The following is a 109,318-nucleotide window of genomic DNA, read 5'->3' as shown; positions in this document are numbered from 1 at the left end:
CCAACAACCGCATCACCAACGCGATCTACCCGAAGATCGATTCCAACGAGGTGCTGCCCACGCTGTCGGTGCTCTACCGCATGAGCGAGCGCTGGTCGCTGTTCGCCAATGCCGGCGTGTCGTTCGGGCCGCAGCAGTACGCCCAGCTCGCGCAGTCGACCACCAGCCTGCACCCGGAGAAGGCCAAGACCTACGAGATCGGCACCAAGTACAAGGGCGAATCGTGGAGCGGCGAGCTGACGCTGTTCAACATCAACTTCGACAAGGAGCTGCAGCTGGCGCGCTCCATCACCGGCGACGTCGGCCAGTGGACCGACCTGGGAGCCACGCGCCACCGCGGGCTGGAGTCGGCGCTGCGCTACGACCTGGGCAGCCTGAGCGACGCGCTCAAGGGGCTGTCGGTGTCGGGCACCTACACGTACACGCAGGCCACCTCGAAGGCCGGCGCGTTCGCGGGGCGCGACCTGCCCTTCTACTCGCGCCATGTCGCGACGCTCGGCGCGCGCTACGAGCGCGGGCCGTGGACGCTCAACGCCGACCTCTACGCGCAATCCAAGCAGCGTTCGCCGGGCTCGCCGGACGACGGCGTCAGGTACATCACCGTGGAAGACCCGAGCGGGCGGCTGGGCGACATCCCGGGCTACGGCACGGTGAACCTGCGCGCCGCCTACGACTTCGGCCCGTCGCTGAGCCACTTGAAGCTGGCCGTGGGCGTGAAGAACCTGTTCGACCGCCGCTACTACAACCGTTCGGTCGACAACAACGGCGGCAAGTACGTGGGCCAGCCGCGCACGGTGTACCTGCAGGCGTCGCTGGCGTTCTGAGGCCGAAGGGGCGCGCGCATACACTCGCGCACCCATGGCTCTCAAATCCACCATCTTCAAGGCCACCCTCGCGGTGGCCGACATCGACCACGGCTACTACGCCGACCATGCGCTGACCCTGGCACGCCACCCCAGCGAGACCGACGAGCGGATGATGATCCGGCTGGTCGCGCTCGCGCTCAACGCGCACCAGCTGCAGGACATCTGCAACGGCGACGGCACGCTGGCCTTCGGCGCGGGCCTGTCGAACGTCGAGGAGCCCGACGTGTGGCTGCGCGACTTCACGGGCCAGACCAAGATCTGGATCGAGGTCGGCCAGCCGGAAGACAAGCCCATCATCAAGGCCTGCGGCAAGGCGGACGAGGTGATCGTCTACTGCTTCAACCACGCGGCCGAGATCTGGTGGCGCGGCATCGAGAGCAAGCTCACGCGGCCGCAGAACCTGAAGGTCTACCGCGTGCCGACCGAGGCCTCGCAGGCGCTCGCCAGGCTGGCGCAGCGCAGCATGCAGCTGCAGGCGACGATCCAGGAAAGCACGCTGACGCTGGGCGACGGCACCCACAGCATCGACGTCGAGCTGCTGCGCTGGAAGTAATGCGCCCGGGCGGCTAGGCCGCCGGCATCATCTCGCCGCACTGCCAGCACTGCTCGAAACCGCCTTCGACCTGCTCGCCGCACACGCACAGCCAGCTGCGTTGCGGGCGGTTCTGCAGTTCGTGCAACAGGCGCTTCGCGAGCTCGTACTGCGATTCGTCGTCGATCCAGATCTCGGGCAGGCACTGGTCGGGCGGCAGTTGGCCCATGACCGCGCCGAGGAATTCGCGCTGCACGGTGGCGGCCACGCCCTCCTCGCACAAGGCGTGCGCCCACACGGTCGCGATCGCGAGGTTGGGGGCTTGCGCGAGGCGGCGCATGGTCAGGGGGCCCAGTTTTTCTCGTCGTCCGGGTCGAACTCGGGCTCTGCAACGGCCGGCTCGGCTTCGCGCGCGCGCTCGGCATAGCGGTTGAAGCGCCAGGCCGAGTCTTCCATGGTGATGCGGCGCCAGGTGACGCGCTTCTCGACCGGCGTCATGGCCGGCCAGTACTGCACCTCGTCGAAGGTGCGCCCGCAGCCCTTGCACTCGTCGTCGCCCTGGCTGGTCGAGCAGATCGCGATGCAGGGCGTGTCGGGTGTGCTGTGGTACCAGTCGAGCCAGGCGGCCCAGGCCTTGGCGGGAAAGCCGACCTCGTCGACCTCGTCTTCGTGGTGGAAGACCATGAGCGCGTAGACCTCGGCCAGCGCGCGCAACTCGGGCGCCAGCGTGATGCCGTCGGGCGAGGGAGACTTCTCGCGCCAGTGGTTGATGGCGGCCTCGATGTCGGTGATGTGGATGGCGGCCATGGAGAGTGAAAAAACAGCGAGCGGCGATCATAGTCCCGCAATGTCCCGCTCCTTCCTAGGGCCATAGGCGCTCCCAAAAATGGAGCATCAAGTGCCCGCTGCATGCGCCCCTCCGGACATTTGCCCTCGAATGTAAAGAAAACTTTTGGTTGCCTCGGCGCGGTCTTCAATGCTCTAATCCCGCCCACGAAGGGGAGTAGCTCCCGATCGCTGTCCCCGGGCAGCGTGAATCGTCAGGTCGTCAATACGAAGCACAACACTTCCGGCCTGTCGGGCGACACACGCGCGGACCCAGGTCGGCGCGCTTGCTGTTGTCGAGCGAGACCTTCGATTTGAACCTGCGCAGGTTTGGTCGAAGCGTTCGCAAGTCCCCGGTGTCACCCGGCCTTCGCTCCCCCGCTTTCGACCGCACCCGCGCAGGGTGAATCGAAACGCATCGGCATGCCGCTGCCCGTCGTGGTCCCCATCAGGGAGCTGCGGGCGTGGCGCCAAGACAAAGAGGAATCTATGGAACAGTTCATGGCCCCGGAATTCTGGGTCGCGGTCGGTCAGATCATCATGATCGACATTCTTTTGGGCGGCGACAACGCCGTCGTCATCGCGCTGGCCTGCCGCAAGCTGCCGCCCGCGCAACGCACCCAGGGCATCCTGTGGGGTACCGCCGGCGCCATCGTGCTGCGCGTGATCCTGATCTTCTTCGCGCTCACGCTGCTCGCGATTCCGTTCCTGAAGCTGGTGGGCGCGATCCTGCTGCTGTGGATCGGCGTGAAACTGCTGGCCCCCGACCATGACGACGCGCACGGCAACATCGCCGGCAGCGACCGCCTCTGGGGCGCCGTGAAGACCGTGATCGTGGCCGACCTGGTCATGAGCGTGGACAACGTGATCGCCATCGCCGGTGCCGCACAAGGCGCGGGCGACGGCCACCAGATGCCGCTGGTGATCTTCGGCCTGCTCGTGAGCATCCCGATCATCGTCTGGGGCAGCCAGCTGGTCATCAAGCTGATGGACCGCTTCCCGATGATCATCACGCTGGGCGGCATGCTGCTGGGCTGGATCGCCGGCACGATGGCCGTGTCCGACCCGGCCCTGGCGAACCCCGCCAACTGGACCTGGGTGCCGAAGGTGCCGCAGACCGACACCATCAAGTACGCCGCCGGCATCATCGGTGCGCTGCTGGTGCTGGCGATCGGCAAGTGGGTGGCTTCGCGCAAGCCGGCCCCCGCCACCCCGGCCCACTGAGCGTTCGTTGAACGATAAACGCCCCGCACTGAAACTTCTTGCATCAATCCGGTCTCTGTCACTCTAACTATCAAAGGAGAGCACTCATGGAAAAGATCATTCTTTACGTCGACGACGCCGTCTATGCCAGCGAGCAGTTCGCCGAACTGGCGCCGGATGCCGACCACGTCGTGGCGCGCCATTGGGTGCTCGTGGCCTGCGCGCCGCGCATGACACACCGGATCAGCAAGTGGGTGAGCCACAGCGCGCGCGAGAACTGGCGCGCCAAGTGGTTCAGCAAGGTGCAGGCGCAGATGCTGCCGCTGCTCGAACGCAACGGCGGCCAGGTGACGGCGGTGCTGGCCAAGGGCCCGCTGACCGACCTGACGCAGCAACTCAAGCGCGAGCACGCGGCCACCCACGTGGTCGATGCGCGCCGCCCGAAGATCGGCGTCGACCTGGAACCGGTCACGCCCGACCAGACCCCGGCCAAGCAATCGGGCTGGGCCTTTCCCGGCGCCGTGATGGGCATGGGCGCGTTGCTGGTACTGGCCAACGAGCTGGCCGAGTAAGTCTGATCAGGGCCGCACGCCCTCCCGAACCGACACAAGCCCCGCTGCGGCAACGCAGCGGGGCTTGTTCTTTTGTGCGGGCCCGTGGGGTATCCTGCGGCGCATGCGCATCCTCCTCAAATGGCTGCTCAGCGCCATCGCGCTGCTCGCGGTCGCCTACCTTTACAGCGGTGTCCAGGTCCAGAGTTTCGGTTCCGCGCTGCTCGCGGCGGCCGTGATCGGCCTGCTCAACATGGTCGTGCGGCCCGTGCTGGTGATCCTGACGCTGCCGGTCACCATCGTCACGCTCGGGCTGTTCCTGTTCGTGATCAACGCCCTGCTGTTCTGGGCCGCCTCGGGCCTGCTCGGCGGCTTCCATGTGAACGGCTTCCTCGCCGCGCTGCTGGGCTCGCTGATCTACTCGCTGCTCGGGCTGCTCATCGAGAGCGCGCTGGGCGGGCTGCTGTCCTCCCGGCGCTGAGCGCCGCCCCTCGACGCCTCACTACTTCAGCGGCGGCTCCTCGGCCTGCTGCTTGACCAGCACGTCGACGGCACGTGCGCGCGTGTCGATGATCGATGCCTCGTAGTGGTCGATGGGCGCGCCCGACTTGCGGACCAGCTCCTGCGCCGCCTTGAAGCGATCACGCGCCGCCGGGTAGTCGAGGATCGCCACGTTGGCCTCGGCATCGGCGCGGATCGCGCGCAGCGTGTCGTTCTGCGCGCCGTACAGATTGGCCAGCGTGCGCCAGGCCGTGGCGTCCCGCGGATGAACGGCCACCCAGTCGCGCAGCACGGGCACCATCGGCGCGGGCTGGCGCTGGGCGATCGCGGCTTCGGCCGCGAGGATCATCTCGGGCCGCTCCTTCGATTTGGCGTCGAGCAATGCCGCCGCACGAGAAGCGCCACCGGCCGCGAGTTCGATCTCGGCCTGCAGCCAGCGCGCCTGCTTGCTTGCGGCCGCATCGTCGGCCGTGCGGGCCACGAGCCGCTCGGCCAATGCGCGCGCCGCCTTGAAATCGCGCAGCTCCTTGGCCGCCATCGCCGCCGCGTAGAGCGTGCCCGCCTGCTGGGCCGGAGAACTGCCCGCGAACTCGCCGCTCGACGCGGCATTGACCCACAGCCGCAGCACGTCGACGCCCGGGCGCGTCAGCACGCGAGCGCGCGAGGCGACCATGGCGTGGTCCATGACCAGCGGCACCGTCGGCGGTGCCGCTTCGGCACGGAACTGGAACCGGCCCTGCATGTCCGAGATGCGCTCGGTCGTCAGCGGGTGGCTGCGCAAGTACGGGTACGAGCCGTTGTCGTTCAGGCGCGAGGCGTACTGCAGCTTCTCGAACATCGCCGCGGCGCCCTGCGGCGCAAAGCCCGCCTGCGTCATCACGCCGAAACCGATGCGGTCGGCCTCGCGCTCCATGTCGCGCGAGAAGCTCAGCTGGTTCTGCATGAACAACGCCTGGCTGCCCATGATCACGGCCTGGCCGGCGTCGGAATTGCGGCTCTTGCTGGCGGCGATCATCCCGAGGATCAGGCCAGCGATCATCAGGGGCATCTGCTTGCCCTGCTTGTTCATGATGCGCGAGATGTGGCGCTGCGTGACGTGCGACAGCTCGTGCCCGAGCACCGTCGCCAACTCGTCGCGGCTGCCGACCGCGGCCAGCAGCCCCAGGTTCAACCCGAGGTAGCCGCCCGGCAGCGCGAAGGCGTTGATGTTGCGATCGCGTCCCAGCAGGATGGTCCAGGCGAAGCGCTCGTCGAGTTCGGGCGTGAGCTCGCCGCGCGAGCGCGCGGCGGCCAGCAGGCGCTGCCAGATGTCCTGCACATAGGCGGCGATCACCGGGTCGTCGATGTAGTCGGTGTCGCGGTACAGCTCGCGCACGATCTGGTCGCCCAGCCGGCGCTCGGCGCTGGCTGTCATCTCGCCGCCGTCACCGAGGCCCGGCAGGATCTGCTGCACCTGCGCCAGCGCGGGAACCGGCAGCAGCACCTGGGAAGCTATCAAAAAAGTAGCGCACACCGCATGCCGAATGGGCGTCGGGCGTGTTTTCTTGTGGGAAGAGGGAGTCAAGCGCGGCATTCCTCGTCTGTGGCTCGGGCTCGTATGATGCATCTTCAAAACGAACGTTCACCGATGAGCACCCTCACCCATTTTGACGCCCAGGGCCAGGCCCACATGGTCGACGTGGCGGCCAAGCCCGCCACCCACCGCGTGGCCGTGGCCACCGGCCGCATCGAGATGCAGCCTGCGACACTGGCGCTGATCGAATCGGGCACCGCCAAGAAGGGCGACGTGCTGGGCATCGCACGCATCGCCGGCATCCAGGCGGCCAAGAAGACCAGCGACCTGATCCCGCTGTGCCACCCGCTGGCGCTGACCCGCGTGGCCGTGGCCTTCGCGCTCGCCGAGGGCGGCCAGGCGCCGCAGGTGGCCTGCACCGCGACCGTCGAGACCGTCGGCCCGACCGGCGTGGAAATGGAAGCCCTGACCGCCGTGCAGGTCGCGCTGCTCACCATCTACGACATGTGCAAGGCCGTCGACCGCGGGATGCGGATCACCGACGTGCATGTGCTGGAGAAGCACGGCGGGAAGTCGGGGAGCTACGTCGCGACGGCGGGCTGAAATCCAGCGGCTACAGCTCGGGCGCGTCGTCCGGGCGGTTGTCTAGCCAGCGGGCGAACGCGGCCGGGAACGCCACCCGGAAGCGCTCGGCCCATGCATGTGCCTCGGCATCGCGGCCCAGCAACTCGGCGCTTTCGATCAGCTTCACGATGACGCGCGGCTCGGGCGAGAAGTGCAGCACGCGCCCGGCCAGTTCGTGCATGTGCGCGGCATTCGCCGGCGTGACGGCTGTCAGCGTCACCTCGGCAAAATCCACCTGGCGTGAAAACAACCATGAGCCCTGGAGCTTGGCGAGCGTGTCGTCGCGGTAGGCCGACATGCGGGCGTCGCGCGGCAGGTAGATCTGGCTGACGCGGGTGTAGTCCCAGGCGGCGTAGCCGATGATGACAACCCAGGTCGCGGCGGCTGCGAATGCGGCCAATTTTTTTTTGCCGCTCGCTTCCGGCCGCTTGGGTGATGCCGGCCACAGGATGCCGAGGCACAGGCCGAACACCAGCTGGAACGGGCCGTACCAGAGCGGGTACTCGAGCAGGCTGTGCACGAGGATGACGCCGAGCAGGCCCCACGCCATCAGCCGCAAGGGGTCGCGCTCGCACCAGGGCTTTGCCGCCCCCACCATCCACAGAAAACCACCGCAGATGAGCAGCGCCGCCGGAATGCCCAACTCGACCGCGAGGTGCAGCGGCAGGTTGTGGGCGTTGTCGAGGATCACGGGGAAACGCGGGCCGCTGTACAGCGTGGCGAAGTGCGCGAAGCTGAGTTCGCCCCAGCCCCAGCCGGCGAGGGGGCGCTCGCTGATGAGCGAAAGCACGTCGCGCCACAGCGTCACGCGGCTGTCTCCGCCGAGGGCAGCGGGTTCCAGGCGCTGGACCAGGGCGCCAGCTGAAGCAAGGACGTTCGCGCTCCCGCTGGCTGCCAACCGGGGCAGCAACCAGTTCACGGCGAAGTAGAGCGGGAGCATGGACAACAGCGCGAGAGGATGCGGCAAGCTGAACGTTCCAGACTGGCGCTCCGTACGGCGCTGCCGCCACGCCACAAGGCTCGCCCCGCCAGCAATCAGCAAGATTTGCAGCAGACCGGTACGCGAGCCCGAAGCAGCCGTCGCAACCAGAAGGAGCACGCCGACGCCGCCGACCAGCACTGGTTCGCGCCGCGATTTGCGGGTCGCATGGAGCCACAGCGCGGCCACAAGCCCGAGGCTGATCAGCGTGGCAAATTGGTTGCGCTGACGCAAGGTCCCCCAGGCTCGGCCCGCCGTCGGGGAGGTGACCCAAGGCAGGAGCGTCTCGGCAAGGCCGAAGTACTGGAGCAAGCCGAGAACGGCGTTGATGACCGCGGCAGCCAGCACGCCCCAGGCCAGCGCCTCCCGGGCGGGGGGTATTCGAACCAGAGCAGCGCCCGTCAAGGCTGACACCCCGATGGCCGCCAGTACGGCGCAAGCCAGCAGTCTGGCATCCACGGCGCCTTGGCCCGACAACGCGACGGCGGCGACGCACAAGCCCAGCCAAGCCATCAACCCCCGGGACATCGAGCCGCAAGCCGCAGACAAGAACAAGAACAGCGCAGCACACAGGCCGGAGGCGAACAGTTGCCAAGCGCCGGCAGAGGGACCTGCGACGAACGGGCACAAGAACGGGAACGCCACGAGACACGCACCAAGGACCCGGCTCGCGTGGTCGCGTGAAGGAGATGGGACAGAGGTCGCGACGAAGGTCATTGGAAGCGCCCGTCCTTGACCGCCAAACGCACCTCGGCTCGCCGCATAGCTGACCGCTGGACCCGACAGGCGGCAGGCCGTCGAAGACGGGCGGAATTCTCAATCGCCAACAAATAAAGACAATTCCTCACCAATTGTTTCCAAATCTATTCGCTCGTGCATCCGAGCAAGGCGCCGGAACGGGGCCCTCTTTCCGAAAGGTACGACTTTGCAATCGACATCCTCCCACCCGCGTCGCGCCTCTGGCTTCACCCTCATCGAAGTGATGATCACTGTGGCGATCATCGGGATCCTGGCTGCCATCGCGATTCCCAGCTATAGAGATTACGTGCTTCGCGGGCAGCTCGTGGACGCCCAGAACGCGCTCTCGGCGCTGCGCGCGAACATGGAGCGGTACTTCCAGGACAACCGGGACTACCGCTCCATCGGCACCACATTCATCTCGCCGTGCGCCGCATCGTCCACGGCAGGCAGTTTCACCATCTCGTGTACGACGCTGACGGCTACGGCGTTCACGGCGCAGGCCGCAGGCAGCGGTGCCACCAATGGTTTCACGTTCACCGTGGACCAGCAGAACACCCGTGCCACGACTGCAGCGGGTTCGGGCTGGACGCGCTGCACCACGGGCTGGACGACGAAGAAGTCAGGTTGCTGATGAAGACGCCAACCCATCGGCTGCATGGCGCGCGCGGCTTCACCCTGATCGAGATGATGGTGACGGTGGTGCTGCTGAGCATTCTGATGGCGCTGGCGTTTCCGGCAATGAATGGATGGATCCGCAACAGCCGCATACGCACCGTCGCCGACGCGCTGCAGAACGGCCTTCGCCTTGCGCAGACCGAGGCCCTGCGGCGCAGCCGCCAGACCGTCTTCTCGCTGACGGCCGACACGAACCCCGCGGACGGCCTCACCGCCGTGGCCGATGGCGCCAACTGGTCAGTCAACTTCGTGCCGCTCCTCACGGGCGAGGAAACCGACGCCACGTTCATCGAAGGCGGCGGCCTGACCGGACTGGCCCCGGACGTCCAGATCACCGGCCCCGCGACGCTGTGCTTCAACTCCCTGGGACGCGTCGTCGACAACGCCACGCCGGGCACCGGCGTGGAATGCACCGCTGCGGCTGCGGCCTACGACATCAGGATCCCCAATGCCGATCGCCCCCTGCGCGTGCTGGTCGCCATCGGCGGGCAGGTGCGCCTGTGCGACCCGGCCAAGACGCTGTCCAACACCCATCCCGACGGATGCCCCGCGTGACGAAACACCATCACCCCAGGCCCTCCTTGGCACGCGCTTCGCAGACCGGCGTCGCACTGATCGAAGTCCTGGTTTCGATCCTGCTGTTCTCGCTGGGCATCCTGGGCCTGATCGGCCTGCAGACGCGCGCGATCAGCCTGTCGATCGATGCGGAAGACCGCAACCGCGCCGCCCTGATCGCCAACGACATCGCGACCACCATGTGGACGACGCGCACGGTTCTGATCGACCCCGCAGCTGGAACCCCTTCGTGGAACGACCGCGCCAGCAACCCGCAAGCCGGTGGCCTGCCTGAGGGCCGTGTCACGATCACCGCGACCGGCGCGACCAATACCGTCGACATCGTCGTCACCTGGCGCCCCCCCCAACGCGCAGCCAGCGAACAGGGCAGCCGCCTTACCACGCGCGTCGCGCTGCCGCTCACACCATGAACGCCCGCTCCAAGTCCTTTGCCCCCGCCGCGCAGCATGGCCTGACCCTGATCGAACTGCTGGTGGCCCTGGTCATCGGCCTGGTCGTGGTGCTCGCCGTGACCAGCGTCGTCACGGTCGGCGAAACGCACAAGCGCAGCACCACCTCGACCAACGACATGAACCAGAGCGGCTCCTACGCCACTTACATGATCGACCGCTTGCTGCGAAGCGCCGGCTCCGGCTTCGCGCAGACCGGGACGCGCGGCCTGTTCGGTTGCCGGCTGAGCGCCACGCGCCGCATCGGCGGCACCGCCACCACCATCCTGCCGCGAACCGCATCCGCGTTTCCGGCGCCGTTCGACACGCTGCTCGGCGGTTCAGGCGCCGCCGCGGCAGGCAATCTGCGGTTGGCGCCGTTCCTGATTGCCAAGGGCGCGACCGACGGCGCCTCGGACACCCTCGTGATCATGGGCGGCAACGCAGCAGCGGGCGACGTGCCGCGCCGCATTCGCTCCGGCTTCCCGGGCAACGACAACCTGCGGCTGGACAACACCATCGGCCTCGCGAATGGCGACATCGGACTGGTGAGCCAGGAAGGCACGGCCGACTGCCTGATCGAGCAGGTGAGCGTGACGGACGCGACGGCATTCGCCGCGGCGGGCAACGAAGTCCTCCCCATGGGTGGGCGCTACTTCACCTCGACCGGCGCTACCACGTCGCTTGCCACGCTCGCAGCCAACGGCACGGCACTCTTCACTCCGCTCGGCAATATGGACGCAAACAACCTGCAGTTCCAGTTGCTCGGCGTGAACGCCAATCGCACGCTCGTCGCCTACGACCTGCTGCGAGCGGCCGGCACCGGCAGCGACGAGGGCACCGACACCTCGGCCATGCAGGCGCTGGCCGATGGCGTCGTGGCCCTCTATGCGGTGTACGGCGTCGACACGGACAGCAACGGCACCGTCGATGCATGGATCGATCCTGCTGCCACGGGCTACGCCATCGGCACCCTCATGCTCGCTCCCGACACCATGCGCCACATTGTGGCGGCGCGCGTCGCGCTGGTCATGCGAGGCAGCCTGTTCGAGAAGGAACCCGTCACCGGGGCCAGCCTGACCGTCTTCAGCGATCTCGCTGCAGCGAGCAGGCGCACCCTGACCATCCCCGAGGCCGACCGGAACTTCCGCTATCGGGTCATCGACACCACCATCCCGCTGCGCAACATGCTGCTGCTGCCCCTGCCATGAAGACATTGTCCAAAATGCACGGCCCGACGCGCGAGCGCGGCGTGGTACTGCTGTTCTGCCTGATCATCCTGGTGGTGCTGCTCGCCGGTGGCGTGGCCGTCATGCGGTCGACGGGCAACTCGCTCTTCGGCGCCGGCAACATCGCCTTCAAGCGCGATCTGGTCAACCAGGGCGAACTCGCCATCGCGAAGGCGATGAAGGAGTTCCAGACCGGCGGCGCGCTCGTCGAGACGACCGTTACCGCCGCCAACCTGCCGGCGGCGAACTACAGCGCGATCCAGCTGCGGACCAATGAACAGGGCATCCCGGAAGTGCTGCTGAAGAAAGCCACGCTGACCGGATCCGATGTGGCGGGCAACACCTTCACGCCGTCCGGCGGCGCCATCACGGGCAACGGCGGCGTCACCGTACGCTACGTGATCGACCGCATGTGCAACACCACCGGCGCCTTCTCGACCATCGGCAAGAGCGGCTGCGTCTATACCCCGTCGAGCACCGAAACGCAGGGCGGTGACCAGAGCCAGCTGAGCACGCCCGGCCCCTCCGTTCCCAGCCCGCCCATCTACCGGATCTCTGTTCGCGCCGACGGTCCGCGCGACACGCAGGTGTTCCTGCAAGCCTCCTTCACCAAGCCCGAATAGGGCACAGGCGAATCATGAAAACAAGAATTCGTTCGTCCGTTCGCGCCGTGCGCCGCGCGGGCATCGCCACCAGCCTCGGCCTGATGCTCGGCAGCGCTTTGGTCGCTTCGGCGGCCAACCTGGGCAACCAGCCCGTGTTCTCGACCTCGGAGGTCCCGGGCAACCTGGCACTGGCGCTGTCGGTGGAATGGCCCACCGCATCCCGCACGGCCCACGTCGGCGACTACTCCAGCAACACCAACTACCTGGGCTACTTCGATCCGGGCAAGTGCTACCTGTACCAGGTCGACACCACCGCCAATGGCGTCAGTACCGCCGACAAGGGCGACTCCAGCTACTTTTACCCGGCCGGCGCCGCCACCAACCGCACCTGCACGGGCGCCAACGACGACAAGTGGAGCGGCAACTTCCTGAATTGGGCCTCCACCGCCACGATCGATCCCTTCCGCTGGGCCATGACGGGTGGGCGGCGCGTGGTCGACACGGCCACCACCACCATCCTCGAGAAAGCCTGGCACGGCAACCGCGGCCTGTTCCCCGACCGCACGCTCCCGGCCGGCGCCATTGCGGGCGCCACGCCGTTCAATAGCGCCACCGCGCTGACAACGAGCATCACCAACCGTGGCTTCAAGATGCGCGTGAGCGCCACGGGCGGCGGCGGCAACCGCACGATGACGGCGCAGTACTTCAACAACGTCAATCTCAACAACCCGGTGATCGCTGCCGTCGCCGCGGACACCGCTGACCACGATTGGGGCAGCGCCGCTCCGGTGGCCGGCGTCAATGCCGACAACTTCTCGGCGCGATTCACGGGCACCTACACGGCACCCGAGACCGGCGACTACGTCTTCCGCACCATCAGCGACGACGGCGTGCGGCTCTGGGTCAACACCAATGGAGGCACCAACTACAACAACAACAATCGCCGAATCAACAACTGGAACGACCACGGCCCCACCACCGACGACTCCGCCGTCATCTCGCTCACCGCAGGCCAGCAGTTCAGCGTGCAGATCGAGTACTACGAAAAGTCCGGCGGCGCGGTCATGCAGTTCCATTGGCGCACTCCCTCGTCGAGCACCTTCAAGCCATTCTCCGAGGCCGGACCGGCCGATGGCGACTTCACGATGCGCGTGAAAGTGTGCGACCCCTCGGCCGCAGCAGGCGGACTCGAAGCCAACTGCAAGGCCTACGGCGCCAACTACAAGCCCGAAGGGCTGATCCAGAAGTACGCCGACAAGATGCGCTTCAGCGCCTTCGGCTACCTGAACGACAGCAGCGACCAGCGCGACGGCGGCGTGCTGCGCGCCAGGCAGAAATTCGTCGGGCCGACCGCACCGACGCCCGGTCAGGCACCCGCAGCCAATACCGGCAAGGAATGGAGCGAGACGGACGGCACCTTCATCCGCAATCCCGACGACACCGATGCGACCGCGACCACGACGGCGACCGGCGTGACCATCGCGGACAGCGGAGTGATGAACTACCTGAACAAGTTCGGTCAGATCCTTCCGGGCGACTATAAGGGCTACGACCCCGTCAGCGAGCTGTATTACGCGGTCATGCGGTACTACCGGAACCTTGGGAACGTCGCGGCCTGGAGCTCGATGGGCACAGCCGACGCCCCCACGAAGACCAGCTGGGTCGACGGTTTCCCGGTGATCACCAACTGGGGCGACCCGATCCAGTACTCGTGCCAGCGCAACTTCGTGCTCGGCATCGGCGACATCTACACCCACGTCGACAAGAACGTGGCCGGCAACACCACCTACCGCACCCGCGAGCCCGCCATGCCCGACGAGGTGGCGAACGATCGCACCGTCAACGCGGTCACGGCCACCAACCGGGTCGGCGCGCTACAGGGCCTGGGCGACCTCGGCAACTCCAACAGCTACAGCGGTCGCAACAACTCCGCCTACATCGCGGGCCTGGCCTTCGACGCCAACACCAAGGACATCCGCCCCGACGTGGCGGGGCAGGCCAACACCATCGGCAAGCAAACCGTCAGCACCTACTGGGTGGACGTGCTGGAGCAACCCTTCCAATACAACAACCAGTTCTACCTCGCTGCCAAGTTCGGCGGACTGGATCCGAAAAAACTGCCGGCCGACTTCGACCCCTACACCTTCGCTGGCACCATCCCGCTGGACTGGTGGTCGACCAGCGGCGAGACGCTGACCGACACACGTGCCGCGAACCTGACGCAGCCGCGTCCCGACAACTACTTTGCCGCTGGCCAACCCGACACGCTGGTCAGAGGCCTGACGCAAGCCTTCGAGCGCATCGTGAACGCCATCCAGGCGTACACCACCTCGTTCTCGCTCTCGGCGCTGCAGGTCGCGGCCACAGGCTCGGCTTCGTATGCCTCGCAATACGACGCCCAGGACTGGACTGGCGTCGTGAGCGCGAGCAGCATCAGCTTTGCCACTGACGGCACGCCCTCACTCACGGCGGCATGGAACAGCACGAGCACGCTCGCGACGCAGTTCGCCGGCACGGGCTGGAACACCAACCGGCGCATCGCCACCTGGAACGGCACAACAGGCGTGCCCTTCCGCATCGGAAGTCTCACCACCGGAACGGGCAGCCAGGCGGCCGCGCTCGACACGCTCTACGTCACCGGTGACGACAGCGCCAACTACCTGAACTACCTGCGCGGCGATCGCAGCCAGGAAAAGACCGCAACCGACGGGACCAAGCCGTACCGGCTTCGCAGCAAGCTGCTGGGCGACATCGTCAACTCGAAGGTGAAACCGGTCGGCCCGCCCGCATCGAGCTACTCGGACGCGGTGAACCGGGGCTACGCCGCCTTCAAGACGGCCAAGGCCGCGCGTCCCACGATGGTCTACGCCGCCGCGAACGATGGCATGCTGCATGCGTTCCGCGGCGAGCTCACCGGCGCCAACGCCGGCCTCGAACAGTTCGCCTACGTGCCGAGCGCGCTCTTCAATGGGCCCAGCAGCCCCGCAACGCCGGCCGCGGACGGCCTGGCCCAGTTGGGCAACCCGAACTACCTGCACAAGTACTACGTCGATGCAACGCCCGAGGTGGTCGATGTCGACTTCGACCGTGCTGGCGGCACCTTCGCGACCACCGGCTCGGACTGGCGCTCGCTGCTGGTCGGCGGCCTCGGCAAGGGCGGCAAGAGCTTTTACGCCATCGACGTGACCGATCCGGCCGCGATGACCGACGAAACCATCGTGGCGGGCAAGGTGCTGTGGGAGTTCACGGATGCGGACATGGGCTTCAGCTACGGCGCCCCCCTGATCCTGAAGACCAGGCGCTACGGCTGGGTGGTGGTGCTGACCTCGGGCTATCACAACGACAACAGCAACCACAACGGCTACCTCTATTTCGTGCATCCGGAAACCGGCGCGCTGCTGCAAAAGGTAAGCACCGGCGCGGCGGCCAACGGAATGACCCACGCCACGGCCTTCATCTCCGACCTGACCGACGGCACGGCCGACGCAATCTACGTCGGTGATCTCAACGGTCAGCTCTGGCGCTTCGACGTGACCGCGGCTGCGGGCACAACCGCGGCATACCCGGCACCGACCAAGATCGCCCTCTTCACCGATGGCGCCACGACTCCGAAAGCCCAGCCCATCACCTCGCGCCCCTTGGTGCAGATCCAGCCCTCGACCCGCAAGCGCTACGTGATGGTCGGCACCGGCCAGTTGCTCGATTCGAGCGACATCAATTCCAGCGCGGTGCAGAGCTTCTACGCCGTCATCGACGGCACTGCCACGGCCTTCAAGCCGGCCGACGACACCATGCCCGTGACGCGCAGCGGCCTCACCGCCGTCACCAATCTTGTGAGCGGCACCGTCGTTCCCACCGATTCGCGCGGCTGGTACCTCGACCTGGGCACGGAAGGAGGCATTGGCCTGCGCATGGTGGCGAGCCCAGTCGCCTTCAACGGCATCGTTGCGTTCTCGTCGCTGCTCACCAGCGGCGATGCCTGCAGCCCCTCGGGTCAGAGTCAGACCTACGCCATCGACTTCAATACCGGCCGCACGGCGCTGACCAACGGCGCCGCATTCGTGCAATCCACCACTGCGATCACCGACCTCAAGTTTGTGGGCGTCGACGGCAGCGTGCGCCTGATCTCCGGCGATGTACGCGGCAATCTGGACAAGATCCCCTTCACGCCGCCGGCCGGCACCACGTTGCGGCTGCTGAACTGGCGGGAAGTGCCGACGGCGGATTGAGCGCCAAAGCCGAGTTGCTTTGGCAGAAGCCTGACCGATCGGCTACGCCGGCTTGAGCGAGGACGGGCGATAGGGGCTGCCATCGGGCACTTTGAAACATGCCGATGGAGGGCAGCCGGTCGAAGGCTAAAACTGGCGGCGCGCTGCATACGCTGCTCTGCTCCGCTGGCCGCAACCTCCGATGAACAGCGCCCTGGGGGCTTTGTCGTAATCGCACACTCGGTCACGCAGTGTGTCGCGTTCGCCCCGGGTCCATCCACGCGGCTGGGCGAGCAATTCGTCCAGCGCGAACGCCCATTGCCTACGTGCGGCCATCCGCTCACCCTCCAACGGCAGCAGCACCGGCGCATGGGCCTGGCAGTAGGTACCGATGCTGTCGTGCCACGCCGCCAGTGTCTGGCGGTCCTTCTCGATCTGGCGGATCAGTGTGTTGAAACACGTCTGCTGCGACGTCAGTGCAGGGCCGACGTCGCCGGGAAAGATTTGCAGGGTTTGTGGGGAATACGGGGCGGTTTCGCAATCAACGGGAGATCGCATTGCCGAGGGACGCCTGCGCCAACGTCCCGAAACGCGCCCTTTCCGCGCGATGGTCATGGGATCGCCCTCCCGGACGACAGCAGCCCGGCGCGGGCAATAGATGTCTTGCGGCGCACCTTAGATGCGCAAGGCATGGATCGCGACGTTGGTGGCGTTGACGTCGAATCATGCGGAATCGAAGGGGCCACCGTGCCAGCACCACATGCCGGCGTGTTCTTCATGCAACGGGGTCGCGCATGGCCTCAACGAGCCCTATATCGCCGCCGCTTCCTTCCACGTCCTCGGGCGAGCAATCGTTCTGCCCGGTAAGGCACAACCGCCAAGTGTTGACCTCGCTGGGCGCCATGCGCTCTTCGACTTTGACGGTGTGCCGCCAGCGGTCGCCGGTCGTAGGTGTAGCCGAACGCGTTCACCGCGTCGCCAAGCGACCTTGCTCGCATGCCAGCGGGTCGTCCAGCACCGGTTTGTCTCCAGGGCCACTCGTCTCCGCCGAGGTGGCCGAAGCGCTGCCCCGCGATGTCGAAATCGTGCAAGTGGCTGTTGGTCCAGCCCATCGCCCCCTGAATGACGCGGTCGAGTTGGGCCAGGGTCAGCGTGTCGGCCCCTCGATCCGGCGCCAGACCATGGGCCGGGCGTGGTCCAGCGCGATGTGCAGTTGGTAAATCTCCTGCGGTTGCGCACTATGGCGCGTAGAGGCCGGTTTAGCGGTGCTCATGCCTGAAGGCTAGCTGTGAAGCTCCAATCGGTTGTATATCCGGTGTTCGTCCGGATTGCGTTTGAGAGGCTGGAAGTCGCCGAACACCGAATCGCCCCAGGACACCCAATCGGATGAACGCCCATAAGCATGCCGGCTTACCTTTGCCCGCCGAATCGAGGTGCTCAAGCAGATGACGGTGCAAGGCTGGGATGCCGTGAGGGCAGCGCTCGCGCATGGCGTCACTGCACCGACTGCCAGAAAGTGGCTTGGTCGCTGCCTGGGATAAATTGGAACCCGCCTCCATTTCTATCCATTTTCCTCGCAAACAATTCAATCAAAAACCTAGCGGCTGCCTCCGCATTCTTAGGGCGACCATTGAACAATCCAACAGCACAGCTTCCATCAGGAAATGCAACAGCGAGGGAAAAGACTCCAGGCAAGTTTCCAAAATGGCTAAGAAAATAGCCTCGAGGCTGCGGCCAAACACGCCAACCCAATCCATAGTAATACTCTTTGAATGAGACTGGAGGTGCGCTGTAGATCGAAGCCTCTTTCGCATCAGTGGCGCAAAATGAGGCGATCGTCGTAGCACTTGCAAACCAACCGCCAGCCGCCCCCAAGGCTTTCCATGAATTTTGAGAATACCCCCAGGCTTCAATTTCAATCTGGGTTGATGGCCCCAAGGTTAGATCATTTAAATCTCTCAAACTTGACAATAAATCTCTTGCCGCCTTTTCGTAGCTTTCCCCTGATATTTTCTCCAAAACCCGTCCCAACAAACAATACCCCACATTGGAGTATTCGATGCTCTTGCCAGCAGGCGCGACAGGTATTTTTTGAAGAAGAAAATCAACGACTTTATTGCAACCCACCACTCCACCTTCAGCATCGAATAGCGGGTCTCCAGTTCCAGAGGTTGCAAGGCCACTTGTGTGTTGCAGCAAATGACGTACTGTTATCTCACTCTGCTTTGCATTTTCCAGCGAAGGATCGAGCAAAATGGCGGCGACCCGCTCATCAAGCCTCAACTTACCCAAGGCCACCATTCTTCGAATTGAAGCGGCAGTGATGATTTTCGAAAGGCTGGCAAGCGGAAAACGAGAATTGACATCAACAAGCGCGCCTCCATCAGTTTGATGGCCAAAAGCAGCAACTTTTTCGATGCGACCTCTTTTGTAGACACCGACAACTGCGCCTTTTATATTTTCTTTAAGTAGAAATTGGCGAATTTCCGCAAGAAAGCAAAAAGCATCCCCCGAGAGAGGAAAAACAAATAGCAGACAAACAATAAATCCGCGCAAAATTTGATTAATTCATTGCTGCAGGTGTCGCCCTGAAGGCACGACAAACCCTCCCGAGCACTCCATTTCTTGAAATCCAATCAGAATAGGCTTGATACGCGGGATCTTTCATGAGGTGTCGCTCTTCAGTTGCTGCTCGAATGCAGTAAATTCCGTTGATTGCCAAGAGTGCCATACAATTTCCAATTGCAGCAGCCACGCCCAAGCTAGAGACAAAGGGAACAGAAATAAGCCACCATGCAACATTCTTTCCAATATACGACGGGTGTTTGAAATACTGATATGGGCCCGATGTTATGACACCTCTATTTGTCAAATTGGAAAATCGAAGACCAAATGCCACAGTGGCTGAAACATACAGTCCAACAGACAGCAAAATCGCGATGCCCCAGAGGAAAGAAATCAAAGGCCACCCTGCCAACCATTTGTCCCACTCGAGTCCGTCGCGGTAAGGCAGCCATTTCTGCAAGACCAGTAAATTCAGTGGTGGATAGCACACTAGCGCAGAGCACCAGCCTAAAAATGTGGCCTCTGTCGAACGGATATGTGCCCCAATCCTCTTGCTTGTAGAGCAATATCCAATTGTGGCGAACGCTGTATCAATGGCAAACATCAGCATATAGAGGCCACCAAATATGCTCATCCATCCAACCTGATGATTCAATGCATTTCTAGCACTTACGAGAAACAAGTAGGTGCTGCTTATCATCAAGGGCAAGAAAAAAGACTTAACAGCCCACCCCAGAATTATCTGGGAATCCGAGCGCCCAAATTTCGACGACCGCATCAAAAATCGAATTATTGATTTCCCCAAAAACTCAACCGAGTCCAACTCCCGTTCAGCGGGAAATCGCAACCCCATCCAGCACATCCATCCCGTTGCGCAACACAGAATCAAAGGCAGCAGGGCTTCAAAACCGGCAAATGCTGCGGGACTCAAAACTCGGAATATTGAAGCATTCAGGCAAAACATTGCCATCAAAGAAATCAGGCCTACCAGCCGTAGTTTTCGTCGCCAGGCGGGCAACCCCAACTTCCCCGAACGAGAACCGTTACCGGGAAAACGACGCAGCTCCAGCGTCCACATCGGCAGTGCACATCCAGAGAGAAACAGCAAAACCTCCAATGGCGCTGGCAGTTCAAGGAGCCAAATGAGCAACGAGACAAAAATCGCACCGCATACACCGGCTAGGGCTACACGGGCCGGAACGGCAGTTATGGGTTTGAATGACCTGTTCATTGCTGGAAAATAAAAAAAAGGGGGCATTGCCCCCTCTTTGAATCACTATCGAAGGTGATTAAATTCCCTTAACCCCCAGCTGCAGCAGCAGCGGCAGCTGCAGCTGCTGCGCCTCCGGCTGCAGCGGCGCAGGTCTTCGGACGCAGCTTCTCGACAACGTTGGTGGTGCAAGCCCACGTACCCGCTGCACCAGCAGTCGTATCTGCACCACGAGTCCAAACAATAGTTTGGCCATTGATGGACGCGGTTCCAGCGATCGTGCACGTGATCGTCGAAGCGCCCGTAGTAGCGACATTCAAGGCAATCCCGCTGCAGCGGCTGGTCACGTTGCTCGACAGACCAGCTGCTTGAGCATTGGCTGCCGCATTGCCGGTCAGGTCCGCTGCTTGCGTAGTAGTAATGCCTTGGCTTGCCTTCTCTTCAATGTTGGTCTTAGCCGGGGTAATTTCGGCAAGCGCCGCCGTAACTTGCGAGCGAGCCGTGTAATCTTGATATGCAGGCAGCGCAATCGCCGCAAGAATACCAATGATCGCCACAACGATCATCAATTCGATCAGGGTGAAACCCTTTTGCACATTGCGTGCGATAGAACGACGGTTCATTCATTAACTCCAGGTTGGTTTGTAAAGCCCGGGAACCGGCCCGGAGCGGGGTAACTTCCGCAGCATCCGTGCCACCCGGTTTCCCACCCTGCAGCCCTCGATCAGGCCGCCTTTGGTCACAAGTTGGTTACATGATGTGACACAACTCGCACTCAGATGCCAATTGTGTCGACAAATTTGTCATGCCTGACCGGGCCCGGTCAGAAGGTCAGCACCCCATCCGCCTTGAGCCAGCGGATGTCCCGCTGCGCCAACCCTGCCACTTCCCGCCCCGCCAGCATCTCGATCTGGCTCATGATTTCCTCGGTCTCTGCCGGCTTGGTGTGGGTGATGTAGATCGGGTATTGCTTGCCCGGATCGATGTGCGCCAGCTCGTGCGCCAGCGCCACCGGCGACAGATGCAGGCTGCGTTCGGCCAATGCCTCTTCGCGGGAGCTGAAGGCGGTCTCGATGACCAGCATCGCCACGTCGATCGCGTTGATGCGCTCCCAGAACGGCGGGTTGCGTTCGGTGTCGCCGCTGAAGACCCAGTGGGCGCCGCCTTCCGCCCGGCGGATGGCGAAGCCGCAGGCCGGCACGGTGTGGACGGCCGGCAGCACCTCGATCAGCTTGGGGGCGTCGCTGCCCAACTCGAGGCGCTGCCCGACCGTGATCTCGTGAAAGCTCACGAACGGCGATTCGGGGCTGGGAATGCGTTCGAAATTCGGCCAGATGACGTTGTTGAACACATGCGCCCGCAGCGCGTCGATGGTGGCCGCCAGAGCATGCACGCGCAGGGGCCGGGTGCGGCGGCTGCCGACGGCGTCGAGCATCAGGGGCAGGGCGGCGATGTGGTCGAGGTGCGAGTGGGTGAGCACCACGTCGTCGATGGCGGCCATCTCGTCGAGGGTGAGGTCGCCGACGCCCGTGCCGGCGTCCACGAGCAGGTCCGCATCGACCAGGAACGAGGTGGTGCGGCAGTCCTTGGCGATGGCGCCCGAGCAACCCAGCACGCGAACCTGCATTGTGGAAGACCCCTTGTATGCGTCTGTCGTCATTTGGTGTCGAACCGGGTGGCGCCGTCCCAGTCCGGGTCTTGCGGGCGAAGCGCCATCGAGGCTAAACGCTGGGCGTAGAGCTGGTAAAGGACTTTTTTCGCATCCGCGGCGAGCAGGGGAGCCAGCAAGTTCCGGCCCAGCGCCCAATCCTGGCGGCGGTAGGCGGCGAGCACCTGGCTCCAGCGGTCGAGTTGCTGCCGTGTGTCCTGCGACTCGGCCGCAGCTTCCGGCACGAGCGGGGTGTAGATGGCAACGGCCTGGGCCTTGCCCTTGACGCGCACGCTGTCGAGTTCCTGCCAGACGAAGCCGGGCGCCGCCTCGCGGGTGGCGCCGCTGGCCACGATCTCGACCCCGTAGTGTCCGCTCAGGCCTTCCAGCCGCGACGCGAGATTGACCGCGTCGCCGACCACGGTATAGCTGCGGCGCGCGGTCGAGCCCATGTCGCCGACGCTCATGAGGCCGCTGTTCAGGCCGATGCCGGCGCTGATTTCGGGGCGGCCGTTGGCGCGGTGCTGGCGGTTGATGTCGTGCACGGCGGCCGCCATGTCGATCGCCGCCTGCACGGCAAGCGCGGCATGGCCGGGCGTGTCGATGGGCGCGCCCCAGAAGGCCATGACGCAGTCGCCCATGTATTTGTCGACGGTGCCGCGGTGCGCGCTGATCACCTCGGTCAGCCGGCTGAAGACGGTGTTCAGAAAGGCCTGCAGCTCGGCCGGCGCCATCTGCTCGGACAGCCGGGTGAAGTCGCGCATGTCGCAGAACATCACGGTCATTTCCTTGCTCTCGGCGCGCATGCTGTAGCGGCCGGGGCGCACGAGCATTTCGTCGACCAGCTGCGGCGGCACGTAGGTGCCGAAGAGCCGCACCAGCCCGCGCCGCGCGCGCGATTCGACGAAGTAGCCCCAGCTCATGTTGAGCGCGAAGGCCAGCGCCACCATGACGAGCGCCGACGCCAGCGGGAGCACGAGGCTGTGGCCGACGTAGAGCCAGGTGTTGAGGCCGACCAGCGCGGCGACCACGCCCGCGCCGAGCAGCACGGCGCGCGATGCGGACAGCAGCGACAGCCCGAACGCGAGCAGCAACCCCGCCGCCAGCACGGTCAGCACTTCATAACCCGGCGCGTAGTCGGGCACGGCCAGCAGGCGCCGGTCGAGCAGGCCCGAGACGATGTTGGCGTGCACTTCGACGCCCGGGAACGCGGCGCCGACCGGGGTGGCGCGCAGGTCCTGCAGGCCGGGCGCGGTGGCGCCGAGCAGCACGATCTTGTCCTTCAACTCGCCCGGCGCCAGTCGGCCCTCGAGGACGTCGGCAGCGGCCACGTAGCGGAACGATCCTGCGCGCGGCCCGCCGGGGCCGCGAAACGGCACCTGCAAGCTGGCACTCTGGTCGACCGGGATGCGCAGCGACCCCAGCACCAGCGCCTGCAGGCGCGGAAAGTTGCCGTCGCCGGCCACGAGCGCCGGCCGCACGGGCGGCGAACCGTTCGCCAGCCGGTACACCGCCAGCGCCAGCGACTCGTAGTGCCCGGGCGACGCATGCTCGCCTTCGTAGCGGGCGATGAGCGGCACGCTACGGATCACGCCGTCGTCGCTGCCGTCACCGACCAGGGTGTTCAGGAACCCCGCGACCGGCGCCGCGCGCCCCAGCACCGGCAGGCTGGCGCCGAAGCCGTTCCAGAGCGTGACGAAGGAAGCATGGGGCGGAAAGGCGTCGGGCGGCAGCACGGGCGTCGCCGGCAGCAGCCCCTTGGCGCTGGGCTGTTCGGTGCGGGTGAAGTAGTAGCCCAGCGCCACGGGCTGGCCGCGCAGGGCCTGGGCCAGTGTGGCGTCGTGGTCGAGGGTCGGCGCGAGCTGGTCGATCTCGGCGGCGAGGCCCGGCACGCCGCTCAATGGCCCGGCTGCGATCTCCTTCAGGCGCCCGAGGCCGGAGCTGCGGTCGGGCTCGAGAAACATCACGTCGAAGCCGAGCACGGCCACGTGCTGGCGGGCCAGCAGTTCCGTCGTGAGGCTGGCGATCTTGTCGCGCGGCCAGGGCCACTGGCCTTCGCGCGCCAGGCTGGCGTCGTCGACATCGACGATCACGACCCGCGTGTCGGGCGTGCCCGGCATGGTGGCGCGCAGGCGGGCGTCGTAGATCAGGTGATCCAGGTGCTCGATCACGCCCAGCCGCCAGGCGCCGGTGGCATGGAGCAGCGCCAGCAGCACCGGCAGCAGCGTGATGGCGATGCGCGGCCAGTGCCGCCGCAATGCGCTCATGGCTGGTCAGCCTTGGACAACAAATGCCTGTCGGCGAAAAAACGGGGGGCGGAGCGGGGCGCCGGAAGCGGCTCAGATCCGGACGAACTGCATGCGCGAGGCGCCGCCGAGTTCGAGCACGTCGCCTTCCTGCAGCGCGACGGCCTCGGCGCCCAGTGGGGCGCCGTTGAGTGTGACGCTGCCGACGACGGTGGCCGCCACGTAGCCCTGGCGGCGGCGGGTGACGACGGCCACGGCGACGCCGGGCTTGCCGATGGTGGTGACCACCTTCTGCAGCGGGACGTCCTGGCCTTCGTTGGCGCCCGAGAGCACGCGCAGCACGGGCACGCCCAGCTCGACCAGTGCGCCCGATTCGGTGGGCGCCGACGAGAGCGGCATCGGCGCCGAATACTCGGAGAGCGAGGCCCGCACGGAGCCGGGGCCGGCCATGAGGTTGCTGTGCGAACGGAAATGGATGCGGCAGCCGCCGACCTCGATGACGTCGTTGTCCTGGAGCGCCTGCTTCTGGACGGCCAGCGCATTGACGTAGGTGCCGTTGGTGCTGTTGAGATCTTCAATTTCGACTTCGCCGCCGCTCATGTGCAGCACGGCATGCTCGCCGCTGACGGCGAGATTGTCGATCACGATGTCGTTGTAGGCGCGCCGGCCCAACGTCGTGCGGTTCTTGGCGAGCGCCACTTGGCCGATGACGACGCCATCGACCGAAATGATCATCTTCGGCATGGCCGATTACTCCCCGTTTGCAAAGATCCAGCACCGTCAGGCGGCGCAAACGGTCCGCCGCCTGGGTTGGCTGCTACATGGCCCCGCGGGTCGCTTCGCTGACGCCCGCCTTGGCCAGAACAACTGAAATGTTATCCCGTCCGCCATTGTCGTTTGAAATTGCAACCAAAAGTGAAGCCATCTCCTTCAGCCCCAGATCACGGCTCAAAAGCGTGAAAAGCTGCGCATCCGGCACCATCTCGCTGAGCCCGTCGGAGCACAGCATGTACAGGTCGCCCGGCCTGGCGCTGTGCTCGTGCATCTCCAGCAACACCTGGGCTTCCACGCCCACGGCCCGCGTCACGAGGTTGCGGGTGGGGGAGTTCAGGGCTTCTTCGGGCGTGATGGCGCCCGCGTCGAGCTGCTGCTGGCGCAGCGAATGGTCGCGCGTGAGCTGCTCCAGCTTGTTGTTGCGCAGGCGGTAGCAGCGCGAATCGCCGATGTGGCCGACCACCACGCGCTGCGGACGGAACGCCGCCAGCACCAGGGTCGTGCCCATGCCCCGCAGTTCTTCGTGGGTGATGCCCGCCTGGAGGATGGCGCCGTTGGCCTCGTCGGTGGCCGCCTGCAGCGCACGCCGGACCACGCGGGCCGGCGCCTGCATGCCGGCCTGGGCGAACCAGCGTCCGAAGCTCGCGTGCATCAGCGAAATGGCCATGGCACTGGCCACCTCGCCGCCCTTGTAGCCGCCCATGCCGTCGGCCAGCAGCGCCAGGCCGAGGGCCGGGTCGACGTGCACCGCGTCTTCGTTGTGGGCGCGCAGGCGTCCGACATCGGTCAGCGCCGCAAACTCCCAGCTCAGCGCCGGTCGACTGGAGAAAAGGGAAACGCCAACACCTGCCATCGTTTGTCAGCGCTCGCTTTTTGAAGGGATCAGTGCGCAGCAGCGCGTGCGCGCCGTTGCAGGAAGCGGCCCAGGGCCACGACGAGCACCGCGCCGGCGATCGCGCCCACGTAGTGCATCCAGGGGTTGGCCGCCAGCGCCTCGTGCAGCGACACGTCGCTCACGATGGTCTCGCCGCCGACCCAGCCGATCAGCGCGGCACCCAGCATGACGATGATCGGGAAGCGTTCCATGAGCTTGATCATGAGCGTGCTGCCGAAAATCACCAAGGGGATGCTGATGGCCAGACCCAACACCAGCAGCACCATGCTGCCTTGCGCGGCGGCCGCCACGGCGATCACGTTGTCCAGGCTCATCACCAGGTCGGCCAGCAGGATGGTCCGCACGGCCGCGAACATGCTGCCGTATTCCTTGGACTCGCCGTCGCCTTCGTCTTCCTCGCTGAGCAGCTGCAGGCCGATCCACAGCAGCAGGGCGCCGCCGATGATCTGCAGGTAGGGCAGCGCCAACAGCTTGGCCGCCACCACCGTCAGCACGATGCGCAGCACGACGGCCGCGCCCGAGCCGAACAGCACGGCTTTTTTCTGTTGCGCGGGCGGCAGCGATCGCGCCGCCATGGCGATCACGACGGCGTTGTCGCCCGAGAGGATGATGTTGATCCAGACGATCTTGATCAGACCGATCCAGAAGTCCGTGCTTTGAAGAAGTTCCATGTCTCTGATTCCACTGTGTTGTAGTTAAAAAAGCGCCCGCAACTCAATGCGGGCGCTTTTTCATTTCTGCGTGGTAATGCGAGCGGCGGGAATGCCGCCAGCGGTGGGTGTGCTTTTTACAGCTTGCCCTTGAGCAGCTTGGCCAGCTCCGAGAAGTTGCGCGTCACGGTGAAGCCGCACTCTTCCATGATGGCGAGCTTGGCTTCGGCCGTGTCGGCACCGCCCGAGATCAGCGCGCCGGCGTGGCCCATGCGCTTGCCGGGAGGGGCGGTGACACCGGCGATGAAGCCGACGACCGGCTTCTTCATGTTGTCCTTGCACCAGCGGGCTGCGTCAGCCTCGTCGGGGCCGCCGATTTCGCCGATCATGATGACGGCGTCGGTGTCCGGATCGTCATTGAAGGCCTTCATCACGTCGATGTGCTTCAGGCCGTTGATCGGGTCGCCGCCGATGCCGACTGCCGACGATTGGCCCAGGCCGATTTCCGTCAGTTGAGCCACGGCTTCGTACGTCAGCGTGCCCGAGCGCGAGACCACGCCGATGCGGCCCTTGCGGTGGATGTGGCCGGGCATGATGCCGATCTTGATTTCGTCGGGCGTGATCAGGCCGGGGCAGTTCGGGCCCAGCAGCAGGGTCTTCTTGCCGCCGGCCGCTTCCTTGGCCTTCATCTTGTTGCGCACTTCGAGCATGTCGCGAACCGGGATGCCTTCGGTGATGCAGATCGCCATGTCCAGGTCGGCTTCGACAGCTTCCCAGATGGCGGCCGCGGCACCTGCCGGCGGCACGTAGATCACCGACACGGTGGCGCCGGTCTGCGTGGCGGCTTCCTTCACCGAACCGAAGATCGGGATGTTGAAGATCGACTCGCCGGCCTTCTTCGGGTTCACGCCGGCCACGAAGGCGTTCTTGCCGTTCGCGTATTCCTGGCACTTCTCGGTGTGGAACTGGCCGGTCTTGCCGGTGATGCCTTGCGTGATGACTTTGGTGTCTTTGTTGATGTAGATCGACATGACTTGTTCCTTAGGCCTTCTTGACTGCTGCCACGACCTTCTGGGCCGCGTCCGCCATGGTGTCGGCGCTGATGATCGGCAGGCCCGACTCGGCCAGCAGCTTCTTGCCTTCGACTTCGTTGGTGCCCTTCATGCGCACGACCAGCGGCACTTGCAGGTTCACGGCCTTGCAGGCTGCGATCACGCCGGTGGCGATGGTGTCGCACTTCATGATGCCGCCGAAGATGTTCACGAGGATGGCTTCCACGTTCTTGTTCTTCAGCATGATCTTGAAGGCTTCGGTGACCTTCTCGGGGGTGGCACCGCCGCCCACGTCCAGGAAGTTGGCCGGCTCGCCGCCGAACAGCTTGATGGTGTCCATGGTGGCCATGGCCAGGCCGGCACCGTTCACCAGGCAGCCGATGTTGCCGTCCAGCGAGATGTAGGCGAGGTCGAACTTCGAGGCTTCGACTTCGGCCGCGTCTTCTTCGTCCAGGTCGCGCAGGGCCACGATTTCGGGGTGGCGGAACAGCGCGTTGCTGTCGAAGTTGAACTTGGCGTCCAGCGCCATGACGTTGCCCTTGCTGTCACGGTTGAGCGGGTTGATCTCGACCAGCGAGGCGTCCGTCTCCATGTAGCAGGTGTAGAGCTTCTTCAGGATGTCGACCGTTTGCGCGGTCGAATCGGCCGGCATGCCGATGCCGTCGGCGATTTCCTTGGCTTGCGCGTCGGTCAGGCCGTCCTTCGGGTCGGCGTAGACCGTGATGATCTTCTCGGGGGTGGAATGGGCCACTTCCTCGATGTCCATGCCGCCTTCGCTCGAAGCGATGAACGCGATCTTCTGCGTCGCGCGGTCGGTCACGGCCGAAATGTAGTATTCCTTGTTGATGTCGGCGCCGTCTTCGATGTAGAGGCGACGCACCTTCTGGCCTTCAGGGCCGGTCTGGTGGGTCTTGAGCTGCATGCCGAGGATCTCGCCAGCCAGCTTCTTGACGTCTTCGATCGACTTGGCGACCTTGACGCCGCCGCCCTTGCCGCGGCCACCCGCGTGAATCTGGGCCTTGACGACCCAGACCGGGCCTCCAAGCTTCTGGGCGGCCTCGACCGCCTCCTGAACCGTATAGGCCGGGATGCCGCGCGGCACCGGCACGCCGAACTTGGCAAGGATTTCCTTGCCTTGGTACTCGTGAATCTTCATGAGGGATGTCTCTCGGAAGGAGGAGGTTGAGAACGGGAGATCGGGAGTGAGACTGTTGTTTCTGCTCTGTTGTTCGCGGGCGACGGCAGCCTGACGGCTGGGGGCGGCGAACAACCGCGGACTGTATCATGGTGCGCCGCACCAATACTTGATGCGCGGTTGCGGTCAATACGTACTTTCTTCTAGCCACTCTACGCATACTCCGATATGGCCAAGGTTTTCATCGACGGCGAAGCCGGCACCACCGGCCTGCAAATTCGCGAGCGGCTGCAAACGATGCCGCAAATCGAGCTCGTGAGCATCGCGCCCGAGCTGCGCAAGGACGTGGCCGCCAAGCGCGAGCTGATGGCCGGCGTCGACCTCGTGGTGCTGTGCCTGCACGACGACGCGGCGCGCGAGTCGGTCGCGCTGATCGACCAGCTCCCGGGCAAGAAGCCCAAGATCATCGACGCCTCGACCGCCCACCGCATCGCGCCGGGCTGGGTCTTCGGCTTCCCCGAGCTCGTCGAAGGCCACTGGCAGGCCGTGGCCCAGGCCGACCGCGTCGGCAACCCCGGCTGCTACGCCACCGGCGCCATCGCCATGGTGCGCCCGCTGGTCGACGCGGGCCTGCTGCCGGCCGATTTCCCGGTGTCGCTGCCTTCGGTGAGCGGCTACTCCGGCGGCGGCCGCACGATGATCGAGGACTACGAGGGCGGCAAGGCGCCGCTGTTCGAGACCTACGCGCTGGGCCTGAAGCACAAGCACATCCCCGAAATCATGACCTACACCGGCCTCACGCGCCGCCCGGTCTTCATTCCGTCGGTGGGCAATTTCAAGCAGGGCATGCTGGTGCAGTTGCCGCTGCACCTGGACCTGCTGCCCGGCAAGCCCAAGGCCGGCGACCTGCAGGACGCCCTGGCCGCGCACTACGCCCGGAGCAACACGCCCGAGCAGTTCGTGAAGGTGCTGCCGCCGACCGACGACGGCAAGCTCGACGCGCTCGCGCTCAACGACACCAACCAGCTGGAGATCCGCGTGTTCCCGAACGAGGACCACCGCCACGCCGTGGTGATCGCGCGCCTGGACAACCTGGGCAAGGGCGCCAGCGGCGCCGCGGTGCAGAACCTCAAGCTGATGCTGGCGCTCTGAGCCACTTCAAGCGCTGACAGACAAAAAAGGCCGGCCCGCAAGGACCGGCCTTTTTTGCTTTCAGTCGGCCCGCATCGTGCCCGTGTCGCGGTAGCGCACGTGCCACGAAAACGCCTCTTCGAGCCGGTGCGGCGTGTGGCCGCCGCAGGTCGCCACAGCACGCGTGTAGTAATCCTGCAGCATCGCGCGGTACGGCTCGGCCGCGCAGTTGGCGATGATCGCCGCCGCCCGCTCGCGCGGCGCCAGCCCGCGCAGGTCGGCCAGGCCCACCTCAGTGACCAGGATGTCGACGTCCTGCGGCGCATGGTCCACGTGCGACACCATCGGCACGATGCTCGACACCGCGCCCTGCTTGGCGACCGACTTGGTCGCGAAGATCGACAGGTAGGCGTTGCGCGCGAAGTCGCCCGAGCCGCCGATGCCGTTCATCATGTGCGTGCCCAGCACGTGGGTCGAATTGACGTTGCCGTAGATGTCGGCCTCCAGCGCCGTGTTCAGCGCAATGATGCCCAGGCGCCGGATGATCTCCGGATGGTTGCTCACCTCCTGCGGCCGCAGCACCAGCCGGTCCTTGTAGCGGTCGAGGTCGCCGAACACCTGCCGCGCCTTCGCGGGCGACAGCGTGATCGACGAGCCCGAGGCGAAGTCCAGCTTGCCGGCGTCGAAGAGGTCGAAGGTCGAGTCCTGCAGCACCTCCGAGTACATCGTGAGGTGCTCGAACGGCCCCGCGCCCAGCCCCGACATCACTGCGTTGGCGACCGTGCCGATGCCCGCCTGCAGCGGCAGCAGCCGCTCGGTAAGCCGGCCCTGCGCCACTTCGCGCTCGAAGAAGGCCACCAGGTGCGCCGCGATGGCCGCGGTTTCGGCGTCCGCCGGCAATACCGTGGAGGTGCTGTCGGCCTTGTCGGTGATGACGATGCCCAGGATCTTCTCGGGCGGGATCTCGATGGCGCTGGTGCCGATGCGGTCGTGCGGCGCCACCAGCGGCATCGGCTCGCGCTGCGGGCGGTGCTTGGGAATGAAGATGTCGTGCAGGCCTTCGAGCGCGGTCGACTGCGAGGTGTTGATCTCGACGATCACCTTGTCGGCCAGGATCGCGAAGCTCGCGCTGTTGCCGATCGAGGTGCTCGGCACCAGCGCGCCGGTCTCGGTGATGGCCACGGCCTCGATGATCGCGATGTCGATCGGCGGGATCTGCCGCGTGCGCAGCATCTCGACCGTTTCCGACAGGTGGTGGTCGATGAACATCACCTCGCCGCGGTTGATCGCCTGGCGCAGCACGGTGTCGACCTGGAACGGCATGCGCCGACTGATGGCGCCGGCCTCGGTCAGCTGGCGGTCCACGTCGCCGCCGAGCGAAGCGCCGGTCATGAGCGTGATCTTCATCGGCTCGCGGCGTGCGCGGGCTGCGAGTGCCAGCGGCACGGCCTTGGCGTCGCCGGCGCGCGTGAACCCGCTCATGCCGACCACCATGCCGTCGCGAATCCATTCGGCGGCGGCCTCGGCGGTGGTGATCCTGCTGCGCAGGGCGGGCAGGCGGATGCGGTCTTCGTGCGGCATGGGGGACAAAACGTCTTTCTTTCGTCAGGCAGGGAAAAGAAAAGCCGGCACCGCGCGCGCGGCGGGTGTCAGCGCAGGAAGTAGTCGACCGGCACCAGCGGCGCCGGCGCCGGAGCGCCCACCGACTGGCACAGGTCGATCTCGAGCGTGCGGCACAGGGCCTCGAGCGGCAGGTCGTTCGACTCGGTGCCGAAGGGCTCCTCGATCTCGTCGCCGAGCGCGTCCAGGCCGAAGAAGGTGTAGGCCACGATCAGCACCACCACCGGCGTCATGAACCCGACCGAGTCCACCAGCCCGAAGGGCAGAAGGTAGCAGTACAGGTACGCCGTGCGGTGCAGCAGCAGCGTGTACGAAAAGGGAATGGGCGTGCTGAGGATGCGCTCGCACGATGCAGCCGCCGCGCTCAGCGCCGACAGCGTGCCGTCGACGCCCGCCGCCAGCGCCGGGTCGATGCGTCGCGCGCGCAGCGCTTCGCGCAGGTCAGCGCCCATGTGCATCAGCAGCGCATGCGGCCGGTTGGCGACCTGCGTGAGGCCCTGCCATTCCGCTTCGCACAGGAAGGGCCGGGTGTCGGCGGCGGCGTCGGTGCCGCGCAGCTGGTGGCGCAGCGCATGGGCGAAGGCCGCGGCGCGCAAGGTCATGCGCACGCGCAGGTCGTCCAGGCGGCGGACGGTGTCGGCGCCGGCGTTCACCGGCGCATCGCCGTCGATGAGGCTCTGGCACTGACGCGCCAGGTTGCGCGAACGCAGGATCACCTCGCCCCAGAGCTTGCGCGCCTCCCAGAAGCGGTCGTAGGCCGCGGTGTTGCGAAAGCCCAGGAAGATCGCCAGCGGCAGGCCGAGCAGCGCGAAGGGCACGGTGCCGAGCGGGATCTTGATCGAGCCGAAGCGCCCGTGCAGCACCGTGACGACGATGGCCACGATCACGTTGAGCGTCAGCGCCGCAGCGATGCGCGGCAGGACGGAGCCCCGCCAGGACAGAAACAGCTTGAGCCCGGACGGGCGTTTCCGGACGATCATGAAAGCGGGGGGCAGGGGAGACAGGCAGGCATGGAGGCCGCGCACACCGCAAGGCCCGCGCGGGCGCTGATTGTCGCCGAGGCGTCAGCGCGAGGGCGGCGGGCCACCCCAAGACCGACGAAGACGGTCGGGCTCAGCGCACGAGCCACAGCCCCACGCCCAGCAGGACGGCCTGCGCGGCCAGCGCGATGTAGAAGAGCTTGCGCGAGGGCGTCGCCATCTCCTGCAGCACCTCGTGGATGCGGCGCGTGAGCAGGGCGCGCAGGGCCGGGTCTTCGCCCGTCGCCGGTGTCGTCGCACCGTGCGCGGCACGTTCCTGCTGCCACTCGGCCAGCATGTCGCTCAGGGGCAGGCGGCCCAGCACGAAGCCGACCACCGCGCGCACGGCCCGGCCTTCGCCGAGCACCGGTGCGAGCTGCTGGCACAGGGCGTCGGGCGACAGCCAGTCGGCCACGCGCTGCAAGCCGCCGTGGGTGCGCGGCATGGCTTCGATGCGGCCCGCGATGGCGTCGCCCAGCCGCTGCGACACGGCCTCGCCGCGCGCCGCGACCAGGTGCTGCATCGCGCGGGCGCGGCCCCGCTGCACGCCGAGCAGGAAGTACACGCCGACGAACAGCGACAGCAGCACGGCCACCAGCAGCGGCGGCGACATGAGCAGCGCCAGGATGGCGCCCGCGCCACCGGCCCGCGCCGCCGGGATGCCCGGACCCTGCAGCTGGCTCAGGTAGTAGAAGAACACGCCGCCGCCGAGGAACAGGCCGATCAGCGCGCCCTTGATGGCCGAGCCGGCGAAGGCGAAGCCGGCCTTGGCGCCGGTGCGAACGAGGGACTGCGGGTGGGCGGGTGGCGACGACATGAAGGGTTCCTCCGGTTTTTCTGGAAAGCCGCCTCCTGGGAGGCCGGTCGCTGGCGATCATGCCACCGCCTTCCCGCACCATAATCGCGCGACACAACAACGAGGAGGATCGTCATGGGAACCGTCAAGTTTCAGAAACCGACCGGCGCATTCGTCGCCGCATCCTGGGCCGCGCTGATCATCGGCGCCATCGTGTACCTGCTCGGGCTGTGGAATGCCGCGATGCAGCTCAACGAGAAGGGCTACTACTTCACCATCCTCATGTACGGCCTGTTCTCGGCCGTGTCGCTGCAAAAGACGGTGCGCGACCGGCTCGAGGGCATCTCGGTCACCGGCATCTACTTCGGCCTGTGCTGGGTCTCGCTGCTGCTGTCGGTGGGCCTGCTGGCCGTGGGCCTGTTCAACGCCTCGCTGGCCGCGAGCGAGAAGGGCTTCTACGCCATGGCCTTCCTGCTGAGCCTGTTCGGCGCGGTGGCGGTGCAGAAGAACGTGCGCGACATCGCCGCGTACAAGGCCGAGAACCCGCTGGCCGACGACGTCACGGCCACCGAGTAAGCCAGGCCGGGCTCAGCCCGCCTCGAGCAGGCGGCGCAGGGCCTGCAGGTCGCGCGCGATCCATCCGGCGTCGCGCGCAAAGGCCGCATCGTCCATGTGCGGCTGGCGCAGCAGCGTGAACTGCAGCTCGCACACGCCGGGCGCCACGCCGATCACGCGAAACGGCAGGTAGACCTCGGGCACGCCTTCGGGCGCCACCCAGTGGTCGAGCACGCCCAGGTCGTTGGGCGCCGCAAAGCGCATGCGGGCCTCGCCGCTTTCGGGCGTGCGCACGATCCAGTGGTCGCCGTGCGGCACCAGCGCGCTTTTCGCGAGACCGCTGGCCCAGTCGGGCAGCCGCTTCGGGTCGGACGCGAGCGCATAGGCGTCGCGCCATTCGCACTGCACGCGCTGCGTGATGACGCGGGACAGGGCCGCGTCGCCTTCATTCGCCGTTGGGGTCGTCGCTTGGGTCATCGAAGTCGCTCCTGAGCACCTTGGACACGACGGCGCCCGAGAAACCGCGCGCCATCAGGAATCGCATCTGTTTCGCGCGCTCCTTCGCATCGGCGGGTGGCGCGTCGAAGCGGCGGCGCCACAGGGCCGTGGCGCGCTCGACTTCGGTCCCCTGCAAGCCGGCCACCGCCTGCGCGATGGCTTCGGGCGCGATGCCCTTGGCCTGCAGCTCCTGCTTCACGCGCAGCGCGCCCGAGCGGGCGGCGCGCTGGTGCAGCACCGAGGCCACGACGCGCGGCTCGCTGATGAAATCCTTGGCGACCAGCTCGTCGAGCGCCTTCGCCAGCGTGCCGGGCTCTTCCTCGTGCCTGGCCAGCTTGCGCTCCAGCTCCGCGCGCGAATGCTCGCGCTGGCTCAGGAGGCGCAGGGCGCGGCCTTTGAGGGAGGGGGCGCTGAAGGCCATTCGGGGGTGGTGGGTCGCTCAGGCGGCCCACGCAACACGCGAAGGCCGCTTCGTCTCACTTACTCCGCCGCCTTGTCGGCCTTCGATGCCTTGGCGGGCTTCTCGGCCTTCTCGGGTTCGCTGCCGGCGTCGGCCGCGAGCAGCGGAATGCCCAGCGATTCGCGCACCTTGTTCTCGATCTCGCGCGACAGGTCGGGGTTCTCGCGCAGGAATTCGCGGGCGTTGTCACGGCCCTGGCCGATCTTCTCGCCGTTGTAGGCGTACCAGGCGCCCGACTTGTCGATGATCTTGGCGTTCACGCCCATGTCGATGATCTCGCCCTCGCGGCTGATGCCTTCGCCGAACAGGATGTCGAACTCGGCCGTCTTGAACGGCGGGCTGACCTTGTTCTTCACCACCTTCACCTTGGTTTCGTTGCCGATGGCCTCGTCGCCCTTCTTGATGGTGCCGATGCGGCGGATGTCCAGGCGCACCGAGGCGTAGAACTTCAGCGCATTGCCGCCGGTGGTGGTTTCGGGCGAGCCGAACATCACGCCGATCTTCATGCGGATCTGGTTGATGAAGATGACCATGCAGTTGGTCTTCTTGATCGTGGCCGTGAGCTTGCGCAGCGCCTGGCTCATCAGGCGGGCCTGCAGGCCGGGCAGCGAGTCGCCCATTTCGCCTTCGATTTCGGCCTTGGGCGTGAGCGCGGCGACCGAGTCGACCACGATCAGGTCGACGGCGCCCGAGCGCACCAGCGAATCGACGATCTCGAGCGCCTGCTCGCCGGTGTCCGGCTGGCTGATCAGCAGGTCGGACAGGTTCACGCCGAGCTTCTGGGCGTACTGCACGTCGAGCGCGTGCTCGGCGTCGACGAAGGCGCAGGTGCCGGCCTGCTTCTGCATGGAGGCGATCACCTGCAGCGTGAGCGTGGTCTTGCCCGAGGATTCCGGGCCGTAGATTTCAACGACGCGGCCACGCGGCAGGCCGCCGACGCCCAGGGCGATGTCCAGGCCCAGCGAGCCGGTGGAGACCACCTGGATGTCTTCGAGCGCCTCGCCTTCGCCCAGGCGCATGATCGTGCCCTTGCCGAACTGCTTTTCGATCTGGGCCAGCGCGGCTTGCAGGGCCTTGGCCTTTTCACTGTTGGCGACCGAGATGCTTGCGCCCTTGACGACTGCGTCCATGTGGAAATCTCCTTGAATATCAACGGTTTGTGTCGGGATTCATCCATCTGCTTTTAACCACAGGCTGGATGCTTGAACAGTAGTGTAGGGGCTCATGGCGTTTCGCAAACCCACTTTAAAGTCAGTTTGCCTTACCATCTGAGGCCATGGCCGACCCCGCCTTTCCCACCGATCCCGACGCCTGGCGCCAGACCCATCTGGGCCGCCTGCTGGGCCATGCGATGCGCCGTTTCGACGAGCGCGTGCTGGCGCTCATGGCGCACGACATCGACGTGCCGCTGGCGCTGTCCAACCTCGCGGCGCGCGCGCAGGTGAGCGCGGCGCACATCCACATCACGCGGCACCTGGCGCGCGAGGGCTCGCGCCTGACCGAGCTGGCCGAGCGCGCCGGCATGACCAAGCAGGCCATGGGCACGCTGGTCGACCAGTGCGAGGCCTGGGGGCTGGTCACACGCGGGCCCGACCCGCTCGATGCGCGCGCGCGGCGCGTGCTGTTCACGGCCGACGGGCTGGCCTGGCTGGACGCCTTCCGCCGCGCCGTGACGCAGACCGAGCGCGAGTTCCGCGCCAGCGTGGGCGACGAGATCGCCACCGTGGTAACCATCGGACTCGAAGCCTATACAGCGGGCTAGACTCGCGTTGAGACAAATGTGAACTGCGCCGGCATGGCGCCTGAATCCGCCGGAGGTGGCTCATGCGAATACTGATTGCCGAAGACGACCAGGTGCTGGCCGATGCCCTGCTGCGCAGCCTGCGCACCTCGGGCGCGGCGGTCGATCATGTGGCCAACGGCTCGCAGGCCGACACCGCGCTCATGACCCACAGCGAGTTCGACCTGCTGATCCTCGACCTCGGGCTGCCCAGCCTGCACGGCATCGAGATCCTCAAGCGCCTGCGCGCGCGCGGCTCGCAGCTGCCGGTGCTGGTGCTCACGGCGGCCGACAGCGTGGAAGAGCGCGTGAAGGGCCTGGACCACGGCGCCGACGACTACATGGCCAAGCCCTTCAGCCTGCAGGAGCTCGAGGCGCGCGTGCGCGCCCTCACGCGGCGCGGCATGGGCGCCACCAGCAACGCGATCCGCCACGGCCCGCTGGTCTACGACCAGGCCGGCCGCGTGGCGACCATCGACGGCAAGATGATCGAGCTGTCGGCGCGCGAACTGGGCCTGCTCGAGGTGCTGCTGCAGCGCGCCGGCCGGCTGGTCAGCAAGGACCAGCTGGTGGACCGGCTGTGCGAATGGGGCGAAGAGGTGAGCATCAACGCCATCGAGGTCTACATCCACCGCCTGCGCAAGAAGATCGAGAAGGGACCGGTGCGCATCGCGACGGTGCGCGGGCTGGGCTACTGCCTCGAGAAGATTCCCGGTTGAGCGTGCCCCGCCCGCGCGAAATGCCGTCAGGGCTGCTTGCGCAGATTGACGAGCAGCGTGGCGCCGGTGTTCGAACGGATCAGGAACATGAGGCTGCGGAAGTAGCCATTGCTGTCGTACACGCCCGCCGGTACCAGCCCGATGATGGCTGGCCCGGCATAGCTGCCGGTGGCGGCGGGGGTGAGCTTGCAGTCGTTGGTGCTGGCCGTGGCGGCATTCACGGCCTTCAGCGTGAGGCTGTACATGTTCTTGGCCGAGCCGGGCTGCGCCAGGGCGACAGTGCCCGAGAGCGTGCACTGGCCGATCTGCACGCCGCTCGTGCTGCCAGTGAACACGCCCTGGCCATCGACCTGCACCGTCACGCCCAGGCTCGGGCTGCTGTCGGTGTTGGACCACGTGCCGGTCATGCTCGCCTGCGACACCGCCAGCGCGTTCTCGATCGTGTAGGCCAGCGGGCCGACATCGGACGGCCTGCGGTTGTCGTAGGCGTAGGTGCCATCCACCGACTTCTTCGGCGTGAAGGTGCCCGAGCCCGTCACCGGATATGCGTTGGGCGGAACATACAACTCGGTGTCCGGGTTGAACGACCAGTCGAGCCCCGTGACCTTCAGCGAACCCCACATCGTGCCCCCGAGGAAGCTGCCTGCCAACGAACCGTTGGTGCCGACGAAGGCAATGCCTCGCACGCCCGCGTAGATGCCTTCGCTGTCATTGCCCACCGCGGCGGTGGAGCCGGGCTGCGGCGCACTCAGCGAGGGCGACGGCTCGGAGCCCGGCACAGCGGCACGGTTCTCGGCCGGTGCGGGCGCGGGCGCCGGGGCTGGGGAGGGCGCAGGGGCGGGCGCCGGAACCGGTGCGATCGGCAGCATCGGCATGCCACCGCCGCCTCCACCACCTCCACCGCCGCATGCGGTGACGCCCACGCTGGCGGCCAACACGGTCGCGGCCATCCAGAGCGGCTTGGGGCAGCCGCCCACGGTCTTTTGCTTCATGATTTCTCCCTGATGTTTTTGAATTGCAGAAACTGCACGTCAAGACTACAACCAGTCACACCTTGTCAATGAAACGTCACACCTGCGAATCGCAGTACTAGTTCACGCTCGCCCGCGTTCTTTCGTCTTGCCAGGAACTCCCTTGAAGCTCTTCCAGCGCGCCCAGCGCTCCCTGTTCGGCGAGATCCTCGACTGGATGCTCACGCCGCTGCTGCTGCTCGTGCCGGTGAGCATCGGCGTGACCTGGCTGGTGGCGCAGGGCATCGCCAACGCGCCCTTCGACCGCGCGCTGGAGCACAACGTGAAGGTGCTGGCCGAGCTGGTCACGGTGAAGCAGGGGCAGACGCACTTCGTGCTGTCGCAATCGGCGCGCGAGATCCTGCGTGCCGACGACGCCGGCCACATCTACTACCAGCTGCTCGACGGCCACGGCACGCTGCTGCACGGCGAGCGCGACCTGCCGCAGCCCAACGTGGACGACCCGCCCGGCACCAACGTGGTCCTGCTGCACAACAGCACGGTGCACGGCCAGCCGGTGCGCGTGGCCTCGCTGTGGATTCCCAGCGGCAGCGAAGAAGTACCGCCCTCGCTGCTGCAGCTGGCCGAGACGCGCGAGAAGCAGGCGGTGCTCGCCACCGAGATCATCAAGGGCGTGCTGCTGCCGCAGTTCGCGATCCTGCCGCTGGCGGTGCTGCTGATCTGGCTGGCGCTGGTGCGCGGCATCAAGCCGCTGTCGGTGGTCGAGGCGCGCATCCGCGAGCGCCGCCCGGGCGACCTGAGCCCGCTCGACGAGTCCTCGGTGCCGCTCGAGGTGGTGCCGCTGGTGTCGTCGGTGAACGAGCTGCTCGACAAGCTCAACGACTCCATCTTCACGCAGAAGCGCTTCCTGGCCGACGCCGCCCACCAGCTGAAGACGCCGCTCGCAGGCCTGCGCATGCAGGCCGACCTGGCGCAGCGCGAGGGCGCCAACGCCGACGAGCTCAAGCAGTCGCTCAAGCAGATCGGCCGCGCCAGCGTGCGCGCCACCCACACCGTGAACCAGTTGCTGTCGCTGGCACGCGCCGAGGGCACCAGCGCCATGACGCACTGCCAGCCCTGCGACCTCGCGCGACTGACCATCGAGGTGGTGCGCGAGGCCGTGCCGCGCGCCATCGAGAAGCGCATCGACCTGGGCTACGACGGCGTCCAGGCCGGCGCGCCCGGCGTGATGGTCGACGGCAACCCGACGCTGCTGAAAGAGCTGGTGCGCAACCTGGTCGACAACGCGCTCAACTACACGCCCTCGACGCCCGAGCGCCCCGGCGTGGTCACGGCGCGCGTGCTGGCCGACCCCTTCGGCCATGTGCAGCTGGTGCAGGTGGAAGACAACGGCCCCGGCATCGCCGAGGCCGACCGCGAGCTGGTGTTCGAGCCCTTCTACCGCGTGCTCGGCAACGAGGCCGACGGCTCCGGGCTGGGCCTGCCGATCGTGCGCGAGATCGCCAACCAGCACCGCGCGCGGGTCAAGCTCGAGGACGCACATCCCGGCAAGCACCCGCCGGGCGCGCTCTTCACCGTGCGCTTCGAGGAGGCTCCGTCGGAATGAATCCGCTCGACACGCTGCGCCAACGCTTCCTGGAGATCCGCCTCGACACCGACGTGTCGGACATGTTCGACTTCGGCGCCGATCTGCTGGAACAGGATTCAGCCGAGGCGCTCGCCTTCCACTACACGCTGCTGCACGACACCGGCATGGACAGCGAGCTCTACGACTGGCTCTGCCGCAAGTTCGGCGAGCGCGGCGACGAAGCCGAAGACCACCTGCTCGCGCAGTTCGACCGCGAGCCCGACCCGGCCATGCAGGCCACGGTGCTGCAGCTGCTCGGCGGCTTCAAGTACCGAAAGGGCCGCCGGCTGAAAGAGACCGCGGCCCTCGCGCGCGCCGCGCTCGCGTCGCCGCACGACGAGCTGCGCTGCAAGGGGCTGTGGGTGATCGGCTGGCTCGGCGGCACGACCGACATCGCCAAGGTCGTGCCGCTGCTCGCGCACGACGCCGTCGCCGCAAACCGCCGATGGGCCGCGAGCGCGCTGATGCAGATCGTGTTCAACCGCCGCAGCGCTGCGCCCAAGGCGCTCGAGCCCTTGCGCCAGGCGCTCGACACCGAGACCGATCCGGCCGTGCTGGGCGGCATCCTGGTCGCGGTGCAGGAAATCGCGGGCAAGAAGTTCGGCCTGAACTCGAGCTCGCACGAGCCGCCGTCCGAAGAAAAACTGCAGGCCGCGCTGGCCAAGGCGCGGCGCATGTTCGCGCGCGCTGCTGCGGCCTGATTCGGGTCAGGGCGCGGGCGTTCCCGAAGGCTTGGCTTCCTTGCGGATCTGCACCCACTCGGGGTGGATCTGCCGCGCCATGCGCTGCGGCTCGCGCTCGTCGAGCGCCGCCGGAGCGAGCCCGAAGCCGGCCAGGTCGCCGCGCGTCCACAGCCAGTAGCCCGCGTTGGCGGCGAGCAGGGCGATGAGGACCAGACGCAACTTCATGCCCTCGCTCAGAAAGACATGCCGCGCGGGCGCACGCTCACTTCGTCGCTCGAGATCAGTTGCAGGCCGGCGTCGGTGCGCACCTGCAGCTCGCCGCCCCAGGCCACGCCTTCGCACAGGCCGGCGGTGCCGTCGCTGAGCGTCACCTCGCGCCCGCGCAGCACGTCGCGCGCCGCAAAGCGCTCGGCAAAAGGCGCGAAGCCGTTCGCCTCGAAGGCGAGCACGCTGCGCACCAGCGGCTCGGCCAGCGACAGCAGCACCTCGGGCGCGGACGCGTCGGGCTGCCACTGGCGCAGCCAGGCCGGCGGCGTGCGCATGCCGTCGCCCTCGCGCGGGCCGATGTTGATGCCGATGCCCACCACGAGGTAGCGCGCGGCGTCGGGCCGGGCCGTCTGCGGCATCGCGGTTTCGATGAGGATGCCGACCAGCTTGCGGTCGTTCACCCAGATGTCGTTGGGCCACTTGAGGCCGACCTGATGCGCGCCCGTCGGATCGAGGCTTTCGGCCACGCTCACGCCCACGGCGAGCGACAGGCCCGACCAGTCGGCCGGCGCCAGCGGCATGCCGAGCGAAAAGGTGAGGGAGGCGGGCGCCTCGGGCTGCTGCGCGCTCTGCCAGGGGCGGCCGAGACGACCGCGCCCGGCCGTCTGGCGCTCGGCCACGAGCAGCACGGGGTCGGTGCGGCCGGCGCGCGCGCGGCGCATCAGCTCGGTGTTGGTGGAATCGATTTCGGCCACGGCCTCGACCGCGAAGCCGGGCAGCAGCGGCGCGACCGTCGCGGCGATCCGGTCTTCGAACCAGGCGCTGGCCGGCGTCGTGCCCATCGTCAGTCTCCGGCGGCGGCCGGGGCGTCGCCCTTGGACTTCTTCTTGCCGTCGGCCTTTTTCTTGTCGGCCTTCTTGTCCGATTTCTTCTTCTCGGCTTTCTTTTCAGCCTTCTTCGCTTCCTTGGCCTCGGCCTTCTTTTTCTCGGCTTTTTTCTTGGCCTTCTTCTTTTTCTTCTTGTCTTTTTCTTCGTCCTCGTCCTTGGGCGTCAGCAGCGTGCCGCGGCACATCTCGGAGCCGCACCAGCACGGGAACTCGGACAGCAGCTTCTCGGTGTACGGCTCGTCGATGATCAGGCCGTAGTCGTAATTGAGTTCCTCGCCGGCGGCGATGTTTCTCAGGGCCTTGATATAAACGCGCCCATCGACTTCGTCGGCCTCGCAGTTCGGCTCGCACGAGTGATTGATCCAGCGCGCGTCGTTGCCCTTCACATTGCCATCGATCACGCGACCGTCGTCGATGTGGAAGTAGAAGGTGTGGTTCGGCTGGGTCGGGTCGTGCGGGTGGCGGCGCAGCGCCTCTTTCCAGCTGATGACCTCGCCCTTGTATTCGATCAGCGTTTCACCTTCGGCCAGGTCCTGCAGGGCGAACACGCCGTTGCCATGGACGTCCGAGCGGCGCATCTGGATGCGCCGGCCGCCGGAGCGCGTGGCGGCGGACCGTGCCTCCGGCTCGGTCACGGGGGCGGCTTCCTTGTCGCGGCCGGCGGAAAGTGGGGATTTGGAAGGCATCGCCGAAGTCTGTTAGGTTGAATATGCACACATGCGTGTGCGCGCGTGCGCACGCGGAAGCCGCAGAGTATAGAGAGCCCTCAGATGACAAAGACTTTGGTAATCGCAGAAAAGCCGTCGGTGGCCCAGGACATCGTCCGGGCCCTCACGCCGGTGGCCGGCAAGTTCGACAAACATGACGAGCATTTCGAGAACGACACCTACGTCGTGACCAGCGCCGTGGGCCACCTGGTCGAGATCCAGGCCCCGGAGGAATTCGACGTCAAGCGCGGCAAGTGGAGCTTCGCCAACCTGCCGGTGATCCCGCCGCACTTCGACCTCAAGCCGGTCGACAAGACCAAGACGCGCCTGAACGCCGTGGTCAAGCAGGCCAAGCGCAAGGACGTGACGCAGCTCATCAACGCCTGCGACGCGGGCCGCGAGGGCGAGCTGATCTTCCGCCTCATCGAGCAGTACGCCGGCGGCAAGAGCCCGCTGGGCAAGCCGGTGAAGCGGCTGTGGCTGCAGTCGATGACGCCGCAGGCGATCCGCGACGGCTTCGACGCGCTGCGCACCGAAAAGCAGATGCAGGGCCTGGCCGACGCCGCGCGTTCGCGCTCCGAGGCCGACTGGCTGGTGGGCATCAACGGCACGCGCGCCATGACCGCATTCAATTCGCGCGACGGCGGCTTCTTCCTCACGACCGTGGGCCGCGTGCAGACGCCCACGCTGTCGGTGGTGGTGGAGCGCGAGGAGCAGATCCGCAAGTTCGTTTCGCGCGAGTACTGGGAAATCCACGGCAGCTTCGCGGCCGAGGCCGGCCAGTACCCGGGCAAGTGGTTCAACCCCGACTGGAAGAAAGCCAACGCGCCGCTGCTGGCCAACGGCGAACCCGATGCCGAGCAGCGCGCCGACCGCGTGTGGAGCGAGCAGGAAGCCCGCGCCATCGCCGACGCCTCGCGCGGCAAGCCCGCCACCGTCACCGAAGAGAGCAAGCCCACCACGCAGGCCTCGCCCGCGCTGTTCGACCTGACCTCGCTGCAGCGCGAGGCCAACGGCCGCTTCGGCTTCAGTGCCAAGACCACGCTCGCGCTGGCTCAGAGCCTGTACGAACGCCACAAGGCGCTGACCTACCCGCGTACCGATTCGCGCGCGCTGCCGGAAGACTATCTGCCGGTGGTCAAGCAGACCATGGAGATGCTCGCCGGCAGCGGCATGAAGCACCTGGCGCCGTTCGCGCAGCAGGCGGTCGACGGCAACTACGTCAAGCCCAACAAGCGCATCTTCGACAACGCCAAGGTGTCGGATCACTTCGCCATCATCCCGACGCTGCAGGCCCCGAGCGGGCTGAGCGAGGCCGAGCAGAAGCTCTATGACTTCGTGGTGCGCCGCTTCCTGTCGGTGTTCTTCCCGAGCGCCGAGCACCAGGTGACCACGCGCATCAGCACGGTCGAGCAGGGCGGCAAGAAGTACCCGTTCCGCACCGACGGCAAGGTGCTGGTCAAGCCGGGCTGGCTCGCCATCTACGGCAAGGAAGCCCAGGACGACGAGAAGGAAGACGACAAGGACGGCAAGCGCCTCGTGCCGGTGAAGCCGGGCGAGATCGTGCAGAACGAGTCGGCCGACCTCAAGGGCCTGAAGACGCGCCCGCCCGCACGCTATTCGGAAGCCACGCTGCTGGGCGCCATGGAAGGCGCCGGCAAGACCATCGACGACGACGAGCTGCGCGAGGCCATGCAGGAGAAGGGCCTGGGCACGCCAGCCACGCGCGCGGCCACCATCGAAGGGCTGATCGCCGAGAAGTACATGCTGCGCGAAGGCCGCGAGCTCATCCCGACCGCCAAGGCCTTCCAGCTCATGACACTGCTGCGCGGCCTGGGCGTGGAAGAACTCTCCAAGGCCGAGCTCACGGGCGAGTGGGAATACAAGCTCGCGCAGATGGAAAAGGGCGCCCTGAGCCGCGACGCCTTCATGCGCGAGATCGCCGAGATGACGGAGCACATCGTCAAGAAGGCCAAGGAGTACGACCGCGACACCGTGCCGGGCGACTACGCCACGCTCGCCACGCCCTGCCCGAACTGCGGCGGTGTGGTGAAGGAAAACTACCGCCGCTACGGCTGCACCGGCAAGAGCGGCACGGGCGAGGACGCCTGCGGCTTCTCGTTCGGCAAGTCGCCGGCCGGGCGCACCTTCGAGGTGGCCGAGGCCGAGCAGCTGCTGGCCAACAAGCACATCGGCCCGCTCGAGGGCTTCCGCTCCAAGGCGGGCTGGCCCTTCACCGCCGAGATCATCCTCAAGTACGACGGGGAAGAAGCCAAGAACTGGAAGCTCGAGTTCGACTTCGGCGACGACAAGAACGAAGACAGCGGCGAGATCGTCGACTTCAGCCAGCAGGACACCGTGGGCCCGTGCCCGGTCTGCGGCGCGCCGGTGTTCGATCACGGCAGCAACTACGTCTGCGAGAAGTCGGTGCCGACGAACGAGCAGCCGACCCCCAGCTGCACCTTCAAGACCGGCAAGATCATCCTGCAGCAGCCGGTCGAGCGCGACCAGATGGAGAAGCTGCTCGCCACCGGCAAGACCGACCTGCTCGACAAGTTCGTGTCGATGCGCACGCGCCGCGCCTTCAAGGCCTTCCTCACGTGGAACGCCGAAGAAGGCAAGGTGACCTTCGAATTCGCACCGCGCGAAGGCGGCAGCAAGTTCCCGCCGCGCAAGACCTTCGGCAAGCCGGCCGCGAAGACCGCGGCAGCCAAGAAGGTCGCGGCGAAGAAGACGCCCGCCGCCAAGAAGGCACCGGCCGAGAAGAAGGCGGCCAAGCCGCGCAAGCCGGGCGCGGGCCTCAAGCCCAGCGACTCGCTGGCCGCGGTGATCGGCGCCGAACCGGTGGCGCGCACCGAGGTCATCAAGAAGCTGTGGGACTACATCAAGGCCAACGGCCTGCAGGACGCGACCAACAAGCGCGCGATCAACGCCGACGCCAAGCTCAAGCCGGTGTTCGGCAAGGACCAGGTGACGATGTTCGAACTCGCGGGCATCGTGGGCAAGCACCTCTCGGCGCCCGACGCGGCCTGACGACGCATGCAGCGCAGACACCTCGCCACCGCGCTGGCTGCAGCGATGCTGCTGGGCGGTGCGGGCCTGGCCCAGGCCGCCGCGTGGCCTGACAAGCCCGTCAAGCTGGTCGTGCCTTTCCCACCGGGACAGGCCACCGACATCTTTGCCCGCGCGCTCGCCGAACAGCTCGGCAAGCGGCTGGGCCAGCCCGTGATCGTCGACAACAAGGCGGGCGCGGGCAGCAACATCGGCACCGAGTTCGTGGTGCGCGCACCGCCCGACGGCTACACGCTGGTGGTGGCGGGCAGCGCGATGGCGGTGAACCAGACGCTCTACGCCAAGCCGGGCTTCGACCCGCGCAAGGACCTGGTTGGCATCTCGCTCATCGCGAAGGTGCCGCTGGTGTTCCTGGCCACGCCCGAGAGCGGCATCCGCACGCTGGCCGAGCTCACGACGCGCGCCAAGGCCGAGCCCGGCAAGCTGAGCTACGCGAGCGCCGGCATCGGCGGCACGCAGCACCTGTCGGGCGAAATGTACAAATCGGCGGCGCATGTGTTCATCACGCACATTCCGTACCGGGGCAGCGGGCCGGCGCAGGCGGACTTCCTGGGCAACCAGGTGCCGCTGATGGTCGACTCGGTGACGGCCGCGCTGCCGCACATCAAGGCAGGCAAGGCGGTTGCGCTGGCGGTGACGTCGGCCACGCGCTCGTCGCAACTGCCCGAGGTGCCCACCGTGCGCGAGAGCGGCGTGGCCGGCACGAAGAACTTCGAAGCCGTCGGCTGGCTCGGCCTGATGGCGCCGCGCGGCACGCCGCCAGAGATCGTGGCGCGGCTGAACCACGAAGTGACCGACATCCTCAAGAGCGAGCAGATGGCGCGCTTCATCCGCGACCGGGGCTCCGAGCCGGCGCCGACGACCGGCGCCGAGTTCGACCGCTTCGTGGCGAGCGAGATCGGGCTCTGGGGTGCGGCGGTGAAGGCTTCGGGCGCCAAGCCCGAGTAGCCCCTGCTCAATTCTGCGCGACCGGCGGCAGCACGGTCGCTTCCCCGCTGCGGTCGACCTCGGCCAGCAGCCAGTGGCGGAAATGGTCCAGCGTGGCCAGCTGGCCGCGCCCCTCGGGGTAGCAGAACCAGTAGCCCTCGCTGCCCCGGTAGCCGCCGTTGGGCAGCGGCTCTTCCACCAGCCCCGACGTGATCTCGTCCTGCACCAGGCAGCGCGGCACCAGCGCCACGCCCATGCCGGCCATGACGGCGCGGATCATGGTCTGGAACTGGTCGAACTGCAGCCCGGCCAGCGGGTCGAGCCCGCGCACGCCGTGCGCCTCGCTCCAGTGCAGCCACGACTGCGGCACGCTCACGTGGCGCAGCAGGGTGCAACGCGCCACGTCCTGCGGCGTGCGGATGGGGGCCTCGGCCTGCGCGGCGCGCGGGGCGATGAGCGCCACGTCCTGCCCCGCGAGGTAGTGCGAGCGCGCGCCGGGCCAGTGGCCGTCGCCGAACAGGATGGCGCAGTCGAGCTCGGGCCGCTCGAAGTCGTAGCCGTGCACGAAGGGCACGAAATGCAGCGTGATCTGCGGGTGGCGCTGCTGGAAGTCGGGCAGGCGCGGAATCAGCCACTTGGCGCCGAAGGTGGGCAGGGTCGACAAATGCAGTGCGCCGCCGCCGTCGCCGCTGGTGATGAGCTCCAGCGTGGCCGCCTCCAGCTGCGCCAGCAGGGCGCGCACCGCCTTTTCGTAGCGCTCGCCGGCGGGCGTGAGCGCCAGGCGCTTGCGGCTGCGCTCGAACAGCGGCGCGCCGATCCAGCGCTCGAGCTCCTGCACCTGCTTGCTCACCGCGCCCTGCGTGAGGTGCAGCGCCTCGGCCGCGCGCGAGACGCCGCCGAAGCGCACCACGGTGGAGAAGGCGCGCAGCAGGTTCAGGGGCGGGTTGAGGCGTCGCAGCGGCATGGGGGAGCCCATCAAGTCATTCCAGATTGGAATGATATCGGGTATATCCTTTGCTTCAGGTGAGCTGCAGCTTTGCACATTCACTCATCGTTCCATTGGAAGAACCCTCATGCAACGTCGTCATTTCCTCTCCACCCTGGCTGCCGCTTCTTTCGCCCCAGGAATATCCTTTGCCCAAGGCAAGCCGATCCGCCTGGTCGTGCCCTTCCCGCCCGGCGGCGCCACCGACATCACGGCCCGCGTGCTCTCCGAGCCCCTGGCCAAGATCCTCCAGCAGCCCGTGGTGATCGACAACCGCGCCGGCGCGGGCGGCTCGATCGGCATGGCCGAGCTGGCGCGCGCCACGCCCGACGGCCTGAGCTTCGGCGTGGCCACGCTGTCCACGCACGGCGTGAACCCGGCCGTGTACCAGAAGCTGCCCTACGACCCGATCAAGGGCTTCGCCGCCGTGACCGAGCTGGTGAAGGCGCCGGGCGTGATCGTCATCAACCCGGCCGTGCTGCCGGTCGGCAGCTTCGCCGAGCTGGTGAAGTACCTGAAGGCCAACCCGGGCAAGGTGTCGTACGCCTCGCCGGGCAACGGCACCATCGGTCACATGTGGGGCGAGCTGTTCAAGAGCAGCACCGGAACCTCGATGGTGCACATCCCCTACCGCGGTGCGGGCCCGGCCATCAACGACGTGCTCGCGGGCCAGGTGCCGGTGTACTTCGACCAGGTGGCCTCGTCGCTGCCGCACGTGAAGGCCGGCAAGCTGAAGGCGCTGGCCGTGTCCTGGAGCGGCCGCCTCGACGTGCTGCCCGAGGTGCCGACCTACGGCGAACTGGGCTACGCGGCCAGCAACGACCCCTCGTGGTTCGGCATGATCGCGCCCGCCGGCACGCCGCCCGAGCTGGTGCTGCGCATGCAGCAGGCCGTGGCCACGGCACTGAAGGACCCCGCGGTGCGCGAGCGCCTGGCGCTGCAGGGGCTGTATGCCTCGGGCACCACGCCGGCCGAGTTCACGAAGCAGATCGCGAGCGAGATCGAGAAGATGAAGAAGGTGGCCGCCTTCGCGCGCATCCGATTGGACTGACCGACACCGCCTATGCATCCAGTCCTGAAACTGATTCAAACCCGCGCCCAGGTGACGAGCGTCGCCGGGCACACCCCGCTGGTGCTGGACTCTCCGCACAGCGGCACCGTCTACCCCGAGGACTTCCGGCCCGTGTGCGAGCTCGCCACGCTGCGCCGGGCCGAGGACACCCACGTCGAGAAGCTCTACGCCTTCGCGAGCGACATGGGCGCCGCCTGGATCGAGGCGCACTTTCCGCGCAGTTACCTCGACGCCAACCGCGACATGACCGAGGTCGACACCACCATGCTCGACGGCCCGTGGACCGAGCCGGTGTCGACCGACCCGCGCGTGCTGTCCAAGGTGCGCCTGGGCAAGGGCCTGATCTGGAAGCTCACCGACGAGGGCCTGCCGATCTACGACCGGCCGCTCACGGTGGCCGAGGTGCGCCAGCGCATCGACCAGTGCTGGCGCCCGTACCACGCGGCGGTGGCGCAGGCCATCGACGAAGCGCATGCGCGGCACGGCTACAGCATCCACATCAACTGCCACTCGATGCCCGCCATTGCGGGCAGCCACGCCACCGACTTCCCGGGCCTGGCGCACGCGGACTTCGTGATCGGCGACCGCGACGGCAGCACGGCCGACCCGGCGCTGTCGCACAAGTTGTGCGAGCACCTGCGCGCATGCGGCTACAGCGTGGACTACAACCACCCGTACAAGGGCGTGGAGCTGGTGCGCCGCCACGGTGACCCGGCGGCGAACCGGCACAGCATCCAGGTCGAGATCAACCGCAAGCTCTACATGGACGAGGCCACGCTGGCGCTCGACGAAGCCGGCGCCACGCGGCTGCAGGCCGACCTGCGTTCGATGGTCGAGATGCTGCTGGCGACCGACCCGCGCGTGGCAGGCTGAACAACGCAGCCCCTGCAGGGGCTGGTGTCTTTGTTACAGGGCGGCCAGAGCCCCCGGCCTATAGTGGGACGTCCTTAGTTTTCTGGAGTCCTGCCGTGAAGTCGATCCTTGCTGCCCTCGCCGTCCTTGCGACCGGTCTGCTGGTCTCGGGCTGCGCCGGCACCGCGCCGTCGCCGTCTTCTTCCTCCTCCACGTCTTCACCGGGCAGCGGCGTGACGGTGTTCGGCACCATCGACGCCGGCGTCAGCGGCACGACGAACAAGTCGTCGCGCTGAGCCAGAGCCTCAGGCCACCGTCGCCAGGTAGCCCCGCAGCGCATCGCGCAACTGGCGTGACAGCGTCTGCAGGTCGGGCCGCCCGCCCGTGCCGATGTGGGTGTGCGCGACCAGGCCGTAGATGATGGTCTGGCACACGCGCGCCGCTTCCTTCTTCTGCGGGCCGTCGGCCCGCACATCGCCCGCCGCGTCCAGCACGCCGACCCATTCGGCCACGAAGCGGTCGTACATCTTGCGGTAGGCCTCGGGGCTGGAGAGATGGCGCTCCAGCAGGTAGTGCGCGCCCCAGGCCACGGGCTGCGCGCGGTGCGCGTCGAGCTGCGCATCGATCACCGCGTCGACGATCTCGCGCCACGGTCGGCCTTCGTTCGCGACCACGACCGCGCGCATGTCCAGCAGCAGCGCCTTGGAGCGCAGGTGCAGGCACACGCGCGCCAGGTCTTCCTTGTTCTCGAAGTATTCGTAGAAGCTGCCCAGGCCCGTGCCCGCCACGGCCACGATCTCGCGGATCGTGATGGCGGCGTAGCCCTTCTCGACCAAAAGCCGAACAAAGGCTTCCTGCAGCGCCTGCGAGGTGTGGCGCGCGCGGGACTGGCGCGGCTTCCTCCTCGGGGCGGCGGCGGGTGCGCGGGCGCCGGTCATGGCCGCCGAACCCGAACACCTCGCGGGCGGGTTGTTCCTAGAATTTTTGATCCCATCGAAAGGCATTCTGCAATGACCTCGCCCGACCGCGCCCCCGAGACAACGCCCCCCGCCGTCTACACCGGCGAGGGCGATGCGTGGCTGCCCGACGCGCTCTCGCGCGGCCCGTGGGACCCGCGCGCGCAGCACGGCGGCGCGCCCGCCGCGCTGCTCGCGCACATCGCCGAACGCGCGGCGCCCGGCCCCGGCTGGCAGCTGGCGCGGCTCACGCTCGAACTGGTGAAGCCGGTGCCGGTGGCGCCGCTGGCCACGCGCACGCAGTCGCAGGCCTCGCGCGCCACGGTGCGCGTGGGCATCGACCTGCTCGCGGGCGACACCGTGGTGGCCCGCGCGCACGCGCTGCTGCTGAAGACCTCGCCGCTGACCTTGCCGGCGAACCTGCCCACGGGCGACGCACCGCGCGAACTGCTGCCGCGGCCCGAGGACTGCACCGAGCGCCTGCGCATTCCCGGCCTGCCCGACGGCCTCTCGTTCCACCAGACCGCCGTCGAATCGCGCCTGGCGCAGGGCGACATCGCGCGGCCCGGCGCGGGCGCCGCGTGGTTCCGGCTCGCGGTGCCGCTGGTGCATGGCGTGGCCACCTCGCCCGCGATGCGCGCGGCGGCGGCGGCCGACTTCGGCAACGGCCTGAGCTGGGTGCTGTCGCCGGCCGACTTCCTGTTCTCGAACGCCGACCTCAGCCTGAACCTGTTTCGCGTGCCCGAAGGCGAGTGGATCGGCCTGCGCGCCAGCACCGAGATGCACGCCGGCGGCGCGGGCCTCACGGTGTCCCACCTGTACGACACGCGCGGCCTCATCGGCCTCGCGACCCAGACGCTGGTGGTGCGCGAACGCGCCGCCGCCACCTGAACGCGCCCCTCTCTCACCGATTCACGGAGACAACGCCATGACCACCACCGGCATCCACCCCGACAACCAGGTCCCGGAGCTCAAGGACTACAACGTCTACACCAGCGACCCCGCCCTGCGCGGCGCGGTGGGGCGCGGCGGCGCGGCCTGGCGCGACGACGAGCTGGTGCGCCAGGGCGCCGAGTACGGCGCCGAGGCCACGCTGCGCGCCGCCGAGGACGCCAACCGCCACGAACCCGAGCTGCACACCCACTCGCGCACCGGCACGCGCATCGACAGCGTGCAGTTCCATCCCGCGTGGCACACCATGATGTCGATCGCGCGGCGCAACGGCATCGCCAACCTGCCGTTCTTCGACGAGCGGCCCTCGGCCTGGGTGGGCTACGGCGCCTCGCTGTACATGCACAGCCAGATCGAGTCGGGCTCCACCTGCCCGACCACCATGACCAAGGCCTGCATCCCCGTGATGCGCCGCAACGCCGCGCTGTACGCCGACCTGCGCGACAAGCTCGCCGCCCACGTGCACGACCCACGCGACATCCCGCTCGAGGGCAAGACCTCGATGACCGTCGGCATGGGCATGACCGAGAAGCAGGGCGGCAGCGACGTGCGCACCAACACCACGCGCGCCGTGCCGGCCGGCCGGGGCCCGTGGGGCAGCGAGTTCCTCATCACCGGCCACAAGTGGTTCTTCTCGGCGCCGATGTGCGACGGCCACCTGGTGCTGGCCAAGACCGACGAGCACGGCTCCTCGTGCTTCTTCGTGCCGCGCTGGCGGCCCGACGGCAGCAAGAACGCGATCCACATCCAGCGCCTGAAGGACAAGGTCGGCAACCGCTCCAACTCCAGCAGCGAGGTCGAGTTCAAGGAGGCCTGGGGCGTGCTCGTGGGCGACGAGGGCCGCGGCATCCCGACCATCATCGAGATGGCGACCGTGACGCGGCTGGACTGCGCGCTCGCCAGCGCCGGCTTCATGCGCCAGGGCTTCGCGCAGGCGCTGCACTACACGCGCAACCGTTTTGCCTTCGGCAAGGCGCTGGTCGACCAGCCGGTGATGACCGAGCTGCTGGCCGACATGGCGCTGGAAACCGAAAGCGCCACGCTGCTGGCGATGGAACTGGCCGCGCGCTTCGGCTCGCCCGCGCCGCTGGACACGGCCTGGCGCCGCCTGCTCACGCCCGCCGCCAAGTTCTGGAACTGCAAGCGCGCGGTGGCGCTCACCGGCGAGGCGATGGAGGTGTTCGGCGGCAACGGCTACGTGGAAGACGGCCCGATGGGCCGCCTGTTCCGCGAGGCGCCCGTCAACTCGATCTGGGAAGGCTCGGGCAATGTGATGTGTCTCGATGTGCTGCGCGCCGTGTCGCGCAACCCCGACGACGCGCACCTCGTGCTCGACCACCTGCAGGAAGTGACCGCCGGCGAAGCGCGCCTGCAGACCGAGGTGCAGGCCCTGCGCCAGATGGTGCAGCTGGCGCCGCAAGACCTGGAACGCCAGGCGCGCCGCTTCACACAACGGCTGGTGCGCGCGGCGCAGGCCGGCCTGATGCTGCAGCACGCGAGCCCGCTCGCGGCGGCGGCGTTCGTGTCCAGCCGCTTCGATCCCGACTGGGGCCCCGTGACCGGCATCAGCGCCGGCACGAGCGACCCCGCGGCGCTGGTGCGCGCCGCCTGGCACTGAGCACGGAGCCGACACGGATGGATTTCGTTTCCCTGCTCGACCAGCACGCCCGCACCCAGCCTGACCACGAATGCCTGCGCGCCGCAGGCCGCGCCTGGACTTACGCCGACTTCGCCGAGCTCTCGCGCCGCGCCGCCACCGTGCTGCGCGACCAGGGCGTGGGCCCTGGCGACAAGGTCGCGCTGCTGTGCTTCAACACGGTCGGCTTCGTCGCCGCGATGTTCGGCGCCTGGCGCCTCGGCGCGGCCGTGGTGCCGGTCAACCACAAGCTGCAGGCACCGGAGATCGACTACGTGCTGGCCCATGCCGGCGTGCGCCTGTGCGTGGCCGACGGCACGCTCGCCACGCAGGTCGCCGCGCGCATCGCGCACCGCTGCGACTGGCTCGCGACCGACAGTGCCGCCGACGGCCTGCCGATGCTCGACGAGCTGATGGCGCAGGCCATGCCGCTGGGCGACGACGCCCCGACGCCCGGCACCGACACGCTGGCCCAGGTGCTCTACACCTCGGGCACCACGGGCAAGCCCAAGGGCTGCCTGCACAGCCACCGCAACGTGTTCATGGCGGCGGTGTGCACGGCGGCGGGCATGTCGCTGTCGCGCAACGAGCGCACGCTGGTCGCGATGCCGGTGTGGCATTCGTCGCCGCTCAACAACTGGCTGCTGGGCACGCTGCTCATGGGCGGCACCGTCGTGCTGCTGCGCGAGTACGCGCCCAAGGCCTTTCTCGACACGCTGGCCGAGGAGCGCATCACCTTCACCTTCGGCGCGCCCATCGCCTTCCTGGCACCGCTGTCGGTGGTGCCCGACGTGCAGCGCTACGACTTCAGCGCGATGCGCCTGTGGGCCTACGGCGGCGGCCCGCTCGGTGCCGACATGGCGCGCAAGCTGGCCGACAGCTACCGCAGCGACCGCTTCGTGCAGGTCTACGGCATGACCGAATCGGGCCCGCTGGGCACCGTGCTCTACCCGGAAGACGCGATCGCCAAGGCCGGCTCGATCGGCCGCGCGGGCGTGCCCGGCGTGGCCATCGAGGTGCGCCACCCCGACGGCCGGCGCTGCGGCGCGGGCGAGGTCGGCGAGATCCACCTGCGTTCGCCGGCCGTGATGCAGGGCTACCTCGACAACCCGCAGGCGAGCGCCGAGGCCTTCGACGCGCAAGGCTGGTACCGCACGGGCGACCTGGCGCGGGTGGACGAGGACGGCTTTTTATTCATCGTCGACCGGCTGCGCGACATGATCATCACGGGCGGCGAGAACGTCTATTCGAAGGAAGTGGAAGACGCGCTGGGCGCCCACCCCGACGTGCAGGACGTGGCCGTCATCGGCCGCCCGCACCCCGAGTGGGGCGAGACCGTGACGGCGGTGCTGGTGGCGCGCGGCGGGCGCGCGCTCGAGGCGCGCGAGCTGGTGCGTTTTCTCGAGGACCGGCTGGCGCGCTACAAGATCCCGCGCATCTTCGAAGTGCGCGAGAGCCTGCCGCGCACGGCGACGGGCAAGCTGCTCAAGCACCTGTTGCGCGACGCGGCGTGAGCGTTGAGCAGTGCAGTCGTTGATCGACCGGCACAACGACAGCGCTCAGCGGGCGCAGGACACTGGGTGCTTCCCGCAGCGAAATCAAGGAGGAGGCCGAAGGCCGGGGGACATTCGCGGAGGGAAGTACCCGGTGGCCTGTGCACGCGCCCCGAACAGCAACACTCAGCGCCGCAACAGCGCCTGCCGCAGCAACCGCGCCGCGCGGTTGCGAATGCGCCCCTGCATCTCGCGCATGCTGGTGCGCGGCGCCACGCGGGCGGTGGCGCAGGCCCACAGGAAGTCGTGCAGGATCGGCGTGTCGTCCACGGTCTCGGTGCTGCCGTACTTGTGGAACTCGGGGTGCCACTGGGTCGCCGCGATGTAGCCGCGCCCCTTCTCGGGCCGGCGGCGGATCGCCTCGGGCACGCGGTCGGGCAGGCTCCAGGCCTCGATCTCGAAGCCGGGCGCGAGCCCCTTGATGCCCTGGTGGTGGATGCTGTTGACGCGCGCCGTGCGCACCTCGGGGTACAGCTTCGCCAGGCGCGTGCCTTCGACGATCTCGATCTGGTGGAAGTTCTGGTCGTAGGTCACCGGGTCGCGGTGACGCACCGTCTCGGGGTGGCCGTGCTGCTCCTCGATGTCCTGGTAGAGCGTGCCGCCGAAGGCCACGTTGATCAGCTGCAGGCCCCGGCACACGCCGAAGATCGGCTTGCCGGCCTGCTCGAAGGCCTCGACCAGCGCGAGGTCGTACAGGTCGCGGATCTGGTCGCCGATCCAGGCGTCTTTCAGCGGCTCCTCGCCGTAGCTGCCGGGCCAGACGTCGGCGCCGCCGTGCATCACCACGCCGTCGAGCCATTCGGCGTAGTGCGACAGCTTGGTGTCGCCGCGCGCCGTCTCGCCCGTGGGGCAGGGCACCATCACCACCATCGCGCCGGCCGACATGAGCCAGTGGGCGATCGATTGTTCGACGTACTGCAGCGTCTTGTTCGTGAAAAGCGAGCGGGCCGGGTCGGCGTGCGAGAAGCAGGCGGACAAGCCGATCTTGAGCCGGGCGGCGACAGGCTGAGACATGTCGATGGGTTCCCTGTGGACAAAGTTCATTGTGCGCCCATCGAACTTCGGTCGTGTGTCAGCCGAACCCCCGAAGTATGCTGTGCGGCGCATCAGGAGACACGCATGAAGACGATCAAGGGGCCGGGCATTTTCCTGGCCCAGTTCGCGGGCGACACGGCCCCGTTCCACTCGCTCGACGCCATCGCCGGATGGGCCGCGGGCCTCGGCTACAAGGGCGTGCAGATCCCCAGCTGGGACACGCGCCTCATCGACCTGAAGCGCGCCGCTGAAAGCAAGACCTACTGCGACGAGATCAAGGGCACGCTTGCGGGCCACGGTCTGGAGATCACCGAGCTCTCGACCCACCTGCAGGGCCAGCTGGTCGCGGTGCACCCGGCCTACGACGCGGGCTTCGACGGCTTTGCGGCGCCCGAGGTGCGCGGCAACCCCGCGGCGCGCCAGCAGTGGGCGGTGCAGCAGCTGCACCACGCGGCCAAGGCCTCGGCCAACCTCGGGCTCACGGCGCACGCGACCTTCTCGGGCGCGCTGGCCTGGCCGTACCTGTATTCGTGGCCGCCGCGCCCGGCCGGCCTCATCGAGGAAGCCTTCGACGAACTGGCGCGCCGCTGGCGCCCGATCCTCGATGCTTTCGACGCCGTGGGCGTCGATGTCGGCTACGAGATCCACCCCGGCGAAGACCTGCACGACGGCGTGAGCTACGAGATGTTCCTGGAGCGCGTGAACAACCACCCGCGCGCCTGCCTGCTGTACGACCCGAGCCACTTCGTGCTGCAGCAGCTCGATTACCTGGCCTACATCGACCACTACCACGAGCGCATCAAGCTCTTCCACGTGAAGGACGCCGAGTTCAACCCGACCGGCAAGCAGGGCGTGTACGGCGGCTTCCAGAGCTGGATCAATCGTGCGGGCCGTTTCCGCTCGCTGGGCGACGGGCAGGTCGACTTCAAGGCCATCTTCTCGAAGATGGCGCAGTACGACTTCCCGGGCTGGGCGGTGCTCGAATGGGAGTGCTGCATCAAGCACCCGGAAGACGGCGCGCGCGAAGGCGCCACCTTCATCCGCGACCACATCATCCGCGTGGCCGACCGCGCCTTCGACGACTTCGCGGCCGGTGGGGCGGACGTGGCGGCGAACCGGCGGATGCTCGGGATCTAACTCGTCGAACGGATCGCGTCGTCGAGGATCTCGAGGCCGCGGTCGATTTCTTCCGGCTTCACATTCAGCGGCGGCGCGATGCGCCACACCGCGGCCATGCCGCCGACGGCCACGATGTTCATGCTCAGGCCGCGCGCCATGCAGGCGTCGGTGATCGCCCGGCCGCGCTCGGCGTCGGGTTCGCGGGTCTCGCGGTCTTTCACCAGCTCCACGCCCTGCAGCAGGCCGTGGCCGCGCACGTCGCCGATCACCTCGTGCCGCGCCTTCAGCGTGGCCAGGCCCCGGCTCAGGCGCTCGCCCATGGCGGCGGCGCGCTGGTTGAGCCCTTCTTCCTCGAGCACGTCGAGCACCGCCAGCCCGACCTCGGCCGGCAGCGGGTCGGACACGTGCGAGGTGACGTGCACGAAGCCCTTCTCGTGGCAGTCCTGCTCGATCGCCTCGCTGGTGACCGTGGCGCCGATCGCCAGGCCGCCGCCCAGCGTCTTCGAGACGGTGAGGAAGTCGGGCACCACGCCCGCCTGCTCGAACGCGAAGTTGCTGCCCAGGCGGCCGAAGGCGGTCTGCGCTTCGTCCAGGATGAGCAGCATGCCGCGCTCGCGGCACTTGGCCTGCAGCTTCGGGAAGTAGCCGGCGGGCGGCACGATCACGCCGCCCGAGCTCAGCACCGGCTCGGCGATGAAGGCCGCGAGCGAGCCGCTGGACTGCGCATCGACCATGTCGAAGCCGACATCGAGGCAGGTGGTGTCGCAGGCGTCGCGGCAATGGCGGATGGGGCAGCGGTAGCAGTTCGGCGCGGGGATCGACATGGTGCCGGGCTTGCGCGGCCCGTAGTCGACGTGGTGCCGGCCCGCGAAGGTGAGCGCGGCCATGCCACCGTTCACGCCGTGCCAGCCGCCGTTCAGGCCCACGATCTCGTAGCGGCCGGTGGTCACGCGGGCCATGCGCGCGGCGGCCTCGTTGGCCTCGCCGCCGGTGGACAGGAACAGCGACTTCGACAGCGACGGCGGCAGCATCGCCGCCAGCCGCCCGGCCAGCGCCGGCACGGCCGGCCCGACGAAGCCGCTGTACAGGTGCAGCGCGCCTTCGCAGGCCTTCTCGATGGCTGCGACGATGCGCGGGTGGTTGTGGCCGATGGTGGCGCACATCTGGCCCGAGGTGAAGTCGAGGATCTCGCGCCCCTGCGCATCCCACAGCGTGGCGCCGCGCGCCTTGACGATGACATGCGGGCTCAGCCCCATGCCGTAGCGCACGAGGTGCTTGCTGACCACGGGGTCGTAGGTTGCGCCTTCGGCCATCGGATGCTCCTTGTTCGTCGGGGGAGCCCCAGCGTAGCCATCGGCCGCGAAATCCGGTGTCGTTGTGCGGGCCCGAAAACGAAGCCGATTGCGCGCACCTTGCGCCACACTGGCGGCACCATGAAAACCGCCGGCACCCTCGATCGCATCGACCAGTGCATCCTGGCCGAACTGCAGGCCGATGCGGGCCTGCAGAACCAGACGCTGGCCGAGCGCGTGAACCTCTCGCCCTCGGCCTGCCTCAAGCGCGTGCAGCGGCTGCGGCGCGCGGGCGTGATCCGCGAAGAAGTGGCCATCCTCGACGCCGCGCGCGTGGGATTCCCGGTGCTGGTGATCTCGCGCGTGTCACTGCGCAGCACCACGCGCGAGGCGATCGGGGCCTTCGAGCGCAAGGTGCATGCGCTGCCGCAGGTGCTGCAATGCCACTGCGTGGCCGGCGAGACCGACTTCGTGCTCGTGATCTGCGCGCGCTCGCTGCCCGACTACCAGGCCTTCGCGCAGGAGCAGCTGGGCGACGCGCTGGAGCTGGAGAACTACTCGAGCGACATCGTGCTGTCGACCACCAAGTTCACGACCCGGCTGCCGCTGGACAGCGCCTGAGCCCACGCGCTACAGCAGACGCACCAGCCGCCGGATCGCGCCTTCGATCTGCGACTCGGCGATCAACCCGAAGCCGAAGGCCAGGCCGTTGGGCGCGTCGGGCGCCTGCGGATCGAGTGCGAAGCGCGACAGCGGCGGCAAGGTGATGCCGGCCGCCGCGGCGCGCTCGACCACCACATGGTCGCGCGTGCCGCCGTGCAGCCAGGCCGACAGGTGCAGGCCGGCGTCGGACGGAATCGCCTCCAGCCGGCCCGCGCCGTGGCGCGCCAGCGCGTCGAGCAGGGCGCTGCGCCGTGCGCCGTACAGCTTGCGCATGCGGCGGATGTGGCGCGCCAGGTGCCCTTCGGCGATGAAGGCCGCGAGTGCCTCCTGCCCGAGCACCGGGCCGTGCCAGTCGGCCAGCTCGCGCGCCCGCACCAGCGCCGCGCGGGCCCAAGGCGGCGCCACCACGAAGCCCAGGCGCAGCGCGGGGAACAGGCTCTTCGAGAAGGTGCCGACGTAGAACACCGAGCCGGCGCGGTCGAGCGTCTGCAGCGCGTCGAGCGGGCGGCCGGCAAAGCGGAACTCGCTGTCGTAGTCGTCCTCGATGAGCACGGCATTGCGCGCCCGCGCAAAGGCCAGCAGCGCGGCCCGGCGCGGCGGCGACATCGCCACGCCGGTGGGGAACTGGTGCGAGGGCGTGACGCAGACCACGCGCGCCTCGGGCGGGATGCGGTCCACGCACAGGCCTTCGTCGTCGGTCGGCACCGTGACCACCTTCGCGCCGGCCGCCAGCATCGCCTCGCGCAGCGAGGGATAGAACAGCTGCTCGACCGCCACCACCGTGCGCCCCGGCACGACCAGGATGCGCGCCAGCAGCCCGAAGGCCTGCTGCGCGCCGGCCGTGACCACGATGTCGTCGGCGGTGCAGCCGACCGCGCGCGTGAACGACACGTGCGCCGCGATCGCCTCGCGCAGGGCGCCCTGGCCCTGCGGGTCGGCGTAGTCGGCGGTCTGGCGCGCCACGCGGCGCAGTGCGCGGTCGGACAGGCGGCGCCAGATGTCGAACGGAAAGGCGCCGACGTCGGGCAGGCCGACGCGGAAGTCGTCGCGCGCGGCCCGCGGCTGCAGCGTGGGGGCGAGGTCGGCGCCGGGCACGTTCAGCGGCACCAGCCGCGGATCGCGCCGGGGCGCGGCGCCCGCCTCTTTCGGCGCGGCCCGGCCGCGCCGCAACGCGGGCAGCGTGTCGGCCACGTAGGTGCCGGAGCCCGGGCGCGCCAGCAGGTAGCCCTCGCTCAGCAGCAGGTCGTAGGCCGCCAGCATGGTGTTGCGCGACACGCCCAGCCGCTGCGCCAGCGCGCGCGTGGCGGGCAGGCGCGCGCCGGGCTGCAGCCGGCCGTCGAGGATGGCGTCGCGCAACTGGCGGTGCAGCGCGCGCAGCAGGTCGCGCGAACCGGCGGCCGGCAGGCGCAGGGCAAGCTCGAAAAGTGGCTCCATGATCTTTGCCGATTGTGGTTCTTTTGAAGAGCCGCCTGCAATCCTATTCTGAAGGCCTTGGAACACCCACCCATGGAGTCCTTCACCATGCACACCGCTCCTGAAACCTCACCGCAACCGCCCGCCGAACGCCTGCCCCTGGGCCTGGCCTGGCTCGCGCTGGGCGCCTTCGCCATCGGCACCGAAAGCTTCATGGTCGCCGGCCTGCTGCCGGTGCTGGCGGCCGACCTGCAGGTCAGCGCCGCGCGGGCCGGCCAGCTGGTGCTGCTGTTCGCGCTGAGCTATGCGATCGGCTCGCCGCTGATGGCCGCGCTGCTCGCGCGTTTCGGGCGCCGCCCGCTGCTGATCGCCAGCCTGGCGACGTTCGCGGGCCTCACGGCGGCGGCCTCGATGGCGCACGGCATCGCGCAGCTGGCCCTGGCGCGCGTCGCGCTCGGGCTGGTGGCGGGCGTGTTCCTGCCGACGGCCAGCGCGGTGGCGGCGGCGATGGTGTCGCCCGCGCTGCGCGGCCGGGCGCTGGCCATCGTGACCGGCGGCGGCACCGTGGCGGTGGCGCTCGGCGTGCCGCTGGGCGCCTGGATCGCGGGCTGGGGCGGTTGGCGCACGGCCTACCTGCTGATCGCCGCGGTGGCGGCGCTGGCCACCTGGGGCCTGTTCGTGGGGCTGCCGCGCACGCTGGCGCAGGCCCCCACTGACGCGGCCCCGCGCACCTCGGCCTTCGCCGTGGCGCGCGAGCCCGGCGTGGTGCCGGCGCTGCTGGCCACGGTGCTGTGGGCCACGGGCGGCTTCAGCTTCTACACCTACATCGCGCTGTTCCTCGGCCACACGCTGGGCTTCGGGGCCGAGGGCGTGGGCGCGGTGTTCTTCGCGATCGGCGTGGCCGCCGCGCTGGGCACCGCGACCGGCGGCTGGGCCACCGACCGCTTCGGCGCCGACCGCATGGCGCGGGGCTTCGCGCTGGCGCTGGTGGTGATCATGGGCGGGCTCTCGTTCGCCGCGCAGATGCTGCCGCGCGGGCTGGCGCTGCCGCTGATCGTGGGCCTGTCGGCGCTGTGGGGCTTCGCCGGCTGGGGCTTCGGGCCGGCGCAGGCGGTGCGGCTGATCCGGCTGGCGCCCGAGCGCGCACCGATGACGCTGTCGCTCAACGCGTCGGCGGTCTACCTGGGCATCGCGGCGGGCTCGGGGCTGGGCGGCGCGACGATCGCGTGGTTCGGCGTGAGCGCGGTGGGCTGGGTGGGCGCCGCCGCCCAGCTGGCGGGGCTGGTGCTGCTGTGGCGCGCGGCGCGGCGGGCCCGGTCGGCGGCGCCTGCGGCACCGACGGTGCCGGCCTGCGCCTGATCCTGCGGCGGGTTGCTATATTTTCAATAGCTACATTGATAGGATGGATGGCCCTTCGGGGCCTTTTTCATGCAGACGTTGTTTTTAAGACAAGCAACTGTCATGCCCTGCAAGCTATAATGTCGGGTTCGTTTCGATACCACGACGAAGAATTTCGTCACCCCCGCCGGCCGATCTGCGTTGCCATCTGAATCCGGGATCCAGGATTCATCAGGCTTCTCGTTTCCAGCCCTCGGGCCACGCCGGCTTTCACAGTGTGTTGGAGCGCCAGACCGGGCGCCCATGAATGCCACCACTGCCTTCGTTCCTGTTGAAGCGAATCGCGCGTGCGGCGCGTCCGTTCTCACTAATTTTTCGGCATTGCGCGCCCCGCACCGGCACGCAGCGCCCCAGGCTTCATGGACACTTTCGCAACAGCATCGCGGTGGGCAGGTTTCTGCTTCCCGCACCGCAACGACAGATTCCTGGACGCCGGCTGACCCGCCGGCCGACTGAAACCAACACGCCCATCTTCATCTCCAACACACATCGAACGATTCAGAGGTAATCACACATGCCCAAGGAAGAACTGATCGAAATGAACGGCGCAGTGACCGAAGTCCTGCCCGACTCGCGCTACCGCGTCACGCTCGACAACGGCCACCAGCTGATCGCCTACAGCGGCGGCAAGATGCGCAAGCACCACATCCGCATCCTGGCCGGCGACAAGGTCTCGCTCGAGCTGTCGCCCTACGACCTGACCAAGGGCCGCATCACGTTCCGTCACCTGGAACGCCGCGGTCCCCCGCCGACCAACTCGGGCAACAACACGCCCCGCCGCTGAGCGACGCCCGGCCGGCCTTGCAGAGCGCCCTCCCGGAGGGGGCCCTGCAAGGCCTTTGTCTTTTCCGGGCCGTCACTTTTTCCCTCTCGCGTTTTCCTGTCTGTCTCCGGCTGCCGAACGATGAACTCCACCACCTCCCCAGCCGGCGGCCTCCAGGCCGAACCCCACGGCTTTGCCACGCTGGCGCTGTCGCCCCAGATGCTGGCCAACCTCACCCAGCTCGGCTACACGCAGATGACGGCCATCCAGGCCGCCGCGCTGCCGCCCGCCTTGCTGGGCAAGGACCTGATCGCCCAGGCCAAGACCGGCAGCGGCAAGACCGCCGCCTTCGCGCTGGCGCTGCTGTCCAACCTGAACCCGCGCCGCTTCGCCATCCAGGCGATGGTGCTGTGCCCCACGCGCGAGCTGGCCGACCAGGTCACGACCGAGATCCGCCGCCTGGCGCGCGCCGAAGAAAACATCAAGGTCGTCACGCTCTGCGGCGGCGTCGCGCTGCGCGGGCAGATCGCCAGCCTGGAGCACGGCGCGCACATCGTGGTGGGCACGCCGGGCCGCATCATGGACCACCTGGAGCGCGAGAACCTCGACCTCTCGGCGCTCAACACGCTGGTGCTCGACGAGGCCGACCGCATGCTCGACATGGGCTTCTTCGACGACATCGTGAAGGTGGCGCGCCAGTGCCCGAAGGAACGCCAGACGCTGCTGTTCTCGGCCACGTACCCCGAAGGCATCGCCAAGCTCGCGCAGCAGTTCATGAAGAACCCCGAGCAGATCACGGTGCAGGCCCAGCATGAAGGCAGCAAGATCCGCCAGCGCTGGTACCAGGTGAAAGACAGCGAGCGGCTGCACGCCGTGAGCCTGCTGCTGGACCATTTCCGTCCCGTGAGCACACTGGCCTTCTGCAACACCAAGCAGCAGTGCCGCGACCTCGTCGACGTGCTGCAGGCGCAGGGCTTCAGCGCGATGGCGCTGTTCGGCGAGCTGGAGCAGCGCGAGCGCGACCAGGTGCTGGTGCAGTTCGCCAACCGCAGCTGCTCGGTGCTGGTGGCCACCGACGTGGCGGCGCGCGGGCTGGACATCGCGCAGCTCGAAGCCGTGATCAACGTCGACGTGACGCCCGACTCCGAAATCCACATCCACCGCGTGGGCCGCACCGGCCGCGTGGGCCAGCAGGGCGGCTCGGAAGGCCTGGCGCTGAACCTGGCCAGCATGAACGAGATGGGCTTCGTAGGAAAGATCGAGCTGCTGCAGGGCCGCGAGTCCGAATGGCATCCATTGGCCGAGCTCACGCCCGCCAAGGGCGCACCGCTCACGCCGCCCATGGCCACGTTGCAGATCGTCGGCGGGCGCAAGGAAAAGATCCGCGCCGGCGACGTGCTGGGCGCGCTGACCGGCGACTGCGGCTACACCAAGGACCAGGTCGGCAAGATCAACGTCAACGAGTTTTCGACCTATGTCGCGGTGGACCGCGGCATTGCCGAAGAAGCCGCCCGCAAGCTCGGCAACGGCCGCGTGAAGGGCAAGAGCGTCAAGGTGCGCCTGCTGACACCGCAGTCCACCTGACATCCCTCCCATGCTCCTGTTTGGGCGCTTGGCAGACGAAATCTGCCGATGTGGCCTAATCGGGGGTCGAACATCTTTTTTATCCGAGCTTTCCATGCCCAAGAAAATCCGTACCGAAGCCGACCGTCTTGCCAGCCCGAAGCCGACGCCCATGCCCGGCTACACCGTGCCGCGCAACGGTGGCGGCCAGAAGATCAGCCTCGAGCGCGGCACCGCCACGCGCAGCAAGAAGAACCCGGGCAAGCGCCCGAGCAAGGGCGGCTGATCCAGCCCCCGCGGCTCTTTCTTCGGAGCCACGACGAACGCGCCCCCGGGCGCGTTTTGTCATTGGGGCCTGCCCTGCATCACGCGCTGCCATGTCCGACGACAACCAGATCTACATCCCGCCCTCGTTCTTCGCGGTCTACAGCGACGCGCGCCAGCGCCTGCGCGAGCCGATCGACGTGGTGCGCGCGCGCTACGAGATCTGCGAAGACCTCGCCGGCCACCTCGTGGGCCATGCGCAGATCCAGCACCACACCGAGGTGCCGGTCGAAAGCGAGATCCTGCGGCGCATCCACGCGGGGCTGGTGACGCCGGAATCGGGCGTGTCGGTGCCCGAGGCCGGCTGGATCGTGCAGCGGCTGGCCGAGCTGTTGGGGTGGGAAGCGCCCGAGATCGCCGAGCCGGCGGGCGACTAGCCTTCGCGCGCCTCACCGCGCCGCGAACCGCTCCAGCAGGAAGTCGACAAAGGCGCGCGTCTTCGCCGCCAGGTGACGCGACGGGTACACGGCGTACACCGGCGTGCGGTCGGCCTCCCAGTCGGCGAGCACGGCTTCGAGCCGGCCCGCCGCCAGCTCCTGTTCGACATAGATGCGCGGCACCAGGCTCAGGCCGAAGCCCGCGAGCAGGGCGTCGCGCACGGCGATGCTGGAGCTGACCTTGTAGCGCCCGTCGATGGGCACCGCCACGCTGCGCCCGGCGCGGCGGAAGGTCCACTTGTTCGCGTGGCCCGACAGCGTGAACTGCACGCACTCGTGGGCCTTCAGGTCTTCCGGCACGGCGGGCCGGCCGTGGGCCGCGAAGTAGCCGGGCGCACCGCACAGCACGTGGGTCATGGTCATGAGTTCGCGCGCGACCAGGCTCGAATCTTCCAGTCGGTCGCTGCCGCGGATCGCGAGGTCGTAGCCCTCGCCGATCAGGTCGGTGCGGGTGTCCTGCAGGTTCAGCTCGAGCCGCAGGTTCGGGTGGCGCGCCATGAAGGCGGGGATGTGCGGCGAGATGCAGGTCAGCGCGAAGGTCAGCGGCGCGCTCACGCGCAGCACGCCGCCCGGGCTCGCGCCCACGGGCGCCAGCGCAGCGTCGGCCTCGTCCAGGTCGTCGAGGATGCGCGCGAGCCGCTCCACGTAGGCCGCGCCGGCCTCGGTGAGGCTCATGCTGCGCGTGGTGCGGTTGATCAGCCGCACCTTCAGGTGCGCCTCCAGCTCGGCGATGTTCTTGCTGACGGCCGCGGCCGACAGCCCCAGCTGCCGCGCGGCGCCGGCGAAGCTGCCCGCCGCGGCGGTGGTGCGAAAGACCTTGAGGGCGGTGAGATGGTCCATGGGCCGTCGCTCGATTGACGACTGTCAGTAAAGAATCAATTCATTATTCGAGCATTCACAACCACAGGTCAACGCCCTAGATTCGAGCCATGACCTCCCGCACCACCGACCTCCTGCTCACCGCGATCGCGCCCGCGGTCTGGGGCAGCACCTACATCGTGACCACCGAGCTGCTGCCGGCGAACTACCCGCTGACGGTGGCGCTGCTGCGCGCGCTGCCGGCGGGCCTGCTGCTGATGCTGATCGTGCGCCAGCTGCCGCCCCGGGCGTGGTGGGGGCGCATCCTGCTGCTGGGCGCGCTGAACTTCTCGGTGCTGTGGGCGATGCTGTTCCTGGCCGCCTACCGGCTGCCGGGCGGCGTGGCGGCCACCATCACCTCGGTGCAGCCGCTGTTCGTGGTGTTCCTCGCCGGCCTGCTGCTGGGCGCGCCGGTGCGTGCGCTGTCGGTGGCGGCGGCCGTGATCGGCATGGGCGGGGTGGCGCTGCTGGTGCTCACGCCGAACGCCGCGCTCGACGCGCTGGGCATCGCCGCGGCGCTCGCGGCGGCTGTGTCGATGGCCTTCGGCACGGTGCTCAGCCGCCGCTGGCAGCCGCCGGTGTCGGCGCTGACTTTCACGGCCTGGCAGCTGACGGCCGGCGGCCTGCTGCTGCTGCCGGTGGCGCTGTGGCTGGAACCGCCGCTGCCCGCGCTCACGGCGATGAACTGGGTCGGCTTCGCCTGGCTCGGCCTGGTCGGCGCCGCGCTCACCTACATCGTGTGGTTCCGCGGCGTGGCCCGGCTGGAGCCCTCGGCGATCGCGCCGCTGGCCTTCCTGAGCCCGGTGACGGCCGTGATCCTGGGCTGGGCCTTGCTGGGCCAGAGCCTCTCGGGCTGGCAGATGGCGGGCATCGGCATCGTGATCGCGAGCATCTGGCTGAGCCAGCAGGCGCAGCGCGGTGCGCAGCCGGTGGCGGCGGTGCAGCCCGCATCGAGTCGCTGAGATTTCAGCCCACAGGGGCGGCGCGGCGCAGCAGCTGCAGGTAGCCAGGCTGCACTTCCATGCGCGCCGTCGCGCCCTGGCGCTGCAGCAGGCGGTGCGCCTTCGGCAGCGCCCAGCAGGGCAGGTTGGTGAACATGTGGTGCTCGCAGTGGTAGTTGACCCAGTAGGGCGCCACGAAGATGCGTTCGAGCCAGCCGGCGTGCGTGGTGCGCGCCTGGCGCAGCGGGTCGGCCTCGTTCTGCGCCACCAGCGCATGCTCGGCGATGTTGCGCACGCGGCTCACGAGCGGCAGCCAGCTCGCCATCGGCAGCAGCCACATCAGCACCCAGGCCCACCAGACACCGGCCAGCGTGAAGGCCAGCAGGCCCAGGCCGTTGCCGATGAGAAAACGCCTGTCCTTCGCGAGTTCGCGCACGAACACGCGCAGCGCCGATTCGCCCGGCGCGCGCTGGCGCAGGGCGTCGGCGATGTGGCCGAAGCGCTGCTTGTAGAAGGTCTGGCCGCTGAGGTCGCGCACGACCTTGCGCCACATCGAGTCGCGCGAGATCGGGAAGGGCGCCGACAGCACGAGGTCGGGGTCTTCGGTCTGCTGCACGAAGCGGTGGTGTTGCAGGTGATAGGGCCGGTAGTCGCGCAGCGTGGGCGAGCACAGCCAGTAGCCGACCCAGTCGTTGACCTTGCGGTTGCGGTGCAGCCCCGCGTGCGCGGCGTCGTGCATGAGGATGAACAGGCCCAGCTGGCGCGTGCCGACGATCGGCACCATGAGCGGAATGGTCCATGGCCACACGATGCCCACGATCATCGCGGCGCCGATCACGCCCCAGCAGTGCGCCACCAGCCACAGGCCCCGCCAGGACGAACGCGTGGTGAGCGATTGCCACTCGTCGGGGGTGAAGAAGTCTTCGGGTCGAGCGCGGGGTGCAGCGGCCATCGGGCCAGTATGCGGCGAAGGCGCCGGCAGATCACGCGTAGTTCCCCGGTGTGGGCGGGGGCAGGCGAGGCCCTTCGGCCTACTTGTCGATGATTTTCCGGGCGAAGACTTCGAGGTAGTCCATGAGCCGCTCGGCGCCCGCGATGGCCGCGGCCTCGTCGCCGGTGGCGATGCCCTGCGCCAGTTCGAGGTGCGCGTTCGCGCCTTCGACGATCTCGCCCTCGTGCTGGTAGGCGTACCAGAAGCGCCGGCACTGCACGATCAGCGGCACCACCGCCTTCACCGCCGAGTCGTTGTGGCTCGCCTGGTGGGTGACGAGGTCGAGCGCGCGGTCGGCCTGCATGTAGTCGTTCAGGTCGCCGCGGCCCGCGGCCTCGACCATGGCCTCGGCGCAGCGCACGATCGCCTGGCGCTGCGGCGCGGTGGCGCGGCGCGCGGCGCAGGCGGCGATCAGCTGCTCGAGCACGCGGCGGGTCTGGATCACGTCGAGGTGGTCGGCCAGGTCGATGGTCGACACCAGCAGGCCGCGGCGCGGCTGCTGCACGATGAGGCCGATCGACACCATGCGCATCAGCGCCTCGCGCACCGGCGTGCGGCCCAGGCCCGTGCGCTCGGCCAGCTCGGCCTCGACGATCTGGCTGCCGGGCTCCAGCTGCATGGTGGACAGCAGCGCCTCGATGGCGTCGTAGGCCAGGTCGGCCGCGCGGCGCTTGGGCGGGGGTCGGGGAGCGGTCTTCGGGGCGGCCATGGTGGGGGTGTGGATGTGCTCGTGCGTGTGCGGATGCGTGGGCGTCATTGTCGGGCGTCGCCGGGGGCTGCAAGCCCGGCCAGTGTCTCGATGCGCACCGGCACCAGCGGCGGGCGCGGCGCGGGCGGCGTCCAGCCGAACAGGAACTGCGCCGCGTCGCCGCAGACGCGCCCCTGGCAGGCGCCCATGCCGCAGCGGCGGTGCAGCTTGGCATCGGTCCAGCCGGTGCAGGCCGCGAGCGCGGCAAAGGGCACGTCCTCGCAGCGGCACACGAGCGTGTCGGGGCGGGGCAGGGCCTTGAGGTCGTCGGCCAGCGCGAAGCGGCGATGCAGCTGGGCGGCGAAAGCGTCCCAGCGGGCGCGCTCGCGGTCGTGGGTGCGGGCCTTCGCGGTCTCGCCGACGGCCGCGTGGCCGGCGATGGTGCCCTGCACCAACGCGCGCTCGCTGCCGCCGAAGCCGGTGCATTCGCCGGCCGCGTAGATGTCCGCGACGCTCGTGGCCTGCAGCGCATCGACCGCGAGCCCCGGCCCCGCGAGCGCGCAGCCGAGCAGCTGGCCCAGCTGCGTGTTGGGCGTGAGCCCGAAGCCGCAAGCGATGCGGTCGCAGGCCATCTCGACCTCGCGGCTGCCTTGGCGCAACCGCACCGATTCGACCTGCGCCGTGCCCTGTGCCGAGACGATGCGCGAAGCGGTGCGGTAGCGCGTATCGGCCAGCGTGAGCGCCTGCACGGCCTTGCCGGGCCAGCGCACGAGGCGGGCACCGAAAGCCGCGACCGAGGCGAACGAGGCCTGCTCGGCGATGCGCAGCACCTGCGCGCCCGCCGCCTTGGCCGTGGCGGCGGCGGCCAGCAGCAAGGGCCCGCTGCCGGCGATGACGATGCGTTCGCCCTCGACCGGCAGGCCGGCCTTGATCAGCGCCTGCAGCCCGCCCGCGCCCGTCACGCCGGGCAGCGTCCAGCCGGGGAAGGGCAGCAGCAGTTCGCGGGCGCCGGTGCACAGGATGAGCTTTGTCCATCGCATGCGTGTCGCGCCCTCGGCGTCTTCAAGCAGCAATTCATGCGAAGCAGGCGCGGCGACGACACGCGTGCCGCTGCGCACGCGGATGTTCGCGTGCCGTGCGAGCGCCTCGCGCCAGTGGCGTGCCTCCGGCGGCAGCGACGCGCCGGGACCGTCGCGCCAGATCTGTCCGCCGGGCACGGGGTTGTCGTCGATCACCACGACCGACGCGCCACTGGCCGCCGCCGCCACGGCCGCGGCCATGCCCGCGGGGCCCGCGCCGACGACCAGCACATCGCACGCGTCGATCGCCACGCCGCTCATGCCGTCGTCTCCACGCGCATGCCCTCGGCGCACACGGTCTGGCACGCGAGGCGGCGCCGCCCGTCGATCTGCACACGGCACTCCTGGCACACGCCCATGCCGCAGAACGGCGCGCGCGGCTGGCCCGTGACCGAAGTGCGCGCCGCGCCCATGCCGCCGGCAACGCGCAGCGCGGCGGCGACCGAGCTACCCGCCTTCACGCGCACGAGCTGTCCGTCGATGTGCAGCAAGGTGTGATCGCTCATGCCCTCTCCCGCAGGCCGCGCGGCGCATACGGCGCGGCGTCGAAATCGGGCGTCGCGCCGGTCATCAGCGCCGCGAGCACGTGCGCGCTGCCCGGCGCCGTGGTCACGCCCAGCCCTTCGTGCCCGACCGCGAGCCAGAGCTTCTCGCGCCACGGGTGCCTGCCCAGCAGCGGCAGGCCGTCGGGCGAGGCGGCGCGCAGGCCGGTCCACGCGCGCACGGCGTTCAGGCCGGCGAGCCCCGGCAGATAGTCGAGCGTGCGTTGCAGCATGCGCGCGAGCATCGGTGCCTCCACGGCCAGGTCGGTCGTGTCGAACTGGCGCGACGAGCCGACCAGCAGCTGCCCCGTGGGCCGCGGCTGCACGTTGAAGGCGACCGAGTCGCCGTCGCTGTGGTGCGCGCTGGTCACGTAGCCGAGCTCGACGAGCTGGTGGTGCACCGTGCCCGGGTAGCGGTCGGTGATGAGCAGGTGGCCCTTCTTCGGGCGGATCGGCAGCTCGGGGCACAGCGTCGTCGCCTCGATGCCGTTGGCGAGCACGACCTGCGGCGCGCGGCGACGGCTGCCGTCGGCCAGGCGCAGCGTGCCGTCGTGCTCGATGGCCTCGACCTTCGCGTGTTCGACCTGCACCAAGGCCGCGTGCTGCGCGAGCAGCCAGCGCGCCGCGTTCGGTGCATAGAGGATGCCGTCGCCCGGCACTTCGAGCGCGCCCGACAGGCCGGCGCGCAAGGCGGGCTCGGCGCGCGCGAGTTCGGCCGCGCCCAGCAGCCGGCTCTCGATGCCGAGCGCGCCCAGCCGCTGCTGCTTGCGCTCGGCCTCGGCCATCTCTTCGTCGTTCGCCGCGATCCAGAGCGTGCCGCAGGGGCTGAAGGCGCAGTCGGCGCCCAGGCGCGGCGCGAGCGCGCGCCATTGCGCGACCGAATGGCGGCTGAGTTCGAGCTCGGCCGCGTTGTCGTCCATCACCACGAGGTGGCCCATGCCCGCGCTGGTGGCACCGCCCAGGCGCGCGTCGAGCACGCACACGCGGCGCCCGGCCTGCGCCAGCGCATGGGCGCACGCCGCGCCGACGATGCCGGCGCCGATGACGATGACGTCCGCGTCCATGCGCCCCGGTGTCAGAGGCGGATGCCCCAGCCGAAGGGGTCTGTGTCGTCGATGAGCAGCGTGGCCTCGGCGCTGATGTGCGCGCGGCCGCGCAGCGTGGGAATGACCTGGTCGCCGTCCATCGCGTAGCTCGCCTCGAAGACGCTGCCGATCACGCTGGCCTGCCGCCACACCGCGCCCGGCGCGAGCTTGCCGTCGGCCGCGAGGCAGGCGATCTTGGCGCTGGTGCCGGTGCCGCAGGGCGAGCGGTCGTAGGCGTTGCCGGGGCACAGCACGAAGTTGCGGCTGTCGGCGCCTTCGTCGTCGTTCGCGAAGAGTTCGATGTGATCGATCTCCGCGCCGTCCGCGCCCGTGATGCCCTGCGCTGCGAGCGCGCGGCGCAATGCGGCGGTGTAGTCGGTCAGCGCCGCGAGGTTGTCGCTCGCCACGCGCTGGCCGTGTTCGCTCACGAGGAAGAACCAGTTGCCGCCCCACGCCACGTCGCCGCGCACCGTGCCGTGGCCCGGCAGCTCGACCGCCACCTGGTGCAGGTGCCGGTACGCGGGCACGTTGCGCACGCTCACCGAACCGTCTGCGTGCAGCGTGGTCGTGACCGTGCCCACAGGCGTCTCGATGCGGTGCTCGCCCACGCCGATGCGCCCCAGGTGCGCCAGGCTCGCGACCAGCCCGATGGTGCCGTGGCCGCACATGCCCAGGTAGCCGGCGTTGTTGAAGAAGACCACGCCGGCCGCCGCATCGGGCGACACCGGCTCGCACAGCAGCGCGCCGACCACGACGTCGCTGCCGCGCGGCTCGAGCACGGCGGCTGCGCGCCACTTGTCATATTGATCGGCCAGCAGCGTGCGGCGCTCGGCCATGGAGCCTTTCCCCAGATCGGGAAAGCCGCCGATCACAAGGCGCGTGGGCTCGCCGCCCGTGTGCGAGTCGATGACCTGGATGCGTTGCATGGGTGTGGGGCTCGCTCAGTAGCTGGCGATCGGCACGGGGGCCGCGTTCTTGAACGTGAAGACGGTGATGGGCGCCTGCTTCATGTTGCCCTTGTCGTCGTACGCGTAGGTGGCGGCCACGCCCTTGTAGGTGGCCTTGTAGAGCTCGGCGCCGACCTTGTCGGGGTCGATGGCGTTGGCCTTCTTCATCGATTCGCCGATGAACAGCACCTGGTCGTAGTACGAGGCGGCATACGCGTCGGGGTCGACGTTGAAGCGCTTCTTGAACTTCTCCTTGAAGGCCGGGCCGCTTTGCGCCTTCTCGAGCATGGAGCCGCCCTGTGCGCAGAACACCAGGTCGTTCACCGCGTCGCCGCCGATCTTGCCGGTGGCCGGGCTGCACACGGTGTCGCCGCCCAGCAGCTTGCCGGGCACGGCCAACTGCTTCATCTGGCGCGCCATGGGTGCGGCCTGCGGCGCATAACCGCCGAAGAAGATCGCCTCGGGCGCCTTGCCCTTCATGTTGGTCAGGATGGCGGTGAAGTCGACGGCCTTGTCGGTGGTGAACTCCTGGCCGACGATGGTGAGGCCCTGCTTCTTCGCCTCCTTGGTGAACTCTTCGGCGAGGCCCTGGCCGAAGGCCGTGCGGTCGTCGATCACACCGACCTTCTTCACCTTCAGTTCCTTGGCCGCGTACACGGCCATGGCGCCGCCGATCTGGTTGTCGCTGGCGATGATGCGGTACAGGTTCTTGTAGCCGCCCTGCGTGACCTTCGGGTTGGTGCCCACGGTGGAGACCAGCGTGCCGCCGTCGCTGTAGATGCGCGAGGCCGGAATGGCCACGCCCGAGCAGTACGGGCCCATGACGAACTTGACGCCGTCGTCGACGAACTTCTGCGCCACGCTGACGCCGGTCTTGGCGTCGCACTGGTCGTCTTCGGAGACCAGCTCGAACTTCAGCGTCTTGCCGCCGACGCTGAGCTTCTTCGCGTTGAGCTCCTCGATGGCCAGGCGGATGCCGTTTTCATTGTCCTTGCCCGCAAAGGCGTTGGGACCCGACAGCGGACCGCTGTGGCCGATCTTGACCACCTGCTCCTGTGCCTGCGCGGGACTGGCCACGGCCAGGGCGACCAGGCCCGCGAGACTGAGTGAGGAAACCATGCCTGCTTGTGACTTCATGCTTCTTCCTAGGGTTGGGAACAATGAAAAACGACAGGGCCCGAGTGCATGGGAGACCTGTCTCAGTTTAAATATATTAAGCACATATCTTGTGGATATCTGTGGGGCAAGCGCTCTTTCGGTCGCTGGGGTTCTGTGATATCTGTGAACGAACGGGCCGTTCGGGGCGCGATCCCGCCGACGGGGAGCCTTGCTCCGCGAATGTCCTCCGGCCTGCGGCCTCCCCCTTGATTTCGCTGCGCAAGGCACCCCATCGACGTGATCGGGTCAGTGCGGTGGTTGATCAGCGGAGAACCAGCAGCGTGTCCCGTGCCCGGGACACTGGGTGCGTCCCGCAGCGAAATCAAGGAGGAGGGGCGAAGCCCCGGGGGACATTCGCGGAGGGAAGTACCCGGTGGCCCGGGCACGCGCCCCAGACAACAACAAGAAGGTCAGTCGACCTTGGCCCCGGAAGCCTTCACCACCGCCCCCATCGCATCCCAGTCCGCACGCAGCAGCTTCTGGAAGGCCTCGGCACTCTGGCTGCGCGGCTCCACGCCCAGGCGCTTGAAGCGTTCCTGGATCGCCGGATCGGCCAGCACCTTGTTGGCCGCCGCGTTGATGCGCTCGACCTCGGCCTTCGGCGTGCCCGCCGGTGCCAGCAGGCCAATCCACGAATCGAAGGCGTAGCCCGGCAGGCCGCTCTCGCCCACCGTCGGCAGCTTCGGCAGGAAGGGGCTGCGCGCCTGGCCCGTGGAGGCCAGCAGCTTCACGCGTGCGTCGTCCTGGAAGCCCATCACGCCGATGCTCGACGAGATCACCGCCTGCACGCGGCCCGCCAGCACCTCGTTCACGGCCTCGCCGGTCGACTTGGTCGGGATGTGCGTCATCTGCAGCCCCGCCTTCGCGAGGAACGACGCCATCGCCAGGTGCGTGGCGCTGCCGTTGCCGGCCGAGGCGTAGTTGTACTTGCCGGGGTTGGCCTTGACCTCCTTGATGAAGTCGGCCGTGTTGGACACGTTCATGCCGCTGGCCACCGCCAGCACGTAGCCCGCATTGCCCACATTGGCCACGCCGACGAAGTCCTTCAGCGGGTCGTAGGGCAGCTTGCTGTACAGGAAGCCCGCGATGTTGTGGCTGGCCGCCGCCAGCACCAGCGTGTTGCCGTCGGCCGGCGCCTTGGCCGCCACCGCCGCGCCCACCGTGCCGCCCGCGCCCGCGCGGTTCTCGACGATGGCGCTGCCGCCGAGCGCGACGCCCAGCTCGTTGTTGAAGGCGCGCGCCACCGTGTCCTGCACGGCGCCCGTGCCGAAGGGCACGATGATGTGGATCACGCGCTGCTGCGCGTGCGCGGCACCGAGGCCGCCCAGGGCCACGGTGGCTGCAAGCGCAGCCAGCGAACGTCGGGTGAACAGGGAAAAAGTCATCGAGGTGGCCGCTTTCATCGTCAACAAAAAAGTTGTTTTTCAGGTGCCCGACGGCAGCCAGCGCTGCACCAGCTTCACGAAGTAGCTGGCACCGATCGGGATGATCTCGTCGTTGAAGTCGAACGAGGTGTTGTGGATGATGCAAGGGCCGGGCCCGTGGCCGTCCAGCCGGTGGTCGCCGTCGCCATTGCCGAGGAATGCATAGCAGCCGGGCCGTGCGAGCAGCATGTGGGCGAAGTCTTCGGCGCCCATCACGGCGGGGAAGTTGTCGGTGACCATGTCGTCGCCCACCACCTCGCGCATCACGCCGGCGGCAAAGCGTGCCTCGGCCGGGTGGTTCACCGTCGGCGGCGAGGAGCGGTTGAAGTACACCTCGGCCGTGCAGCCATGCGCCGCCGCCACGCCGGCCGCCACTTCGCGCAGCCGCGCCTCGAGCTTGTCGATGGCCTCGATGGAAAAGGTGCGGATCGTGCCGCCCACCGTCGCCACGTCGGGAATCACGTTCGGCGCATCCGAACCCTGCAGCTGCGTGACCGCCAGCAGTGCGCGCTCGGTGCTGGGAATGGTGCGCGCCACGATGGTCTGCAGCTGCTGCGCCAGCGTGACCACCGCGGCCACCGGATCGATGCCCGTGTGCGGCATCGAGGCGTGCGTGCCGCGCCCGCGCACGGTGATCTTGTAGGTGTTGCTCGATGCCATCAGCGCACCTTCGTTGAGCGCGAAGCGGCCGACATCGCCGACGGGAAAGTTGTGCAGCCCGAAGACCGCGTCGCACGGAAAGCGCTCGAACAGGCCCTCGTCGATCATCTTCTTGGCGCCGGCCTTGCCCATCTCCTCGGCGGGCTGGAAGATGAAATGCACGGTGCCGTCGAAATCATCCGGCCCTTGTTGCGACAGGTGCCAGGCGGCGGCCAGCAGCATCGTCGTGTGGCCGTCGTGGCCGCAGGCGTGCATGCGGCCGGGGTTCGTCGACTTGTGGGCGAACTCGTTGGCCTCGTGCAACGGCAGCGCGTCCATGTCGGCGCGCAGGCCGATGGTGCGGCTGCCCGTGCCCTTGCGCAGCACGCCGACGAGGCCGGTGCCCGCGATGCCGCGGTGCACCTCGATGCCCCATTCGGTGAGCAGGATCGCGACCTTCTCGGAGGTGCGGTGCTCCTCGAAACCGAGTTCGGGGTGCGCGTGGATGTCGCGCCGGATGTCGATGAAACGGGTGGCGTGGGCGGCGAAGGCGTCGACGAGATTCATGGCGGGCGGCTGCGGGATCGTTCGCGAAAAACAGAAGCGAACGATTCTGGCGCAGCCGCTCGCGCGGCGCATGCTGGCTTACGCGTGGTTCGTCGCTCAGGCGAGCCGGCCTTGTGCGCGCAGTGTGGCGCCGATGCGGCGGATCTCGGCCTCGCCCCGATCGAGCGTCGCGCGGCTCGTGTGCACCGAGTAATGGCCCATCACCAGCTCGTGCGGATGCGGCACCGCCGAGCCGAGCACGAAGGCCGTGTCGCCCTGCGCCACGACGTCGATGGCCGCACCGGATTCCTCGAACACCGCGAGCTCACCCGTGCCGATGGGTCCGCCGGTGCCGTCGCCCGCGTCGAGCCGACCCGTGTTCACCGCCACCCAGCCCACCGTGTGGCCGACGGGCGGCGTGTAGCGCCAGCGCTCGCCGTCCTTGAGCTGCACAGCCAGGTAGTTCATCGGCGAGGGCGCCGGAATGGGGCTCTGCGCCGCGCCGTAGCGCCCGAGCAGCACGCGTGCCGGGCCCTCCTGCGGCACCTGCGAGGGCGCGAGGTACACGCTCTGTGCGGGCGCGTTTTCTTCAGCGGCCGGCAGCGCCACCCAGAGCTGGAAGCCCTGCACTCGCGTCACGCCCGGCGCCGGTGCGCCCGTGTGCCACACGCCGTTGCCGGCGCGCATCCACTCGACGCCGCCGCCGCGCAGCACGCCCTGTTCGCCGGTCGTGTCCTCGTACAGCGTGTCGCCTTCGATGAGCCAGGTCAGCGTGGCGATGCCCGAGTGCGGGTGCAGGCCGAAGCCCTTGTGGCCGCCGTCGACATCGAAGCCGAACAGGTCGAGGAACACGAAGGGCTTGAGGTACTCGCCCAGGTCGCCGGGGCTCATGAGCCGCGTGATCGGCCCGTGCTTCGCGCCGCGCGTGCGGTAGACGATGGCGCGGGTGTCTGTTGCCACGGCGGTGGTCATGCGGCCTCCCGGGCGGTCTTCAGTGCGCGGGTCCACCACGCCATGTCGTCGAGCAGGCCCGTGGCCGACTGCGCCAGGTGCGGGAAATCGTCGAACGACTTGCCCTGCTGCCAGATGCCGAGGAACTCGACCATGCCGATGTGCACCGCGTGGCGCACCGGCGCCATCTGCATCTCGACCGCGACCAGCCGCAGCTGCTCCACCGCCCGCGCCGCGCCCACGCCGCCGTAGCCCACGAAGCCGATTGGCTTGCGGATGAACTCCTTGTAGGCCCAGTCGATCGCGTTCTTCAGCACCGCGCTCGGGCCGTGGTTGTACTCGGGCGTGACGATGATCAGCCCGTCGAACGTGGCCAGCTTGGCCTGCCAGCGCTGCGCGGCCTCGTTCTTCACCGGGCCCCAGGCGGGTGCGCCGGCTTCGTTGAAGAAGGGCAGCGGATGGTCGCGCAGGTCGACCAGCTCGAAGGCCAGGTCGGTGCGCTGCTTCGCGATCTCGTGGATCCAGTGCGCGGGCTTTTCGCCGAAGCGGCCTTCGCGGGTCGAGCCGATGACGATGCCGATGCGGGGTTGTTGTTGTGCGCTCATGGGGTGCGTGCTCCTGAATGAAATGGGGGTGGTCGAAGGCCGCAAGGCCATGGACCCAAGGTTAGGCACGCACGCATTGATCGACTAGACAGTAGAGTCGGATTGCACTCGTCCATCAATAGAAGGAATAGACCCCGCCATGCTCGACCTCAACGACATCGCCGTCTTCGTGCAGGTGGTGCGCCACGGCAGCTTCGCCGAGGCCGGCCGCCGGCTGGGCCTGCCGCCCAACACCGTGAGCCGGCGCATCCAGCAGTTGGAGGCGCAGCTCGGCACCCGGCTGCTGCAGCGCTCGACGCGCAAGCTCACGCTCACCGGCGCCGGGCAGGCGTTTCACGAACAGTGCGCCGAGGCGGTCGACGGGCTGGTCGAGGCCGGGCAGGCGCTCATCACCGGCAGCCAGGAACCCAGCGGCCGCGTGCGCGTGGCGGCCACGGCCGATTTCTTCGACTTCTTCCCCATGGCCTGGGTGGCCGACTTCCTGGCGGCGTACCCGCTGGTGCGCATCGAGTTCGTGCTCAACGACGCCAGGGCCGACCTGATCGCCGAGCAGATCGACATCGCCTTCCGCGGCGGCGCGCTGGCCGACTCGGGATACGTCGCCCGCCAGCTGCTCGGCCCGCGCACCGACGGCCTCGTCGCCAGCCCCGCCTACCTGGCCGCGCGCGGCACGCCCGCCGCGCTGGGAGACTTGGCCGACCACGACTGCGTGACCCCCGCCCACCCGAGCGGCCGCACCACCTGGCGCCTGACCGGGCCCGGCGGCAAGGAGGAAGAAGTGCAGGTCGGCGGCCGCTTCAGCGGCAACACCGCGCAGGCGCTGCGCAAGGCCGCCATCGCGGGCCTGGGCATCGCGCTGCTGCCGCCGGCCATGGGACGGCTCGACGTGGAGGCGGGGCGGCTGGTGCCGGTGCTGCCACAGTACCAGCGCACCGGGCACGGACTCAGCGTGGTCTACCCGAGCCGCAAGCACCTGCCGCGGGCGGTGTCGGCGTTCATCGGGATGGTGACGCAGAAGCTGCGGGAGGAGGAGGCGTTGCCGGATGTGTGGCGGGCGCGGATGACCTGACTTCAGCCACGGATCGATTTCCACAGAAAATGCCCGCCATGAAAATCGAAAAAGACACCGTCGTCACCCTCAAGTACAAAGTCGCCGACGCCCAGGGCAAGCTCATCGAAGCCAGCCCCGAGCCGATGGCCTACCTGCATGGCGGTTACGAAAACACCCTGCCCAAGATCGAGCAGGCGCTCGACGGCCAGGAAAAGGGCTACCAGACCACGCTGAACCTCGCCCCCGAAGACGCCTTCGGCCTGCGCGACGAGGCGCTGGTGCGCACCATCCCCAAGACCGAGTTCCCACCCGGCGTGAAGGTCGGCGGCCAGCTGCAGGGCCGGCTCGACGACGGCACCGAGCACGTCTTCACCGTGACCAAGATCAAGGGCCCGGTCGTGCTGCTCGACGGCAACCACCCCTGGGCCGGCAAGGCGCTGAAGTTCAGCCTGCAGGTGACGGACGTGCGCGCGGCGCTGCCGGTGGAGATCGAGCACCGGCATGTGCATGGGGCGCATGGCCACCATCACTGAGTGACAGGGTCGGTGACGAACGCCGAGGGCCGCGTGGCCCGGCGTTCGCTTCGCCAGTTGCTTCCTGGTTACTTCTTCTTCCAGAACCTCGGCGCCTCGCCGATTCTCTCCAGTGCCTCGCGGCACGCCGTCGCCCCCGCCGCGCGGCGCGCGCTGAACCAGCCGACCGCGAACCACGCACGCGGGTCGCGCACCGCGACCTCGCGGTACAGCGCGAGCGCCACGGCTTCGTCGTTGAACTCGCCCAGCGCGTCCTGCGCGGGGCGCAGGGCCTTCAGGTAGCGCTCGGCCGCGTCCTTCTTCTTTTTGCCGCCTTCCGCCTCGGCGAACAGCGGCGCCGCGAACTCCGCCAGGTAGCGCAGGCGCTTGAGCCGCTTGCGCGCGCGGTGCTGGTGTTCGGTGGCGAGCGATTCGAAACGCCGGCCGTCGCGCACGGCCTGTTTGTGCAGGCGCTGAAGCCGCTCGCGCAGCAGCTGAAGGGCCGCGTCGGCGGCGAGCGGTGCCGGGCCCGTCGACTCGGTTGCGGCAGCGGTGAAGCCGATCAGCGACACGAGCACGTCCTGGAACGCGGCGGCGCGCACGATGTCGCCGGGTGTCAGCGCCGGCGCGGCAGCCGCATCGCTGGCATCGCCCGCCAGCGGATCGACCTCCGGCGCGCCCGCCTCACGCAGCCGTGGCTGCGCGAGCTTCACGACCTGTTCACGGTCGCGCAGTTCGCCGAGCGCGCGGAAGGCGTCGACCAGCGGCGGCTCCCAGCCGGCGGCGTCGAAACGGCTGGTGTCGGCATCGAGCCCCGCCAGTTCGCGCAGCGCGGAGCGCAGGCGGCGGATGCCGATGCGCAGCTGGTGGATCTGTTCTTCGTCGGTGCTGCCCGCGGCGATCTCGCTGGCGTTGGGCAGCATCTGGTCCAGGCACGACGCGACCACGGCCTGCTGGAGGGCGCGGCCGTCGCGGCTGTGAGCGGAAAAGCGCGGCGCCTCGGCCTTCACGGCGGGCACCGTCTCCTGCTCGGCCAGCAGGCGCATGCCGCGCTCGGCCTTCGAGACGGTGCTGAACCACAGGCCGTGCTGCTGCGACCAGCGCCGCGCGAGCGCCACGAGCCCCTGCACGTCGCCGCTCTTGAGCTCGAGCTCCAGCTCGCACACGGGCGAGGCGCGCTGCGCGGGCGTGCCCGCGTGCGCGACGACCTTGCCGACGTCCAGCGCCATCTCCACCACGGCGCCGGCCGGGCCGCTCACGCGCAGGTCGCGCGTGAGCCGCACGATGTCGGTCGACTGGCGCTCGACCAACGGCACCGCGCTGCCATCGGCCGCTTGCAGCAGGCGGGCCAGCCGCTCGCCGACGGGCGTGCCGGCATGGCGTGCGGGGTCGATGGCGGGCGTGGCGGCGCCGGTGCCCAGGTCAACGTTGTGCTCGAGCCGGTGCAGCGCGTTGTCGCCGGCGGCCTTGACGGTCTGCACCCAGCGCCGGCCCTCCTTGCGCAGCCGCAGCACCATGCCGTCGGCCACGAGGCGCTGGTCGGCGGTGTCGAAATAGCGGGCCTGCAGGCGCGTGCGCACGACGGCGCCGCGCCGCAATGCGGCTTCGACGGCCTTCAGGCGGCCGGCGGGAATGCAGAACTTGAACTCGATTTCCATGGTGTTCATGATGCCCGCTCTTTTTTCCCCTCAACGAGGTGGTGCCGGCCGATTTCCGGTGCTTCGAAAAATCATGTGGACGCCGTCCATTTTCTTTGATATCTTTTGTGGACGGCGTACACAAAGACGCCGGCACACACCCGATCCACCCTTCATCGACACAGGAACCTCACCATGGCCACCAAGCAGATCTTCGTGAACCTTCCCGTCCGGAACCTCGACAAGAGCAAGGCCTTCTTCGGCGCGCTGGGCTACACCTTCAACCCGCAGTTCACCGACGCGAACGCCGCCTGCATGGTCATCCACGAAGGCAGCATCCACGCGATGCTGCTGATGGAGGACTACTTCAAGACCTTCACGAACCAGGGCATCGCCGACGCCCGCAAGGAGAACGAGGTGCTGGTGTGCCTGTCGTGCGAGAGCCGCGCCGAGGTCGACGACCTGGTCGCCAAGGCGGTGGCCGCCGGCGGCACGACGCCGCGCGAGCCGAAGGACTACGGCTTCATGTACGGCCACGGCTTCCAGGACCTGGACGGCCACATCTGGGAACTGGTCTACATGGACCCGAACGCCGAGATGCCCTCGCAGTGAACGTGGGGGCCGGACGATGCCCATCGTTCCATATGCGCTCTTGATCGTTGCGCGGAAGGCACCTACCGAAAGGCGGCGCCGCCCCGATATTCCTGATTCCGGCGCGGCCCGCATGGCGGCCGTGCCTGCCTCACCCAGGAGTCCCGACATGTCCGACAGCAACGACAACAGCAAGAGCAACCGCCCGTCTCCCATCGTCCAGGTCCAGCCACTCGGCTTCCCGTGGCAGACGCTGGACCCCTTCCTGTTCTGCGTCTACCACGACGACGCGTACCCGAAGGGCAACGGCCGCATGGGCCCCGAGGCCTCGCTGGCCGGCCGCCAGATCGGCCAGGACTTCAGCCGCAAGGACGGCTGGAGCATGTACCACGGCGAGACGGTGCCGGGCTTTCCCTCGCACCCGCACCGCGGCTTCGAGACGGTGACCATCGTGCGCAAGGGCCTGGTCGACCATTCCGACTCGCTGGGCGCCACGGCGCGCTTCGGTGGCGGCGACGTGCAGTGGCTCACGGCCGGCAAGGGCATCGTGCATTCGGAGATGTTCCCGCTGCTGGACGCCGGCGCGCCCAATCCGCTGGAGCTGTTCCAGATCTGGCTCAACCTGCCGGCCAGGAACAAGATGGCCGAGCCGCACTTCACGATGTTCTGGTCGGAGGCGATTCCGCGCTTCGCCTCGGACGACGCGCAGGGCGGCCGCACCGAGGTGGCGGTGATCGCCGGGCGCTTCGGCCGCGATGACGCACAAGCCCAGGCGGCCATCGACCCACTCGCGCCGCCGCCCGATTCATGGGCCGCGCAGGCGGGCGCCGACCTGGCCATCTGGACGCTGCGCATGACGCCCGGCGCGCGCTGGACGCTGCCGCCCGCCGCCGGCGAGGGCACGCGGCGCATGCTGTATTTCTTCAAGGGCGCCACCGCGCAGGTGGCGGGGCGGCGCGTGGCCGGACCGGCGGCCATCGAGCTGCGCGCCGACGCGGCCGTGGAACTGTGCAACGGCCCCGAGGGCGACGGCGAGTTCCTGCTGCTGCAGGGCCGACCGATCGGCGAGCCGGTGGCGCAGTACGGCCCGTTCGTGATGAACACGCAGGCCGAGATCGCCCAGACGATGGCCGACTACCGCCGCACCCAGTTCGGCGGCTGGCCCTGGGCCGACCCGGCGCCGGTGCATGGCGCCGAGGCCGCGCGCTTTGCGCGGCACCCGGACGGGCGCGAGGAAGTGCCGGGGGCCTGACCGGCTTCCGAGGCTGCGCGGTTCTCAGTAGCCGCGCAGCACCTCGACGCTCAGCGCGGTCATGCTCGGGATGAACTCGATCACGTCGGTGCGCGCGACGCCGCCCTGCACGAAGGGGTCGCGCGCCAGCACCGCCTCTAGCCCCTCGCGGTCGCCCGAGCGCGCGAGGATCACGCCGCCCTTGCGCGGCACCTGGCGCCCCGAGGCCACGAACAGGCCGCTGGCGTAGTGCTTCTTGAGCCAGGTGACATGCGCATCCATCAGAGCGTCGAGTTCCTCGAGCGGACGGATGTAGGTCAGGGTGACGATGAACATGGCAAAGGCAGGTCGATGCGGAAGATGACCCGATCCTATGACCTCGCCACGACCGTGGCGGGGCGAGAGTGTGTCTCGCGGGTAACTGTCGCATGCGGCATGCATGCCGGCCTTGTCGCCCACCGGACCTGCGCACCGGCGTGCGATCTCGTAGATTCGGCCGTTGCATTCCTCAGTTCATGTCACTTCACCGGAGACCCTGTTCCATGATCCAAGTCGTTGCCGTCATCACCGCCAAGCCCGGCCAGCGCGCCCTTCTGCTCGAAGCCTTCAAGGCCAACCGCGCCGCCGTGCTCGCCGAAGAGGGCTGCATCGAATACGCGGCCACGATCGACGCGCAGGGCATTCCGCCGTCGAAGGCCAGCTTCGGGCCCGACACCTTCGTGGTGATCGAGAAGTGGGCCTCGCTGCCGGCCCTGCAGGCGCACGCGGTCGCGCCGCACATGGCGGCCTTCAGCGCCCAGACCAGGGAGCTCACCGAGAGCAAGCGCATCCACGTGCTCGAACCGATCTGAGTCTTTCGCGCCGCCTTCGCGCGCGGCGCGATGCCTGCTACCCTCGCGCCGGGGAGAAGAAGACATCTCGGACGAGGGGGTTCAAGACATGGCGATCGTCTCCAGACCGCAGGGTCTGCGCTGGCGCACCGGCGCGCTCCTGCTGGCCGCACTGGCCACCGGCTGCGCACAGCTCGGCGCACCGCCCTATGCCGCCGACTACGAGGCGCTCGACCGGCTCGAGGCCCACAACCCCGGCAAGGTCGCGGTGGCCAAGGTGCAGCCGACCGACCCCAACGACAGGATCAACACGCTGGGCCTGCGCCGCGCCAGGCTGGTGTCGCCCAGCGGCACCTTCGCCCAGTACCTCGAAGACGCGCTGATGCGCGACCTGGGCGAAATTTCGGTCTACGACCCCAAGGCGCCGACGCGCATCGCGGCGCGCATCCTCGTCAACGAGCTCGACCTGGGCGTGATCAACGGCTCGGGCCGCATGGACGTCGAAGTCACCGTCACGCGCAACGCCGCGCAGACGCTGCGCAAGACCTACCGCGGCGAGATCGCCTTCGATTCGAGCTACGCCAACATCGTGGCCGTGCCCGCCGGACAGGCCGCGTACCCGCGGCTGGTGCGGGCGCTGCTGCGGCAGGTGTATGCCGATCCGCAATTCGTCGCGGCCATCGCGCCGCCTGCGCAGTAAGGCCGGGAACGCACCATGACGCTTCTTTCTTCCCTGACGCCCCGGCTGGCCGCCGCACTGGCAACCGCCGTGCTGCTGGCGGGCTGCGCCCACCCGATCACGATGATCACCGAGACCGCACCGCCCCGGTCGGCCGCCCACCTCATCCCCAAGAAGGTGGCCTACGTGATGACCGACGCGCAGCGCGATCTGCAGGTGACCACCGCCGGCGGCAGCGGCGACCGCGTGAGCTACTACCCGTACCGCGACCTCGAAAAATCGATCCGCGACGCGCTGCGCGCGGTCTACCGCAACGTGGTCGTGCTGCGCACCGCCGGCGATGCCAAGGCCAACGAGGCAGCGGGCGTGTCGCTGGTGTTCACGCCGCAGATCAAGACCGATTCGAGCTCGTCCTCATGGATCACCTGGCCGCCCACCGCCTTCACGGCCGAGGTGGCCTGCGTGGTGACCGACACCGCAGGCGCCGAAGTCACGCGCGTGCGCGCGGTCGGCAACGGCACGGCGGAGTTCGGCGAGTTCAACGGCGACTACGGGCTGGCCGCACGGCGCGCGGCCACGCGGATGACGGCGCAGCTCAGCAGCGAGATTCGGCGCAACGAGAAGCTGCGCTGAGCCGTTCGACGGCCACTCGCCCAATAAAAAAACGCGCCCGAGGGCGCGTTTTTCGTGAGAGCCGCGAAGTCTTACTTCGACACGACCTTCACCATCTCGAGGCACTTGTTCGAGTAGCCCCATTCGTTGTCGTACCAGCTCACGAGCTTCACGAAGGTGCCGTCGAGCGCAATGCCGGCTTCGGCGTCGAAGATCGAGGTGCGCGGGTCGCCGCGGAAGTCGGTGGCGACGACCTTGTCTTCGGTGTAGCCCAACACGCCCTTCAGTGCGCCTTCGCTCTGTGCCTTCATTTCGGCGCAGATCTCGGCGTAGGTGGCGTCCTTGACAAGTTCGACGGTCAGGTCGACCACCGACACGTCGGAGGTCGGCACGCGGAAGCTCATGCCGGTGAGCTTCTTGTTGAGCTCGGGGATCACCACGCCCACGGCCTTGGCGGCGCCGGTGCTCGAGGGAATGATGTTTTCCAGGATGCCGCGGCCGCCGCGCCAGTCCTTGTTGCTCGGGCCGTCCACGGTCTTCTGCGTGGCGGTGGCGGCGTGCACGGTGGTCATCAGGCCGCGCTTGATGCCCCACTTGTCGTTCAGCACCTTGGCCAGCGGGGCCAGGCAGTTGGTGGTGCAGCTGGCGTTGCTGATGATGGCTTCGCCGGCGTACTTCTTGTCGTTCACGCCGTAGACGAACATGGGGGTGTCGTCCTTCGAGGGGGCCGACAGGATCACCTTCTTGGCGCCTGCGTCGATGTGCTTCTGCGCGGTTTCCTTGGTGAGGAAGAGGCCGGTCGACTCGAGCACGATGTCGGCGCCGACTTCGTTCCACTTGAGCTGCGACGGGTCGCGCTCTTGCGTCAGGCGGATCTTCTTGCCGTTGACGATCAGCGTGTTGCCTTCGACCGTGACTTCACCCTTGAAGCGGCCATGCACCGAGTCGTACTGGAGCATGTAGGCCAGGTAGTCGGGCTCGAGCAAGTCGTTGATGGCAACGATTTCGATGTCGTTCTTGAAGTTCTGCACGGCTGCGCGCAGCACGTTGCGACCGATGCGGCCGAAGCCATTGATACCGAGTTTGATAGCCATCTGACTTGCTCCTAAGGTTGAAAAACTTTTGATCGGACGGGAAGAGGACGAACCGCGCGACGCTCAGTCGCGCAGGGCCGCTTCCACGGTGGCGGCCAGGTTCTCCGCCGTGAAACCGAAGTGCTTGAACAGCACGGGCGCGGGGGCCGACTCGCCGTAGCTGTCGATGCCGACCACGGCCGCGCAGCCGTACTTCCACCAGCCGTCGGTGCAGCCCATTTCGACCGCGACGCGCGGGATCTTCTTGGGCAGCACGGCCTTCTTGTAGGCCAGGTCCTGGCGGTCGAAGGTGGTGGTCGAGGGCATCGACACCACGCGCACGGCGATCTTCTTGTCGGCCAGCAGCTTCTGGGCGGCCAGCGCGAGCTGCACTTCGGAGCCGGTGGCGATGAGGACGGCGGCCGTCTTCTTGTTCTTGAGGCCGACGTTCTCGGGCTCGGACAGCACGTAGGCGCCGCGGCTGATGTCGCCGAGGTCGCTCTTGGCGGCGTAGGCGATGTTCTGGCGGCTCAGCAGCAGGGCGGTCGGGCGCGTGGCGTTCTGCAGCGCGACAGCCCAGGCCACGGCGGTTTCGGCCGTGTCGCCCGGACGCCAGACGTCCAGGTTCGGGATGAGGCGCAGCGAAGCAGCGTGCTCGATCGACTGGTGCGTCGGGCCGTCTTCACCCAGGCCGATGGAGTCGTGCGTGAACACGTGCACCACGCGGCGCTTCATGAGCGCGGCCATGCGGATGGCGTTGCGGCTGTAGTCGCTGAAGGTGAGGAAGGTGCCGCCGTAGGGGATGTAGCCGCCGTGCAGCGCCACGCCGTTCATGATGGCGGCCATGCCGAATTCGCGCACGCCGTAGTTGATGTGGCGGCCGATCTCGCCGTGCGGCGGCTCGACGGCATCGCCCTGTGCGGCTTCGTCTTCGCCGCCCTGGGGCACCACCGGTGCGGGGGGCGCGTTCAGCACGACGGCGCCGGTCTTGGCGTCGAAGCGCAGCGCGGCGGTGCTCTTGGTGTTGGTGAGGTTGGAGCCCGTGAGGTCGGCGCTGCCGCCGAGCATTTCGGGCAGCGCGGCGGTGAAGGCCTCGAGCGCGAGCTGGCTGGCCTTGCGGCTGGCCACGGTTTCGCCCTTGGTGTGGGCGGCGACCACGGTGTCGAACGCGACCTGGTGGAAGTTCTTGGGCAGCTCGCCCTTCATGCGGCGCGTGAACTCGGCGGCAAGTTCGGGGTACACGGCCGTGTAGGCGGCGAAGGTGTCGTTCCAGGCAGCTTCGGTCTTGGCGCCTTCGGCCTTGTGGTCCCAGTCGGCGTACACCTCGGCCGGGATTTCGAAGGCGGGGTAGGGCCAGCCGATGGCTTCGCGCGTGAGCTTGATTTCTTCGGCGCCCAGCGCCTCGCCGTGCGCCTTGGCGGTGCCGGCGCGGTTCGGGCTGCCCTTGCCGATAGTGGTCTTGCAGACGATCAGCGTGGGCTTGGTGGCTTCCTTCTTGGCCTTGGCGATGGCCTTGGCCACTTCCTTGGCGTCGTTGCCGTCGATGGGGCCGACGACGTTCCAGCCGTAGCCCTTGAAGCGCTCTTCGGTGTTGTCGATGAACCAGGGCTTGACCTGGCCGTCGATGCTGATGCCGTTGTCGTCGTACAGGGCGATCAGCTTGTTCAGGTGCCAGGCGCCGGCGAGGGCGCAGGCTTCGTGGCTGATGCCTTCCATCATGCAACCGTCGCCCAGGAAGGCGTAGGTGTGGTGGTCGACGATGGCCATGTCCTTGCGGTTGAACTCGGCGGCCAGCAGCTTCTCGGCCAGCGCGAAGCCCACGGCATTGGTGATGCCCTGGCCCAGCGGGCCGGTGGTGGTCTCGACGCCGGGGGTGACGTCGACTTCAGGGTGCCCGGCGGTCTTGCTGTGCAGCTGGCGGAAGTTCTTGATCTCGGCCAGGGGCAGGTCGTAGCCCGTGAGGTGCAGCACCGCGTAGATCAGCATCGAGGCGTGGCCGTTGGACAGCACGAAGCGGTCGCGGTCGAACCAGTGCGGGTTGGCGGGGTTGTAGCGCAGGTGCTCGCCCCACAGGGCGACGGCCATGTCGGCCATGCCCATCGGTGCGCCCGGATGTCCGGAATTGGCTTGTTGAACGGCATCCATTGCCAGCGCGCGGATCGCGTTGGCCATCAGGGCTTGGTTTGCCATGGGCAGTGGGCTTTCGGGGGAAAAGGGTGGGTGGGGGATACGGGAGAACCCGAGATTTTACCGGGCGAGCCGCGCCCGGCCTCGATACAGGGCCAACACCCCACTGATGCTCTCTTGTGTCGCAGGCCCGGCTGCTAGAGTTGCCCCCATGCAAGGGCTGCACCTCACCGCCGATCTCCACGACTGCCAATGCGGCCTCCAATGGCTCACCGACGGGCGCGCGCTCGGCGAGGTCTGCACCAAGGCCGTGGCCGCCGCCGGGCTGCAGGCCGTGGGCAAGCTGGTCCATGGTTTTCCGGCCACGCCGCAGGGGCCGGGCGGCGTGACGGCCACGCTGCTGCTGGCCGAATCGCACCTGTGCATCCACACCTGGCCGGAGCGGCGCGGCGTGACGCTCGACGTGTACGTCTGCAACTTCGGCGCCGACCACTCGGCCAAGGCGCATGCGCTGATGGCCTGCTTGGTGGCGCTGTTCCAGCCCCGCCACAGCGAGCGCAACGAACTGCAACGCGGCCGTGTGGCCGGGTCGGTGCAGTGATGGCGGTGCGCGCGATGATCCTGGCCGCCGGCCGCGGCGAACGCATGCGGCCGCTGACCGACGCCACGCCCAAGCCCCTGCTCGAAGTGCGCGGCAAGCCGCTGATGCAGTGGCCGATGGAGGCGCTGGCCGACGGCGGCTTCACCGAGCTGGTGGTCAACACCGACTGGCTGGGCGCGCAGGTTGCCGCCCGGTTCGGCGCGCGCCCCGTGCTGGACGGGCGTGGTGCGCTGTCCATCTCCTATTCCGACGAGGGCCGCGACTTCGGCGGCGCGCTTGAAACAGCCGGCGGCATCGTGCGCGCGCTGCCGCTGCTGGGCGAGGTGTTCTGGGTGGCGGCGGGCGACGTGTTCGCGCCCGGTTTCCGCTTCACCCAGGCCGCGGTTGACCGCTTCCTGGCCAGCGGCACGCTCGCCCACCTGTGGCTGGTGCCGAACCCGGCGCACCACCCCAAGGGCGACTTCGGCCTCTCGGGCGACGGGCTCGCACTGAACCAGGCGGCCGACAAATACACCTTCTCGACCATCGGCCTGTACCGCGCCGCGCTGTTCGCGCCGCCGTACTGCGACATCCCGGCTGGCAATCCGGACGGCATCAAGGCCCCGCTGGCACCGATCCTGCGCGCCGCCATGGACAACCAGCAGGTGAGCGCCGAGCTCTACACCGGCGACTGGACCGACGTGGGCACGCCGCAGCGCCTGCAGCAACTCAACGCCGGGGTCGCGCCGGCAGCGGGCGCATGACGCTCGCGCCGCTGCCCGACGCCCTGCGCCTGCTGCCGCAGCGCCTGCACGAGCTGGCCCTGGCCACCGCCGCCGAACGCAACGACGGCGCGCCCGAAGACCCGCTGACCGTGCCGCTCTACGTGAGCGACTTCACGCGCCTGAGCCTCGCGCCCATGCGCCAGGGCTGGCACGTCGAATACTTCGGCGACACCTGGGGCGACGCCTTCGACGAAACCCTGGCCTGCCTGAGCCGGCAGGACGTGGCCGACTGCATCACCTCGCTGGCGTTCAGCGGCCCCGACAGCGGCGCCAACGGCTCGCGCGAATGGATGTTCGCGCCGCTGCTCGAGAGCCCGGTGATGTTTCCCCGCCTGCGCTCGCTGTTCATCAAGCCGACGCAGCCCGAGGACCACAACCAGTCGCTCGTCTGCACCAGCGACGGCATCCTCGAGGAAGGCGGCGACATCGCGCGCTGGGTGCGCAAGACGCCGCACCTGAGCGAACTGACGGTGCCGAACGCGCCGAACGCCGACTTCTTCGCCGTGCCGCTGCCGCAACTGACCAGCCTGTGCGTCGGCGCCCATTTCGCCACGCAGCACTTCATCCGCCACCTGGCCGCCGCAACGCAGCTGCCGGGCCTCAGGCTGCTGGACTTTTCCGAATCCACCGAGCAGCAGATGGCGTGGCCGGCCGACCGGACGCCCGGCGGCATCACGGCCTTCGAAGACTACGAGGCCTTGCTGCACAGCCCCGTGGGCGCGCAGCTGCGCGTGCTGAGGCTGCGCAACACCTGCCTCGACCTGGCCCAGCTGCAACAGCTGCAGAGCGTGCGGCAGCGGCTGCAATTCATGGTCATCCAGTCAACGATCGGCGGCTACGTCAGCCACTTTGCACAGGATGTGTTCCCATGGCGGCATCTGGTACCCGCGGACCCCGGACTTGCACCGTATCGAAAGTGAAATCCCATGCTCAATGACACCACGATCTACGCCGAGCGCCGCGCGCGCCTCGCTTCGCAACTGGGCAAGGACGGCATCGCCATCGTCCCCACCGCGCCCGAGCGCCAGCGCAACCGCGACAGCGACTTCCTGTTCCGCCACGACAGCTACTTCTACTACCTGACCGGCTTCACCGAGCCCAACGCCTGGCTGGTGCTGGCGGGCGACGGCCGCGCCACGCTGTTCTGCGCGCCGAAAGACCTGGAACGCGAGATCTGGGACGGCTACCGCCTCGGCCCCGACGCCGCCCCCGCCGCGCTGGGCGTGGACGAGGCCTTCTCGGTGAACGACCTCGACGCGAAGTTGCCGAAACTGCTCGAAAACCGCTCGACCGTGTGGTTCCCCTTCGCCACCCACAAGGGCCTGGAAACCCGCATCGACGGCTGGCTGCAGTCGGTGCGCGCGCGCGTGCGCTACGGCGCGCTGTGCCCCGAGGAGCAGCGCGACCTGTGCGGCCCGCTCGACGAGATGCGCCTCGTGAAGGACGCGCACGAGCAGGACATCATGCGCCGCGCCGCACAGATCAGCGCCCGCGCCCACATCCGCGCGATGCAGCTGTCGGCGCGCATGCTGCGCGAGGGCAAGGACGTGCGCGAGTACCACCTCGACGCCGAGCTGCTGCACGAGTTCCGCCTGGGCGGTTCGCAGTACCCGGCCTACGGCTCCATCGTCGCGGCCGGCGCCAATGCCTGCGTGCTGCACTACCGCGCCGACGCCGCGCCCGTGCGCAAGGGCGAGCTGGTGCTGATCGACGCCGGCTGCGAACTCGACGGCTACGCCAGCGACATCACCCGCACCTTCCCGGCCGATGGCAAATTCAGCGGCCCGCAGCGCGCGCTGTACGACCTGGTGCTGGCCAGCCAGGACGCCTCGGCCGCCGCCACCAAGGCTGGCAACCGCTTCAACGACCCGCACGACGCGGCCGTGAAGGTGCTGGCGCAGGGCATGCTCGACCTGGGCCTGCTCGACGGCAACAAGGTCGGCAGCGTCGACGACGTGATCGATTCGCGCGCCTACTTCCAGTTCTACATGCACCGCACCGGCCACTGGCTGGGCATGGACGTGCACGACTGCGGCAGCTATGTCGAACCCACGCAGGTGGGCGAGGTGAGCGAGCGCAAGGACCCGCTGTCCAACGAACTCATCAAGAACCGCCCGAGCCGCATCCTGCACCCGGGCATGGTGCTGACGCTGGAGCCCGGCATCTACGTGCGCCCTGGCGAGGGCGTGCCCGAAAAATTCCACAACATCGGCATCCGCATCGAGGACGACGCGATCGTCACGGCGACGGGCTGCGAACTGATTTCGCGGGGGGTGCCGGTGAAGGCGGATGAGATCGAGGCGTTGATGCGCGCCTGAGCGCGAATCAGGCGGGCAGCGCGCAGAACAGCGCCTGCCCGATCGCGAGCACCGCCGCGCCCATGGCAATGCGCGGAAAACGGTGCGGCAAGCCACTCAACAGCCCGACCGTCGCCAGCGCCGCCGCAGTCAGCGCTCCGAGCCACAGCACCCATCCCACCGACCCGCCCGCAGCCTCCAGGCTGGCCCACAGCGACAGGCACAGCAGCGCCGTGCCCCCGAGCTGCAGCCATCGGCGCCAGGCGCCCGGGGTGTGGCCGCGGCCAAAGACGTCTTCGCTGTGACGGTCCATCGCGAGGCTCAGCGCGCAGAAGCCGGCCAGCGAGGCGGCGAACACCAACCCGAGCAGCGGCATCACGACCCCTGGCCCGAGGCAGCGAGCTCTGTCGGCGGCGGCGGCTTGGCGGCTTTCTTCGGTGCGGCCAGCGCCTTGCGGCGCTTGCGCTCCACCAGCCAGGTCGCACCCGCCAGCCCCAGGCCGAGCGCGATGACCACGAGGTCGAAGCCCGCCACCGAGCTAGGCCCGTTGCGCAGGCTCACGGTGAGCGGCGCGGGGCCGGTGAAGGCATTGAGCACCGGCAGCAGCGCGAACAGCAGCGCGCCGAGCGTGAGCTGCGCCTGCCACATGCGCAGGGTCGGGCGCAGCAGGCCCAGCACGGCGGTGGCGCCCCAGACGATGAAGAACCAGCGGATTTCGGCCTCGTTGCGGCCGGCCACGTCGACCGGCAGCAGGCGGTTGGCCCAGAAGAAGGCGGCCATGGCCACGGGCAGGCCGGCGATCGCGCCGAGGTTCAACCCGTCGACCAGCCGCAGGCCGACGCCGATGCGTCCGCCCTGCTTGAGGGTCTTGGCGTATTTCTGGCGCTCCTTCACGGCCCACAGCAAGAGGCCAGTCGCCACCATCAGGCAGCCCGCCAGGCCCGACACGAAGAACAGTGCGCGCAGCAGCGGATCGGCAAAGCGGCCGATGTGCAGGCCGTAGAGCACGCCGCGCGTTTCGGCCGCGGCCTTGGGCACGTCGCCGAAGCTGCCGATGAGCGCGCCGGTCGTGCCGTTGAACTGCATGCTGGGCTGGTCGTACGACAGGTGCCGGCCTTCGGCCCGCGTGAGCGAGACCACGGCGTTGGCGTCGTTGGGCTGGTGCACCACGATGCGGCCCACGGGCGCGCCGTCCCAGTGGGCCGTGGCCTGCGCCACCATGGGCGCGAGGGGCGCCAGCGCGGCCTTCGTGCCCGAGGCCTTGATCTGCGTGCGCACGCCGCCCGGGAAGGCCTCGGCGAAGAAGGTGTCGTTGCCGCCGTGCGCCTTGTAGGCCACCTGCGGCCCCCACGGCATGTACATGAACATCAGCGTGACCAGCCCGGTGTAGGTGATCATGGCGTGGTACGGCAGCGCGAGCACGGCGGTGACGTTGTGCGCGTCGAGCCACGAGCGCTGGCCCTTCTTCGGGCGGAAGGTGAAGAAGTCCTTGAAGATGCGCTTGTGCGTGACGATGCCGCTGACGATGGCCACGAGCATGAACATCGCGCAGAAGCCGACGATCCAGCGCGCCCAGAGCGCGGGCATGTAATGCAGGTCGAAATGCAGGCGGTAGAAGAACTCGCCGCCGCGCGTCTCGCGCGGCGCGGTGATCGCCTGGCCCGTGGCCGGGTCGAGCATGGCGCGGTCGAAGCTGCGGCGCCGGTCCACGGGCGGCGAACCGGGTGGCGGCGGCTTGGCCCACAGCAGACTCACGCCGGGCTCGCGCTCGGTGGGCAGGGTGATGAACCAGCGCGTGGCATCGGGCGCGTGGCGCTGCATGAAACCCAGCGCGTTGTCGGCGGCCACCGGCTGCGGCACCGTGCCAGGCGCCACGGCGTGCAGCTCCGGCTTCATCCAGAAGGTGATCTCGTCCTTGAAGTACGAGGCCGTGCCGGCCGCGAACACCATGAAGAGCACCCAGCCGACCAGCAGGCCCGACCAGGTGTGCAGCCAGGCCATCGACTGACGGAATCCTTCCTTCATGCGGCACCTCCGCCGCCCTGGGTCCACAGCAGCAACAGCAGACCCTGCAGGGCCGCCGCGATGGCAAGGCCGGTCCAGGCGCGCCACGCCGAGCGCGCCGCGAAGACCCACATCACGGCCACGGCGTAGACGAGGAAGGAGGCCAGCGTGCCGGTCAGCGCGGCTTCGCTGCGCGCCATGCCGAAGAGGGCAGGCAGGCCCAGCGCGAGCACGGCGGCCGACAGCGCGGCGACGCCGTAACCGCCCGCGATGGCGGCGACGGCCCGCGACGCGACGCCCATCCGGTAGCGGAGGCCGGCGCTCACGACGGGCGCCGGACGACGTGCGAGGTCGTTCGGAAATTCATGGGACAGAGGGAGAGGAGAAACCTGGAGAATGAGAATCATACTCATCTTCTGGGTTTTTCTCGCCCCCGCCCATCCCGCGAGCGGGGCCTTGAAAGGCGGGCGCCGCCGTACGCCTTACTTCGCCTGCAGCAACGCGCCGGCTTCGAGCAGTACCAGCTCGTTGTCGTCTGCCTTGTTCGGCTCGCGGCTGCTGGAGAACGGCAGGTTGTTGTCGTTGCCGACCACGATGTGCGTGGCATCGACCACGTCGACGTTCTCGATGGTGAAGAACGGGAACTTCAGCACGCCGTCGTTCAGCGGCTTGCGCGCGAGCTTGTTCGGGTCGGCGATGTTCAGCAAGTCGATGTAGCCGATCTTGCGCACCGCGCCGCCCACGTTCGCATCGCTCAGCTCGACCTTGTAGACGCGCTTGAACTTCGCGATGTCGTGGAAGCAGTCGGTGCGCTTCTGGCCTTCGGGGCAGGCCTTGTCGCTCGTGCCTTCGCCGTTGTCGCGCTCGATGATGAGGCCGGTGGTGCCGTCGATCATGTTGAAGTCGCCGATGGCGTGGCCGTTGGCTTCGAGCACGTACTTCCAGTGGCGGCCCGTCCATTTTTCCGAGGCCACGTCGAACTCCAGCACGCGCAGGGCTTCCTTGCCTTCAACCTTCTCGTAGTCCTTGGCCTCGGCGTTCCACACCGGGCCTTCGAGCAGCGCATAGAGCTTGCTGCCGTCCTTCGACGAGGCCATGCCTTCGAAGCCCTTGGAGCGCTTGATCTGGAAATCGACCGCACCACCCGGTGCGCCCGGCGTGGTCACGGCCGGATGGTCGGGCGAGCGCACGGCCTTGCCGTCGACCTGCGTATCGAACACCGCGAGCACCTTGCCCTTCAGGTCGGCCTTGATCAGGAAGGGGCCGAACTCCTCGCCGATCCACAGCGCGCCGCCGGCGAACTGGAAGCTCTCGGGATCGAAGTCCGAGCCCGTCAGGTAGCGCTGCTTCGTGCCTTCGTGAACGATGCGGAACGGCACCTTCTTGTCGGGGTCGTGCAGGAAGATGGTGTTCAGGCGATGGAACTTGCCGCTCTTGAAGTCCACCTTGTAGTGGTTCAGGTAGAGCATGAAGTCGGGCGAGTTGGCCTTCGCGCCGGCGCCGTTGTCGGTGAGGATCCAGAACGAGCCGTCGTCCATCTTCTTGATGCCCGAGTGCCCTTGCAGCGGCTGGCCCTTGAAGGGCACCGACACGCCGGTGCCGCGGCCGGCCGAGAGGCCTTCGATGGTGCCCAGCGCCTCGACGCGCTTGCCCGAGGTGAACTTGCCGCTGACCTGCAGGTCGGCCGGCGCGTCTTTCGGTGCGGCGACAAAACTCTGCGCAGGCAGCACGGCGTGGCCGGAGAGTGTGGCGGGGAAGGCGGTCTGTGCGGCCGCGCCACCGCAGGCGAGTGCGGTGGCCAGGGCGATGAAGGAGAGGGAGGCGAGACGCGTCATGGGCAGCAGAAAGGTTTCAGTCGAAACGCGAGACCATGCCGATTGCGCGTGACGGCGCCGTGACATCCACCGGCTTCAAGGTGCGATGTCCACCGTCACTTCGCGCGACTCGGCGCGGCCCTGGTCATCGACCGCACGCAGCACGTAGCGCCGGCCTGAATCCGCCATGTCCGGCATCCAGGTGATGCCTTCGCCGGGCGCCGCCTTGCCGACCAGTGCGTCATCGGCAAACCAGTAGATCGTCTGCGTGCCCGCCGCCGCTTCGGCGCGCAGCACGAGCGGCTCGGGCTTCTTCACGCGCAGCGTGTGCCGCACGCCGCGCAAGGGCGAGGTGATGAGCGGTGCCGTCTCCGAGGCCTCGCCCTTCTCGCAGCCGTCGGTCGGCAGGCTCGCGCGCGGCAGGCCCGCCTGGCGGAACAGCCGCCGCATGTCGCTGCCCCATTGCTCGACCACCTGCTGGCGCGCATTGGGCTGCGGCCCGCACACCACCTTGCCGGTCGTCTCGTCGACCCACACGGCGCGATGCAGGTTGCTCACCTGGATCGGCGACTTGCCGGCGATGAACCATGTCGTGGTGCGCACCGGGCACAGCGCATCGGGCAGTCCGCCCGTCGCTGTGCACACTTCGACCTGCCGCAGATCGGCCGGCTGCCGCGTCGCGATCTCGCCGGGATCGAGCCGCTCCGCGCGCAGCGCATCGACCATGCGCAGGAACAGCGGCGCGGCCGCATCGACGCCCACCAGCGCGGGGTTGCTCGTGCCATCGAAGTTGCCAACCCACACCACGAGCACATGGCGACCGAACACGCCCGCGGTCCACGCATCGCGAAAGCCCCACGACGTGCCCGTCTTCCACGCGATGGCGGGGCGCGCGGGCAGCGTGGTGTCGGGGCGCGGTGTGTGGCGCAGCATGTCCAGCGTGATGAACGAGGCCTCTTCGCTCAGGAGGCGCAGCGACTGCACCGGCCGCTCGTCGGGTGCGGGCTGCGTGTAGCGCAGCGGCTGCGAGATGCCGCCGTTCGCGAGCGTGGCGTAGAGACCCGCGAGCTCCTCGGGAGTGACTTCGCCGCCGCCCAGCACCAGCGCGAGGCCGTAGTGCGATTCGCTCTGCAGCTTCTGCACGCCCGCGAGCCGCATGAAGTCGTAGAGCCCCGGCTTCGACAGCTTCGCAGCGACGGACACCGCGGGGATGTTGCGGCTGCGGATCAACGCCTCCTGCGCGGGCAGCGGGCCGGCGAAGCGGTGGTCGAAGTTCTCGGGTGTGTAGGGGCCGAAGGAGGTCGGTGCGTCCTTCAGCATCGTCTTCGGATGCAGCAAGCCCTGGTCGAGCGCGAGTGCGTAGATGAAGGGCTTGAGCGTGGACCCCGGCGAGCGCTTGGCCTGCGTGCCGTTGACCTGCCCCGCGATGGCGTCGTTGTGCCAGTCGGCCGAACCGATCAGCGCGCGCACCTGCATGGTCGAAGCGTCGAGCAGCAGCGCGCTCGCGTTGGTCATGCCCACGTCGGCATGCGTGCGCAGGTACTGGGCCATCACGCGTTCGAGCGTGGCCTGCATGCGCAAATCGATGGTGGTGCGCACCTCCTGCACGCCGCGCTCCTGCGCGAGCAGCATGTCGGTGGCGTGCGGCGCGAGAAAGGGGAGGCTGCCGCGCGACTGTGCCGAGAGCGCGAGCTGCGCATCGGGCGCATGCTGCTTCGCGGTCGGATCGCGCTCGGCCCACAGCGCCCACAGGCGTTCGCGTGCCGACTGCAGCTCGGCATTGCGACCGCGCTCGGCAATGCGCTTGACGGGGTTCTGCGGAATCACCGCAAGCGTCAGCGCCTCGGGCAGGCTGAGCTTGGCGGCGTCCTTGCGGAAGTAGATGAGGCTTGCGGCCTGCACGCCTTCGATGTTGCCGCCGTAGGGCGCGGTGTTGAGGTACGCCTCGAGGATCTCGCGCTTGCTGAAGCGCGCTTCGAGCCAGAGCGCCGCGCCGATCTGCGCGATCTTGCCCATCGCCGTGCGGCTGTCGATGCCGTAGACACGCCGCGCCAGCTGCATCGTGAGCGTCGAGCCGCCCTGCCGGCGCTCGCCGCTCGCAATGCGCCACGCGCTGCGCACGAGCGCGGCGGGGTTGACGCCGGGGTGCGCGTAAAAGCGGCGGTCTTCGTACAGCAGCACCGCATCGACCAGCGTCGGCGAGATGCGGTCGAGCGGCACCCAGAGGCGGTATTGCTCGTCGCTTGCGAGGGTGAGGCGCAGCAGTTCACCACCCTGCGCGTACACGGCACGCGAGCTGCCGACGGTTTCGCTGAGCGGGGCGTGCGGCCACAGGCGCAGCAAGGCGAGCAGGAAGGCGACCGCCAGCGCCCACAGCGCAGGCTTGCGGAGCCTTCCCAACTTCACGCTGAAGCGCATGACGGCCTCCGCTGCCTGGCGTCAGTTCGCGACGACCTGGAAGCGCGCACCGGCCGAGCGCGAATACACACGCCGGTCGTACATCGCCTCGCCATACGCGGCCGGCACCACGAAGTCGCCGACGTTGGTCGCCCGCGCCTTGTAGGTCACCTCGAGCAGGTTCTTGTCGACGGCGCCGTAGAACACCACGCGGTCTTCGCGGATGTCGGCGTACTGCACCTTCCACGAACCGCCGCCACCGAGGCGCTTCTTCCAGATCGGCGCATCGGCATTGGCTTCCTGGTCGTCGCCCACGGCCTGCAGCACCGGCTCCAGGCCGCCGGGCAGCAGGTCGACCAGCGCCACGTCGTTGAGCTGTGCGCGCTCCAGGCTGCGCACGCGCACCCGCACGGTGACCTCTTCGCCGAGCTTGGCCTTGGTGATCGGGTTGCCCTTGGCATCGAGCACTTCATGGAAGATCTCCAGGCCCTGGTTCACCGGCGTGGTGGGCACATTGCGCTCGAAGCCCTGTTCGGCCCAGCTGTAGTACAGGTTGAAGTCGCTGTCGTTCGAGAGCTTGAGCTTGGCCGTGCCGGCGGGCACCGCAGCGCGCGTGATCGGGTTCACCGCGCCCAGCGCGAGCGCCGCGGCCTGGCCTTGCGCGTTGACGGTCTGCGCCGTGAGCTTGCCCTCGGCGTTCTGCGCCACCGCTTCGAAGTAGGCGTCGACCGCAAGCAGCATCGAGGCCGACGACAGGCTGTTGTACCAGCCGTCGCGCACCATCGCGCCCATGCCCTCCCACACGGCCGGCTTCAGCGTCTTCAGGCGCGACGGGAAGTGGCGGCCCACCAGGTGCAGCGTCATGCTGTCGTGCACCAGTGGATCGTAGTAGGCACCCCAGACGTTGCGGCGCTGCTTTTTCTCGGTGCGCGCGAGCAGGTCCGACCACACCGGGTTGAGCAGCTCGTTGGCCACCTGCTCCTGCTTCACGAGCTGGTAGCTCGCTGCCAGGTACACGGCGCCCAGGTCGTCGCTCCAGCCCTGGGTCTGCTTGTTGCGCCAGGCTTCGCGCAGGTTGGCCAATGCGGCCGGCGCGATGATGCCCTGGCGCGTCAGCAGGTAGGCCGCCTGCGTGCGCTGGCGCCAGCCGTCGAGCGAGGCGTCGCCGCTGCCGAGCCAGCCCTGCAGGTAGGTGTTGGCCTTCTGCAGCAGGTCTTGCGGCACGGGCAGCTTGTGGTCCTTGGCTTCGACCAGCAGGTGCACCGCGTAGAGCGTGGCAAACGGATCGGTGCCGGCGCCGGGCCACAGCGAGAAGCCGCCGTCGGCCGTCTGCCGTGCGCGCAGTTGCACGAGGTAGCGCTCGAAGGTCTTGCGCGCTTCGGGCATCGGACCTTGCTCGGCGGTGCGGCCGCGTGCCATTTCCTTCACCAGCTCGGGGCGGCCCGCGAGCAGCACGGCCGGGAAGGTCTGGCTCGTGATCTGCTCGGTGCAGCCGTGCGGATAGGCCTCGAGGTACTGCATGAGGCCGGTCGCAAAGGCCCACGGTGCGGCCGACACCGCCAGATCGCTCTGGCGGAAGTTCGGATACAGGTCGGCCTTGCTCGACAACTCGCCCGCGCGCTGGAAGCTGCCCGCCTGCACCAGCGTGACGAAGGGCGACGCGGGCCGCACGCTCACCTCGGTCGAGAGACGCGCGCTGAAGGTCTTGTGCGTCGATGTGAACACCAGCGCCGAAGAACCCAGCACCGCCTGTTCGCCCGGCTTGGCGCGCACGTTGAACTTGGTGCTCGCTTCGCCGCGCTCGTTGACCTTGAGCGTCTGCGTCGCGTCGCCCACCACTTCGAGTCCGCCCGAGGCGGTCAGCGTGAGCGCGATGGGCGCTTCCTTGCCCGAGCCCGCGATGTTGTTCGCAAGGCCCACGCCCACCTCGACCGTGTCGCCAGGCGCCATGGCGAGCGGTGCGTTCGGCAGGATCACCATGTCGCCGCGCACCACGGTGCGGGTGCTCTTGGCGGCGGTGGTCTCGTCGTTCACCGCGACGGCCATCACGCGCAGGCTGCCGTTGAAACTCTCGGGCACGGTGTAGCTGAACTCGCGGCTGCCGTTCACGTCGACCAGCCCCGACCAGTAGGCCACCGGCTTGTCGCGCTTGCGCTTGAACGGGTTCAGGTGCTTGCCGAGCTCGCCTTCGCCGTCGCCGCCAGGGGCGGCACCCTGCATGAGCTTCTTGAACTCCGGCAGGATCAGGTCGAGCGTCTGCAAGGTGCCCACTTCGAGCGCGCGCTTCTGGAAGAAGTGCTTGAGCGGATCGGGCGTCTTGTAGCGCGCCACCTGCAGGATGCCTTCGTCCACCGCGAACAGCACGGCACGCGTGGGCTTGTCGCTGGTGAGCTTCATCTTCACCGTCTGGCCGGGCTTCACGAGTTCGCTGCTGGTGAGCTGCAGGTTGGCGGTGCGCTTCGCAAGGCTCGTGGCGAAGGGAATGACGCCGTACGACAGCGGGCTCATGTAGACCTCGTCCGAGGCCGGGTCGCGCACGAAGTGCACGTTGATGTAGCCGGTGCCCTCGAAGTCCTTGGGCAGCACGATCTTCTGCACCGAGGCGGTCTTGTCGGTCTTGAACCATGCGTGAGCGTAGACCTTGTCGCGCTCGATGGTGATGAGGCCTGCACCCACGTACGGTGCGCGGATGCTCACCTCGATCTCCTGGCCCGGCTCGTAGTCCTTGCGGTCGAGCGTGAGCTGCAGTTCGGCGTTGCGGTCCAGCGAGCGCGAGACGTTCGCGTTGCCCGCCACGCTGTATTCGACGCGGTTCAGCTCCAGCCCGCCGGCATTGCGCACCACGTAGGCGAAGTTGCCGGGCGTGGAGGTGTTCAACGCAATGATGTTGCCGGCCGCGACGATGGCCAGCGGCTTCTCGTCGATCACGATTTCCTTCTTGCGCGATTCGTAGCGGTAGAGGCCGTTGTCCTGCTTCACGAGCACCGACAGCACCTTGCGCTCCACGCGCTCGATCTTCAGGGCGTCGACGGCGGTCTTCTTCGCCTGCGGGTCGATCGCGATCACGGTGGCATTACGCGCAGCGCCCTTGCTCACGTAGCTGGTGTCGCCGTCGACCTTCACGCCCACGAGGTAGGGCATGTCGCTCACCAGCGTCTGCGCCTCGGCCGAGACGCTGCGCCCGCCCTCGGGCTCGAAGGCCTTGGCGAGCACGTGCACCTGGTACGTTGCCGCATCGAAGCGCGAGAGGCGCAGGTCGAACTCGGCCCTTCCCTCGGCGCTGGTCTGCACGCTGCCCAGGTCGTCGACCTGCTTCTCGGTGGCGCGCTGCGGATCGAAGAAGGCGTAGTCGGCGAACGCGCGGAACACCGGGAAGGCCGGGCTCAACGTGAGCGTGCCTTCGACCTTGCGGTCGGGCGCGGGCGTGCCGAAGAGGTTCTGCACGTCGATGAGTGCCTTCAGGTCCTTGGGCTTGACCCAACCTTCGGCCACCTCGCTGCTGAGCTTGGCGACGACCTTGGTGCGGTCGGGCAGGAACTCCTGCACCTTCACCGTGGTGCTGCCGATCAGCAGGCCCTGCACCTCGGGGTTGCCGGGCGAAGATTCGCGCGGCAGGTAGAGGTTGACGGTGTAGTTGCCGGTGGGCGAGGTGTCCTGCGTGGCGTGGGCGATTTCCGCCGCGCCGCCGGGGCCGAGCTTGAGCTTCTCGCGGCGCACGCTGAGCCCGCGCGCATCGATGATCTCGGCTTCGAGCGGCAGGTCGCGCAGCGACGTGGCCCAGTTGCCGGCCTTGACCATCATCGCGATGTGCATGGTGTCGCCCGGGCGGTAGATGCCGCGGTCGCTGAACACGTAGGCGGTCATCTGGTTCGGCACGCCGGCCGCGCGCAGGCCACCGACGTCGAAGCGCGAGATGTCGAGCGTGCGGTCGCTGCGGTTGAAGGGCAGGAAGCTCAGGTCGCCGTCCTTGCGCACCACCAGCACCACAGGCGCCTTCTCTCGCTGGTAGCCGGCGAGGTTGGGCAACTTGGCAGCGCCCGTGGCGTCGGTGGATTGCGACGCGACGATCATGCCGTTGCGGCCCCACACCTCGACCAGTGCGCCGGCTACCGGCTGGCCGTTGGCGATGCTCTGCACGAACACGTCGCGCGTGCCGTCGAGCGACTTCTTGGCGACGATGCCCAGGTCGGTGACGAGCACCAGGCGCTGGTCCTTCTGGTCTTCGGGGTTGCCGCTTTCGGGGTCGCCTTCGCCTTCCGATGGCTGTTCTTCCTGTTGTTCTTCTTCGGGCTGTGCCTGCGTGGCATCGCCTTCGGCCTTCTTCTTGGCCTTGGGGTCGTAGCCCTGCACCTTGAGCAGGAACACGCCGCGGCGGTCGGCCACGTCGCTGCGCAGGTACTGCGCGAAGTCGACGGTCTCGTAGTGCGCCTTGCCGGCGGGGATGCTGAGCGGAATCTCCTTCTGGAAGCGGTCGACGAGGTTGTCCGACTGCAGGCCGCTGTTGAACTGCGGATGCGCGAAGTCGCCGTTGGTCTGCGTGACCAGGTGCTGCAGCTGCTGCGGCAGCAGGCGTCCGATTTCCAGGCGGATGCCGGGCAGGTCGCGCACCAGGATCGGTAGCTTGCGCTCACCCGACAGCGCGAGCAGCGAGCCCTGGCTCATGATGGTGAGTTCGGGCGCGAAGGTCTTGAGCAATCGAACGTCCTGCCGCGCCGCGCCGAGCTGGTAGCCGCCCGGCGTCTTCAGGCCCTTGGCCACGCGCACCAGCAGGTAGCGGCCGCCCTCGGCTTGCGGGAGGCGGAAGCTGACCATCTCGGTCACTTCGCGCTCGCTGGCGATGGGCTGCAGGTTGATCTTCTTCGCGCGGCGCAGCACGGCGTCGGTGACCTTCGCGGGGTCGGCAGACCAGTCGAACTTTTCTTCGGGGTCGCCCTTGGCTTCTTCCGTGGCGGGCAGCAGCCAGGCCTGCACCACGCGCGCCATTTCGCGCTCGTGCACCGGCATCGAGGCGGTGACGTGCATCACATGCTCGGGCTCGCCGTTCTCGCCGGTGACGATGGTGGGATCGATGCTCGAGATGTCGAGGCTGAAGAGACCGGGGATGTCGACCGCGCGCGAGAGGTCGCTGCGCTGGCCGGGGCCGCCCTTCTGCGCGACCGCGCCAGAGGTGAGGCTGAGCACCACGGGGCGCGTCTTCTCGGGAATGGGCAGCGGCTCTGACTGGAGGGTGGCGGTGAGGCGCAGCTTGTCGTAGCTGACGGTGAACTTCTCGCTCGCGCACTTGCCCACGCTGAAGATCGAGGTGCCGCAGGCCTGGTCATAGCTCAGCACCAGGCGCTTTTCGAACTCTGCCGTGTTCACGGGGTGCGAGAAGCGCACCTGGAAGAGCGCCCGCCGCACGTTGGCCTGCACCGGGTCTTGGTAGAACTCCGCGCCCGCGATGCGCGCGCTGAATTCGGGCGAGGTGAACTCGTACTTGCGCTGCTCGATCTCGATGTGCGGCGCGAGCGCGTCCTTCGAGAGCTGCACCTTGTAGGGCTGGCCGACTGGCCAATCCTGTGTGGGAAGGAATTCGAGCTTCTTCTGGCTGCTCCACGACCAGCGCCCCGCAATGGCGGGTTCGATGCTGACGCCGGTCGCCTCCTGGCCGATGCGCGCGATCGGCGCGACCGAGGCAGAGAAGTTGATGACGACCGGGTTCGGTCCCTTGTCGTTTTCGATCTGCGTGCGCGGCGGCGGCACGATCTGCGCAGTGGAAACGACGGGCTCGACGCGGTCGGGCGTGAGGCCGTGCCACCACTTCAGCACCTGCGGGCTGGCGAACCAGCCGGCCAGCACCAGCAGCGCCAGCAGCACCACCCAGGCCAGCCGTTGCTGCAACCACTGCAGCCCGAAGAGAAGAAAGGCGCCCACGATGCGCAGCCACCCCGGGGGTCGCCAGGAACCGATGAGTCCGCGTGCCAGCGGACGCAGGAACCCGAGCACACGGCCCAGTCCGGTGAAGAGCACGTCGCTGAGCGACGCGAGTTTTCGATTGGCAACTTGAAGCATGGACGCTCCCCCGATGTTTTTGTTGGCGCCTGACAGTCTCTGCCCGGTCTGTGAAGCCATGGCGCTGTGTGTGAAGTCTGCGTGAAAACCGCACAGGGCCCGCGCACCGGCCCGTCTCGAACGTCAGAACGAAAGTGCGGGCTTGTTCACCATCAGCCAGAACACGATGGCCATGGCCACGAAAGCCGGGTAGCCCAGCAGTTCCCAGTAGCGCTGGTAGCGCAGATACAGCGACGGCAGCGCGGTGCTCTCGCGATGCGCCTGCCCCGCCAGGGCCGCCATGCGGATCTGCAGCCACACCACCGGCAGCCAGCACGCGCCCGCGAACGCGAACAGCCCCAGCGACAACGCCAGCCACGGCGTCGACAGCGGCCAGCCCGCCAGGTGCGCCAGCGCGAAGCCGGTGACCGGCTGCAGGATCACCGTGGGCGTGGTGAACCACCAGTCCGCGCGCACCACCAGCCGGCTCACCACCGCCTGCGCCGGCACGCTGCCGCTGCGGTTGGCAAAGAACATGTAGAAGGCCGATCCCAACCCCGTGCCGACCATCAGCACGCTGGAGACGATGTGCAACCACTTGAGGACGAGGTAGGTGTTCATGGCGTGGCGCGTCGGTACAAGTGCCAGAGCAGCGCGGCAATGGGCAGGTTCTTGAGCAGCGGGCCGAGCGGGTGCAGCCACAGGCTCGGTTGCAGCACGGTCGCCACGAGCGTCATGGCGAGCATCAGGGCGAAGGCGGCCAGGTAGACGGTGCGGCCGGGTCGCAGCCACAGCGCCAGGCCGACCGCCAGATCGGCCGCCGCGCCGCCGACGATCAACGCCTGCACCAGCCATGGCGGCGAGGCGATGCCCGCGTCGGCCAGCACGCGCCGGCTCTGGCCGTCGAGTTCGACGATGCTGGCGACGGCGGTGAAGAGCCAGACCGCGACGAGGCTCAGGCGCAGCAGGCGGTCGTCGCCGTCGGCAACCGGGCGCGTCATGGCGTGGGCGCCCCTTCGTCGATCACATCCGTCACCATGCCCCAGCGCGCGAACTCGGGGTCGAACTCGGGCAGCGTGAGCAGGCCGGCGCAGGCGTGCGCGCCCGCCGGCAACGCCTCGCCGCGCGCGAGCCGCCGCGCCAGCAGGATGGCGGCCATGCAGGGAATCTCGGGGCCGTGGTTGTCGTCCGCCGCGATGTGCCAGGCGCGGCGCGCGATGGCGCCGTGTGCATCGGTGCCTTCGACGCGCACCACCATGCCGCCCAGCGCGGTGCCGAACGCATCGAACACGCCGCCCGTCGCGTGCAGTAGCGGCGCCAGCTTCTGCGGTGCGCGCAGCAGGCCTGCGCGGCGCAGGAAGGCCAGGAAGGCGAAGGCGTGCTGGGTCAGGCCGACTTCGAGTGCGGCGCGGAACATGACCGACTGCACGCCGGCGTAGCGCGCGGGAAAGAGCTCGAGGTCGGGGATGTCGCACAAGGCGCCGCGGCGCGGCTTCATGCGCGCGAACTGCACCTTCGCGGGATGCGCCCAGCCGGGCTGCTCGGTCCACCGGCCGCCGTGCCAGACGCGGATCGGCGCGCCGCAGTAGGCGAGCACGCCCGCGAGCGTGGCTTCGCCGCGCGGTGCGCCTTGTGCCGGCGCGATGCAGATGTCGATGCTGCGGATGCCTTGCCAGCCGGCGGCAAGGTGGTCGACCACTGCCGACGACAGCGCGGGCACGGTGCTGGCGCCGGTCACGGCGGTGCGGCCTGCGCTGCGGAAGGCGGCGTCCATCGCGGCGGGAAAGTCGCAGACGAAGCGCCGGCCGTCGGCCAGGTCGATGTAGTGCGCGCCGGCGGCTGCCACGGCCTGCGGCACGCGGTAGTCCTGGCCCTGGAACGGGCCGGCGGTGTGGATGACGAGGTCGACACCCAGGAAGCCCAGGCCCTGCGTGAGATCGGGCGACTGCGCATCGACGCGCACACCGCGTGCGCTGCCGCCCAGCGATTGCGCAAAGGCCGTGGCCCGTTCGAGGTCGCGCCCGCCGACCCACAATTCGATGCCCGGGTCCTGCGCCAGCGCGCGGCTGATGCGCGCACCGAAGTTGCCGTAGCCGCCGAGCACCAGCGTCTTCATGCGAGGTTCGCTCCGGCGATGTGGCCGCGTGTGAAGGCTTCCTCGAAGATCGAATAGCCCGACCAGTCCGCGTGCGCGAACGACAGCCGGCCCGCGGCCACGCGGTCGCCGTGCGCGCCGATCTGCGCGAGCAGCCCGGGTCGCGGGATCGACATGGCGTGTCCGTAGCGCGTGATCTCGACGCGCGTGGCGAGCGCGGGCAGGTCGGGGTGCGGCACCGACAGCTCGGCCAGCAGCTCGTCGCGCCATGCGGTCCACGGACGCTCGAGCAGCAGCTGGCGGCCGTCGCCGGTGTCGTAGCCGCTCGGGCCCAGCGGGCGGTACCAGCTGAGCACGGTGCCGCGCGGCGTGGGGTCGAGCGTCTGGTGGCGCGCATCGACATACCCAAGGCCGCGCGTGCCGTAGATCACGTTGTCCCAGCTCGGCGCGGCGCCGATGCGGTCGGCCAGCGGGCCGCGCAGGTGCACGTTGGCGACCAGCCAGGGGGCGTAGCGCACGTGCGCGGCGGCGCTGGTCAGCAGCGCCGGCGGGTTCTCGACCACGCGCGCGGCGATGAAGACGGGCAGCGCGACGATGCAGCGTTCGGCCTGCCAGCGCACCATCGATTTCGAGGCGGCGTCCCACGCATCGACCTCGACGCCGGCGCGCCCTTCGGCGATGCGGGTGACGACCTGGCCGGTGTGGAGGCGCTGGCCCAGCGGCGCGGCCAGCTGCTTCGTGAGCCAGCCGTTGCCTTCGGGCCAGGTGAGCACGCCGTCGCGATCGGGGTTGGTGTCATTGACGCTGCCGCTCGCGTCGCCGGGCGCATGAAAGCCGTGCCGGCTTGCGAAGTAGTGGATGCCGGCCCAGGCCGACACCTGTGCGATGCCGGCGCCGTAATCGTCGCGGCAGCAGTAGTCGAGGTACCAGCGCAGGTGGGCATCGTCGAAGCCTTCGCGGTCGAGCCAGCCCGCGAAGGGCACGGCGTCGAGCGCGAGCAGCTCGGGCGTGACGGCGAAGCGCAGCGTGGGAATGGCGAAGTGTGCGGCGTGCTGCAGGGCGTCGATGCGCTGTGCGAAGCGGCGGTACTGCGCGTGCGTGCCATCGCCCACGTCGTGCACGGGCAGCAACCCGTCCTGCCATTCGCCACGGAAGAAGAGGCGTTCCTGCGGGCTGTGGCAGAGGTGGCGCTCGTCGTAGGTCCACCGGCCCGCGACGCGGCGGCGCAGGCCGAGTTCCTCGAGCAGGTCCTGCACCTCGTGCGCGTCGTCGCCGGGCGTGGGCAGGTAGTGCGCGCCGAGCGGGCAGGCGATGCCGCCGACCACGCCGCCGCGCGCGTTGCCGCCGGGGGTGTCCTCAAGTTCGAGCAGCGCGAAGTCGTCGATGCCCGCGAGGCGCAGCGCACGCGCGGCCGCCAGGCCGGCGACGCCGCCGCCGGCGATGACGACGCGGGTGCGCCTGACGGTGGCCGGGGCCTGCGACCTGAGCGTGCCGTCGCGCATCGCGTGGCCGCGCGCGACATCGATGCCGGTGAAGCCGCCTTCGATGACCGGCGGTGGCGCCTCGCAGCCGGCCAGCGCCAGGGCGCCTGCACCGGCAGCGACGCCAAGAAAGCCACGGCGCCTCATGGCACACGGTTCCTTCGTGGAACACCGCGGAACCGGCTTCGCCGGGCCGCAGGTGTTGCCCCCGGCAGGGGGTTGGCGAAGCGACACGAAGTGCGCGCAGCCTGGGGGCGAGCCATATCAGTGCGCCATGACCTTGCCCCACTCCTGTTCGTAGGTGGTGACGAGGGTCTGGTTCGACAGACGATTCACTTCGGTCGGCACGCGCGCCATGTCGAGCGGAAAGTCGAACATCAGGGGCAGCGTCGCCGGCGTGAGAAAGCGCATGCCGCCCGGCAGAGCGTCGGGCAGCCGGTAGGGCCGGTGGCTGGCGATGATGTAGCCCCATTCGCCGAAGCTGGGCACGTGCGCGTGGTACGGCGTGGCCTTCAGGCCGACCGACTCGATGGTGCTTGCCACGGTCCAGTAGCTCTTGCGCGCCACCAGCGGCGAGGTGGTCTGGATCACGGCGTAGCCGCTGGCCGACAGGCGCCGGTCGAGCAGCGCGTAGAAGCTGTTGGTGTAGAGCTTGCCGATGGCGAAGTTGGTGGGATCGGGAAAGTCGACCACGATGACGTCGAAGGTGTCGCCCTCCTGCTGCAGCCACTGGAACGCGTCGGTGTTCACGACCTTCACCTTCGGCGACGAGAGCGCGTGCCCGTTGAGCGCGGCCAGCGTCTCGTGCGTGGTGAAGAGCTGCGTCATGTTCGGATCGAGCTCCACCAGCGTGACCGATTCGACCGAGGGGTACTTGAGGATCTCGCGCACCGCCATGCCGTCGCCGCCGCCGAGCACGGCGACTTTCTTGGGCGCGCCGTGCGCCGCCATCGCGGGGTGCACCAGCGCCTCGTGGTAGCGGTACTCGTCGCGCTCGGCGAACTGCAGGTTGCCGTTCAGGAACAGCCTGTGGCCCAGCGCGCCGCGCGTGACCACGATGCGCTGGTAGGGCGAGCTGGCGCTGAAGACGATGCGGTCCTGGTAGAACTTGTCTTCCGCCAGCGTGGTGATGTGGTCGGCGCCCCAGAAGGCGCCGATGAGCGCGCCCAGCGTCAGGAAGCAGGCCACCGCGTGCGCGCCGGCGCGGCGCAGTTCATGGCGGAACAGCCACAGCGCCCACACGGCCACCGCGGCGTTCATCACGCCGAACAGCAGGCCGGTGCGGATCATGCCCAGCTGCGGCACGAGGATCAGCGGGAACGCGACCGACACGGCAAGCGCGCCCAGGTAGTCGAAGGTCAGCACCTGCGACACGAGGTCCTTGAGCACGATGTTGCGCTTGAGGATGCGCATCACCAGCGGGATCTCGAGCCCCACCAGCGTGCCCACCACCACGACGAGGCCGTACAGCAGCAGCCGGAACGCGCCCGGCACGTAGGCGTTGGCCAGGAACAGGATCGCCGGCAGCGCGCCGCCGATCAGCGCCACGAGCAGCTCGATGCGAAGGAAGTGCGCCGGCAGCTGCCGGTCGAAATAGCGCGAGAGCCACGAGCCGACGCCCATGGCGAACAGGTAGGTGCCGATGATGGTGCTGAACTGCAGCACCGAGTCGCCGAGCAGGTAGGAGCTCAGCGCGGCCGCGCTCAGTTCGTAGACGAGGCCGCAGGCCGCGACGACGAACACGCTGGCGAGCAGCGCGATCTCGACGGGTTGCGGCCCCCGCGCATCCGGGGTGCGCGCGGGCAGGGCCGCGTCGCTCAATGGATTGCTGCGGCCACGATGACGCTGATGCCGAGGCACATGGCGGCCACGACGAGCGCCAGCGCCCTGTTCTGCTTCTCGACGATCTCGCCCCACAGGTCATAGGGGGTGATCTTGTCGATGATCAAGAAGCAGATCCAGAAGACCACCACGCCGATCAGCGCATACACGAGCGATCCGAGGACCACGCCCGGTTTCAGCCATTCAATTCCCATGGGGACCTCCAGTCGTAGCAATAAAGAGAGAAACAAGAGAGCGCCTGCGCGCGATCTTCGTCATTTGTGGCCGCCGCCGCTCGAGTAGCCGCCGTACGAACCGCCCGAGCTGCGGTACCCGCTCGAGGAGCCGCCGCTGCAGTTGCTCATCATGATCAGCACGAAGAGGATGACCACGATGACGAGGATGATCGTGCCGCAGCCCATGCCCGACGCGGCGCTCACGGGCAGCGCGTCGCCGCGCGAGAACAGGTCCTTCTTGGCGTCGAGCTTGAAGGCCGTGGCCACCGCGCCGCTGTCGATCTTGCTGCCCGAGGACCAGGTCAGCTCGTTGGCCGAGCGCTCCATCGAGAGCAGTGCGCCGCCGCTGGCGAAGTCGCGGTTGAAGGTCTTCTGCCCGCGCTCGACCTGCCAGTAGAACTCGCCAGCCACGTAGGTGGTCTCGGCGTTGTAGGCGTACTGCTGCTGGTAGCGCTTGTTGAGGTAGGTGGCGGTGGTGCCGTTCTCGGCCATCACGGGCGCGCCGGTGGTCGGCTTGACCATGCTCCAGCCGTCTTCGGCATCGACCAGGAAGCTGAAGCCGCGCTTCTTGTTGTACAGCAGGTACTCGTCCCAGCCGAACTGCTCGTCGTCGCCGGGCTCCTGGCCCATGCGGTGCTGGAAGCCCACCACCTGCCACTGCGCGCCCTGCAGCTGGCCCATGCTGCCCAAAGCGATGAGCGGGCGCACCGGCTCGTTCTGCTCGGCGTGCTTGAGCTCGCCGCCGATGCCTTGCGACAGGTCGATGATGCTGTTGCACGAGCCGCAGGTGATGCTCTTGCTGTCGGCCAGGTTGACCGTGACCGGCGAGCCGCAGTTGGGGCAGTTGAAGCTGCGGCCCTTTTCGTCCTTCGCCGATTCGTCGCGCAGGCCGGTGAGCTGCAGGTCGTCCAGCTGCACCGAGCGGCCGAGGTACGCGGTGGGCGGGGCGGTGCCGTAGTCGATGCTGAGCACCAGCCCCTTGTCGTTGCGCAGCTCGACCATCGCGAACGCTTGGCCGAGCTCGGGCAGGTGCGGCAGTTCGCCCTGCGCGGAGGTCAGCGCCACCTGTTCGTTGGAGG

At 68.3% G+C, this 109,318-nt stretch carries 106 protein-coding genes and 2 pseudogenes (2 of these 108 only partly in view); 47 read left to right on the top strand and 61 right to left on the bottom strand.

Going from position 1 to position 109,318, the window contains the following annotated elements; translation table 11 throughout:
* Positions 1–824: the end of a TonB-dependent receptor family protein gene (locus AC1RLW_RS21670; protein WP_493195001.1), read on the top strand. It extends 1,327 nt beyond the left edge of the window; the window shows 824 of its 2,151 coding nt (coding positions 1,328–2,151); the start codon falls outside the window, past its left edge; it ends in the stop codon at positions 822–824.
* Positions 825–858: 34 nt separating this feature from the next.
* On the top strand, positions 859–1,419 hold the full coding sequence (locus AC1RLW_RS21665) for a YaeQ family protein (RefSeq protein ID WP_139705074.1): 561 nt from the start codon (positions 859–861) through the stop codon (positions 1,417–1,419).
* Between the two features lie 13 nt (positions 1,420–1,432).
* On the opposite strand, the gene AC1RLW_RS21660 is transcribed toward AC1RLW_RS21665, so the two are convergent.
* Positions 1,433–1,738 (bottom strand): putative signal transducing protein, encoded by a 306-nt coding sequence (locus AC1RLW_RS21660; RefSeq protein WP_095747296.1) that lies wholly within the window; start codon positions 1,736–1,738, stop codon positions 1,433–1,435.
* Positions 1,739–1,740: 2 nt separating this feature from the next.
* On the bottom strand, positions 1,741–2,205 hold the full coding sequence (locus AC1RLW_RS21655) for a DUF3717 domain-containing protein (RefSeq protein ID WP_493194998.1): 465 nt from the start codon (positions 2,203–2,205) through the stop codon (positions 1,741–1,743).
* Between the two features lie 507 nt (positions 2,206–2,712).
* Between AC1RLW_RS21655 and AC1RLW_RS21650 the strand changes: the two genes are divergently transcribed.
* The 3 genes from AC1RLW_RS21650 (at position 2,713) to AC1RLW_RS21640 (ending at position 4,458) form a co-directional block, all read left to right on the top strand.
* Positions 2,713–3,447, top strand: a complete 735-nt coding sequence (locus AC1RLW_RS21650) for a TerC family protein (protein ID WP_062475282.1) — start codon at positions 2,713–2,715, stop codon at positions 3,445–3,447.
* 86 nt (positions 3,448–3,533) lie between these two features.
* Positions 3,534–3,998: a hypothetical protein gene (locus tag AC1RLW_RS21645; protein ID WP_493194997.1), complete on the top strand. Its 465-nt coding sequence runs from the start codon at positions 3,534–3,536 to the stop codon at positions 3,996–3,998.
* A gap of 103 nt (positions 3,999–4,101) precedes the next feature.
* Positions 4,102–4,458 (top strand): phage holin family protein, encoded by a 357-nt coding sequence (locus tag AC1RLW_RS21640; protein ID WP_493194996.1) that lies wholly within the window; start codon positions 4,102–4,104, stop codon positions 4,456–4,458.
* A gap of 21 nt (positions 4,459–4,479) precedes the next feature.
* Here the strand turns inward: AC1RLW_RS21640 and AC1RLW_RS21635 are convergent, their stop codons facing one another.
* Positions 4,480–6,051: a M48 family metalloprotease gene (locus AC1RLW_RS21635; RefSeq protein WP_493194995.1), complete on the bottom strand. Its 1,572-nt coding sequence runs from the start codon at positions 6,049–6,051 to the stop codon at positions 4,480–4,482.
* Between the two features lie 54 nt (positions 6,052–6,105).
* Here AC1RLW_RS21635 and moaC point away from each other — a divergent pair, with 54 nt between their 5' ends.
* Positions 6,106–6,594 carry a cyclic pyranopterin monophosphate synthase MoaC gene (gene moaC / locus AC1RLW_RS21630; RefSeq protein ID WP_062475294.1) on the top strand — a complete coding sequence of 163 codons (489 nt, stop codon included), beginning with the start codon at positions 6,106–6,108 and terminating at the stop codon, positions 6,592–6,594.
* Between the two features lie 10 nt (positions 6,595–6,604).
* Here moaC and AC1RLW_RS21625 read toward each other — a convergent pair whose 3' ends face one another.
* Entirely contained in the window at positions 6,605–8,311 is a 1,707-nt protein-coding gene (locus tag AC1RLW_RS21625) for a PglL family O-oligosaccharyltransferase (protein WP_493194993.1), read from the bottom strand.
* A gap of 208 nt (positions 8,312–8,519) precedes the next feature.
* On the opposite strand from AC1RLW_RS21625, the gene AC1RLW_RS21620 reads away from it, so the two are divergent.
* Genes AC1RLW_RS21620 through AC1RLW_RS21595 form a run of 6 tightly spaced genes read left to right on the top strand, consistent with a single transcriptional unit; the run spans position 8,520 to position 16,077 of the window.
* Complete coding sequence (locus tag AC1RLW_RS21620; protein ID WP_325650342.1) at positions 8,520–8,966, top strand: type IV pilin protein; 447 nt, start codon at positions 8,520–8,522, stop codon at positions 8,964–8,966.
* A complete protein-coding gene (locus tag AC1RLW_RS21615; RefSeq protein ID WP_493194991.1) occupies positions 8,966–9,565 on the top strand; it encodes a GspH/FimT family pseudopilin in 600 nt (199 codons plus the stop codon). Before AC1RLW_RS21620 ends, AC1RLW_RS21615 begins: the two co-directional genes overlap by 1 nt.
* 26 nt (positions 9,566–9,591) lie before the next feature.
* Positions 9,592–9,996, top strand: a complete 405-nt coding sequence (gene pilV, locus AC1RLW_RS21610; protein ID WP_493194990.1) for a type IV pilus modification protein PilV — start codon at positions 9,592–9,594, stop codon at positions 9,994–9,996.
* Complete coding sequence (locus tag AC1RLW_RS21605) at positions 9,993–11,225, top strand: PilW family protein (RefSeq protein WP_493194988.1); 1,233 nt, start codon at positions 9,993–9,995, stop codon at positions 11,223–11,225. The genes pilV and AC1RLW_RS21605 overlap by 4 nt, the downstream gene beginning before the upstream one ends.
* A complete protein-coding gene (locus AC1RLW_RS21600) occupies positions 11,222–11,866 on the top strand; it encodes a pilus assembly PilX family protein (protein WP_493194987.1) in 645 nt (214 codons plus the stop codon). The genes AC1RLW_RS21605 and AC1RLW_RS21600 overlap by 4 nt, the downstream gene beginning before the upstream one ends.
* A 14-nt stretch (positions 11,867–11,880) precedes the next feature.
* Entirely contained in the window at positions 11,881–16,077 is a 4,197-nt protein-coding gene (locus AC1RLW_RS21595) for a PilC/PilY family type IV pilus protein (protein WP_493194985.1), read from the top strand.
* Positions 16,078–16,203: 126 nt separating this feature from the next.
* Here the strand turns inward: AC1RLW_RS21595 and AC1RLW_RS21590 are convergent, their stop codons facing one another.
* From AC1RLW_RS21590 to AC1RLW_RS21580, 3 genes and pseudogenes are all read right to left on the bottom strand, one after another.
* A complete protein-coding gene (locus AC1RLW_RS21590) occupies positions 16,204–16,671 on the bottom strand; it encodes a hypothetical protein (protein WP_493194984.1) in 468 nt (155 codons plus the stop codon).
* Positions 16,672–16,831: 160 nt separating this feature from the next.
* Positions 16,832–16,960 (bottom strand): hypothetical protein, encoded by a 129-nt coding sequence (locus AC1RLW_RS21585; RefSeq protein ID WP_493194983.1) that lies wholly within the window; start codon positions 16,958–16,960, stop codon positions 16,832–16,834.
* Between the two features lie 100 nt (positions 16,961–17,060).
* A pseudogene (locus AC1RLW_RS21580) lies at positions 17,061–17,168 on the bottom strand (hypothetical protein); the annotation flags it as partial.
* 274 nt (positions 17,169–17,442) lie between these two features.
* Between AC1RLW_RS21580 and AC1RLW_RS21575 the strand changes: the two are divergent.
* Positions 17,443–17,591 (top strand): annotated as a pseudogene (locus tag AC1RLW_RS21575) (leucine zipper domain-containing protein); the annotation flags it as partial.
* Here the strand turns inward: AC1RLW_RS21575 and AC1RLW_RS21570 are convergent.
* Together AC1RLW_RS21570 and AC1RLW_RS21565 are read right to left on the bottom strand one after the other, a co-directional pair.
* Positions 17,551–18,612: a serine hydrolase domain-containing protein gene (locus AC1RLW_RS21570; protein ID WP_493194981.1), complete on the bottom strand. Its 1,062-nt coding sequence runs from the start codon at positions 18,610–18,612 to the stop codon at positions 17,551–17,553. The pseudogene AC1RLW_RS21575 and the gene AC1RLW_RS21570 sit on opposite strands and share 41 nt — an antisense overlap.
* A 7-nt stretch (positions 18,613–18,619) precedes the next feature.
* The gene (locus AC1RLW_RS21565) at positions 18,620–19,255 is read right to left on the bottom strand and encodes an isoprenylcysteine carboxylmethyltransferase family protein (protein ID WP_493194980.1); all 636 of its coding nucleotides are present in this window, start codon (positions 19,253–19,255) and stop codon (positions 18,620–18,622) included.
* A 52-nt stretch (positions 19,256–19,307) separates the two neighbouring features.
* Here AC1RLW_RS21565 and AC1RLW_RS21560 point away from each other — a divergent pair, with 52 nt between their 5' ends.
* A complete protein-coding gene (locus AC1RLW_RS21560) occupies positions 19,308–19,865 on the top strand; it encodes a hypothetical protein (RefSeq protein ID WP_493194979.1) in 558 nt (185 codons plus the stop codon).
* 55 nt (positions 19,866–19,920) lie between these two features.
* On the opposite strand, the gene AC1RLW_RS21555 is transcribed toward AC1RLW_RS21560, so the two are convergent.
* From AC1RLW_RS21555 to sucC, 8 genes are all read right to left on the bottom strand, one after another.
* Positions 19,921–20,454, bottom strand: coding sequence for a pilin (locus AC1RLW_RS21555; RefSeq protein ID WP_493194977.1), 534 nt, complete (start codon positions 20,452–20,454; stop codon positions 19,921–19,923).
* A 200-nt stretch (positions 20,455–20,654) separates the two neighbouring features.
* Positions 20,655–21,458, bottom strand: coding sequence for a 3',5'-cyclic-nucleotide phosphodiesterase (locus tag AC1RLW_RS21550; RefSeq protein WP_492730208.1), 804 nt, complete (start codon positions 21,456–21,458; stop codon positions 20,655–20,657).
* A gap of 29 nt (positions 21,459–21,487) precedes the next feature.
* Positions 21,488–23,746, bottom strand: coding sequence for a CHASE2 domain-containing protein (locus AC1RLW_RS21545; RefSeq protein WP_493194975.1), 2,259 nt, complete (start codon positions 23,744–23,746; stop codon positions 21,488–21,490).
* Positions 23,747–23,818: 72 nt separating this feature from the next.
* Positions 23,819–24,469 carry an FHA domain-containing protein gene (locus tag AC1RLW_RS21540; RefSeq protein WP_095747310.1) on the bottom strand — a complete coding sequence of 217 codons (651 nt, stop codon included), beginning with the start codon at positions 24,467–24,469 and terminating at the stop codon, positions 23,819–23,821.
* Between the two features lie 73 nt (positions 24,470–24,542).
* Positions 24,543–25,352 carry a Stp1/IreP family PP2C-type Ser/Thr phosphatase gene (locus AC1RLW_RS21535; RefSeq protein WP_070063289.1) on the bottom strand — a complete coding sequence of 270 codons (810 nt, stop codon included), beginning with the start codon at positions 25,350–25,352 and terminating at the stop codon, positions 24,543–24,545.
* A gap of 29 nt (positions 25,353–25,381) precedes the next feature.
* Positions 25,382–26,065, bottom strand: a complete 684-nt coding sequence (locus AC1RLW_RS21530; protein ID WP_062475329.1) for a TerC family protein — start codon at positions 26,063–26,065, stop codon at positions 25,382–25,384.
* Positions 26,066–26,181: 116 nt separating this feature from the next.
* A complete protein-coding gene (sucD, locus tag AC1RLW_RS21525) occupies positions 26,182–27,075 on the bottom strand; it encodes a succinate--CoA ligase subunit alpha (RefSeq protein ID WP_056575184.1) in 894 nt (297 codons plus the stop codon).
* A gap of 10 nt (positions 27,076–27,085) precedes the next feature.
* Positions 27,086–28,252, bottom strand: a complete 1,167-nt coding sequence (gene sucC, locus AC1RLW_RS21520) for an ADP-forming succinate--CoA ligase subunit beta (protein WP_489060597.1) — start codon at positions 28,250–28,252, stop codon at positions 27,086–27,088.
* 207 nt (positions 28,253–28,459) lie between these two features.
* Here sucC and argC point away from each other — a divergent pair, with 207 nt between their 5' ends.
* Positions 28,460–29,383: an N-acetyl-gamma-glutamyl-phosphate reductase gene (gene argC / locus AC1RLW_RS21515; RefSeq protein WP_307582283.1), complete on the top strand. Its 924-nt coding sequence runs from the start codon at positions 28,460–28,462 to the stop codon at positions 29,381–29,383.
* 60 nt (positions 29,384–29,443) lie between these two features.
* Here argC and scpC read toward each other — a convergent pair whose 3' ends face one another.
* The 3 genes from scpC to AC1RLW_RS21500 form a co-directional block, all read right to left on the bottom strand.
* Positions 29,444–30,943: a succinyl-CoA:acetate CoA-transferase ScpC gene (scpC, locus tag AC1RLW_RS21510; protein ID WP_369645656.1), complete on the bottom strand. Its 1,500-nt coding sequence runs from the start codon at positions 30,941–30,943 to the stop codon at positions 29,444–29,446.
* 68 nt (positions 30,944–31,011) lie between these two features.
* Positions 31,012–31,962 carry a bestrophin family protein gene (locus AC1RLW_RS21505; protein WP_062475335.1) on the bottom strand — a complete coding sequence of 317 codons (951 nt, stop codon included), beginning with the start codon at positions 31,960–31,962 and terminating at the stop codon, positions 31,012–31,014.
* A 133-nt stretch (positions 31,963–32,095) separates the two neighbouring features.
* Positions 32,096–32,818 carry a hypothetical protein gene (locus AC1RLW_RS21500; protein WP_491513661.1) on the bottom strand — a complete coding sequence of 241 codons (723 nt, stop codon included), beginning with the start codon at positions 32,816–32,818 and terminating at the stop codon, positions 32,096–32,098.
* Between the two features lie 114 nt (positions 32,819–32,932).
* Here AC1RLW_RS21500 and yiaA point away from each other — a divergent pair, with 114 nt between their 5' ends.
* Positions 32,933–33,373 carry an inner membrane protein YiaA gene (gene yiaA, locus AC1RLW_RS21495; protein ID WP_062482786.1) on the top strand — a complete coding sequence of 147 codons (441 nt, stop codon included), beginning with the start codon at positions 32,933–32,935 and terminating at the stop codon, positions 33,371–33,373.
* Between the two features lie 12 nt (positions 33,374–33,385).
* Here the strand turns inward: yiaA and AC1RLW_RS21490 are convergent, their stop codons facing one another.
* The 3 genes from AC1RLW_RS21490 to recA are packed head-to-tail and all read right to left on the bottom strand — an operon-like array spanning position 33,386 to position 35,440.
* Complete coding sequence (locus AC1RLW_RS21490; RefSeq protein ID WP_082818353.1) at positions 33,386–33,829, bottom strand: polyketide cyclase; 444 nt, start codon at positions 33,827–33,829, stop codon at positions 33,386–33,388.
* The gene (recX, locus tag AC1RLW_RS21485) at positions 33,798–34,271 is read right to left on the bottom strand and encodes a recombination regulator RecX (RefSeq protein ID WP_062482789.1); all 474 of its coding nucleotides are present in this window, start codon (positions 34,269–34,271) and stop codon (positions 33,798–33,800) included. The genes AC1RLW_RS21490 and recX overlap by 32 nt, the downstream gene beginning before the upstream one ends.
* Positions 34,272–34,330: 59 nt before the next feature.
* Entirely contained in the window at positions 34,331–35,440 is a 1,110-nt protein-coding gene (recA, locus tag AC1RLW_RS21480) for a recombinase RecA (protein ID WP_062482792.1), read from the bottom strand.
* 146 nt (positions 35,441–35,586) lie between these two features.
* Here recA and AC1RLW_RS21475 point away from each other — a divergent pair, with 146 nt between their 5' ends.
* Entirely contained in the window at positions 35,587–36,072 is a 486-nt protein-coding gene (locus AC1RLW_RS21475) for a MarR family winged helix-turn-helix transcriptional regulator (RefSeq protein WP_062482795.1), read from the top strand.
* Between the two features lie 62 nt (positions 36,073–36,134).
* Entirely contained in the window at positions 36,135–36,809 is a 675-nt protein-coding gene (locus AC1RLW_RS21470) for a response regulator transcription factor (RefSeq protein WP_056575150.1), read from the top strand.
* Positions 36,810–36,835: 26 nt separating this feature from the next.
* Here the strand turns inward: AC1RLW_RS21470 and AC1RLW_RS21465 are convergent, their stop codons facing one another.
* On the bottom strand, positions 36,836–37,801 hold the full coding sequence (locus tag AC1RLW_RS21465) for a hypothetical protein (protein WP_487847660.1): 966 nt from the start codon (positions 37,799–37,801) through the stop codon (positions 36,836–36,838).
* Between the two features lie 142 nt (positions 37,802–37,943).
* Here AC1RLW_RS21465 and AC1RLW_RS21460 point away from each other — a divergent pair, with 142 nt between their 5' ends.
* The gene (locus AC1RLW_RS21460; RefSeq protein ID WP_062480377.1) at positions 37,944–39,386 is read left to right on the top strand and encodes a sensor histidine kinase; all 1,443 of its coding nucleotides are present in this window, start codon (positions 37,944–37,946) and stop codon (positions 39,384–39,386) included.
* A complete protein-coding gene (locus tag AC1RLW_RS21455) occupies positions 39,383–40,108 on the top strand; it encodes a HEAT repeat domain-containing protein (protein WP_493194971.1) in 726 nt (241 codons plus the stop codon). Before AC1RLW_RS21460 ends, AC1RLW_RS21455 begins: the two co-directional genes overlap by 4 nt.
* 6 nt (positions 40,109–40,114) lie before the next feature.
* Here AC1RLW_RS21455 and AC1RLW_RS21450 read toward each other — a convergent pair whose 3' ends face one another.
* Genes AC1RLW_RS21450 through AC1RLW_RS21440 form a run of 3 tightly spaced genes read right to left on the bottom strand, consistent with a single transcriptional unit; the run spans position 40,115 to position 41,870 of the window.
* Positions 40,115–40,315 (bottom strand): sporulation protein, encoded by a 201-nt coding sequence (locus AC1RLW_RS21450; RefSeq protein WP_159274165.1) that lies wholly within the window; start codon positions 40,313–40,315, stop codon positions 40,115–40,117.
* Between the two features lie 8 nt (positions 40,316–40,323).
* A complete protein-coding gene (locus tag AC1RLW_RS21445) occupies positions 40,324–41,139 on the bottom strand; it encodes a biotin--[acetyl-CoA-carboxylase] ligase (RefSeq protein ID WP_492698455.1) in 816 nt (271 codons plus the stop codon).
* 2 nt (positions 41,140–41,141) lie between these two features.
* The gene (locus AC1RLW_RS21440) at positions 41,142–41,870 is read right to left on the bottom strand and encodes an SET domain-containing protein (RefSeq protein ID WP_390347754.1); all 729 of its coding nucleotides are present in this window, start codon (positions 41,868–41,870) and stop codon (positions 41,142–41,144) included.
* An 84-nt stretch (positions 41,871–41,954) separates the two neighbouring features.
* Here AC1RLW_RS21440 and AC1RLW_RS21435 point away from each other — a divergent pair, with 84 nt between their 5' ends.
* Both AC1RLW_RS21435 and AC1RLW_RS21430 read left to right on the top strand, forming a co-directional pair.
* On the top strand, positions 41,955–44,924 hold the full coding sequence (locus AC1RLW_RS21435) for a DNA topoisomerase III (RefSeq protein ID WP_307695268.1): 2,970 nt from the start codon (positions 41,955–41,957) through the stop codon (positions 44,922–44,924).
* A gap of 6 nt (positions 44,925–44,930) precedes the next feature.
* The gene (locus AC1RLW_RS21430) at positions 44,931–45,911 is read left to right on the top strand and encodes a tripartite tricarboxylate transporter substrate binding protein (protein ID WP_493194968.1); all 981 of its coding nucleotides are present in this window, start codon (positions 44,931–44,933) and stop codon (positions 45,909–45,911) included.
* Between the two features lie 7 nt (positions 45,912–45,918).
* Here AC1RLW_RS21430 and AC1RLW_RS21425 read toward each other — a convergent pair whose 3' ends face one another.
* Positions 45,919–46,854, bottom strand: a complete 936-nt coding sequence (locus tag AC1RLW_RS21425; RefSeq protein ID WP_369645665.1) for a LysR substrate-binding domain-containing protein — start codon at positions 46,852–46,854, stop codon at positions 45,919–45,921.
* A gap of 109 nt (positions 46,855–46,963) precedes the next feature.
* Between AC1RLW_RS21425 and AC1RLW_RS21420 the strand changes: the two genes are divergently transcribed.
* The 3 genes from AC1RLW_RS21420 to AC1RLW_RS21410 all read left to right on the top strand — a co-directional run bounded on the left by AC1RLW_RS21420 (position 46,964) and on the right by AC1RLW_RS21410 (position 49,095).
* Positions 46,964–47,926 (top strand): tripartite tricarboxylate transporter substrate binding protein BugE, encoded by a 963-nt coding sequence (locus tag AC1RLW_RS21420; RefSeq protein ID WP_492682101.1) that lies wholly within the window; start codon positions 46,964–46,966, stop codon positions 47,924–47,926.
* A gap of 12 nt (positions 47,927–47,938) precedes the next feature.
* Positions 47,939–48,820 carry an N-formylglutamate amidohydrolase gene (locus AC1RLW_RS21415; protein ID WP_493194967.1) on the top strand — a complete coding sequence of 294 codons (882 nt, stop codon included), beginning with the start codon at positions 47,939–47,941 and terminating at the stop codon, positions 48,818–48,820.
* A gap of 95 nt (positions 48,821–48,915) precedes the next feature.
* Entirely contained in the window at positions 48,916–49,095 is a 180-nt protein-coding gene (locus tag AC1RLW_RS21410; protein WP_493194965.1) for a hypothetical protein, read from the top strand.
* A gap of 9 nt (positions 49,096–49,104) precedes the next feature.
* Here AC1RLW_RS21410 and AC1RLW_RS21405 read toward each other — a convergent pair whose 3' ends face one another.
* On the bottom strand, positions 49,105–49,737 hold the full coding sequence (locus tag AC1RLW_RS21405) for a TetR/AcrR family transcriptional regulator (RefSeq protein ID WP_493194963.1): 633 nt from the start codon (positions 49,735–49,737) through the stop codon (positions 49,105–49,107).
* A gap of 72 nt (positions 49,738–49,809) precedes the next feature.
* Here AC1RLW_RS21405 and AC1RLW_RS21400 point away from each other — a divergent pair, with 72 nt between their 5' ends.
* The 3 genes from AC1RLW_RS21400 to AC1RLW_RS21390 are packed head-to-tail and all read left to right on the top strand — an operon-like array spanning position 49,810 to position 53,856.
* Positions 49,810–50,646 (top strand): thioesterase family protein, encoded by an 837-nt coding sequence (locus AC1RLW_RS21400; protein WP_493194961.1) that lies wholly within the window; start codon positions 49,810–49,812, stop codon positions 50,644–50,646.
* Between the two features lie 37 nt (positions 50,647–50,683).
* Positions 50,684–52,324 (top strand): acyl-CoA dehydrogenase family protein, encoded by a 1,641-nt coding sequence (locus AC1RLW_RS21395; protein ID WP_493194959.1) that lies wholly within the window; start codon positions 50,684–50,686, stop codon positions 52,322–52,324.
* Positions 52,325–52,341: 17 nt separating this feature from the next.
* The gene (locus tag AC1RLW_RS21390) at positions 52,342–53,856 is read left to right on the top strand and encodes a class I adenylate-forming enzyme family protein (protein WP_493194958.1); all 1,515 of its coding nucleotides are present in this window, start codon (positions 52,342–52,344) and stop codon (positions 53,854–53,856) included.
* A 165-nt stretch (positions 53,857–54,021) separates the two neighbouring features.
* Here AC1RLW_RS21390 and AC1RLW_RS21385 read toward each other — a convergent pair whose 3' ends face one another.
* The gene (locus AC1RLW_RS21385) at positions 54,022–54,909 is read right to left on the bottom strand and encodes a gamma-glutamyl-gamma-aminobutyrate hydrolase family protein (protein ID WP_062480404.1); all 888 of its coding nucleotides are present in this window, start codon (positions 54,907–54,909) and stop codon (positions 54,022–54,024) included.
* Between the two features lie 105 nt (positions 54,910–55,014).
* Between AC1RLW_RS21385 and AC1RLW_RS21380 the strand changes: the two genes are divergently transcribed.
* A complete protein-coding gene (locus AC1RLW_RS21380; protein WP_493194957.1) occupies positions 55,015–56,067 on the top strand; it encodes a sugar phosphate isomerase/epimerase family protein in 1,053 nt (350 codons plus the stop codon).
* On the opposite strand, the gene AC1RLW_RS21375 is transcribed toward AC1RLW_RS21380, so the two are convergent.
* Positions 56,064–57,362, bottom strand: a complete 1,299-nt coding sequence (locus tag AC1RLW_RS21375) for an aspartate aminotransferase family protein (protein WP_492745255.1) — start codon at positions 57,360–57,362, stop codon at positions 56,064–56,066. The genes AC1RLW_RS21380 and AC1RLW_RS21375 overlap by 4 nt on opposite strands.
* Positions 57,363–57,482: 120 nt before the next feature.
* Between AC1RLW_RS21375 and AC1RLW_RS21370 the strand changes: the two genes are divergently transcribed.
* Positions 57,483–57,962: an Lrp/AsnC family transcriptional regulator gene (locus tag AC1RLW_RS21370; RefSeq protein WP_493194955.1), complete on the top strand. Its 480-nt coding sequence runs from the start codon at positions 57,483–57,485 to the stop codon at positions 57,960–57,962.
* A gap of 9 nt (positions 57,963–57,971) precedes the next feature.
* Here the strand turns inward: AC1RLW_RS21370 and pdxR are convergent, their stop codons facing one another.
* Positions 57,972–59,438 (bottom strand): MocR-like pyridoxine biosynthesis transcription factor PdxR, encoded by a 1,467-nt coding sequence (gene pdxR / locus AC1RLW_RS21365; protein WP_493194954.1) that lies wholly within the window; start codon positions 59,436–59,438, stop codon positions 57,972–57,974.
* An 87-nt stretch (positions 59,439–59,525) separates the two neighbouring features.
* On the opposite strand from pdxR, the gene AC1RLW_RS21360 reads away from it, so the two are divergent.
* The 5 genes from AC1RLW_RS21360 (at position 59,526) to AC1RLW_RS21340 (ending at position 63,842) form a co-directional block, all read left to right on the top strand.
* Positions 59,526–60,776: an MFS transporter gene (locus AC1RLW_RS21360; protein ID WP_493194952.1), complete on the top strand. Its 1,251-nt coding sequence runs from the start codon at positions 59,526–59,528 to the stop codon at positions 60,774–60,776.
* A 553-nt stretch (positions 60,777–61,329) separates the two neighbouring features.
* Positions 61,330–61,599, top strand: coding sequence for a translation initiation factor IF-1 (gene infA, locus AC1RLW_RS21355; protein WP_062482563.1), 270 nt, complete (start codon positions 61,330–61,332; stop codon positions 61,597–61,599).
* Between the two features lie 120 nt (positions 61,600–61,719).
* On the top strand, positions 61,720–63,162 hold the full coding sequence (dbpA, locus tag AC1RLW_RS21350; RefSeq protein ID WP_070063311.1) for an ATP-dependent RNA helicase DbpA: 1,443 nt from the start codon (positions 61,720–61,722) through the stop codon (positions 63,160–63,162).
* 94 nt (positions 63,163–63,256) lie between these two features.
* Complete coding sequence (locus tag AC1RLW_RS21345; RefSeq protein WP_167395080.1) at positions 63,257–63,427, top strand: hypothetical protein; 171 nt, start codon at positions 63,257–63,259, stop codon at positions 63,425–63,427.
* Between the two features lie 91 nt (positions 63,428–63,518).
* Positions 63,519–63,842, top strand: coding sequence for a hypothetical protein (locus tag AC1RLW_RS21340; protein ID WP_493194950.1), 324 nt, complete (start codon positions 63,519–63,521; stop codon positions 63,840–63,842).
* A 12-nt stretch (positions 63,843–63,854) separates the two neighbouring features.
* Here AC1RLW_RS21340 and AC1RLW_RS21335 read toward each other — a convergent pair whose 3' ends face one another.
* On the bottom strand, positions 63,855–64,742 hold the full coding sequence (locus AC1RLW_RS21335) for a LysR family transcriptional regulator (protein ID WP_493194948.1): 888 nt from the start codon (positions 64,740–64,742) through the stop codon (positions 63,855–63,857).
* An 89-nt stretch (positions 64,743–64,831) separates the two neighbouring features.
* On the opposite strand from AC1RLW_RS21335, the gene AC1RLW_RS21330 reads away from it, so the two are divergent.
* Complete coding sequence (locus AC1RLW_RS21330) at positions 64,832–65,722, top strand: EamA family transporter (protein ID WP_493194947.1); 891 nt, start codon at positions 64,832–64,834, stop codon at positions 65,720–65,722.
* Between the two features lie 4 nt (positions 65,723–65,726).
* Here the strand turns inward: AC1RLW_RS21330 and AC1RLW_RS21325 are convergent, their stop codons facing one another.
* The 11 genes from AC1RLW_RS21325 to AC1RLW_RS21275 all read right to left on the bottom strand — a co-directional run bounded on the left by AC1RLW_RS21325 (position 65,727) and on the right by AC1RLW_RS21275 (position 76,356).
* Entirely contained in the window at positions 65,727–66,653 is a 927-nt protein-coding gene (locus AC1RLW_RS21325) for a fatty acid desaturase family protein (RefSeq protein WP_493194945.1), read from the bottom strand.
* A gap of 79 nt (positions 66,654–66,732) precedes the next feature.
* Positions 66,733–67,449, bottom strand: a complete 717-nt coding sequence (locus AC1RLW_RS21320) for a GntR family transcriptional regulator (protein WP_493194943.1) — start codon at positions 67,447–67,449, stop codon at positions 66,733–66,735.
* Positions 67,446–68,720: an FAD-dependent oxidoreductase gene (locus tag AC1RLW_RS21315; protein ID WP_493194942.1), complete on the bottom strand. Its 1,275-nt coding sequence runs from the start codon at positions 68,718–68,720 to the stop codon at positions 67,446–67,448. Before AC1RLW_RS21315 ends, AC1RLW_RS21320 begins: the two co-directional genes overlap by 4 nt.
* On the bottom strand, positions 68,717–68,965 hold the full coding sequence (locus tag AC1RLW_RS21310) for a (2Fe-2S)-binding protein (RefSeq protein ID WP_493194941.1): 249 nt from the start codon (positions 68,963–68,965) through the stop codon (positions 68,717–68,719). The genes AC1RLW_RS21315 and AC1RLW_RS21310 overlap by 4 nt, the downstream gene beginning before the upstream one ends.
* Complete coding sequence (locus tag AC1RLW_RS21305; protein ID WP_493194940.1) at positions 68,962–70,065, bottom strand: NAD(P)/FAD-dependent oxidoreductase; 1,104 nt, start codon at positions 70,063–70,065, stop codon at positions 68,962–68,964. The genes AC1RLW_RS21310 and AC1RLW_RS21305 overlap by 4 nt, the downstream gene beginning before the upstream one ends.
* Positions 70,066–70,076: 11 nt before the next feature.
* Complete coding sequence (locus tag AC1RLW_RS21300; protein ID WP_493194939.1) at positions 70,077–71,012, bottom strand: 4-hydroxyproline epimerase; 936 nt, start codon at positions 71,010–71,012, stop codon at positions 70,077–70,079.
* Between the two features lie 15 nt (positions 71,013–71,027).
* A complete protein-coding gene (locus AC1RLW_RS21295; protein ID WP_095948363.1) occupies positions 71,028–72,170 on the bottom strand; it encodes a branched-chain amino acid ABC transporter substrate-binding protein in 1,143 nt (380 codons plus the stop codon).
* 431 nt (positions 72,171–72,601) lie between these two features.
* A complete protein-coding gene (locus AC1RLW_RS21290; protein ID WP_493194937.1) occupies positions 72,602–73,576 on the bottom strand; it encodes a tripartite tricarboxylate transporter substrate-binding protein in 975 nt (324 codons plus the stop codon).
* Positions 73,577–73,615: 39 nt separating this feature from the next.
* Complete coding sequence (locus AC1RLW_RS21285; protein WP_493194936.1) at positions 73,616–74,821, bottom strand: M20 aminoacylase family protein; 1,206 nt, start codon at positions 74,819–74,821, stop codon at positions 73,616–73,618.
* Between the two features lie 96 nt (positions 74,822–74,917).
* Positions 74,918–75,772, bottom strand: a complete 855-nt coding sequence (locus AC1RLW_RS21280) for a pirin family protein (protein WP_493194934.1) — start codon at positions 75,770–75,772, stop codon at positions 74,918–74,920.
* Positions 75,769–76,356: an NADPH-dependent FMN reductase gene (locus AC1RLW_RS21275; protein ID WP_493194932.1), complete on the bottom strand. Its 588-nt coding sequence runs from the start codon at positions 76,354–76,356 to the stop codon at positions 75,769–75,771. The genes AC1RLW_RS21280 and AC1RLW_RS21275 overlap by 4 nt, the downstream gene beginning before the upstream one ends.
* Positions 76,357–76,495: 139 nt before the next feature.
* Between AC1RLW_RS21275 and AC1RLW_RS21270 the strand changes: the two genes are divergently transcribed.
* Both AC1RLW_RS21270 and AC1RLW_RS21265 read left to right on the top strand, forming a co-directional pair.
* Positions 76,496–77,425 carry a LysR family transcriptional regulator gene (locus AC1RLW_RS21270; RefSeq protein WP_493194931.1) on the top strand — a complete coding sequence of 310 codons (930 nt, stop codon included), beginning with the start codon at positions 76,496–76,498 and terminating at the stop codon, positions 77,423–77,425.
* A gap of 38 nt (positions 77,426–77,463) precedes the next feature.
* Positions 77,464–77,940, top strand: coding sequence for an FKBP-type peptidyl-prolyl cis-trans isomerase (locus AC1RLW_RS21265; protein WP_062473516.1), 477 nt, complete (start codon positions 77,464–77,466; stop codon positions 77,938–77,940).
* Positions 77,941–78,008: 68 nt separating this feature from the next.
* On the opposite strand, the gene AC1RLW_RS21260 is transcribed toward AC1RLW_RS21265, so the two are convergent.
* Positions 78,009–79,586 (bottom strand): CYTH and CHAD domain-containing protein, encoded by a 1,578-nt coding sequence (locus AC1RLW_RS21260; protein ID WP_493194929.1) that lies wholly within the window; start codon positions 79,584–79,586, stop codon positions 78,009–78,011.
* A gap of 165 nt (positions 79,587–79,751) precedes the next feature.
* On the opposite strand from AC1RLW_RS21260, the gene AC1RLW_RS21255 reads away from it, so the two are divergent.
* Positions 79,752–80,168 carry a VOC family protein gene (locus AC1RLW_RS21255; RefSeq protein WP_095747343.1) on the top strand — a complete coding sequence of 139 codons (417 nt, stop codon included), beginning with the start codon at positions 79,752–79,754 and terminating at the stop codon, positions 80,166–80,168.
* A gap of 148 nt (positions 80,169–80,316) precedes the next feature.
* Entirely contained in the window at positions 80,317–81,399 is a 1,083-nt protein-coding gene (locus AC1RLW_RS21250) for a pirin family protein (protein ID WP_493194927.1), read from the top strand.
* A gap of 24 nt (positions 81,400–81,423) precedes the next feature.
* Here the strand turns inward: AC1RLW_RS21250 and AC1RLW_RS21245 are convergent, their stop codons facing one another.
* Positions 81,424–81,714: a YciI family protein gene (locus tag AC1RLW_RS21245; protein WP_062473524.1), complete on the bottom strand. Its 291-nt coding sequence runs from the start codon at positions 81,712–81,714 to the stop codon at positions 81,424–81,426.
* Positions 81,715–81,920: 206 nt separating this feature from the next.
* On the opposite strand from AC1RLW_RS21245, the gene AC1RLW_RS21240 reads away from it, so the two are divergent.
* From AC1RLW_RS21240 to AC1RLW_RS21230, 3 genes are all read left to right on the top strand, one after another.
* Complete coding sequence (locus AC1RLW_RS21240) at positions 81,921–82,229, top strand: putative quinol monooxygenase (RefSeq protein ID WP_062473527.1); 309 nt, start codon at positions 81,921–81,923, stop codon at positions 82,227–82,229.
* Positions 82,230–82,317: 88 nt separating this feature from the next.
* Complete coding sequence (locus AC1RLW_RS21235) at positions 82,318–82,908, top strand: hypothetical protein (protein ID WP_493194924.1); 591 nt, start codon at positions 82,318–82,320, stop codon at positions 82,906–82,908.
* A 15-nt stretch (positions 82,909–82,923) separates the two neighbouring features.
* Complete coding sequence (locus AC1RLW_RS21230; protein WP_493194923.1) at positions 82,924–83,520, top strand: hypothetical protein; 597 nt, start codon at positions 82,924–82,926, stop codon at positions 83,518–83,520.
* Positions 83,521–83,591: 71 nt separating this feature from the next.
* Here the strand turns inward: AC1RLW_RS21230 and gap are convergent, their stop codons facing one another.
* Positions 83,592–84,593: a type I glyceraldehyde-3-phosphate dehydrogenase gene (gene gap, locus AC1RLW_RS21225; RefSeq protein WP_369630712.1), complete on the bottom strand. Its 1,002-nt coding sequence runs from the start codon at positions 84,591–84,593 to the stop codon at positions 83,592–83,594.
* A gap of 63 nt (positions 84,594–84,656) precedes the next feature.
* On the bottom strand, positions 84,657–86,762 hold the full coding sequence (locus tag AC1RLW_RS21220; RefSeq protein ID WP_493194921.1) for a transketolase family protein: 2,106 nt from the start codon (positions 86,760–86,762) through the stop codon (positions 84,657–84,659).
* A gap of 148 nt (positions 86,763–86,910) precedes the next feature.
* Here AC1RLW_RS21220 and AC1RLW_RS21215 point away from each other — a divergent pair, with 148 nt between their 5' ends.
* Genes AC1RLW_RS21215 through AC1RLW_RS21200 form a run of 4 tightly spaced genes read left to right on the top strand, consistent with a single transcriptional unit; the run spans position 86,911 to position 90,382 of the window.
* Positions 86,911–87,300: an S-adenosylmethionine decarboxylase family protein gene (locus AC1RLW_RS21215; protein WP_493194919.1), complete on the top strand. Its 390-nt coding sequence runs from the start codon at positions 86,911–86,913 to the stop codon at positions 87,298–87,300.
* A gap of 14 nt (positions 87,301–87,314) precedes the next feature.
* The gene (locus AC1RLW_RS21210) at positions 87,315–88,043 is read left to right on the top strand and encodes a nucleotidyltransferase family protein (RefSeq protein WP_493194918.1); all 729 of its coding nucleotides are present in this window, start codon (positions 87,315–87,317) and stop codon (positions 88,041–88,043) included.
* Positions 88,040–88,984: a hypothetical protein gene (locus tag AC1RLW_RS21205; protein ID WP_493194916.1), complete on the top strand. Its 945-nt coding sequence runs from the start codon at positions 88,040–88,042 to the stop codon at positions 88,982–88,984. The genes AC1RLW_RS21210 and AC1RLW_RS21205 overlap by 4 nt, the downstream gene beginning before the upstream one ends.
* Positions 88,985–88,990: 6 nt before the next feature.
* Positions 88,991–90,382 (top strand): aminopeptidase P N-terminal domain-containing protein, encoded by a 1,392-nt coding sequence (locus tag AC1RLW_RS21200; RefSeq protein ID WP_062473541.1) that lies wholly within the window; start codon positions 88,991–88,993, stop codon positions 90,380–90,382.
* Between the two features lie 7 nt (positions 90,383–90,389).
* Here AC1RLW_RS21200 and AC1RLW_RS21195 read toward each other — a convergent pair whose 3' ends face one another.
* From AC1RLW_RS21195 to AC1RLW_RS21135, 13 genes are all read right to left on the bottom strand, one after another.
* Positions 90,390–90,737, bottom strand: coding sequence for a DUF3325 domain-containing protein (locus AC1RLW_RS21195; protein WP_095948377.1), 348 nt, complete (start codon positions 90,735–90,737; stop codon positions 90,390–90,392).
* Positions 90,737–92,386, bottom strand: coding sequence for a PepSY-associated TM helix domain-containing protein (locus AC1RLW_RS21190; protein ID WP_493194914.1), 1,650 nt, complete (start codon positions 92,384–92,386; stop codon positions 90,737–90,739). Before AC1RLW_RS21190 ends, AC1RLW_RS21195 begins: the two co-directional genes overlap by 1 nt.
* Positions 92,383–92,691: a DUF3649 domain-containing protein gene (locus AC1RLW_RS21185; protein ID WP_370680729.1), complete on the bottom strand. Its 309-nt coding sequence runs from the start codon at positions 92,689–92,691 to the stop codon at positions 92,383–92,385. Before AC1RLW_RS21185 ends, AC1RLW_RS21190 begins: the two co-directional genes overlap by 4 nt.
* 156 nt (positions 92,692–92,847) lie before the next feature.
* Positions 92,848–94,200, bottom strand: a complete 1,353-nt coding sequence (locus AC1RLW_RS21180) for an esterase-like activity of phytase family protein (RefSeq protein ID WP_493194912.1) — start codon at positions 94,198–94,200, stop codon at positions 92,848–92,850.
* A gap of 75 nt (positions 94,201–94,275) precedes the next feature.
* Positions 94,276–96,597 carry a penicillin-binding protein 1C gene (gene pbpC / locus AC1RLW_RS21175; RefSeq protein WP_493194911.1) on the bottom strand — a complete coding sequence of 774 codons (2,322 nt, stop codon included), beginning with the start codon at positions 96,595–96,597 and terminating at the stop codon, positions 94,276–94,278.
* Positions 96,598–96,618: 21 nt separating this feature from the next.
* Positions 96,619–102,627: an alpha-2-macroglobulin gene (locus AC1RLW_RS21170; protein WP_493194909.1), complete on the bottom strand. Its 6,009-nt coding sequence runs from the start codon at positions 102,625–102,627 to the stop codon at positions 96,619–96,621.
* 123 nt (positions 102,628–102,750) lie between these two features.
* Complete coding sequence (locus AC1RLW_RS21165; RefSeq protein WP_159274204.1) at positions 102,751–103,227, bottom strand: DUF2269 family protein; 477 nt, start codon at positions 103,225–103,227, stop codon at positions 102,751–102,753.
* Positions 103,224–103,607 carry a DoxX-like family protein gene (locus AC1RLW_RS21160; protein ID WP_493194907.1) on the bottom strand — a complete coding sequence of 128 codons (384 nt, stop codon included), beginning with the start codon at positions 103,605–103,607 and terminating at the stop codon, positions 103,224–103,226. The genes AC1RLW_RS21165 and AC1RLW_RS21160 overlap by 4 nt, the downstream gene beginning before the upstream one ends.
* Positions 103,604–104,722 carry a saccharopine dehydrogenase family protein gene (locus AC1RLW_RS21155; RefSeq protein ID WP_493194905.1) on the bottom strand — a complete coding sequence of 373 codons (1,119 nt, stop codon included), beginning with the start codon at positions 104,720–104,722 and terminating at the stop codon, positions 103,604–103,606. Before AC1RLW_RS21155 ends, AC1RLW_RS21160 begins: the two co-directional genes overlap by 4 nt.
* Complete coding sequence (locus AC1RLW_RS21150) at positions 104,719–106,329, bottom strand: FAD-dependent oxidoreductase (RefSeq protein ID WP_493194904.1); 1,611 nt, start codon at positions 106,327–106,329, stop codon at positions 104,719–104,721. Before AC1RLW_RS21150 ends, AC1RLW_RS21155 begins: the two co-directional genes overlap by 4 nt.
* Before the next feature lie 117 nt (positions 106,330–106,446).
* Positions 106,447–108,003, bottom strand: a complete 1,557-nt coding sequence (locus AC1RLW_RS21145; protein ID WP_493194903.1) for a polyamine aminopropyltransferase — start codon at positions 108,001–108,003, stop codon at positions 106,447–106,449.
* On the bottom strand, positions 108,000–108,218 hold the full coding sequence (locus AC1RLW_RS21140; protein ID WP_062473571.1) for a DUF350 domain-containing protein: 219 nt from the start codon (positions 108,216–108,218) through the stop codon (positions 108,000–108,002). Before AC1RLW_RS21140 ends, AC1RLW_RS21145 begins: the two co-directional genes overlap by 4 nt.
* 60 nt (positions 108,219–108,278) lie before the next feature.
* Positions 108,279–109,318: the 3' portion of a DUF4178 domain-containing protein gene (locus AC1RLW_RS21135; protein WP_493194902.1), read on the bottom strand. It continues 442 nt past the right edge of the window; the window shows 1,040 of its 1,482 coding nt (coding positions 443–1,482); its start codon lies off the right edge, out of view; its stop codon occupies positions 108,279–108,281.

The sequence above is a fragment of the Variovorax sp. GW822-FHT04A09 genome (assembly GCF_058801005.1).
Note: the sequence above shows the minus strand (reverse complement) of the source record. Positions and strands in the feature narration are given on the sequence as shown.

Excerpts from the sequence above, each read along its gene's own strand:
- pbpC (WP_493194911.1), bottom strand. The coding sequence starts at position 96,597 with ATGCGCTTCAGCGTGAAGTTGGGAAGGCTCCGCAAGCCTGCGCTGTGG.
- AC1RLW_RS21530 (WP_062475329.1), bottom strand. The coding sequence starts at position 26,065 with ATGGAACTTCTTCAAAGCACGGACTTCTGGATCGGTCTGATCAAGATC.
- AC1RLW_RS21385 (WP_062480404.1), bottom strand. The coding sequence starts at position 54,909 with ATGTCTCAGCCTGTCGCCGCCCGGCTCAAGATCGGCTTGTCCGCCTGC.
- AC1RLW_RS21330 (WP_493194947.1), top strand. The coding sequence starts at position 64,832 with ATGACCTCCCGCACCACCGACCTCCTGCTCACCGCGATCGCGCCCGCG.
- AC1RLW_RS21340 (WP_493194950.1), top strand. The coding sequence starts at position 63,519 with ATGTCCGACGACAACCAGATCTACATCCCGCCCTCGTTCTTCGCGGTC.
- AC1RLW_RS21425 (WP_369645665.1), bottom strand. The coding sequence starts at position 46,854 with ATGCCGCTGCGACGCCTCAACCCGCCCCTGAACCTGCTGCGCGCCTTC.
- AC1RLW_RS21540 (WP_095747310.1), bottom strand. The coding sequence starts at position 24,469 with ATGCCGAAGATGATCATTTCGGTCGATGGCGTCGTCATCGGCCAAGTG.
- AC1RLW_RS21155 (WP_493194905.1), bottom strand. The coding sequence starts at position 104,722 with ATGAAGACGCTGGTGCTCGGCGGCTACGGCAACTTCGGTGCGCGCATC.
- AC1RLW_RS21430 (WP_493194968.1), top strand. The coding sequence starts at position 44,931 with ATGCAGCGCAGACACCTCGCCACCGCGCTGGCTGCAGCGATGCTGCTG.
- AC1RLW_RS21280 (WP_493194934.1), bottom strand. The coding sequence starts at position 75,772 with ATGACCACCGCCGTGGCAACAGACACCCGCGCCATCGTCTACCGCACG.
- AC1RLW_RS21615 (WP_493194991.1), top strand. The coding sequence starts at position 8,966 with ATGAAGACGCCAACCCATCGGCTGCATGGCGCGCGCGGCTTCACCCTG.
- AC1RLW_RS21490 (WP_082818353.1), bottom strand. The coding sequence starts at position 33,829 with ATGACCCAAGCGACGACCCCAACGGCGAATGAAGGCGACGCGGCCCTG.
- AC1RLW_RS21660 (WP_095747296.1), bottom strand. The coding sequence starts at position 1,738 with ATGCGCCGCCTCGCGCAAGCCCCCAACCTCGCGATCGCGACCGTGTGG.
- AC1RLW_RS21250 (WP_493194927.1), top strand. The coding sequence starts at position 80,317 with ATGTCCGACAGCAACGACAACAGCAAGAGCAACCGCCCGTCTCCCATC.
- AC1RLW_RS21550 (WP_492730208.1), bottom strand. The coding sequence starts at position 21,458 with ATGCAGGTTCGCGTGCTGGGTTGCTCGGGCGCCATCGCCAAGGACTGC.
- AC1RLW_RS21505 (WP_062475335.1), bottom strand. The coding sequence starts at position 31,962 with ATGATCGTCCGGAAACGCCCGTCCGGGCTCAAGCTGTTTCTGTCCTGG.
- argC (WP_307582283.1), top strand. The coding sequence starts at position 28,460 with ATGGCCAAGGTTTTCATCGACGGCGAAGCCGGCACCACCGGCCTGCAA.
- AC1RLW_RS21420 (WP_492682101.1), top strand. The coding sequence starts at position 46,964 with ATGCAACGTCGTCATTTCCTCTCCACCCTGGCTGCCGCTTCTTTCGCC.
- AC1RLW_RS21370 (WP_493194955.1), top strand. The coding sequence starts at position 57,483 with ATGAAAACCGCCGGCACCCTCGATCGCATCGACCAGTGCATCCTGGCC.
- AC1RLW_RS21640 (WP_493194996.1), top strand. The coding sequence starts at position 4,102 with ATGCGCATCCTCCTCAAATGGCTGCTCAGCGCCATCGCGCTGCTCGCG.
- AC1RLW_RS21545 (WP_493194975.1), bottom strand. The coding sequence starts at position 23,746 with ATGAGCGCATTGCGGCGGCACTGGCCGCGCATCGCCATCACGCTGCTG.
- dbpA (WP_070063311.1), top strand. The coding sequence starts at position 61,720 with ATGAACTCCACCACCTCCCCAGCCGGCGGCCTCCAGGCCGAACCCCAC.
- AC1RLW_RS21240 (WP_062473527.1), top strand. The coding sequence starts at position 81,921 with ATGATCCAAGTCGTTGCCGTCATCACCGCCAAGCCCGGCCAGCGCGCC.
- AC1RLW_RS21380 (WP_493194957.1), top strand. The coding sequence starts at position 55,015 with ATGAAGACGATCAAGGGGCCGGGCATTTTCCTGGCCCAGTTCGCGGGC.
- AC1RLW_RS21625 (WP_493194993.1), bottom strand. The coding sequence starts at position 8,311 with ATGACCTTCGTCGCGACCTCTGTCCCATCTCCTTCACGCGACCACGCG.
- AC1RLW_RS21335 (WP_493194948.1), bottom strand. The coding sequence starts at position 64,742 with ATGGACCATCTCACCGCCCTCAAGGTCTTTCGCACCACCGCCGCGGCG.
- AC1RLW_RS21655 (WP_493194998.1), bottom strand. The coding sequence starts at position 2,205 with ATGGCCGCCATCCACATCACCGACATCGAGGCCGCCATCAACCACTGG.
- AC1RLW_RS21650 (WP_062475282.1), top strand. The coding sequence starts at position 2,713 with ATGGAACAGTTCATGGCCCCGGAATTCTGGGTCGCGGTCGGTCAGATC.
- AC1RLW_RS21150 (WP_493194904.1), bottom strand. The coding sequence starts at position 106,329 with ATGAGGCGCCGTGGCTTTCTTGGCGTCGCTGCCGGTGCAGGCGCCCTG.
- AC1RLW_RS21220 (WP_493194921.1), bottom strand. The coding sequence starts at position 86,762 with ATGGCAAACCAAGCCCTGATGGCCAACGCGATCCGCGCGCTGGCAATG.
- AC1RLW_RS21635 (WP_493194995.1), bottom strand. The coding sequence starts at position 6,051 with ATGCCGCGCTTGACTCCCTCTTCCCACAAGAAAACACGCCCGACGCCC.
- AC1RLW_RS21195 (WP_095948377.1), bottom strand. The coding sequence starts at position 90,737 with ATGCCGCTGCTCGGGTTGGTGTTCGCCGCCTCGCTGGCCGGCTTCTGC.
- AC1RLW_RS21565 (WP_493194980.1), bottom strand. The coding sequence starts at position 19,255 with ATGAGCATATTTGGTGGCCTCTATATGCTGATGTTTGCCATTGATACA.
- AC1RLW_RS21400 (WP_493194961.1), top strand. The coding sequence starts at position 49,810 with ATGACCTCGCCCGACCGCGCCCCCGAGACAACGCCCCCCGCCGTCTAC.
- AC1RLW_RS21260 (WP_493194929.1), bottom strand. The coding sequence starts at position 79,586 with ATGAACACCATGGAAATCGAGTTCAAGTTCTGCATTCCCGCCGGCCGC.
- AC1RLW_RS21165 (WP_159274204.1), bottom strand. The coding sequence starts at position 103,227 with ATGAACACCTACCTCGTCCTCAAGTGGTTGCACATCGTCTCCAGCGTG.
- AC1RLW_RS21665 (WP_139705074.1), top strand. The coding sequence starts at position 859 with ATGGCTCTCAAATCCACCATCTTCAAGGCCACCCTCGCGGTGGCCGAC.
- AC1RLW_RS21395 (WP_493194959.1), top strand. The coding sequence starts at position 50,684 with ATGACCACCACCGGCATCCACCCCGACAACCAGGTCCCGGAGCTCAAG.
- moaC (WP_062475294.1), top strand. The coding sequence starts at position 6,106 with ATGAGCACCCTCACCCATTTTGACGCCCAGGGCCAGGCCCACATGGTC.
- AC1RLW_RS21310 (WP_493194941.1), bottom strand. The coding sequence starts at position 68,965 with ATGAGCGATCACACCTTGCTGCACATCGACGGACAGCTCGTGCGCGTG.
- AC1RLW_RS21600 (WP_493194987.1), top strand. The coding sequence starts at position 11,222 with ATGAAGACATTGTCCAAAATGCACGGCCCGACGCGCGAGCGCGGCGTG.
- AC1RLW_RS21360 (WP_493194952.1), top strand. The coding sequence starts at position 59,526 with ATGCACACCGCTCCTGAAACCTCACCGCAACCGCCCGCCGAACGCCTG.
- AC1RLW_RS21200 (WP_062473541.1), top strand. The coding sequence starts at position 88,991 with ATGCTCAATGACACCACGATCTACGCCGAGCGCCGCGCGCGCCTCGCT.
- sucD (WP_056575184.1), bottom strand. The coding sequence starts at position 27,075 with ATGTCGATCTACATCAACAAAGACACCAAAGTCATCACGCAAGGCATC.
- AC1RLW_RS21245 (WP_062473524.1), bottom strand. The coding sequence starts at position 81,714 with ATGTTCATCGTCACCCTGACCTACATCCGTCCGCTCGAGGAACTCGAC.
- AC1RLW_RS21440 (WP_390347754.1), bottom strand. The coding sequence starts at position 41,870 with ATGCCTTCCAAATCCCCACTTTCCGCCGGCCGCGACAAGGAAGCCGCC.
- AC1RLW_RS21500 (WP_491513661.1), bottom strand. The coding sequence starts at position 32,818 with ATGTCGTCGCCACCCGCCCACCCGCAGTCCCTCGTTCGCACCGGCGCC.
- AC1RLW_RS21415 (WP_493194967.1), top strand. The coding sequence starts at position 47,939 with ATGCATCCAGTCCTGAAACTGATTCAAACCCGCGCCCAGGTGACGAGC.
- AC1RLW_RS21555 (WP_493194977.1), bottom strand. The coding sequence starts at position 20,454 with ATGAACCGTCGTTCTATCGCACGCAATGTGCAAAAGGGTTTCACCCTG.
- yiaA (WP_062482786.1), top strand. The coding sequence starts at position 32,933 with ATGGGAACCGTCAAGTTTCAGAAACCGACCGGCGCATTCGTCGCCGCA.
- pdxR (WP_493194954.1), bottom strand. The coding sequence starts at position 59,438 with ATGGAGCCACTTTTCGAGCTTGCCCTGCGCCTGCCGGCCGCCGGTTCG.
- AC1RLW_RS21325 (WP_493194945.1), bottom strand. The coding sequence starts at position 66,653 with ATGGCCGCTGCACCCCGCGCTCGACCCGAAGACTTCTTCACCCCCGAC.
- AC1RLW_RS21345 (WP_167395080.1), top strand. The coding sequence starts at position 63,257 with ATGCCCAAGAAAATCCGTACCGAAGCCGACCGTCTTGCCAGCCCGAAG.
- AC1RLW_RS21435 (WP_307695268.1), top strand. The coding sequence starts at position 41,955 with ATGACAAAGACTTTGGTAATCGCAGAAAAGCCGTCGGTGGCCCAGGAC.
- AC1RLW_RS21645 (WP_493194997.1), top strand. The coding sequence starts at position 3,534 with ATGGAAAAGATCATTCTTTACGTCGACGACGCCGTCTATGCCAGCGAG.
- AC1RLW_RS21230 (WP_493194923.1), top strand. The coding sequence starts at position 82,924 with ATGACGCTTCTTTCTTCCCTGACGCCCCGGCTGGCCGCCGCACTGGCA.
- AC1RLW_RS21190 (WP_493194914.1), bottom strand. The coding sequence starts at position 92,386 with ATGAAGGAAGGATTCCGTCAGTCGATGGCCTGGCTGCACACCTGGTCG.
- AC1RLW_RS21255 (WP_095747343.1), top strand. The coding sequence starts at position 79,752 with ATGGCCACCAAGCAGATCTTCGTGAACCTTCCCGTCCGGAACCTCGAC.
- AC1RLW_RS21210 (WP_493194918.1), top strand. The coding sequence starts at position 87,315 with ATGATCCTGGCCGCCGGCCGCGGCGAACGCATGCGGCCGCTGACCGAC.
- AC1RLW_RS21450 (WP_159274165.1), bottom strand. The coding sequence starts at position 40,315 with ATGAAGTTGCGTCTGGTCCTCATCGCCCTGCTCGCCGCCAACGCGGGC.
- AC1RLW_RS21390 (WP_493194958.1), top strand. The coding sequence starts at position 52,342 with ATGGATTTCGTTTCCCTGCTCGACCAGCACGCCCGCACCCAGCCTGAC.
- AC1RLW_RS21590 (WP_493194984.1), bottom strand. The coding sequence starts at position 16,671 with ATGACCATCGCGCGGAAAGGGCGCGTTTCGGGACGTTGGCGCAGGCGT.
- AC1RLW_RS21270 (WP_493194931.1), top strand. The coding sequence starts at position 76,496 with ATGCTCGACCTCAACGACATCGCCGTCTTCGTGCAGGTGGTGCGCCAC.
- AC1RLW_RS21595 (WP_493194985.1), top strand. The coding sequence starts at position 11,881 with ATGAAAACAAGAATTCGTTCGTCCGTTCGCGCCGTGCGCCGCGCGGGC.
- AC1RLW_RS21475 (WP_062482795.1), top strand. The coding sequence starts at position 35,587 with ATGGCCGACCCCGCCTTTCCCACCGATCCCGACGCCTGGCGCCAGACC.
- AC1RLW_RS21295 (WP_095948363.1), bottom strand. The coding sequence starts at position 72,170 with ATGAAGTCACAAGCAGGCATGGTTTCCTCACTCAGTCTCGCGGGCCTG.
- AC1RLW_RS21445 (WP_492698455.1), bottom strand. The coding sequence starts at position 41,139 with ATGGGCACGACGCCGGCCAGCGCCTGGTTCGAAGACCGGATCGCCGCG.
- sucC (WP_489060597.1), bottom strand. The coding sequence starts at position 28,252 with ATGAAGATTCACGAGTACCAAGGCAAGGAAATCCTTGCCAAGTTCGGC.
- AC1RLW_RS21320 (WP_493194943.1), bottom strand. The coding sequence starts at position 67,449 with ATGACGCCCACGCATCCGCACACGCACGAGCACATCCACACCCCCACC.
- scpC (WP_369645656.1), bottom strand. The coding sequence starts at position 30,943 with ATGCCGCACGAAGACCGCATCCGCCTGCCCGCCCTGCGCAGCAGGATC.
- AC1RLW_RS21205 (WP_493194916.1), top strand. The coding sequence starts at position 88,040 with ATGACGCTCGCGCCGCTGCCCGACGCCCTGCGCCTGCTGCCGCAGCGC.
- AC1RLW_RS21470 (WP_056575150.1), top strand. The coding sequence starts at position 36,135 with ATGCGAATACTGATTGCCGAAGACGACCAGGTGCTGGCCGATGCCCTG.
- AC1RLW_RS21265 (WP_062473516.1), top strand. The coding sequence starts at position 77,464 with ATGAAAATCGAAAAAGACACCGTCGTCACCCTCAAGTACAAAGTCGCC.
- AC1RLW_RS21535 (WP_070063289.1), bottom strand. The coding sequence starts at position 25,352 with ATGGCAGGTGTTGGCGTTTCCCTTTTCTCCAGTCGACCGGCGCTGAGC.
- AC1RLW_RS21180 (WP_493194912.1), bottom strand. The coding sequence starts at position 94,200 with ATGACGCGTCTCGCCTCCCTCTCCTTCATCGCCCTGGCCACCGCACTC.
- AC1RLW_RS21140 (WP_062473571.1), bottom strand. The coding sequence starts at position 108,218 with ATGGGAATTGAATGGCTGAAACCGGGCGTGGTCCTCGGATCGCTCGTG.
- recX (WP_062482789.1), bottom strand. The coding sequence starts at position 34,271 with ATGGCCTTCAGCGCCCCCTCCCTCAAAGGCCGCGCCCTGCGCCTCCTG.
- AC1RLW_RS21290 (WP_493194937.1), bottom strand. The coding sequence starts at position 73,576 with ATGACTTTTTCCCTGTTCACCCGACGTTCGCTGGCTGCGCTTGCAGCC.
- AC1RLW_RS21315 (WP_493194942.1), bottom strand. The coding sequence starts at position 68,720 with ATGAGCGGCGTGGCGATCGACGCGTGCGATGTGCTGGTCGTCGGCGCG.
- AC1RLW_RS21160 (WP_493194907.1), bottom strand. The coding sequence starts at position 103,607 with ATGACGCGCCCGGTTGCCGACGGCGACGACCGCCTGCTGCGCCTGAGC.
- recA (WP_062482792.1), bottom strand. The coding sequence starts at position 35,440 with ATGGACGCAGTCGTCAAGGGCGCAAGCATCTCGGTCGCCAACAGTGAA.
- AC1RLW_RS21405 (WP_493194963.1), bottom strand. The coding sequence starts at position 49,737 with ATGACCGGCGCCCGCGCACCCGCCGCCGCCCCGAGGAGGAAGCCGCGC.
- AC1RLW_RS21235 (WP_493194924.1), top strand. The coding sequence starts at position 82,318 with ATGGCGATCGTCTCCAGACCGCAGGGTCTGCGCTGGCGCACCGGCGCG.
- AC1RLW_RS21275 (WP_493194932.1), bottom strand. The coding sequence starts at position 76,356 with ATGAGCGCACAACAACAACCCCGCATCGGCATCGTCATCGGCTCGACC.
- AC1RLW_RS21585 (WP_493194983.1), bottom strand. The coding sequence starts at position 16,960 with ATGGCGCCCAGCGAGGTCAACACTTGGCGGTTGTGCCTTACCGGGCAG.
- AC1RLW_RS21455 (WP_493194971.1), top strand. The coding sequence starts at position 39,383 with ATGAATCCGCTCGACACGCTGCGCCAACGCTTCCTGGAGATCCGCCTC.
- AC1RLW_RS21305 (WP_493194940.1), bottom strand. The coding sequence starts at position 70,065 with ATGGACGCGGACGTCATCGTCATCGGCGCCGGCATCGTCGGCGCGGCG.
- AC1RLW_RS21170 (WP_493194909.1), bottom strand. The coding sequence starts at position 102,627 with ATGCTTCAAGTTGCCAATCGAAAACTCGCGTCGCTCAGCGACGTGCTC.
- AC1RLW_RS21215 (WP_493194919.1), top strand. The coding sequence starts at position 86,911 with ATGCAAGGGCTGCACCTCACCGCCGATCTCCACGACTGCCAATGCGGC.
- AC1RLW_RS21375 (WP_492745255.1), bottom strand. The coding sequence starts at position 57,362 with ATGGCCGAAGGCGCAACCTACGACCCCGTGGTCAGCAAGCACCTCGTG.
- AC1RLW_RS21285 (WP_493194936.1), bottom strand. The coding sequence starts at position 74,821 with ATGAATCTCGTCGACGCCTTCGCCGCCCACGCCACCCGTTTCATCGAC.
- AC1RLW_RS21605 (WP_493194988.1), top strand. The coding sequence starts at position 9,993 with ATGAACGCCCGCTCCAAGTCCTTTGCCCCCGCCGCGCAGCATGGCCTG.
- gap (WP_369630712.1), bottom strand. The coding sequence starts at position 84,593 with ATGGCTATCAAACTCGGTATCAATGGCTTCGGCCGCATCGGTCGCAAC.
- infA (WP_062482563.1), top strand. The coding sequence starts at position 61,330 with ATGCCCAAGGAAGAACTGATCGAAATGAACGGCGCAGTGACCGAAGTC.
- AC1RLW_RS21465 (WP_487847660.1), bottom strand. The coding sequence starts at position 37,801 with ATGAAGCAAAAGACCGTGGGCGGCTGCCCCAAGCCGCTCTGGATGGCC.
- AC1RLW_RS21300 (WP_493194939.1), bottom strand. The coding sequence starts at position 71,012 with ATGCAACGCATCCAGGTCATCGACTCGCACACGGGCGGCGAGCCCACG.